The 110,389-nt window shown below is 75.5% G+C and carries 108 protein-coding genes, 2 pseudogenes and 2 riboswitches (2 of these 112 cut by a window edge); of the genes and pseudogenes, 49 read left to right on the top strand and 61 right to left on the bottom strand.

Translation table 11 applies throughout. The features are described 5' to 3' along the window. The 4 genes from ANAEK_RS18210 to ANAEK_RS18195 all read left to right on the top strand — a co-directional run. Positions 1–109 carry the end of a GAF domain-containing sensor histidine kinase gene (locus ANAEK_RS18210; RefSeq protein ID WP_232288268.1) on the top strand. It extends 1,088 nt beyond the left edge of the window, so 109 of the gene's 1,197 nt are visible here — the last part of the coding sequence; its start codon lies beyond the left edge, outside the window; its stop codon occupies positions 107–109. 227 nt (positions 110–336) lie between these two features. Next, positions 337–1,044, top strand: coding sequence for a gamma-glutamyl-gamma-aminobutyrate hydrolase family protein (locus tag ANAEK_RS18205; RefSeq protein WP_012527601.1), 708 nt, complete (start codon positions 337–339; stop codon positions 1,042–1,044). A gap of 235 nt (positions 1,045–1,279) precedes the next feature. Further along, positions 1,280–2,962 (top strand): FAD-dependent oxidoreductase, encoded by a 1,683-nt coding sequence (locus tag ANAEK_RS18200; RefSeq protein ID WP_012527600.1) that lies wholly within the window; start codon positions 1,280–1,282, stop codon positions 2,960–2,962. An 84-nt stretch (positions 2,963–3,046) separates the two neighbouring features. After that, a complete protein-coding gene (locus ANAEK_RS18195; RefSeq protein ID WP_012527599.1) occupies positions 3,047–3,460 on the top strand; it encodes a cytochrome c3 family protein in 414 nt (137 codons plus the stop codon). 142 nt (positions 3,461–3,602) lie between these two features. Here ANAEK_RS18195 and ANAEK_RS18190 read toward each other — a convergent pair whose 3' ends face one another. From ANAEK_RS18190 to carB, 15 genes and pseudogenes are all read right to left on the bottom strand, one after another. Beyond that, positions 3,603–3,986 carry a hypothetical protein gene (locus ANAEK_RS18190; RefSeq protein ID WP_012527598.1) on the bottom strand — a complete coding sequence of 128 codons (384 nt, stop codon included), beginning with the start codon at positions 3,984–3,986 and terminating at the stop codon, positions 3,603–3,605. A gap of 122 nt (positions 3,987–4,108) precedes the next feature. Beyond that, positions 4,109–4,924 (bottom strand): hypothetical protein, encoded by an 816-nt coding sequence (locus ANAEK_RS18185; protein ID WP_012527597.1) that lies wholly within the window; start codon positions 4,922–4,924, stop codon positions 4,109–4,111. Positions 4,925–5,104: 180 nt separating this feature from the next. Then, the gene (gene hflC / locus ANAEK_RS18180; RefSeq protein WP_012527596.1) at positions 5,105–6,046 is read right to left on the bottom strand and encodes a protease modulator HflC; all 942 of its coding nucleotides are present in this window, start codon (positions 6,044–6,046) and stop codon (positions 5,105–5,107) included. Continuing rightward, positions 6,043–7,095, bottom strand: a complete 1,053-nt coding sequence (hflK, locus tag ANAEK_RS18175; protein ID WP_012527595.1) for an FtsH protease activity modulator HflK — start codon at positions 7,093–7,095, stop codon at positions 6,043–6,045. The genes hflC and hflK overlap by 4 nt, the downstream gene beginning before the upstream one ends. Positions 7,096–7,215: 120 nt before the next feature. Then, positions 7,216–8,655, bottom strand: coding sequence for a glycosyltransferase family 2 protein (locus tag ANAEK_RS18170; RefSeq protein ID WP_012527594.1), 1,440 nt, complete (start codon positions 8,653–8,655; stop codon positions 7,216–7,218). Continuing rightward, positions 8,652–9,704, bottom strand: coding sequence for a HEAT repeat domain-containing protein (locus ANAEK_RS18165; protein ID WP_012527593.1), 1,053 nt, complete (start codon positions 9,702–9,704; stop codon positions 8,652–8,654). Before ANAEK_RS18165 ends, ANAEK_RS18170 begins: the two co-directional genes overlap by 4 nt. Continuing rightward, a pseudogene (locus ANAEK_RS23440) lies at positions 9,682–10,062 on the bottom strand (YaiO family outer membrane beta-barrel protein); the annotation flags it as partial. The pseudogene ANAEK_RS23440 and the gene ANAEK_RS18165, both read right to left, overlap by 23 nt. 43 nt (positions 10,063–10,105) lie before the next feature. Beyond that, positions 10,106–10,435, bottom strand: a pseudogene (locus tag ANAEK_RS23435) (YaiO family outer membrane beta-barrel protein); the annotation flags it as partial. Between the two features lie 5 nt (positions 10,436–10,440). After that, positions 10,441–10,830, bottom strand: coding sequence for a response regulator (locus ANAEK_RS18155; RefSeq protein WP_232288267.1), 390 nt, complete (start codon positions 10,828–10,830; stop codon positions 10,441–10,443). A 150-nt stretch (positions 10,831–10,980) separates the two neighbouring features. Then, on the bottom strand, positions 10,981–11,820 hold the full coding sequence (locus ANAEK_RS18150) for a sulfurtransferase (RefSeq protein WP_012527590.1): 840 nt from the start codon (positions 11,818–11,820) through the stop codon (positions 10,981–10,983). Between the two features lie 58 nt (positions 11,821–11,878). Next, positions 11,879–13,090, bottom strand: coding sequence for an ABC transporter permease (locus tag ANAEK_RS18145; RefSeq protein WP_012527589.1), 1,212 nt, complete (start codon positions 13,088–13,090; stop codon positions 11,879–11,881). Beyond that, positions 13,087–13,839 carry an ABC transporter ATP-binding protein gene (locus ANAEK_RS18140; RefSeq protein ID WP_369736033.1) on the bottom strand — a complete coding sequence of 251 codons (753 nt, stop codon included), beginning with the start codon at positions 13,837–13,839 and terminating at the stop codon, positions 13,087–13,089. The genes ANAEK_RS18145 and ANAEK_RS18140 overlap by 4 nt, the downstream gene beginning before the upstream one ends. Then, entirely contained in the window at positions 13,839–15,128 is a 1,290-nt protein-coding gene (locus tag ANAEK_RS18135) for an efflux RND transporter periplasmic adaptor subunit (RefSeq protein ID WP_012527587.1), read from the bottom strand. Before ANAEK_RS18135 ends, ANAEK_RS18140 begins: the two co-directional genes overlap by 1 nt. Continuing rightward, complete coding sequence (locus ANAEK_RS18130; protein WP_012527586.1) at positions 15,125–16,576, bottom strand: efflux transporter outer membrane subunit; 1,452 nt, start codon at positions 16,574–16,576, stop codon at positions 15,125–15,127. The genes ANAEK_RS18135 and ANAEK_RS18130 overlap by 4 nt, the downstream gene beginning before the upstream one ends. A gap of 90 nt (positions 16,577–16,666) precedes the next feature. Further along, complete coding sequence (carB, locus tag ANAEK_RS18125; protein ID WP_012527585.1) at positions 16,667–19,870, bottom strand: carbamoyl-phosphate synthase large subunit; 3,204 nt, start codon at positions 19,868–19,870, stop codon at positions 16,667–16,669. 314 nt (positions 19,871–20,184) lie between these two features. Between carB and ANAEK_RS18120 the strand changes: the two genes are divergently transcribed. After that, on the top strand, positions 20,185–21,714 hold the full coding sequence (locus ANAEK_RS18120; protein WP_012527584.1) for a methyl-accepting chemotaxis protein: 1,530 nt from the start codon (positions 20,185–20,187) through the stop codon (positions 21,712–21,714). Positions 21,715–21,733: 19 nt separating this feature from the next. Here ANAEK_RS18120 and ANAEK_RS18115 read toward each other — a convergent pair whose 3' ends face one another. Next, the gene (locus ANAEK_RS18115) at positions 21,734–21,940 is read right to left on the bottom strand and encodes a hypothetical protein (RefSeq protein WP_012527583.1); all 207 of its coding nucleotides are present in this window, start codon (positions 21,938–21,940) and stop codon (positions 21,734–21,736) included. Then, positions 21,937–22,659 carry a DUF2249 domain-containing protein gene (locus ANAEK_RS18110; protein ID WP_012527582.1) on the bottom strand — a complete coding sequence of 241 codons (723 nt, stop codon included), beginning with the start codon at positions 22,657–22,659 and terminating at the stop codon, positions 21,937–21,939. Before ANAEK_RS18110 ends, ANAEK_RS18115 begins: the two co-directional genes overlap by 4 nt. 225 nt (positions 22,660–22,884) lie before the next feature. Here ANAEK_RS18110 and ANAEK_RS18105 point away from each other — a divergent pair, with 225 nt between their 5' ends. The 3 genes from ANAEK_RS18105 (at position 22,885) to ANAEK_RS18095 (ending at position 24,717) form a co-directional block, all read left to right on the top strand. Continuing rightward, on the top strand, positions 22,885–23,160 hold the full coding sequence (locus ANAEK_RS18105) for a hypothetical protein (protein WP_041454113.1): 276 nt from the start codon (positions 22,885–22,887) through the stop codon (positions 23,158–23,160). Further along, positions 23,127–24,071, top strand: coding sequence for a lipid kinase (locus tag ANAEK_RS18100; RefSeq protein WP_232288266.1), 945 nt, complete (start codon positions 23,127–23,129; stop codon positions 24,069–24,071). The genes ANAEK_RS18105 and ANAEK_RS18100 overlap by 34 nt, the downstream gene beginning before the upstream one ends. Positions 24,072–24,201: 130 nt before the next feature. Next, positions 24,202–24,717 (top strand): murein L,D-transpeptidase family protein, encoded by a 516-nt coding sequence (locus ANAEK_RS18095; protein WP_012527579.1) that lies wholly within the window; start codon positions 24,202–24,204, stop codon positions 24,715–24,717. Positions 24,718–24,721: 4 nt separating this feature from the next. Here the strand turns inward: ANAEK_RS18095 and trxC are convergent, their stop codons facing one another. Continuing rightward, positions 24,722–25,174 carry a thioredoxin TrxC gene (gene trxC / locus ANAEK_RS18090; RefSeq protein ID WP_012527578.1) on the bottom strand — a complete coding sequence of 151 codons (453 nt, stop codon included), beginning with the start codon at positions 25,172–25,174 and terminating at the stop codon, positions 24,722–24,724. Positions 25,175–25,261: 87 nt separating this feature from the next. Continuing rightward, a complete protein-coding gene (locus ANAEK_RS18085) occupies positions 25,262–26,215 on the bottom strand; it encodes a LysR family transcriptional regulator (protein ID WP_012527577.1) in 954 nt (317 codons plus the stop codon). Between the two features lie 130 nt (positions 26,216–26,345). Between ANAEK_RS18085 and ANAEK_RS18080 the strand changes: the two genes are divergently transcribed. The 5 genes from ANAEK_RS18080 to ANAEK_RS18060 all read left to right on the top strand — a co-directional run bounded on the left by ANAEK_RS18080 (position 26,346) and on the right by ANAEK_RS18060 (position 30,999). Further along, on the top strand, positions 26,346–27,380 hold the full coding sequence (locus tag ANAEK_RS18080; RefSeq protein ID WP_012527576.1) for an aldo/keto reductase: 1,035 nt from the start codon (positions 26,346–26,348) through the stop codon (positions 27,378–27,380). Positions 27,381–27,485: 105 nt separating this feature from the next. Further along, positions 27,486–27,671, top strand: a complete 186-nt coding sequence (locus ANAEK_RS18075; protein WP_012527575.1) for a hypothetical protein — start codon at positions 27,486–27,488, stop codon at positions 27,669–27,671. Positions 27,672–27,693: 22 nt separating this feature from the next. Continuing rightward, positions 27,694–28,797, top strand: coding sequence for a glycosyltransferase family 4 protein (locus tag ANAEK_RS18070; RefSeq protein ID WP_012527574.1), 1,104 nt, complete (start codon positions 27,694–27,696; stop codon positions 28,795–28,797). A gap of 15 nt (positions 28,798–28,812) precedes the next feature. After that, on the top strand, positions 28,813–30,036 hold the full coding sequence (locus ANAEK_RS18065; RefSeq protein WP_012527573.1) for an acyltransferase family protein: 1,224 nt from the start codon (positions 28,813–28,815) through the stop codon (positions 30,034–30,036). Between the two features lie 54 nt (positions 30,037–30,090). Continuing rightward, complete coding sequence (locus ANAEK_RS18060; RefSeq protein ID WP_012527572.1) at positions 30,091–30,999, top strand: alpha/beta hydrolase; 909 nt, start codon at positions 30,091–30,093, stop codon at positions 30,997–30,999. On the opposite strand, the gene ANAEK_RS18055 is transcribed toward ANAEK_RS18060, so the two are convergent. Beyond that, on the bottom strand, positions 30,983–31,996 hold the full coding sequence (locus ANAEK_RS18055; protein ID WP_012527571.1) for an alkaline phosphatase family protein: 1,014 nt from the start codon (positions 31,994–31,996) through the stop codon (positions 30,983–30,985). The two genes, ANAEK_RS18060 and ANAEK_RS18055, sit on opposite strands and share 17 nt — an antisense overlap. A gap of 223 nt (positions 31,997–32,219) precedes the next feature. On the opposite strand from ANAEK_RS18055, the gene ANAEK_RS18050 reads away from it, so the two are divergent. Together ANAEK_RS18050 and ANAEK_RS18045 are read left to right on the top strand one after the other, a co-directional pair. Further along, positions 32,220–32,663: a YciI family protein gene (locus tag ANAEK_RS18050; protein WP_012527570.1), complete on the top strand. Its 444-nt coding sequence runs from the start codon at positions 32,220–32,222 to the stop codon at positions 32,661–32,663. A gap of 28 nt (positions 32,664–32,691) precedes the next feature. Continuing rightward, positions 32,692–33,972, top strand: coding sequence for an RNA polymerase sigma factor (locus ANAEK_RS18045; protein WP_012527569.1), 1,281 nt, complete (start codon positions 32,692–32,694; stop codon positions 33,970–33,972). 844 nt (positions 33,973–34,816) lie between these two features. Here the strand turns inward: ANAEK_RS18045 and ANAEK_RS18040 are convergent. After that, complete coding sequence (locus ANAEK_RS18040) at positions 34,817–35,335, bottom strand: SgcJ/EcaC family oxidoreductase (protein ID WP_232288265.1); 519 nt, start codon at positions 35,333–35,335, stop codon at positions 34,817–34,819. Between the two features lie 227 nt (positions 35,336–35,562). On the opposite strand from ANAEK_RS18040, the gene ANAEK_RS18035 reads away from it, so the two are divergent. The 8 genes from ANAEK_RS18035 to ANAEK_RS17995 all read left to right on the top strand — a co-directional run bounded on the left by ANAEK_RS18035 (position 35,563) and on the right by ANAEK_RS17995 (position 46,368). Next, positions 35,563–35,955, top strand: coding sequence for a cupredoxin domain-containing protein (locus ANAEK_RS18035; RefSeq protein ID WP_012527567.1), 393 nt, complete (start codon positions 35,563–35,565; stop codon positions 35,953–35,955). Further along, complete coding sequence (locus ANAEK_RS18030; protein ID WP_012527566.1) at positions 35,952–38,369, top strand: heavy metal translocating P-type ATPase; 2,418 nt, start codon at positions 35,952–35,954, stop codon at positions 38,367–38,369. The genes ANAEK_RS18035 and ANAEK_RS18030 overlap by 4 nt, the downstream gene beginning before the upstream one ends. A 9-nt stretch (positions 38,370–38,378) precedes the next feature. Further along, positions 38,379–38,744: a metal-sensitive transcriptional regulator gene (locus tag ANAEK_RS18025; RefSeq protein WP_012527565.1), complete on the top strand. Its 366-nt coding sequence runs from the start codon at positions 38,379–38,381 to the stop codon at positions 38,742–38,744. Positions 38,745–41,305: 2,561 nt separating this feature from the next. Further along, positions 41,306–41,380: riboswitch (SAM riboswitch) on the top strand. Between the two features lie 42 nt (positions 41,381–41,422). Beyond that, entirely contained in the window at positions 41,423–42,703 is a 1,281-nt protein-coding gene (gene thrC, locus ANAEK_RS18015; protein ID WP_012527561.1) for a threonine synthase, read from the top strand. Positions 42,704–42,720: 17 nt separating this feature from the next. Beyond that, positions 42,721–42,996 carry a MoaD/ThiS family protein gene (locus ANAEK_RS18010; protein ID WP_012527560.1) on the top strand — a complete coding sequence of 92 codons (276 nt, stop codon included), beginning with the start codon at positions 42,721–42,723 and terminating at the stop codon, positions 42,994–42,996. A gap of 2 nt (positions 42,997–42,998) precedes the next feature. Further along, the gene (gene moeB / locus ANAEK_RS18005) at positions 42,999–44,171 is read left to right on the top strand and encodes a molybdopterin-synthase adenylyltransferase MoeB (RefSeq protein WP_012527559.1); all 1,173 of its coding nucleotides are present in this window, start codon (positions 42,999–43,001) and stop codon (positions 44,169–44,171) included. Between the two features lie 16 nt (positions 44,172–44,187). Next, on the top strand, positions 44,188–44,643 hold the full coding sequence (locus tag ANAEK_RS18000) for a Mov34/MPN/PAD-1 family protein (protein WP_012527558.1): 456 nt from the start codon (positions 44,188–44,190) through the stop codon (positions 44,641–44,643). 156 nt (positions 44,644–44,799) lie between these two features. Continuing rightward, positions 44,800–46,368 carry a DUF3943 domain-containing protein gene (locus tag ANAEK_RS17995; protein WP_012527557.1) on the top strand — a complete coding sequence of 523 codons (1,569 nt, stop codon included), beginning with the start codon at positions 44,800–44,802 and terminating at the stop codon, positions 46,366–46,368. A gap of 16 nt (positions 46,369–46,384) precedes the next feature. Here ANAEK_RS17995 and ANAEK_RS17990 read toward each other — a convergent pair whose 3' ends face one another. After that, positions 46,385–49,258, bottom strand: a complete 2,874-nt coding sequence (locus tag ANAEK_RS17990; protein ID WP_012527556.1) for a DUF748 domain-containing protein — start codon at positions 49,256–49,258, stop codon at positions 46,385–46,387. A gap of 113 nt (positions 49,259–49,371) precedes the next feature. Between ANAEK_RS17990 and ANAEK_RS17985 the strand changes: the two genes are divergently transcribed. The 4 genes from ANAEK_RS17985 (at position 49,372) to ANAEK_RS17970 (ending at position 52,315) form a co-directional block, all read left to right on the top strand. Further along, complete coding sequence (locus tag ANAEK_RS17985) at positions 49,372–50,295, top strand: pirin family protein (RefSeq protein WP_012527555.1); 924 nt, start codon at positions 49,372–49,374, stop codon at positions 50,293–50,295. Positions 50,296–50,415: 120 nt separating this feature from the next. Continuing rightward, positions 50,416–50,763 carry a TraR/DksA family transcriptional regulator gene (locus tag ANAEK_RS17980; protein WP_012527554.1) on the top strand — a complete coding sequence of 116 codons (348 nt, stop codon included), beginning with the start codon at positions 50,416–50,418 and terminating at the stop codon, positions 50,761–50,763. A gap of 58 nt (positions 50,764–50,821) precedes the next feature. Continuing rightward, positions 50,822–51,583, top strand: a complete 762-nt coding sequence (locus ANAEK_RS17975) for a class I SAM-dependent methyltransferase (protein ID WP_012527553.1) — start codon at positions 50,822–50,824, stop codon at positions 51,581–51,583. Between the two features lie 219 nt (positions 51,584–51,802). Beyond that, positions 51,803–52,315 (top strand): hypothetical protein, encoded by a 513-nt coding sequence (locus tag ANAEK_RS17970; protein WP_012527552.1) that lies wholly within the window; start codon positions 51,803–51,805, stop codon positions 52,313–52,315. A 17-nt stretch (positions 52,316–52,332) separates the two neighbouring features. On the opposite strand, the gene ANAEK_RS17965 is transcribed toward ANAEK_RS17970, so the two are convergent. Beyond that, positions 52,333–52,716 carry a hypothetical protein gene (locus ANAEK_RS17965; RefSeq protein WP_012527551.1) on the bottom strand — a complete coding sequence of 128 codons (384 nt, stop codon included), beginning with the start codon at positions 52,714–52,716 and terminating at the stop codon, positions 52,333–52,335. Between the two features lie 90 nt (positions 52,717–52,806). Here ANAEK_RS17965 and ANAEK_RS17960 point away from each other — a divergent pair, with 90 nt between their 5' ends. After that, positions 52,807–53,184 (top strand): DUF1841 family protein, encoded by a 378-nt coding sequence (locus ANAEK_RS17960; protein ID WP_012527550.1) that lies wholly within the window; start codon positions 52,807–52,809, stop codon positions 53,182–53,184. 43 nt (positions 53,185–53,227) lie between these two features. Continuing rightward, complete coding sequence (gene crcB / locus ANAEK_RS17955; RefSeq protein WP_012527549.1) at positions 53,228–53,608, top strand: fluoride efflux transporter CrcB; 381 nt, start codon at positions 53,228–53,230, stop codon at positions 53,606–53,608. 14 nt (positions 53,609–53,622) lie between these two features. Here the strand turns inward: crcB and ANAEK_RS17950 are convergent, their stop codons facing one another. Beyond that, on the bottom strand, positions 53,623–54,225 hold the full coding sequence (locus ANAEK_RS17950; RefSeq protein WP_012527548.1) for a molybdenum cofactor guanylyltransferase: 603 nt from the start codon (positions 54,223–54,225) through the stop codon (positions 53,623–53,625). A 62-nt stretch (positions 54,226–54,287) separates the two neighbouring features. Between ANAEK_RS17950 and ANAEK_RS17945 the strand changes: the two genes are divergently transcribed. Continuing rightward, positions 54,288–54,623, top strand: a complete 336-nt coding sequence (locus tag ANAEK_RS17945; protein ID WP_012527547.1) for a hypothetical protein — start codon at positions 54,288–54,290, stop codon at positions 54,621–54,623. Further along, positions 54,620–55,444, top strand: a complete 825-nt coding sequence (locus ANAEK_RS17940; protein ID WP_012527546.1) for an enoyl-ACP reductase — start codon at positions 54,620–54,622, stop codon at positions 55,442–55,444. Before ANAEK_RS17945 ends, ANAEK_RS17940 begins: the two co-directional genes overlap by 4 nt. Before the next feature lie 12 nt (positions 55,445–55,456). Here ANAEK_RS17940 and ANAEK_RS17935 read toward each other — a convergent pair whose 3' ends face one another. The 4 genes from ANAEK_RS17935 to ANAEK_RS17920 form a co-directional block, all read right to left on the bottom strand. Next, positions 55,457–56,113: an MBL fold metallo-hydrolase gene (locus ANAEK_RS17935; RefSeq protein WP_012527545.1), complete on the bottom strand. Its 657-nt coding sequence runs from the start codon at positions 56,111–56,113 to the stop codon at positions 55,457–55,459. 85 nt (positions 56,114–56,198) lie between these two features. After that, positions 56,199–56,582, bottom strand: coding sequence for an iron-sulfur cluster insertion protein ErpA (erpA, locus tag ANAEK_RS17930; RefSeq protein ID WP_012527544.1), 384 nt, complete (start codon positions 56,580–56,582; stop codon positions 56,199–56,201). A gap of 119 nt (positions 56,583–56,701) precedes the next feature. Next, positions 56,702–57,403, bottom strand: coding sequence for an SDR family oxidoreductase (locus tag ANAEK_RS17925; RefSeq protein WP_012527543.1), 702 nt, complete (start codon positions 57,401–57,403; stop codon positions 56,702–56,704). 4 nt (positions 57,404–57,407) lie between these two features. Further along, entirely contained in the window at positions 57,408–57,965 is a 558-nt protein-coding gene (locus ANAEK_RS17920; protein ID WP_012527542.1) for a cob(I)yrinic acid a,c-diamide adenosyltransferase, read from the bottom strand. Positions 57,966–58,023: 58 nt separating this feature from the next. On the opposite strand from ANAEK_RS17920, the gene ANAEK_RS17915 reads away from it, so the two are divergent. Continuing rightward, complete coding sequence (locus ANAEK_RS17915) at positions 58,024–59,364, top strand: hypothetical protein (protein ID WP_012527541.1); 1,341 nt, start codon at positions 58,024–58,026, stop codon at positions 59,362–59,364. A 7-nt stretch (positions 59,365–59,371) separates the two neighbouring features. Here ANAEK_RS17915 and ANAEK_RS17910 read toward each other — a convergent pair whose 3' ends face one another. Then, positions 59,372–60,133 (bottom strand): hypothetical protein, encoded by a 762-nt coding sequence (locus ANAEK_RS17910; protein WP_012527540.1) that lies wholly within the window; start codon positions 60,131–60,133, stop codon positions 59,372–59,374. A 133-nt stretch (positions 60,134–60,266) separates the two neighbouring features. On the opposite strand from ANAEK_RS17910, the gene ANAEK_RS17905 reads away from it, so the two are divergent. The 3 genes from ANAEK_RS17905 (at position 60,267) to ANAEK_RS17895 (ending at position 64,441) form a co-directional block, all read left to right on the top strand. Continuing rightward, positions 60,267–61,235 (top strand): diguanylate cyclase, encoded by a 969-nt coding sequence (locus tag ANAEK_RS17905; protein ID WP_012527539.1) that lies wholly within the window; start codon positions 60,267–60,269, stop codon positions 61,233–61,235. Between the two features lie 168 nt (positions 61,236–61,403). After that, positions 61,404–62,975, top strand: coding sequence for an ATP-binding protein (locus tag ANAEK_RS17900; protein ID WP_012527538.1), 1,572 nt, complete (start codon positions 61,404–61,406; stop codon positions 62,973–62,975). Beyond that, positions 62,972–64,441 (top strand): sigma-54 dependent transcriptional regulator, encoded by a 1,470-nt coding sequence (locus ANAEK_RS17895; RefSeq protein WP_012527537.1) that lies wholly within the window; start codon positions 62,972–62,974, stop codon positions 64,439–64,441. Before ANAEK_RS17900 ends, ANAEK_RS17895 begins: the two co-directional genes overlap by 4 nt. A 58-nt stretch (positions 64,442–64,499) precedes the next feature. On the opposite strand, the gene ANAEK_RS17890 is transcribed toward ANAEK_RS17895, so the two are convergent. The 3 genes from ANAEK_RS17890 to dksA form a co-directional block, all read right to left on the bottom strand. Continuing rightward, a complete protein-coding gene (locus ANAEK_RS17890; RefSeq protein ID WP_012527536.1) occupies positions 64,500–65,267 on the bottom strand; it encodes a hypothetical protein in 768 nt (255 codons plus the stop codon). Continuing rightward, positions 65,264–66,133 (bottom strand): UTP--glucose-1-phosphate uridylyltransferase GalU, encoded by an 870-nt coding sequence (gene galU, locus ANAEK_RS17885; protein WP_012527535.1) that lies wholly within the window; start codon positions 66,131–66,133, stop codon positions 65,264–65,266. Before galU ends, ANAEK_RS17890 begins: the two co-directional genes overlap by 4 nt. Positions 66,134–66,197: 64 nt before the next feature. Continuing rightward, the gene (gene dksA, locus ANAEK_RS17880; protein ID WP_012527534.1) at positions 66,198–66,566 is read right to left on the bottom strand and encodes an RNA polymerase-binding protein DksA; all 369 of its coding nucleotides are present in this window, start codon (positions 66,564–66,566) and stop codon (positions 66,198–66,200) included. Between the two features lie 93 nt (positions 66,567–66,659). Here dksA and ANAEK_RS17875 point away from each other — a divergent pair, with 93 nt between their 5' ends. After that, entirely contained in the window at positions 66,660–67,535 is an 876-nt protein-coding gene (locus ANAEK_RS17875; RefSeq protein ID WP_012527533.1) for a hypothetical protein, read from the top strand. Here ANAEK_RS17875 and ANAEK_RS17870 read toward each other — a convergent pair. From ANAEK_RS17870 to ANAEK_RS17830, 9 genes are all read right to left on the bottom strand, one after another. After that, the gene (locus ANAEK_RS17870) at positions 67,532–68,782 is read right to left on the bottom strand and encodes an HNH endonuclease (protein ID WP_012527532.1); all 1,251 of its coding nucleotides are present in this window, start codon (positions 68,780–68,782) and stop codon (positions 67,532–67,534) included. The two genes, ANAEK_RS17875 and ANAEK_RS17870, sit on opposite strands and share 4 nt — an antisense overlap. Positions 68,783–69,175: 393 nt before the next feature. Next, complete coding sequence (locus ANAEK_RS17865) at positions 69,176–69,991, bottom strand: ABC transporter ATP-binding protein (RefSeq protein WP_012527531.1); 816 nt, start codon at positions 69,989–69,991, stop codon at positions 69,176–69,178. After that, positions 69,988–71,034: an iron ABC transporter permease gene (locus ANAEK_RS17860; RefSeq protein WP_012527530.1), complete on the bottom strand. Its 1,047-nt coding sequence runs from the start codon at positions 71,032–71,034 to the stop codon at positions 69,988–69,990. Before ANAEK_RS17860 ends, ANAEK_RS17865 begins: the two co-directional genes overlap by 4 nt. After that, positions 71,031–71,945 (bottom strand): ABC transporter substrate-binding protein, encoded by a 915-nt coding sequence (locus ANAEK_RS17855; protein WP_012527529.1) that lies wholly within the window; start codon positions 71,943–71,945, stop codon positions 71,031–71,033. Before ANAEK_RS17855 ends, ANAEK_RS17860 begins: the two co-directional genes overlap by 4 nt. Next, entirely contained in the window at positions 71,933–73,384 is a 1,452-nt protein-coding gene (locus ANAEK_RS17850; protein ID WP_012527528.1) for an MXAN_6577-like cysteine-rich protein, read from the bottom strand. Before ANAEK_RS17850 ends, ANAEK_RS17855 begins: the two co-directional genes overlap by 13 nt. Then, a complete protein-coding gene (locus tag ANAEK_RS17845; RefSeq protein WP_012527527.1) occupies positions 73,381–75,381 on the bottom strand; it encodes a TonB-dependent receptor in 2,001 nt (666 codons plus the stop codon). Before ANAEK_RS17845 ends, ANAEK_RS17850 begins: the two co-directional genes overlap by 4 nt. A gap of 67 nt (positions 75,382–75,448) precedes the next feature. Continuing rightward, positions 75,449–75,605: riboswitch (cobalamin riboswitch) on the bottom strand. Between the two features lie 149 nt (positions 75,606–75,754). Then, on the bottom strand, positions 75,755–76,093 hold the full coding sequence (locus tag ANAEK_RS17840; protein ID WP_012527526.1) for a helix-hairpin-helix domain-containing protein: 339 nt from the start codon (positions 76,091–76,093) through the stop codon (positions 75,755–75,757). Beyond that, positions 76,090–76,341 carry a hypothetical protein gene (locus tag ANAEK_RS17835; protein ID WP_012527525.1) on the bottom strand — a complete coding sequence of 84 codons (252 nt, stop codon included), beginning with the start codon at positions 76,339–76,341 and terminating at the stop codon, positions 76,090–76,092. The genes ANAEK_RS17840 and ANAEK_RS17835 overlap by 4 nt, the downstream gene beginning before the upstream one ends. A 327-nt stretch (positions 76,342–76,668) precedes the next feature. Beyond that, positions 76,669–76,983 carry a DUF3467 domain-containing protein gene (locus ANAEK_RS17830; RefSeq protein ID WP_012527524.1) on the bottom strand — a complete coding sequence of 105 codons (315 nt, stop codon included), beginning with the start codon at positions 76,981–76,983 and terminating at the stop codon, positions 76,669–76,671. Between the two features lie 132 nt (positions 76,984–77,115). Here ANAEK_RS17830 and ANAEK_RS17825 point away from each other — a divergent pair, with 132 nt between their 5' ends. Further along, on the top strand, positions 77,116–77,979 hold the full coding sequence (locus ANAEK_RS17825) for a carboxylesterase (protein WP_012527523.1): 864 nt from the start codon (positions 77,116–77,118) through the stop codon (positions 77,977–77,979). Between the two features lie 3 nt (positions 77,980–77,982). Further along, positions 77,983–79,461, top strand: coding sequence for a glycerol kinase GlpK (gene glpK / locus ANAEK_RS17820; protein WP_012527522.1), 1,479 nt, complete (start codon positions 77,983–77,985; stop codon positions 79,459–79,461). A 54-nt stretch (positions 79,462–79,515) separates the two neighbouring features. Here the strand turns inward: glpK and ANAEK_RS17815 are convergent, their stop codons facing one another. Continuing rightward, positions 79,516–79,791, bottom strand: coding sequence for a hypothetical protein (locus ANAEK_RS17815; RefSeq protein WP_012527521.1), 276 nt, complete (start codon positions 79,789–79,791; stop codon positions 79,516–79,518). 72 nt (positions 79,792–79,863) lie between these two features. Next, complete coding sequence (radA, locus tag ANAEK_RS17810; RefSeq protein ID WP_012527520.1) at positions 79,864–81,252, bottom strand: DNA repair protein RadA; 1,389 nt, start codon at positions 81,250–81,252, stop codon at positions 79,864–79,866. A 143-nt stretch (positions 81,253–81,395) separates the two neighbouring features. On the opposite strand from radA, the gene ANAEK_RS17805 reads away from it, so the two are divergent. Continuing rightward, positions 81,396–82,319: a hypothetical protein gene (locus ANAEK_RS17805; protein WP_012527519.1), complete on the top strand. Its 924-nt coding sequence runs from the start codon at positions 81,396–81,398 to the stop codon at positions 82,317–82,319. A gap of 26 nt (positions 82,320–82,345) precedes the next feature. Here ANAEK_RS17805 and ANAEK_RS23055 read toward each other — a convergent pair whose 3' ends face one another. Next, positions 82,346–82,498, bottom strand: coding sequence for a lmo0937 family membrane protein (locus tag ANAEK_RS23055; protein WP_012527518.1), 153 nt, complete (start codon positions 82,496–82,498; stop codon positions 82,346–82,348). A gap of 188 nt (positions 82,499–82,686) precedes the next feature. Here ANAEK_RS23055 and bioB point away from each other — a divergent pair, with 188 nt between their 5' ends. Further along, positions 82,687–83,772, top strand: a complete 1,086-nt coding sequence (gene bioB, locus ANAEK_RS17800; RefSeq protein WP_012527517.1) for a biotin synthase BioB — start codon at positions 82,687–82,689, stop codon at positions 83,770–83,772. Positions 83,773–83,775: 3 nt separating this feature from the next. Continuing rightward, positions 83,776–84,972 carry an 8-amino-7-oxononanoate synthase gene (gene bioF / locus ANAEK_RS17795; RefSeq protein WP_012527516.1) on the top strand — a complete coding sequence of 399 codons (1,197 nt, stop codon included), beginning with the start codon at positions 83,776–83,778 and terminating at the stop codon, positions 84,970–84,972. A gap of 71 nt (positions 84,973–85,043) precedes the next feature. Here bioF and ANAEK_RS17790 read toward each other — a convergent pair whose 3' ends face one another. The 10 genes from ANAEK_RS17790 to ANAEK_RS17750 form a co-directional block, all read right to left on the bottom strand. After that, positions 85,044–85,532 (bottom strand): hypothetical protein, encoded by a 489-nt coding sequence (locus ANAEK_RS17790; RefSeq protein ID WP_012527515.1) that lies wholly within the window; start codon positions 85,530–85,532, stop codon positions 85,044–85,046. Then, on the bottom strand, positions 85,532–88,750 hold the full coding sequence (locus tag ANAEK_RS17785; RefSeq protein ID WP_012527514.1) for a protein kinase: 3,219 nt from the start codon (positions 88,748–88,750) through the stop codon (positions 85,532–85,534). Before ANAEK_RS17785 ends, ANAEK_RS17790 begins: the two co-directional genes overlap by 1 nt. Positions 88,751–88,762: 12 nt before the next feature. Then, a complete protein-coding gene (locus tag ANAEK_RS17780) occupies positions 88,763–89,335 on the bottom strand; it encodes an RNA polymerase sigma factor (protein WP_012527513.1) in 573 nt (190 codons plus the stop codon). 182 nt (positions 89,336–89,517) lie between these two features. Beyond that, complete coding sequence (locus ANAEK_RS23050; protein ID WP_012527512.1) at positions 89,518–89,682, bottom strand: DUF1049 domain-containing protein; 165 nt, start codon at positions 89,680–89,682, stop codon at positions 89,518–89,520. Position 89,683: 1 nt separating this feature from the next. Beyond that, positions 89,684–90,895, bottom strand: a complete 1,212-nt coding sequence (locus ANAEK_RS17775; protein WP_012527511.1) for a threonine ammonia-lyase — start codon at positions 90,893–90,895, stop codon at positions 89,684–89,686. Positions 90,896–91,035: 140 nt separating this feature from the next. Further along, positions 91,036–91,563, bottom strand: a complete 528-nt coding sequence (locus ANAEK_RS17770; protein WP_174315306.1) for a helix-turn-helix transcriptional regulator — start codon at positions 91,561–91,563, stop codon at positions 91,036–91,038. 458 nt (positions 91,564–92,021) lie between these two features. Continuing rightward, positions 92,022–92,291: a DUF1634 domain-containing protein gene (locus ANAEK_RS17765; RefSeq protein WP_012527509.1), complete on the bottom strand. Its 270-nt coding sequence runs from the start codon at positions 92,289–92,291 to the stop codon at positions 92,022–92,024. Beyond that, positions 92,288–93,055 carry a sulfite exporter TauE/SafE family protein gene (locus ANAEK_RS17760; RefSeq protein ID WP_012527508.1) on the bottom strand — a complete coding sequence of 256 codons (768 nt, stop codon included), beginning with the start codon at positions 93,053–93,055 and terminating at the stop codon, positions 92,288–92,290. Before ANAEK_RS17760 ends, ANAEK_RS17765 begins: the two co-directional genes overlap by 4 nt. A gap of 224 nt (positions 93,056–93,279) precedes the next feature. Beyond that, entirely contained in the window at positions 93,280–96,912 is a 3,633-nt protein-coding gene (gene dnaE, locus ANAEK_RS17755) for a DNA polymerase III subunit alpha (protein WP_012527507.1), read from the bottom strand. Positions 96,913–97,012: 100 nt separating this feature from the next. Continuing rightward, positions 97,013–98,254: an SMP-30/gluconolactonase/LRE family protein gene (locus ANAEK_RS17750; protein WP_012527506.1), complete on the bottom strand. Its 1,242-nt coding sequence runs from the start codon at positions 98,252–98,254 to the stop codon at positions 97,013–97,015. A gap of 126 nt (positions 98,255–98,380) precedes the next feature. On the opposite strand from ANAEK_RS17750, the gene ANAEK_RS17745 reads away from it, so the two are divergent. After that, the gene (locus tag ANAEK_RS17745; protein ID WP_012527505.1) at positions 98,381–98,851 is read left to right on the top strand and encodes a hypothetical protein; all 471 of its coding nucleotides are present in this window, start codon (positions 98,381–98,383) and stop codon (positions 98,849–98,851) included. 45 nt (positions 98,852–98,896) lie between these two features. Here the strand turns inward: ANAEK_RS17745 and ANAEK_RS17740 are convergent, their stop codons facing one another. Both ANAEK_RS17740 and ANAEK_RS17735 read right to left on the bottom strand, forming a co-directional pair. Beyond that, positions 98,897–99,178, bottom strand: coding sequence for a pyrimidine/purine nucleoside phosphorylase (locus ANAEK_RS17740; RefSeq protein WP_012527504.1), 282 nt, complete (start codon positions 99,176–99,178; stop codon positions 98,897–98,899). A gap of 32 nt (positions 99,179–99,210) precedes the next feature. Beyond that, a complete protein-coding gene (locus ANAEK_RS17735; RefSeq protein WP_012527503.1) occupies positions 99,211–99,882 on the bottom strand; it encodes a DUF6064 family protein in 672 nt (223 codons plus the stop codon). A 190-nt stretch (positions 99,883–100,072) separates the two neighbouring features. Here ANAEK_RS17735 and ANAEK_RS17730 point away from each other — a divergent pair, with 190 nt between their 5' ends. Next, positions 100,073–101,083: a histone deacetylase gene (locus ANAEK_RS17730; protein WP_012527502.1), complete on the top strand. Its 1,011-nt coding sequence runs from the start codon at positions 100,073–100,075 to the stop codon at positions 101,081–101,083. Here the strand turns inward: ANAEK_RS17730 and ANAEK_RS17725 are convergent. After that, on the bottom strand, positions 101,052–101,600 hold the full coding sequence (locus ANAEK_RS17725) for a hypothetical protein (protein ID WP_012527501.1): 549 nt from the start codon (positions 101,598–101,600) through the stop codon (positions 101,052–101,054). The two genes, ANAEK_RS17730 and ANAEK_RS17725, sit on opposite strands and share 32 nt — an antisense overlap. Positions 101,601–101,660: 60 nt before the next feature. Between ANAEK_RS17725 and ANAEK_RS17720 the strand changes: the two genes are divergently transcribed. The 3 genes from ANAEK_RS17720 (at position 101,661) to ANAEK_RS17710 (ending at position 104,733) form a co-directional block, all read left to right on the top strand. Continuing rightward, positions 101,661–102,386: a hypothetical protein gene (locus tag ANAEK_RS17720; protein ID WP_012527500.1), complete on the top strand. Its 726-nt coding sequence runs from the start codon at positions 101,661–101,663 to the stop codon at positions 102,384–102,386. Positions 102,387–102,453: 67 nt separating this feature from the next. After that, entirely contained in the window at positions 102,454–102,888 is a 435-nt protein-coding gene (locus tag ANAEK_RS17715) for an RsbRD N-terminal domain-containing protein (RefSeq protein WP_012527499.1), read from the top strand. 15 nt (positions 102,889–102,903) lie between these two features. Further along, on the top strand, positions 102,904–104,733 hold the full coding sequence (locus ANAEK_RS17710) for an SLC13 family permease (RefSeq protein ID WP_012527498.1): 1,830 nt from the start codon (positions 102,904–102,906) through the stop codon (positions 104,731–104,733). Here ANAEK_RS17710 and ANAEK_RS17705 read toward each other — a convergent pair. From ANAEK_RS17705 to ANAEK_RS17695, 3 genes are all read right to left on the bottom strand, one after another. After that, positions 104,723–106,225 carry an amidase gene (locus ANAEK_RS17705; protein ID WP_012527497.1) on the bottom strand — a complete coding sequence of 501 codons (1,503 nt, stop codon included), beginning with the start codon at positions 106,223–106,225 and terminating at the stop codon, positions 104,723–104,725. The genes ANAEK_RS17710 and ANAEK_RS17705 overlap by 11 nt on opposite strands. A gap of 87 nt (positions 106,226–106,312) precedes the next feature. Further along, positions 106,313–107,449 carry a hypothetical protein gene (locus ANAEK_RS17700; RefSeq protein WP_012527496.1) on the bottom strand — a complete coding sequence of 379 codons (1,137 nt, stop codon included), beginning with the start codon at positions 107,447–107,449 and terminating at the stop codon, positions 106,313–106,315. Between the two features lie 300 nt (positions 107,450–107,749). Continuing rightward, positions 107,750–108,136 (bottom strand): hypothetical protein, encoded by a 387-nt coding sequence (locus tag ANAEK_RS17695; RefSeq protein WP_012527495.1) that lies wholly within the window; start codon positions 108,134–108,136, stop codon positions 107,750–107,752. A 91-nt stretch (positions 108,137–108,227) separates the two neighbouring features. Here ANAEK_RS17695 and ANAEK_RS17690 point away from each other — a divergent pair, with 91 nt between their 5' ends. Together ANAEK_RS17690 and ANAEK_RS17685 are read left to right on the top strand one after the other, a co-directional pair. After that, the gene (locus ANAEK_RS17690) at positions 108,228–108,779 is read left to right on the top strand and encodes an N-acetyltransferase (protein ID WP_012527494.1); all 552 of its coding nucleotides are present in this window, start codon (positions 108,228–108,230) and stop codon (positions 108,777–108,779) included. 77 nt (positions 108,780–108,856) lie between these two features. Continuing rightward, positions 108,857–109,348, top strand: coding sequence for a DUF4442 domain-containing protein (locus tag ANAEK_RS17685; protein WP_012527493.1), 492 nt, complete (start codon positions 108,857–108,859; stop codon positions 109,346–109,348). Here ANAEK_RS17685 and ANAEK_RS17680 read toward each other — a convergent pair. Then, positions 109,245–109,760 (bottom strand): MarR family winged helix-turn-helix transcriptional regulator, encoded by a 516-nt coding sequence (locus tag ANAEK_RS17680; RefSeq protein ID WP_232288264.1) that lies wholly within the window; start codon positions 109,758–109,760, stop codon positions 109,245–109,247. The genes ANAEK_RS17685 and ANAEK_RS17680 overlap by 104 nt on opposite strands. 84 nt (positions 109,761–109,844) lie before the next feature. On the opposite strand from ANAEK_RS17680, the gene ANAEK_RS17675 reads away from it, so the two are divergent. Beyond that, positions 109,845–110,389: the 5' portion of a branched-chain amino acid aminotransferase gene (locus ANAEK_RS17675; RefSeq protein WP_012527491.1), read on the top strand. Its footprint extends 517 nt past the window's final position; only the first 545 of its 1,062 coding nucleotides appear in the window; it begins with the start codon at positions 109,845–109,847; the stop codon falls past the right edge of the window.

The following is a 110,389-nucleotide window of genomic DNA, read 5'->3' as shown; positions in this document are numbered from 1 at the left end:
GCTCTGGATCGTCCGGCAGAACGTCGAGGCGCACGGCGGGGCGATCCACCTGGAGAGCGGCCCGGGAGCCGGCACGCGCTTCACGGTCGATCTCCCACTCTCGGCGTGAGCCTGTTCGAGCAGTTCCTCTCCTTGCAGCTGCCTGACCGCGGAACCGGTTGCGCGGCTCGGGGCGCCTCCCCTCGGCGTGCAGGGGGCCGGCGGGCTTGCCCCGGATCCAGGCACCGACTGCTCGGCAGCGGGTACCCGTTGCCGCTCGTGCGGACGTGACGAGCCGTGCGTGGCGACGCTGCACGACCGCGCTCGCTGGCGCCCGGGTTGCAGTGAAGAGCCTGCATGAAGCGGATCCTCCTCGTCTGCACCGGCGCTCCGCCCGCCGCGATCGCCGCTCGCTGGGGCGCCTTCGACGCATGGTTCGAGCGGCTCATCGGCGGCCGCGCAGAGGTGGAGCGCGCCGATGCCCGCGCGCCGCTCCCGGCCGTGGGCGGGTTCGACGGCGCCATCCTCACCGGCTCGCTGGACAGCGTCACGGCGTGGGCGCCCTGGATGCAGGCGACGGCAGCGTGGGCGCTGGCGGCGGCGCGAAGCCGCCCGGTCCTGGGCGTCTGCTTCGGCCACCAGCTCCTCGCGCGCGCGCTCGGCGCCCGCGTCGAGCGACGCCCGGCGGGCCCCGAGGCGGGCACCGTGGAGGTCGCGCTCACCGCCGCAGGCCGCGCCGATCCGCTGTTCCGCGGCCTCCCGCCCCGGCTCGCGGTCCAGGAGGCGCACGAGGACCACGTCGCGTCGGTCCCGCGGGGCGCCATCGTGCTGGCCCGGAGCGAGCGGACCCCGATCCAGGCGTTCGCAGTCGGCGACGCGATCCGCGGCGTGCAGTTCCACCCCGAGGTGGACGCGGGCCGCTGCCGCGCGCTCGCGGAGTGGAGTCGCGCCGCGCTGGACGGTCGCGCCGCGGGTGGCTGCTCCGCCGCGATCGGCTCGATCCGCGAGACGCCCGAGGCGGAGCGCGTGCTCGAGGCCTGGCTGTCGGCGTTCGTCGGCGCTTGACCCGGCGCGGGCGCCGGGACGGCGCAGGGCCGGACGCCGGCGGCGCGGCGGCGGGTCGCACGTCGAACTGTCGCGCCCGGCTCTCGTTCCGAGAAAGGGATTCTCGGACTGAGGGCCGCGGCCCTGGACGCACGACGCCCCGCGCCCGGATCCACGCGGGGTTGCGCCGCCAGCCGCCATGGCACGCCCGCTGCTCAGGGGCGACGTCCGAACCCCCATCCAGAAGGAAGGCGGCATGAGCAAGGACAGGTCGCACGGTTCAGGAGCGCTGGACCCCTACACGAAGGACGTGCTCGAGCGCGGTCTCTCGCGCCGCAGCTTCCTGCGTCGCGCGGCGGTCGGCGCGGCGGGCGCGGGCGTCCTCGGGGCCACCGGACTCTCGGCGGGACCCGCCAGCGCGGCGGACAAGGGGCTCGCCTACGCGAAGAGCTCCGACGGCGGCGCGACGCTCTCGTTCATGCCGAAGCCGAAGCCCATCGCGGAGAAGGACATCGCCACCACGCAGACCTTCGACGTGGTCGTGGTGGGCGCGGGCGCCGCGGGCGTCCCGGCGGCGCTCTCGGCGGCGGAGCACGGCGCGTCGGTCGCGGTGATCCAGAAGGCGCCCTTCGCGATCTCGCAGGGAAACTCGGGCACCGGCATCGACCTCGCGAAGAGCGACAAGGCCGGCGTCGAGGCGCTGGTCGCGAAGCTCCTCGCGGACAACGCGCACCGCCCCAACCCCAAGCTCATCCGGCAGTGGGCGTACAACTCCGGGGAGGCGGTCTCCTGGGTGATCGACCGCGCCAAGCGCGGCGGCGCGCAGGTGATCGACCAGGGCAACCTGCAGCAGCGCGCCATCCTGAAGGTGAACGGCTACACCCTGAACTACGTCACCTCGTTCTTCGGGCCGAAGCCGTACACCACGGGTGACGGCATGCGCGCCCTCGCCACCGTCGCCGAGAAGGCCGGCGTCCGGTTCTTCTACGGCACGCCCGCCGCGCAGCTCGTGCAGGACCGGACCGGCGAGGTGAAGGGCGTCATCGCGAAGGGCAAGGACCACCGGTACCACCGGTTCCTCGCCAGGAAGGGCGTCATCCTCGCGACCGGCGACTACCAGAACAACGAGGCGATGAGCAATTACTTCCTCCCGGACCTGAAGCACCTCGGGCGGAAGCAGCTCGACAAGACCGGCGACGGCTTCGTGATGGCGTACTGGGCGGGCGGCGTCATCGAGCCGATCGGCCACACCAAGATGCTGCACGACTTCGACGCGGGCCCCGCGTCGATGTGCGACATGCCGTTCCTGGCCGTGGACCGCGAGGGCAAGCGGTTCGTGAACGAGACGGTCGAGATGTCGCTCGTCAACAACTACCTGCGCGACGAGAAGAACGCGGGCCACTACTCGCAGATCTTCGACTCGAACTACATGACGCAGGCGGCGAGCTGGCCGGGCAAGCTGGTGCCGCCCGAGGGCCTGAAGAACTACATGCCCGACGACCCGGGCCCGAAGAAGGGCGTGTTCGAGTCCCTCGTCAACACGCACGTGGCGGACACGCTCGAGGCGCTTGCCCGCAAGATCGAGGTCGACCCCGCGACGCTCGTCGCTACGGTGAAGCGGTACAACGAGCTCTGCCGCCAGGGTCAGGACGCCGACTTCGGCAAGCCGGCCGACAGGCTGGCCCCGGTCGAGAAGCCGCCGTTCTACGGCATCCACCGCAAGGTGCGGGTCTCCGCCATCTGCTCCGGCCTGCTGGTCGACGAGCAGCACCAGGCGCTCGACGCGGACGGCAGGAAGATCCCGGGCCTGTTCCTGGTCGGCAACCTCGGCGCCGGGTTCTACGGCGGCACCGACTATCCGCTCACGGTGTTCGGGCTCTCCCTCGGCCGCTGCTACACGTTCGGCTACCTGACCGGCCGTCACGTCGCGAAGCTGTGATCGGCGACGGGACCCCGCGCGACTGAATTCATTCCGACGCGCAGGGCGCCTCGCGTTCGCGCCCCGCACGTCACTGGAGACGACATGAACTGGATGTCCCGGCGGAAGCTCTTCGCCCTCTCGCTCGCCTCGATCCTCGGCGGCCTCGTCGCGGCGCAGGCCTCGGCGGCCGACGCGGTGACGGCCGCCACACCGAAGGCCGCTCCCGCCGCCCAGGCGAAGGCCGACGCCCTCGCCAAGGTCCACGCGGCGGCGGGCGTGAAGTGCGCCCAGTGCCACGTGAAGGCGGCGAAGGCCGCGCCCGTGGAGATGGACCGGTGCGTGAGCTGCCACCCCACCAAGGAGCTCGCGGGGCAGACGGCGGGCGTGAAGCCGCGCAACCCGCACGAGAACCGGCACTACGGCACCGAGCTCGACTGCAACGCGTGCCACCACCAGCACCGGCAGTCGGAGAACTTCTGCCTGCCCTGCCACAACTTCGCGTTCCAGGTGCCCTGAGCGGATCCGCATCACGCGTGTGCAGCACGGCGGCGCCCCGCCCCCTCTCCCCCGAGGGGCGGGGCGCCGCTTGGTCTCGGGGCGCCGGGAAGGACGACCGCAGCGCCCGCCGGCGAGCGGCGGCATCCGTCGGTGCGCCCGATCACACCGCGCTGCCCCGGACCGGCCGCCCGGCGAGGCGCTCGCGCGACAGCCGGAGCAGGCCAGCCACCAGCAGCACGATCACGGCGGCGTGGAACGCGAGGTCGGGCGCGGTACGGGGGCCGATCCCGATCGCGATCGTGAAGAGCCCCACCGCCGTGCCGAGGAGCGCGAACGCCTGCGCCCCGACCGCGAAGCGCCGGGTCGATGCACGCCGCGCGATCGTCGCGAGCAGCGCCGCCGCCAGCACGAGCCCGATCACCGTCTCGGCGGTCGCCGCCCGGGCATGCTCGTGGCCGCGCCAGAGCACGCCCGAATGCACGCCGGCGGCCGCCAGGAACGCGGCCGCTTCCACCGTCAGGAACCAACGAGCCACGCGCGCCACGGCATCCTCCTCGTCCACGCCCCGCGGACGACGAGACCATGGCCACGGGCGCGAGGCGGTTCAACGAGAGAAACACTTCGACACACTCGCGCAACCCGTGCCGCCTCGGCGAGCCCATCCGGTCAAGGTGCTCGTCCCGGCCGGTTGTCACGCGGCGCCGTGTGCGCCTGGACCGGCGGGTGGCCGCGCGCCGGGCCACGCGGGATGACGTCGATGGTGACGCGGGGGTCGTCCTTGGCGGCGAGGTTCTGCTCCGCCCGGACGAGCGCCCGCGGCTCAGCGCGCGTGAGCCACAGGTACGAGTCGGGCGCCTTCACGAACACCGAGACCGGGAAGGGCAGCTTCGGGTGCAGCGTGTAGCGAACGCACGGGATCGTGCGCCCGGCGGCCTCGACCGGCGCGCCTCCGTCGTTCCGGATCTCGAGCGTCACCGTTCGAGGCTTCGGTGTGAACGCGACGAACGTGATCTTCGCCGACGCGCCCTCGTCGAGCGCGAGCTGGCTCGCGGCGAGCGCGACGCCGTAGCCGGCGAACGCGCGGCCACGCGGCACCTCGAGGCCCTCGTCCTCGCGCTCGACCCCGTGCTTCCCGCGCACCGCGGAGCGCGCGCGCCCGGTCGCGAAGTCCACCTCGAAGCGGCGCAGCTCGCCGCTGCCATCCGTCTCCACCCAGGCGTATCGCTCCTGGGCGAGCTCGGGGGAGAGCGCGAACTCCGCCGTCTCCTCGGCGAGCCGACCGCCCGGGAACACCCACCGCGCGCGCACGAACAGCCGCTCGCCGCGCCGCTCCTGCACGAGCTCCCCGTCGGCGATGACCGCACCCGAGCGATCGCTCATCGACGGGAACCCGTGCAGCGCGCCCGGAGGCGAGCGCACCTCGACCGCCCCGGCGGCCGGCGCCAGGAGCGCGAGGGCGAGCGCGAAGGCAGGGCGCGTCACGTCCAGAGGTTGGGCACTGCTGCGGGCGAACGCGCCGTGTCCGGGCGCGGACACGTTCGCGGCGGCGGGAGGCCGAGGAAGGAGGCGTACCTTGGCTGGGCGTGACGCGCGGTGGCGCCGTCGCGGGTCCCTGAACCGGCACGGATCCGCAGCCCGGGTGAGCCAGGCGGGTCGAGCGGCTCACTGCTTCTTCGAGCTGCGCAGGTACCGGTAGAACTCGGAGTCGGTGCCGAGGAACAGCGAGGTGGAGCCGTCCACGGTGCGCGGGTACGCCTCGAGCGTCCGCAGGAACTGGAAGAACTCGGGGTCGCGGCCGAACGCCGCCGCGTAGATCCGGGTCGCCTCCGCGTCGGCCTTGCCGGACACCTCCTGCGCCTTGCGATACGCCTCGGAGCGGATCGCCTTCAGGTCGCGCTCGCGCTGGCCGCGGATTTCCGCCGCCCGGCCCATGCCCTCCGATCGCGAGCGCTCCGCGATGCGGCGCCGCTCGGAGATCATCCGGTCGAACACCTTCACCTGCACCTCGTTGACGTAATTGATCCGCCGGATCTGGACGTCCACGAGCTCGACGCCGAACTCCTTCACCACCTCGGCGGCGCGGTCGCGGATCTGCCGGGTGAGCCGGTCGCGCCCCGCCTGCACGGTCTCGAGCGCCTCGGCGCCGCCGAGCTCGGCGGAGTACTCGTCGTCCTCGAAGGTGCGGTTGGTGGTGCGCACGGCCTCGATGAGCGCGAACGAGGCGATGGCGTTGCGCGTCTCTCCGTCGATGATGTCGTCGAGCCGCGACTGCGCGTTGCGCTCGTCCCGCAGCCGCTGGAAGAAGCGCAGCGGGTCCACGATGCGCCACCGGCCGAACGTGTCCACCCAGATGTACTTCTTGTCCTTGGTGGGGATCTGGTTCGGATCTCCCCGCCAGTCCAGCCAGCGCCGGTCGAACCGGTTCACGGTGTCGGCGAACGGGAGCTTGAAGTGCAGGCCGGGCACGGTGATGGGCTCGCCCCGCGGCTCGCCGAAGCGGGTGATCACCGCCTGCTCGTTCTCGGTGAGCGTGTACGTGCTCGCGGTCACGGCGAAGAAGACGACGACGGCGAGGACGGCCGTCACGACGGCGGCGCGGGTCATGGCTGCCCCTTCACCTGCGCCGCGGCGCCCGCGGCGGGCGGCGCGCCCGCGCCGTTCATCCACAGCATGGGCGTGACGCCCTTGTGCGACTCGTCCACCACGACCTTCTGCCGCGTGCGCTGGAGCACCTCGGCGAGCGTCTCGAGGTACATGCGCCGGCGCGTCACGTCGGGCGCCTTGCGGTACTCCTCGTGGATGCGGACGAAGCGGTCGGCCTCGCCGCGGGCGCGGTTCACGCGCTCGATGGCGTAGCCCTCGGCGGCGCGCAGCGTCTCCTCCGCCTCGCCCCGCGCGCGCGGGATCTCGCGGTTCAGGTCGGCGTACGCCTCGTTGATGGCGCGCTCCTTCTCCTGGAACGCCTGGTTGACCTCGTTGAAGGACGGCTTCACCGGGTCGGGCGGGTTCACGTCCTGCAGCACCACCTGCTGGATGTCCACGCCGGTCTCGTAGCGATCCGCGAGCCCCTGCAGCAGCGCCTTCGCCTCGGTCGCGACCCGCTGGCGGCCGGTGGTGAGCACCTCGTTCACCGAGTGGTCCCCGACCACCGCGCGCATCGACGCCTCGGAGATGTCCCGCAGCATCGCCTCGACGTTCTTCACCTTGAACAGGTACTGGTACGGATCCTTGATCTTGTACTGGACGATCCACTCCACCACCGCGACGTTCAGGTCGCCGGTCAGCATGAGCGACTCGCGCACCAGCTCCGGCTTCTCCGGCTGGTAGGTGGTCCGTCCGTCGAGGTGCTCGGTGCGGAAGCCGAACTCGGCCTTGAGCTGCCGCTGCACCGGGACCTTGGTGATGCGGTCGACCCCGAACGGGATGCGGAAGTGCGGCCCGGGCTCGACGGTCCCGATGAAGCGGCCGAGGCGGAGGATGACCCCGACCTCGTCCGGCTCCACCTGGACGTAGGACGTGGTCACGCCGACGAGCGCCACCAGCGCGGCGATCACGAGCGGCAGCCGTCCGCCCAGCGAGCTCCACAGCCCGCGCCAGAAGTCACCCGGTCCCGGCTTCTGCGGTCCACCCACGACCCGAGGGCTCGATTCCATCCATCTGGCTTCGCCCGGTTCCACCCAAAATGCAAGCCGGCGGGGCGCACGTTCGGTGATGCGCGGCGGCGTCCGGGGTTCACGCGGGGGCGAGCCGCCCCGCTCCACCCGCCGGCGCGGCTACGCCGCCCGCCCGGCGTCCTCGTGGTCGCGCGCCTCGGCGTCCGCCGCGGCGGCGGTCGCGGGCGAGCCCCAGGCGATGGGCCGGCGGAACAGCCAGCTCAGCATCCCGGAGATCCGCCAGAAGGCGGTGAGCTGGCGCAGGCCGAGGTTCTCGACCAGCACCGCGCCGATGAGCGCCGCGAGCTGCTTCGGGCGCTGGTACACGTGGAACGACTTCTCCTCGAGGAGCAGCGCGTTCGCCGAGAGCAGCGTCGCGACGCCGAGCGCGGCGACGAAGAACGCGGCGAACGAGCTCCAGGAGATGACGCCGAGCGCCCAGGCGGCGCCGATCACCACGTACCCGGCCACCTCGACGACGGGACCGAACGCCTCGAAGAAGAGCAGGTTCGGCACGGTGAGCCAGCCGGCGGCGCCGCCGCGGCGGTGGAACAGGAGCTCACGGTTGCTGGAGATGGCCTCGAGCAGGCCGCGGTGCCAGCGGACGCGCTGCTTGCGGAGCGCGGCGAGCGTGTCCGGCACCTCGGTCCAGCAGATCGGGTCGGGCACGAACGAGATGCGGTAGGGGCGGCCGGAGAGCCGGTAGAGGCGGTGCAGCCGCAGCACGAGTTCCATGTCCTCGCCCACGGTGTCGGTCCGGTAGCCGCCGACCTCGATGACGGCGGTGCGGCGGAACATCCCGAACGCGCCGGAGACGTTGGGGAGCGCGTTCACCGGCGCCCAGCCCAGCCTGCCGAACAGGAACGCCCGCAGGTACTCGAGCACCTGCACGCGGGCGACCCAGCCGCGCGGCATCCCGATCTCCTCGACGAACCCGTCCACCACCCTGCAGCCGTTCAGGACGCGGATGGTGCCGCCGCAGGCGATGGTGGAAGGGTCCTCCAGGAACGGCCGGACCACCCGCGCCACGCTGTCGCGCTGCAGCACCGAGTCGCCGTCCACCGCGCAGAACAGCGGGTACCGGGCGGCGTTGATGCCCGCGTTCATGGCGTCCGCCTTGCCGCCGTTCGACTTGTCGAGCACGCGCACGTTGCGGTGACGGAGCGACCGGTACACGCGCCGGACCGGCGTGGAGGGCACCGAGATGCGGTACGCCTCGGGGAACGGGACGAGCTCGAACTCGCGCGTGAGCACCTCGAGCGTGCGGTCGGTGGAGCCGTCGTTCACCACCACGATCTCGAGCTCGGGGTACTCGAGCTGGAGCAGGCACCGGATGGTGCCGGCGATGGTCTCCTCCTCGTTGAACGCCGGGACGATGATGCTCACCGGCGGCTCGAGCCGGGAGAAGAACCGCGGCAGGAGGAGCGACGCCCGCGCGTCCGCGTCGCGCGCGATGACCCGCAGCGAGACGAGGTTGAGCGCGAGGTACGACACGGTGAGCGCGATGAAGTAGGCGAGGAACGCCCACTGCACGACCTCGATGACCCGGAGCAGCGTCACGACCGCACCTCCGCGAGCGCCTGCCGGACGATGTCGCGCGCGTAGCGGTCGCCGGACGCCTCGGCCAGCGCGAGCACCTCCTGCGAGGTGCCGTACGGGCGGGCGGCGAGCGCCTGCGCGGCGCGGTAGCGGACCCACCACTCCGCGTCCCGCAGGAGGCCGGCCAGCAGCTCGCGATCGGCCCGCTCGCCCACGCGCCCGAGCGCGGCGGCCGCCTGCACCCGGACCGACCACGACGCGTGCCGCGCGGCGCGCCGCGCGGCGTCGAGGAGCTCCGGGCTCCGCACCTGGCGCAGCGCCGCGGCGAGGACCTCGGGCTCGTCGGCGCGCTCGAGCAGCGCGGCCAGGATCGGCTCGACGCGGTGCGCGTCCACGATGGACGCGAGCGGGAGCAGGCGCACCAGCGCGGGACCGGGGAGCGCGGCGCAGAGCGCGGCGAAGCGCTCCGACACGCGCGGCGGGCTCGCCTCCCCGAGGACGCTCGCGAACAGCGGCACGGGCCAGTCGCCCCGCCGGGCCAGCCGCGGCAGCAGCTCGGCCGGCGCGCCCTCGGGATCGATCCGCACCAGCGCGCGGGCCGCCGCGAGCGACAGGTAGGAGCGCGGGTCGTCGAGCCAGCGGAGCACCTCGGCGCGATCCTCCGCGCGCCCGAGGTAGCCGAGCGTCCGCAGCGCCAGCACGTGCCCGAGCGCGTCCTCGCGGCGGAGCCGGGCGGCGGCGAGCGCCCCCGCGCCGAGCGCGTCGCCGACCCGGGCCAGCCGCTCGAGGGGCTCGCCCCGGATGCCGTCGAGGAGCTGGACCCAGAGCAGCAGGAACGCGTCCTCGTCCTCGGGCGGCAGGGCGGGCAGGTGCGGGCTGCCGCCGGCGATCGCCTCGAAGAGGATCGGCCGCCAGCGCGCGACCACGTCCTGGCGGCGGGTCTCCGCCCGCGCCAGCCGCCGGCGCATGCCGAGCACGCGCGCGACGAGCACGGCGCTCAGCAGCGCGGTGAGCAGCCCGGTCGCCCAGGCGGCCCGGACCACCGGCTCAAAAGCTCCGGCGAACGCCAAGGCGCCCTCCCACCCGCGTGTAGAGGTCCCCCTGCCGCTGCGCGGTCAGGTCCCAGGTGACCGCCCAGGTGGCCGAGAGCGTATGGGCACCGGTGAGCGCGGCGCCGAGCACGTCGGTGCGGAGCACCGCCCCGCCGCCCAGCGACTCCAGCTCGCGCCCGGCGGCGACGGACACGCCCACCCGCCCGCGCTCGCCGTAGTAGAGGTCGAGCGCGAGCCGGCCGCTGCCGCTCCACTCTCCGTGCATGCCCGCGGCGGTGCCGCTGGCGGCCGCGCGCCAGCGCCCGAAGTACCGCTCCAGGCCGGCCGTGGTCAGCGCGACGGTGCTCGCCCCCCAGCTCGCCGTCGTAGCGGAGCAGGCGACCGCCCAGCGAGGCGACCCAGCCCGCGCCCAGTCCGCGCTCGGCGCGCGCGCCGGCCGACCACCGCGGGAGGAACTCCCAGGTCGGGCTGGCCGAGCCCTCGACCCCGAGCACGAACCCGGCGACCGGCGCCTGGGCCCAGACCGCCGCCTCCACGTCGTCCTCGCGGAAGCGCGAGGCCTCGCGCAGGCTGCCGCCCGCGGCGAGCGCGCGGTCGCGGTCGGCGGCCCAGGCGAGGTCGAGCGCGGTGGTGCGCCAGGCCGGACGATCGCCGGAGAGGGCCTCGGCGCCCTGGCTCAGCTCGACGGTGGCTGCGGCGGCGACGGCGGGGACGGCGAGCGGGAGGAGCAGGGCGAGCGCCGCGAGCACGCGCCTCACGGCCGGTCCTTCGCGAGCCGCTTCAGCTCGGTGATGAGCGCGCCCGGATCGAACGGCTTCTCGAGCCAGGCGTCCACCCGCGCGGCGCCGCCGCCGATGGAGCGCGTCGCGCCGAGGAGCAGGATGGGCACCTCGCCCCAGCGCGGATCGGCGCGGAGCGCGGTGGCGACCGAGAGGCCGTTGCGGCAGGGCAGGAGTTGATCCAGCACCACCGCGCTCGGCGGCTCGTTGCGGGCCGCGTGCTCCAGGGCGGCGCGGCCGTCGCCCACGACCTCGGGCGCGAACCCCTCGCGCTCCAGCAGGAACGCCAGCAGGCCGGCGATGTTCTCGTCGTCCTCGACCACCGTGATCCGGCGGGGAGGGCGGTATCCCGCACGCGTGTCCACGGCGAGGACTGTGACCGCAGCGGGCCTGCGAGGGTATCGCGTGGTCGTGGGGTGTGGTGTGCGTGCGAGGCTTACATCGTTCACGCTCCGTACCTGGAACACGGGTCGGGAGCGCGTACCGGGAGTGCGTGCGCCCTCACGCGCGCCGGCTCAGCCGTTCCCGATCGGCCGCCCGCTGCGGCACCACTCGCTGAACGAGCCCACGTAGAGCGCGGCGCCGCCGAGGCCGGCGGCGTCCAGCGCGAGCAGCGTGTGACAGGCGGTCACGCCGGATCCGCAGTGAACCACGAGGTGCTCGGGCGGGGTGCCGCCGAGCAGCGCCAGGTACTTCCGGCGCAGCGCCTCGGGCGCGAGGAACCGGCCGTCGGGGCCGAGGTTCTCGGCGCAGGGGAGGTTCAGGGTGCCGGGGATGCGGCCGGCGATGGGATCGAGCGTCTCCGCCTCGCCGCGCCAGCGCTCGCGCGCGCGGACGTCGAGCACCTTCCACGCCGGATCCCCGAGGCGGCTCGAGACCTCGTCGATCGAGAGGGTGGGGAGCGACCAGCGCGAGGCCGGATACGCCCCCGGCGCAGGCGCCGGCGCGGGCGCTGCGGTGGTCACCGGGACGCCGACGTCCCGCGCCGCCTGGAACCCGCCGTCCAGCACCGCGACCTGCGCGTGGCCGAACGCCCGCAGCATCCACCAGAGACGCGCGGCGGCGTTCTGGCCACCCGCCGCGTCGTAGACCACGACGCGGGTGTCCGGCCCGATGCCCCACGCGCCGAGCTGCGCGGCCCAGGCGGCCGGCTCGGGCAGCGGGTGGCGGCCGCCGCGGGCCGGATCGAAGCCGGGGGCCGACGCGGTGCTGAGGTGGACGTTCAGGTCGGCGTGGAGCGCGCCCTGGAGGTGCCCCGCGGCGTAGGCCTCGGGGCCGGGGCGGGCGTCGAGCAGCCGGACGTCCTGGAGCGAGGTGAGCAGGGCCGGGGCGGGGATGAGCGGGCCGAAGCGCATCCCTCCCCATCTAGCACGCGGCGCGAACGCTGGGCGCGGCGCCTCGGGGGCGGCGCGCCTACTCGTGCCGCAGCGCCTCGATGGGATCGAGCCGCGCGGCGCTGCGGGCGGGGACGTAGCCGAAGAGGACCCCGATCGCGGCCGAGAACAGGAACGCGAGCGCCACGGTGCCGGGCATGAACAGGAACGGCACCCCGAGCAGGGCAGTGATCCCCCACGACGCGAGCAGCGCCAGCACCACGCCCGCCAGGCCGCCGAAGCTGGAGAGCACCACCGCCTCCACCAGGAACTGGGCCAGCACCTCGCGCTCCAGCGCCCCGATGGCGAGGCGGACGCCGATCTCGCGGGTCCGCTCGGTGACCGAGACCAGCATGATGTTCATGATCCCGATGCCGCCCACCAGGAGGCTGACCGCGGCCACCGCGCCGAGCAGCGCGGTGAGGAGCTGGGTGGTGCCGCTCAGCGTGCGCGCGATCTCCTTCAGGTCCACCACCTGGAAGTCGTCCTCCTCGAGCGCCGAGACGTGGCGCCGCTCGCGCATGACCCGCTGCACGTCCGCCAGCGCCGCCTCGGTCGAGGCGTCCTCGCGGACCGACACCTGGATCACGCCGACGTCGGTGTTCCCGGCGATGCGCCGCTGGAACGTGCGGAGCGGGACGATCACGAGGTCGTCCTGGTCCTGGCCCATGGACGACTGTCCCTTCGCCTGCAGCACGCCGATCACCTGGCAGGTGAGCTTGCCGAGGCGCAGGTGCTGGCCGGCCGGCGCGGTGGCCCCGAACAGCTCGCGGCGGACGGTGGCGCCGAGCACGCAGACCGCGGCGCCGGAGCGGGCCTCCGACTCGGTGAACGTCCGGCCCGACTCCAGCTTCAGGTTGCGGATCCGGAAGATCCCCTCCTCCGAGCCGGTCACCGTGGTGGTCCAGTTCGCGCTGCCGGCGATGGCGGTGGCGCTCGAGGTCGCCGAGGCCGCCACCGCCGCGAGCGAGGGCACGCGTCGCGAGAGCGCCTCCGCGTCCTCCTCGCGGAAGGGGCGGGCCTTGGTCTCCTGCCCCGGGCCCATGCGCTGGCCCGGCGTGACCATGAGCAGGTTGCTGCCCATCTCGGAGATCTGGCGCTTCACCTGCTCGGTGGCGCCGCTGCCCACGGTCACCATCACGATCACCGCGGCCACGCCGATCACCACGCCCAGGATGGTGAGCACCGAGCGCATCACGTTGCGCCGCATTGCTCGCAGCGCGAGGTGCAGCGCGTTCCAGAGCGTCGTCACGCCGCCTCCGGGTCGGGGCCGTCGGACTGGATCCGGCCGTCCACGAAGTGGATGGTGCGGCGGGCGAACGCGGCCACGTCCGGCTCGTGCGTCACCATCACGATCGTCAGGCCGCGCTCCACGTTGAGGCCGCGCAGGAGCGCCATCACCTCGCGCGACCGCGCGGTGTCCAGGTTCCCGGTCGGCTCGTCCGCGAACAGGACCGCGGGGCGCGTCACGATGGCCCGGGCGATGGCCACCCGCTGCTGCTGGCCGCCGGAGAGCTCTGCCGGCGTGTGCCGCTCCCAGCCGGCCAGCCCCACCGCCGCGAGCGCCTCGCGCGCCGCCGCGCGCCGCTCGGTCGCCGGGACGCCGCGGTAGACGAGGGGGAGCTCGACGTTCTCGAGCGCCGAGGTCCGCCCCAGCAGGTTGAACCCCTGGAACACGAAGCCGAGCTGGAAGCGGCGGAGCCGCGCGCGCTGGTCGCGCCCGAGCGCGCCCACGTCCACCCCGGAGAACAGGTAGTGACCGCCGGTGGGGACGTCCAGGCAGCCGAGGAGGTTGAGCGTGCTCGACTTCCCCGAGCCGCTCGGCCCCATGACCGCCACGAACTCCCCGCGATCGATGCGGAGGTCCACGCCGCGCAGCGCGGCGACGGCGGCGGCGCCGCTCCCGTAGATCTTGGTGACCCCGCGGAGCTCGATGAGCGGGGCGACCGGCACCGGCCCGGCGGTCAGCGCGGCCGGGGCGCGCGCCGCGGCGGCGGCGATCACGGCGCGCCCCCGGCGGCCGCGATCACCACCTCCGCGCCGGCCGCGAGCTCGCCGCCGGTGATGCGCGTGACCTGGCCGTCGCTCGAGCCGATCGTGACCGGTACCGCGACGGGCGCCCCGCCGCGCAGCACCCACACCCGCGGCCCGCCGGCCGGCGCGGCGGGCTCCTTGGCGGCGCGGGGCGGCGGGTGCGGCATGAGGCGCTGGAGGAAGCTCCCGCCCGTGGCCGGGGCCGCCGCGGCGGCGGCGCGCGGCGGCTCGAAGCGGAGCGCGGCCGCGGGGACGAGCAGCGCGTCCGCGTCGTGCTCGACCACGATCTCGGCGGCGGCGGTCATGCCCGGGAACAGCGCCAGGTCGTCGTTGTCCACCGCGAGCACCGCCTTGTACGTGACCACGCCGCTGGTCGTGGTCGCCCCGAGGCGCACCTGCGCCACGCGGGCCGCGAAGGTGCGGTCGGGGAACGCGTCCACGGTGAAGCGGGCCTGCTGCCCGGCCTTCACCCGCCCCACGTCCGCCTCGTCCACGTCCACCCGCAGCTCCATCCGCCGCAGGTCCTCGGCCACCGTGAACAGCACCGGCGCCTCCAGGGTGGCCGCCACCGTCTGTCCGGGCTCGATGGAGCGCACCAGGATCACGCCGTCCACCGGCGAGCGGACCACCGCCTTGCCCATGTCCACCAGCGTCGCCTGGAGCGTGGCGCGCGACTGCGCCACCGACGCCTCGGCGGAGGCGAGCGTCGCCCGGGCGCGCGCCAGCGCCGCGGTCGCGGCGTCGAGGTCCGACTGCGCGGGCACCTTCCCGCCGGAGCGCTCGCGGACGCGCTCGAGCCGCTCCAGCGCGAGCCGGTCCTCCTCGACGGTGGCCCTCGCCTCGGCCACCTTGGCCTCCGCCGCGGCGAGCGCGGCGCGGTACTGGGCGGCCTGCGCCTCGAGCTTGGTCGTGTCGATCCGGGCCAGCACCTGCCCCTTCGCGATGCGCTGGTTGTAGGTCGCCTCGACGCTCCGGACCACCCCCGAGAGCTCGCTCCCCACCTCCACCTCGTTGGTGGGCTCGAGGGTGCCGGTGGCGCTCACCGTGACGGTGAGCGCGCCGCGCCGCGCCGGCTCGGTCTGCCACGGCACCGCGCCGCCGCGTCCGCGGAGCGCGAGCGTCACGGCGAGGACGAGCGTCACCGCCGCGGCGTCGGCGGCGATCCAGCGCCAGCGGCGGCGCCCGGTGGCGCGAGCGTCCAGCCCGAGCTGCTCCACGAGGTCCTGGGGTGGGTGGACGGGCGATGGCTGCGTCATGGGGCCTCCCGTGCGTCGGCGGTCTGGGTGGCGGTGCCGCCGGCGGTCCAGCCACCGCCGAGCGCCTTGAACAGGCGGACGAGGTCCGACGCGACCTCGCCGTCGCTCGCGGCGAGCGAGTCCTGCACGCCGAGCAGCGTGCGCTCGGCGTCGAGCACCGCGGTGAACGCCACGAGGCCGGCCTGGTACTGATCGCGCGCGAGCGCCGCCGCCTGGCTCGCCGCGCCCTCCGCCTCGGCCAGCGCGGCGCGGCGGGCCTGCTCGCGGTCGAACGCGTACAGCGCGTCCTCCACCTCCTGCAGCGCGGTGAGCACCGCGGCGCGGTAGGCGAGCAGCGACTCGTCCAGCACCGCCGCCTGGACCTCGACCGCCCGCGCGAGCCGGCCCGCGTCGAATATGGGCGCGAGCAGCCCGGCGCCCAGGGAGGAGGTCACGGCGTTTCCGGCGACGAGGTCCCCCGCGGCGAGCGCCTCCAGGCCGATGGAGCCGGACAGGGTGAGCGACGGGAAGCGGGCGGCCTGCGCCACGCCCACCTGCGCCGTCTGCGCCGCCAGCTCGCGCTCGGCGCGGCGCACGTCGGGCCGCCGGCGGAGCGCGTCGGCCGGGACCCCCAGCGCCACCTCGCGCGAGACGGCGGGGACCGGCCGCGAGGCGGCCAGCTCGGCGTCGAGCGCGCCCGGCTGGAGCCCCAGCAGCACCGCCAGCGCGTTGCGATCGCTCGCCGCCGTGCGCTCGAGCTGCGGGACGGCGGCGCGCTGCTGCTCGAGGCTGGCGCGGGCCTGCTCGACGTCGAGCTGCGTGGTGAGCCCCGCCTCGGCGCGCCAGCGGGTCAGATCGGCGGTCTCCTGCAGCGCCGCCAGGTTCCGGCGGGCCACCGCCAGGCGCGCCTCGGTGGTGCGGAGGCCGAGATAGGAGAGCCCGACCTCGGCGACCAGGCTGACGCGCACGTCCCGCGCGTCCTCCAGCGCGGCCTCCGCGCTCGCGGCGGCCGCCTCGCTCGCCCGGCGCTTGCCGCCGAAGAGATCGAGCTCCCAGCTCGCGTCGAGCCCGGCCTGGAACAGATCGGCGGCGCCGCCCCCGCCGCTCTGCTCGCTGGGCCAGCTGCGCGACGCGGACGTCGAGGCGGTGACGCTCGGGGCGAGCTCCGCGACGGCCGCGCCGCGCCGGGCCCGCGCCTCGCGCACGCGCGCCCGCGCCTGGAGCAGCCCCAGGTTGGAGGTCGCGGCGCGCTCCACCAGGCTCGCGAGGAGGGGGTCGTCGAAGGCGGACCACCAGGAGGCCAGCAGGGCCTCGTCGGCCCCCGCCGCCCGAGTGCCCGGGGCCGCGGCCGCCCAGGCGGGCCGCTCGGGCAGCTCCGGCCGGACGTACCGCGGGCCGACCGCGCAGGCGGCCAGCGCGAAGGACGCCAGCGAGGTGACGAGCGCGAGGGATCGGTTCGGGAGGCTCACGACGCCCGATATACGCTCCGCCCGCGCGCGGATGGCCCCGCGAAACGATCGCGAACACGCCCGACACGGAACCGTGCGCCCCGCGACGCCTCACCGCAGCGTCGCGTGGTACTCCTGCAGGCTCCGCACGCCCTCCGCGCCGGCGCGGCGCGCCGCGATGCCCTTCGCGGTCATCACCGCGGCCGCGGCGGTGGTGACGTACGGGACGCCCGCGCGGATGGCGGCCTTGCGGATGTACGAGTCGTCGTGCGCGCTCTGCTTGCCGGCGGGGGTGTTGACGAGCAGGCTCACCTCGCCGTTCAGGAGGGCGTCGGCGAGGTTGGGCCGCCCCTCGTGCAGCTTCAGCACCAGCTCGGCCTCGATGCCCTGGCTGGCCAGGTAGTCGCGGGTGCCGCGCGTCGCCTTCACGCGGAAGCCCATGCCGGCGAGCTCGCGGATCGCCGGCGCCACCCGCGGCTTGTCCGCCTCGGCGACGGTGACGAGCACGGTCCCCGAGAGCGGGAGCGGCGAGCGGGTGGCCTGCTGCGCCTTGTAGAACGCGAGCCCCGGGGTCCGGGCCAGGCCCAGCACCTCGCCGGTGGAGCGCATCTCCGGCCCGAGCACCGGGTCCACCTCCGGGAACATGTAGAACGGGAACACCGCCTCCTTCACGCCGAAGTAGCCGGGCCGGCGGCGCTCGAGCCGCAGGTCCTTCAGCCGCATCCCCAGCATCACCTGGGCGGCGATGCGGGCCATGGGGAGGTCGCAGACCTTGCTGACGAGCGGCACGGTCCGGCTGGCGCGCGGGTTCGCCTCGAGCACGTACACGGTGCCGCCGGCGATGGCGTACTGGACGTTGATGAGCCCGACCACGCCCAGCTCGAGCGCCAGGCGGCGGGTGTAGTCCTCGATCGTGGCGAGGTGCTCGGGCGCGACGTTCACCGGCGGGATCACGCAGGCGGAGTCGCCGGAGTGCACGCCGGCGAGCTCGATGTGCTCCATCACCGCGGGCACGAACGCGTCGGTCCCGTCGCAGATGGCGTCCGCCTCGGTCTCCACCGCGTCCACCAGGAAGCGGTCCACGTACAGCGGCCGCTCCGGCGACACGTCCACCGCCTTGCGCACGTACTCGCGCAGCATCTCCTCGTCGTGCACGACCTCCATGCCGCGGCCGCCGAGCACGTAGGAGGGCCGGACGATGAGCGGGTACCCCATGCGCCGCGCCAGCGCGAGCGCCTCGTCCTGGTCGCGCGCCAGGCCCGACTCCGGCTGCGGGATCCCGAGCTTGCGCACCACGGCGCTGAAGCGCTCGCGGTCCTCGGCGAGATCGATGGTCTCGGGCGAGGTGCCCAGGATGCGGACGCCGGCCTCCTCGAGCTGGCGGGCGATGTTGAGCGGCGTCTGCCCGCCGAACTGCACCATCACGCCGTCCGGGCGCTCCTTGCGGTAGATGGAGAGCACGTCCTCCACCGTCACCGGCTCGAAGTACAGCCGGTCGGCGGTGTCGTAGTCGGTCGAGACCGTCTCCGGGTTGCAGTTCACCATGATCGACTGGTAGCCGGCGTCGCGCAGCGCGAACGCGGTGTGCACGCAGCAGTAGTCGAACTCGATGCCTTGCCCGATGCGGTTCGGGCCGCCGCCCAGCACCATGATCTTCTTCGCGCCGGCCCGCGCCGGCACCGCGTCCGGCGCCCGGTAGGTCGAGAAGTAGTAGGCGGCGTCCTGCACGCCGGAGACCGGGACCGCCTCCCAGCCCTCCACCACGCCGAGCGCGGTGCGCCGCTCGCGGACCTCCGCCTCGGACACCCGGAGCAGCCGCGCCAGGTAGCGGTCCGCGAACCCGTCCTTCTTGGCGCGCACCAGCAGGTCGTCCGGCGGCAGGCGGCCCGCGTGCCGGAGCAGCTCCTCCTCCAGCGCGACCAGCTCCTTCATCTGCTCGAGGAACCAGCGCTTGATGTGCGTGCGCTGCTGCAGCAGGTCGAGGTCGGCGCCCTTGCGGATCGCCTCGTAGAGCAGGAACTGGCGCTCGCTGGTGGGCTCGCGCAGCCGCTCCAGCAGCTCCTCCAGCGGCAGCGCGTGGAAGTCCTTCGCGAAGCCCAGGCCGGGCCGGCCGTTCTCGAGCGAGCGGATCGCCTTCTGGAACGCCTCCTTGTAGCTCTTGCCGATCGACATCACCTCGCCGACCGCGCGCATCTGCGTGCCGAGCCGGTCCTGCACGCCCCTGAACTTCTCGAACGCCCAGCGCGAGAACTTCACCACCACGTAGTCGCCGGACGGCGTGTACCGGTCGAGCGTCCCGTCGCGCCAGTACGGGATCTCGTCCAGCGTCAGGCCGGCGGCGAGCATCGACGAGACGAGCGCGATGGGGAACCCGGTCGCCTTGGACGCGAGCGCGGACGAGCGCGAGGTGCGCGGGTTGATCTCGATGACGATCACGCGCCCGGTGCGCGGGTCGTGGGCGAACTGGACGTTCGTCCCGCCGATCACCTCGATCGCGTCCACGATCCGGTAGGCCTGGTCCTGGAGCCTCGCCTGGAGCTCCGGCGAGATCGTCAGCATCGGCGCGGTGCAGTAGGAGTCGCCGGTGTGGACGCCCATCGCGTCCACGTTCTCGATGAAGCAGACGGTGATCTTCCTGCCCTTCGCGTCGCGGACCACCTCGAGCTCGAGCTCCTCCCAGCCGAGCACCGACTCCTCCACCAGGACCTGCGACACCGGGCTCGCGAGCAGGCCGCGCGCGGCGATCTCCTCCAGCTCCTCGACGTTGTAGGCGAAGCCGCCCCCGGTGCCGCCCATGGTGTACGCGGGCCGCACCACCAGCGGGAACCCGAGCCGCTGGCCCGCGGCCATGGCCTGCTCCAGCGTGGTCGCGATCTCGCTGCGCGCCGTCTCGATCCCGAGGCGCGTCATGGTCTCCTTGAACGTCTCGCGATCCTCGCCGCGGCGGATGGCGTCGAGGTTCACGCCGATGACGCGCACGCCGTACTGGTCGAGGACGCCCTTGCGCGCGAGCTCGGAGGAGAGGTTCAGGCCGGTCTGGCCGCCCAGGTTCGGGAGCAGCGCGTCGGGGCGCTCCTTCTCGATGATCCGGGTGAGCGTCTCCACGTCGAGCGGCTCGACGTAGGTCGCGTCCGCCATCCCTGGGTCCGTCATGATGGTGGCCGGGTTGGAGTTGACGAGGACGATCCGGTAGCCGAGCTTGCGCAGCGCCTTGCAGGCCTGCGTGCCCGAGTAGTCGAACTCGCACGCCTGGCCGATGACGATCGGGCCGGAGCCGATGATCAGGACCTTCTTCACGTCGTCGCGGCGAGGCATGCGAGCTCCGTCGATGGGGTGGGCGGGGGCCGGATGATGCCACGGCGGGCCCTGATCCGGCGGCCCGCGCGCGGCGGGCGGGCGTGGAGAAGCTCACCGTCCGGTGCGGGACCGCGCGGACCCGGGGTCCGCCGGGGACCGGTGCGACCGTAGGCCGCGCCCCGGCGGACGGCGCACGAGGCGCGCGGCGTCGCTGGGGATTCCCGCCGCGCGTCCTTCACCCAGCGTGACGACGGGACGGACCGTGGGTTGCAGTGCGTCCCGGCGCCCGCCCCACCGCCGGGGCGGCGCCTGCCCAGGGGGAGGACGTCAAGGTGACGAAGAACGTCGGGATCGGCGAGCGCCTCGGGGGCGTGTTCGCCGCGCTGATCGCCATCCTGGGGATCGTCGCGTGGCTGGGCATGCAGCGGCTCTCCAGCCAGAAGGACGCGATCGACGCGGTGGCGGGTCCGCGCTGGGAGGAGACGGAGCAGGGGGTGAAGGGCCTGGAGCAGATCGGCCGCGAGACGGCCCTGGTCTCGGCGGTGTTCCTGGCGGCCGACCTCGAGGGCGCCCGGAGCGCGGCGGCCGCCGCGGACGCGGCCGACCGCGACGCCGACGGGCTGGTGGACGCGCTGTCCCGGCGCGTGCGCTCGTTCCGGTGCGAGCCCGGCATCGAGGCGATGGAGCAGGTGGCCGCGGCGCGGCGGACCTTCGCGGCGGCGTTCGAGCGGGCGCAGGCGCTGCTCGAGCAGGGCCACCTGGAGGAGGCGCGCGCGCTGGCCCGCGCCGAGGTCCTCCCGCGCCTCGAGGACGTCCACCGCGCCTGGGCGGCGTTCTTCGCCCACGAGGGCGTGCACGTGCGGACCGCCGCCGCGGCCGTGGAGGCGGACCACGACGCGGCGTGGACCACGACGCTCGCCATGGGCGTGGCCGCGGTGCTGCTCGCGGTGGTGCTGGCGGTGTGGATCACCCGCAGCATCACCGGGCCGCTCCGGGGGGCGATCGCCGCGGCGAGGCGCATCGCGGGCGGCGACCTGCGCGACCCGGTGCAGGTCACGTCGCGCGACGAGATCGGCGCGCTCCAGCGCGCCATGCGCGAGATGGGCGAGAAGCTGGCGGAGGTGATCGGCGACGTCCGGAGCGGCGCGGAGGCGCTCACCGCCGCCTCGGCGCAGGTCGCGAGCACCTCGCAGTCGCTGTCGCAGGGCACCGGCGAGCAGGCGGCGAGCGCCGAGGAGGCCACCTCCTCGCTGGAGGAGATGAGCGCGTCCATCGCGCAGAACGCCGAGAACGCGCGCCAGACCGAGCAGATGGCGAGCCTGGGGGCGCGCAACACCGACGTGGGCGGCAAGGCGGTGGCCGAGTCGGTCGCCGCCATGCGCTCCATCGCCGGGCAGATCTCCATCGTCGAGGAGATCGCGTACCAGACCAACCTGCTCGCGCTGAACGCCGCCATCGAGGCGGCGCGCGCCGGCGAGCACGGGCGGGGCTTCGCGGTGGTCGCGACGGAGGTGCGCAAGCTCGCCGAGCGCGCGCAGCGCGCGGCGAAGGAGATCGGCGAGGTGGCCGGCTCGAGCGTGCAGGTGGCGGAGCGCAGCGGCGAGCTCATCGCCGAGCTGGTGCCCGCCGTCCAGCGGACCGCCGGCCTGGTGCAGGAGGTGGCCGCCGCGTCCCAGCAGCAGGCGGTCGGGGTCGCGCAGGTCTCGAAGGCCATGGCGACCGTGGACCAGGTGACCCAGCGCAACGCCTCGGCGGCGGAGGAGCTCTCCGGCACCGCCGAGGAGATGGCCTCGCAGGCCGAGGCGCTCCTGCAGGTGGTCGGCTTCTTCCGGGTGCGCGAGGACGGGCGGCGCGCCGGTTGAGCAACGGCCCCGACGCCGGTCAGTCCCAGCTCACCCTGCGGATGGGCAGCCCGCGCCCCTCCGGCTCGCCGCCGGCGCCGCCGGTCTCGGTGCGGCAGGGCCCCTCGCTCGGCGCCCACAGCGGCCGCTCCTCGCTGCCGTCGGGGTGGACGGCGCCGTGGCGCGGCGGCAGCTGCTCGGGGGCGACCGGGTGGCCGTCGGCGGGGTTCCAGCGGCGGCCGGTCATGGCGTGGCCTCGGTGACGGCCCGCAGGCGCTGGACGAGCTGCCGGTGCGCCTCGCCCTGCACGGCGCGATCGGACATCGGGTAGAGCATGTGCTCCTCCTTCATGTTGTGGACCGACAGGACCTGCGTGAGCCCGCCCACCGCGGCGGCCAGGCCGCCGGCGTCCTCGCGATCCAGCGACCCGGCGGCCTCGCGCATCCGCTCCCGGATCTGCACGTGCTCCATGCGCATCACCTGGGTCGGCCCGGACGCCATGCCGGTGGCGTCCTCGAAGGTGGGGAACAGGACCTGCTCCTCGGCGTCGATGTGGCGATCGAGGCCGGACGTGAACTCGGCGAAGCGCCGCGCGGCGTCGCGGTACTCGCCCGCCGCGGCGAGCCGCTCCACCTCGGGCAGGATCGCGTCGAGCCGGCGGTGGTCCGCCTCGAGGTAGCCGGTCACGCTGTCCGGCGCGCCGCCGGCGGGCGCGGCGGCCTGCCGGCCCGGCGCCTTGCGCTCGATCCGGACCTGCCACGCGGCGGGACCCTGCTCGAGGTACTCGTGCTGTGCTTCGCCGGGCCGGACGAACCGGAACTGCTGGAGGAGCGGCATGGGATCGTGATCGTTCACGATCACCATCGACTCGCCGGTCGGCAGCGCGTCGAAGCACTGGAAGACGAGGCCGTGCCGCACCTGCGGCGGGAGGGCTCGGAGATCGATCACGCGGGGCTGCTGGGGCATCGGGCTCGCTCCTCTGGACTGCGGGGATGCCGGGCCGGAACTGCACGGGCCGTGCCCCTCGCGGACCCACGACGCTTCGCGCAAGGTCGCTGCGCGGCAAGCGTTTCGTCGGCGCCTGCCGATCGATGCCGCCCCCCACGGGAGCGGGAGGTGTTCCAGGGCGTCTCGAACTGGAACGCGAGGTGGCTCACGGCCGGACGCCGCCGGCGGCCCCACATTGCGCGGATGGACGGCTCCGTGCTCGAGAGGGCGTTCACGCGGGCGGAGGAGGCGCTGCTCTCCCGCACGCTGGTCGGACGCCGGCTCGTCGCAGACGTGCGCGACGCCGCGGGGCTGGTGGTGTTCGCCGCCGGCGCCGAGATCGACCGCCCGCTGCTCGACCGGGCGCGCGAGCGCGGGCTCCTCGACGAGGTGGCGCGCGCGGCCGAGCCGGGGACGAGCGACACCGAGCTGGAGGAGCTGTTCCTGTGGCTCGCCGAGCGCCGGCGCACCCGGGGCTGAGCGCCGGCGGCGAGGCGGTGCTGCTCGTGAACGCCGCCGCGCGCAAGGGCGACGCGGCGCTGTCCGCCGCCCGCGCCGCGCTGGAGGCCGCGGGGGTGGTCCTCGCCGAGGCGCTGGTGGTCGAGCCCGGTGGGTTGACGGAGCGTGTCGAGGCGGCGGTCGCGGCCGGCGCCGGGCGCGTGATCGTGGGCGGCGGCGACGGGTCGCTCGCGGCGGCGGCGTCGGCGCTCGCCGGCACCGGCGCGGCGCTCGGCGTCCTCCCGCTCGGCACCGCGAACGACTTCGCGCGCACGCTGGGCATTCCGGACGACCTCGCGCGCGCCGGGAAGGTCATCGCGCGCGGGCGGGTGCGCCGGGGGGACGTCGGCTGGGCCGGGCGGCGGGCGTTCCTGAACGCCGCGAGCGTGGGCGCGTCCTCCGAGCTGACGCGGCGGCTCGACGACGGCCTGAAGCGGCGCGCCGGCACGCTCGCCTACCCGGTGGCGGGCGCCGCCGCGGCGGGCCAGCCGCCGTTCCGGGCGCGGCTCGAGGTGGACGGGCGCACCGAGGACCTGCACGCGCTGCAGGTGGTGGTGGGGAACGGCCGCTACCACGGCGGCGGCCGGCTCATCGCGCCGCGCGCCCGCGCCGACGACCACCTCCTCGACGTGTACGTGCTCACCTCGGCCTCCTCCCCGGGCGCGCCGCGGCTGCGCGACCGGCTGCGCGACCTCGCCGGGCTGGCGCGCTACGCCCTCCTGCTCCTCCGCGGACGCCACCTCGAGCACCCGGGCGTGCTCCACGTGCGCGCGACGCGCGCGTCGCTCTGGACCGATCCGCCGCTCGACATCGACGCGGACGGCGAGCTGGCCGGCTCCACGCCGGCCGAGTTCCGGGTCGCGCCCGGGCAGCTCGCGGTGCTCGCGCCCTGACGCGCTCCGCTGCGGCCCGCGGTACACGCAAGGTGTGGCCGAGGGGACACGCCTCGCCGGTTTCCCCGTCGTCCCGCGGGCCTGGAGCGGCCGGCGGGAGCGGCCCGGGGCTTGCGATGCGACGCGCGCCATGACCCCGATCGCCCTCCGCACCGCCGTGGCCGCGCTCCTCCTCGTCCCGCCGCTCGCGTTCCTGCTCGCGTGCGCGCAGCGGTCCGGGCCACCCGCCTGCCCGCCCGCCGACCCGGTGGTCCTCGTCGAGACCGTCCACCGCCGCCTGGCGCTCTGCGAGGCCGGCGCCGCGGCCGCGGTCTTCCCCGTCGCGCTCGGCAGCGCCGGCACTGGCAAGCGCGTCGAGGGCGATCGTCGGACCCCCCTCGGCGCCTACGCGCTGGGCGCGCCCCGGCCCTCGGCCGGCTTCGGCACGTTCATCCCCATCGCCTACCCGACGGCGGAGCAGCGTCGCGCCGGGTTCACCGGCAGCAACGTCGGCATCCACGGACCCTCGCGCGCGACGCGCTGGGCGGGACGGCTCAACACCTGGACGGACTGGACCGCGGGCTGCGTGGCGCTCGGCTCGGACCCGGACGTCCGTGCGGTGGCGGCCTTCGCGGAGCGGCGGCGCGCAGGGGTCGTGCTCCGCTGACCGGCTAGCCGGCCACGCCGAGCGTCGCGGCGGTGGTGAAGCGGCGCAGCTCCTCGTACGGCAGCGCGCCCGAGACCCGGTCCACCTCCTTGCCGTCGCGAAACACGACCAGCGTCGGGATGGCCTGGATCCCGAAGCGCGCGCCGGCCGCCGGGCTCGCCTCGGTGTCCACCTTCAGCACCACCAGCCGCCCGGCCTGCTCGCGCGCGAGCCGCTCCAGCACCGGCGCGAAGCTGCGGCAGGGGGCGCACCACGGCGCCCAGAAGTCCACCAGCACCGGCGCCGGGCTGCTCGCGACCGCGCGCTCGAGCGCCGCGAGGTCGGCGTGGCCGGGGGCCCCGCTGGTGTCGAGGTCCGACTTGCACTTGCCGCAGACGGGTTCGCGCCCCGGCGTGAGCAGGGCGAGGCGATTCATCGCGCCACAGCGGGCGCACCGGTAGATGAGGGGCGAGGCCATGGGCAGAACATGCGTCCGACGCCGGCCGTGTCAAACGCGCCCGGCGCAGCGGCCCTGCTCGCGCCGCCGGCCGCGCTCCGGGCCGGTTCACCGCGCCGACGCCCCCTCCCGAGAGCGGCCGGCCCGCGCCCCGGCGCCGCGCCCGCTGCGGTGGGCGGATGCGAGGAACTCCACGAACGCGCGGACCCGCGCCGGCACGGAGGCGGCGGGCCCCAGGAACAGCGCGTGGATCTCGAGGGCGTCTCCGGGCTCGAACGCCTCGAGGACGCGCACCAGGCGCCCCGCCTCGAGGTCGGCCGTGACCTGGAAGAGCGCCAGGCGCGCGAGGCCGGCGCCCGCGAGCGCCAGCCGCCGCGCAGTCTCGCCGTCGCCCGCGCGCACGGCGCCGCGCACCGGCACGCGCACCTCCTCGCCGCCCTGGCGGAACGGCCAGTCCTGGAGGGTGCGCGGGAACGTGAAGCCGATCCGCTCGTGCGCGCCGAGGTCGGCCGGCGTGTGCGGCGTCCCGCGGCGCGCGAGGTAGTCGGGTGACGCGACCACGGCCACCGGGCTCTCGCCCAGCTTGCGCGCGAGCAGGCCGGAGGCGCGCAGCGGGCCCACGCGGATGGCCACGTCGGCGCGCCGCTCCACCAGGTCGACCACCTCGTCCGTGAGCACCAGGTCGAGCGTGACGCCCGGGTTCGCCTCGAGGAAGCTCGGCACCACCGGCAGCAGGCAGTGCACGCCGAACGGAAGGTTCGCGTTCACGCGCACCCGGCCGCGCGGCGCGCCGCCCCGTGCCTCGCCCTCGGCCTCCTCCACCTCCGCCAGGATCCGGAGCGCCCGCTGGTGAAACGCCTCGCCCTCGGCGGTGAGCCGGACCGCGCGCGTGGTGCGGGTGAGCAGCCGCGCCCCGAGCCGCGCCTCGAGGCGCGCGACCAGCTTGTTCAGCGCGGACGGGGTCTTCCCGAGCGCGCGCCCGGCGGCGGAGAAGCCGCCCAGCTCCGCGACGGCCGCGAACGCCTCCATCTCGTACAGCCGGTTGCCGTCGCCATGGGCCATCGATGAGCTCGGTTCACAGGTGTTGTGCCTGGAGAGTGCTAGCGGGGAGGGGGGTCGCCGCGCATCCTTTCCGCGCGACGCGCAAGGCTCGCGGCCACGCGCCGCGCCAACCACCGGGACGGGAGTCATCGTGGAGCACAGGAGACTGGGAGCATCGGGGCTGGAGGTCCCGGCGCTGAGCTTCGGCGCCGGCACGTTCGGCGGGGCGGGGCCGCTGTTCGGCGCCTGGGGGACGATCGACGTCGCAGGGGCGAGGCGCATGGTGGACCTGTGCCTGGACGCGGGCGTCACGCTGTTCGACACCGCGGACGTCTACTCCGCGGGCGCATCGGAGGAGGTGCTCGGCGCCGCGCTGGAGGGGCGGCGGGAGCGCGCGCTCATCTCCACCAAGACCGGGCTCCCCACCGGCGACGGGCCGAACGACGCGGGCACGTCGCGGCTGCGTCTCGTCCGCGCGTGCGAGGCGGCGCTGAGGCGCCTTCGCACCGATCGGATCGATCTGCTGCAGCTCCACGCGTTCGACGCCCGCACCCCGGTGGAGGAGGTGCTCTCCACGCTGGACGATCTGGTCCGCGCCGGGAAGGTGCGCTACGTGGGGGCCTCCAACTTCTCGGGCTGGCAGCTCATGAAGTCGCTGGCGGCGGCGGACCGCCGCGGGTGGCCGCGCCACGTGGTGCACCAGGTGTACTACTCGCTCGTCGGGCGGGACTACGAGTGGGAGCTCATGCCGCTTGCGCAGGATCAGAACGTCGGCGCCATGGTCTGGAGCCCGCTCGGCTGGGGTCGGCTCACGGGGAAGATCCGCCGCGGCCAGCCGCTCCCGGCGGTGAGCCGGCTCCACCAGACCGCCGACTACGGCCCGCCGGTGGACGAGCCGCTGCTGTACCGCGTCGTCGACGCGCTCGAGGCGATGGCCGCGGAGACCGGCCGGACCGTCCCGCAGGTCGCGCTCAACTGGCTGCTCCGCCGGCCGACGGTGTCGACCGTGGTGATCGGCGCGCGGACCGAGGAGCAGCTGCGGGACAACCTCGGCGCGGTGGGGTGGGCGCTCACGCCGGCGCAGGTGGCGGCGCTCGACGCGGCGAGCGCGGTGCCGGCCCCCTATCCGTACTGGCCCTACCGGCGCCAGGAGGGCTTCGCGCGACTCTCCCCTCCATCCGTCTGACGGCATCCGCCTGCGCGTGCGCGAATGGGCGCGGCTCCTTCGGGGCCGCAGCCTCGCGCCGCCTTCGATGAAACACTGGCGGGGCAGCGCGCGCGGGGGGTCCCAATGAAGGCGCGGTCGCTGGTCCAAGTCGCATGGCTGAACCTGCGCGCGCTCCCGGGGGCCGCGCTCGCCATGCTGCCGATCCTGCTCCGGCGGCCCACCGGCGCGCGCGGGCGCAAGCCGCGCGAGGAGGGCGCCGGCGCCCCGCTGCCCGACGCCGAGGCGGGCCGGCGCGCCACCTCGTCATGACCGCCGGGCGGGGGGAGCGCGCGTGAAGATCGGGATCGTCACCGAGTACTACTACCCGAGCATCGGCGGGGTCCAGGAGCACGTCCACCACTTCGCCCGGGAGGCGCGGCGCCTCGGGCACGCGGTGAAGATCCTCACCAGCGAGATGCCGGACCTGCCGCCGCCGTCGCCGGAGGCGAGCGGCCCCGACGTGCTCCGGCTCGCGCGCAGCCGCCCGTTCTTCCTGAACGGCGGGTTCGGCCGCGTCTCGGTCGGCCTCGGCCTCTCGCGGGCCATGCGCGACGCGCTCGACCGCGAGCGCTTCGACGTCCTGCACGTCCACTGCCCCATCACCCCGGTGCTGCCCTGGCTCGCGCTCCAGCACGCCCGCGGCCCGGTCGCCGGCACCCTCCACACGCACTACACCCCCGGCCTCGGCTCGCGCCTGGCGGGCGGCCTGGAGCGGCGCTACCTCGGCCGGCTCGACCTGGTGCTGGCCGTCTCGCACGCGGCCGCGTCGCTCGCCGCCGGGATCCGCGACGACGTGCAGATCGTCCCGAACGGCGTGGACGCGGAGGGCTTCGGCCAGGGCCGCCGGCCGGCGCGCTTCGACGACGGCCGCTTCAACGTGCTCTGGGTCGGGCGGCTCGAGCCGCGGAACGGGCTCGACCGCATGCTGCGCGCGTTCGCGCGGCTGCGGGCCCGCGTCCCGTCGCGGCTGCTGGTGCTGGGCGACGGGCCGCTCCGCCGCCGGTACGAGCGGATGGTCCCGCGAGATCTCGTCGACGACGTGGTGTTCGCCGGGGCGGTGATCGAGGGGCGGGCGGACTGGTACGCGGCCGCGCACGTCTACTGCGCCCCGACCAGCGTCGCCTCCTTCGGCGTGACGCTGCTCGAGGCCATGGCGGCCGGGCGCCCGGTGCTCGCGTCCGACATCGACGGGTTCCGGGAGGTGCTGCACGACGGGGAGGAGGGCCGCCTGCTCCCTCCGGACGATCCCGACGCGTGGGCCGACGCGCTCGAGGCGCTGGCGCACGACCCGGCGCGCGCCGCCGCGCTCGGCGCGCGGGGGCGCGCCACCGCGGCCCGCTACGCGTGGCCCATCGTGGCGCGGCGCGTGCTCGACCTGTATCAGCAGGTGGTCTGAGGAGCGGTCCCGGCGATGCGCAGCGCGGTCACGCCGACGGGGTACCGGAGCGAGCCGCGGCGCGCGGATCTCGACTGGCTGCGCGTGCTCGGGATGCTGGTGGTGTTCCTGGTGCACGCGGCCGAGCCGTTCAACCCCTGGGACACCTGGCACGTGCAGAGCGCGCTGCGCAGCAAGTGGCTGGGCGAGCTCGTGTTCTTCCCCGCGCCGTGGATCATGCCGCTCTTCATGACGCTCGCCGGCGAGGCCGCCTGGCTCGCGCTCCGCAGCCGCTCGCCGCTCCGGTACGTTCGCGAGCGCCTGCTCCGCCTCGGGCTGCCGCTCGCGCTCGGGATCCTGGTGCTCGTGCCGCCGCAGGTCTGGGTGGAGCGGCGCCTCCAGGGCCGGTTCGAGGGATCGCTGCTCGCGTTCTACCCGCACTTCTTCGAGGGCATCTATCCGGAGGGGAACTTCGCCTGGCACAACCTCTGGTTCCTCGTCTTCCTGCTCGCGTTCTCGCTCGCGACCGCGCCGCTGCTCGCCGCGCTGCGCGGTCCCGCAGGCCGCCGGCTGCTCGCGCGCCTGGCCGCGCCGTGCCGGGGGCCCGCCGGCCTCGCCTGGCTGGTGCTGCCGGCGGTGGCGATCCGGATCGCCACCGCGACCGCGGCGCCGCGCTTCGCGCCGCTCGCCTACGACTGGTCGAACCGGGGGCTGCTGCTCCCGGCGTTCCTGTGGGGGTTCGCGGTGGCCGCGGAGCCCGGCTTCGCCGCCGCGCTCGATCGCCACTGGAAGCCGGCGCTGGTCATCGCGGCCGCCGCGTCGGTGGGGCTCTGCGCGTGGGCGTGGCCGGGGGACGTGCTGGCGCGCCTGCCGGCCGCCCGCTCGGCGGGCGGCGTGCTGCTGTGGGGCGGGTACGGCTGCGCGTCGTGGTGCTGGCTGGTGGCGCTGCTCGGCGGCGCGCGCCGGTGCCTCGCGCGAGACGGCGAGGCGCTCCAGCGCGCCAGCGCGCTCGTCTACCCGTTCTACGTGCTCCACCACGGCGTGATCGTCGGCCTCGCCGCCGCGATGGTGCACCGGGGCGCCGACTCCGCCGGCCTGCCGGTCGCGTTCCTCGGGCTCGCCGCCGCCTCGCTCGCCGTCAGCCTCGGCCTGTGCGGGTGGGTCGCCGCCTGGGAGCCGCTCCGGCTGGTGTTCGGGCTCCGTTCGCGACGCCGGGCCGCCGTGCGCGGGACGATCCCGCTGGCTAGAGATGAGCTGTAGCGGCGCGGACGGCGCCGCCTGGAGCCGGCTGCTCCGGACGCACCCCACGCCTCCTTGACCCCGACGCGCTCCACCTTCCGGCCCACCCGCCTTCGCCGCCTCGGCGTCCTGCTCTCCATCGCGGCGGCGCTCGGCATGAGCGCGCCGGCCCGCGCCGGGCGCGCGCCGCCGGCGCCCGCGGATCTCGACGCGCGGCCGGTCGAGCTGCGGAGCGGCTCCGGGAGCACGATCCGCGGCTGGCTCGCGCGCGGGCACCCGGGCGCGGGCGCCGTCCTGCTGCTGCACGGCATCGGCGCGAGCGCCGCCGAGATGGCCGGGCGCGCCCGCTTCCTCGCCGCGGCGGGCTACTCGGTGCTCGCGATCGACTTCCGCGGGCACGGCGCGAGCGGCCCGGCCCAGACGACCTACGGCGCGCTGGAGAGCCGCGACGCGCGCGCCGCGGTGGAGTGGCTGCGCGCGGCGCTGCCGGGCGAGCGGATCGGCGTGATCGGCATCTCGATGGGCGGCGCGGCGGCGCTGCTCGGACCGGTCCCGCTGAAGGTGGACGCGCTGGTGCTCGAGTCGGTCTACCCGACCATCGACGCGGCGATCCGCAACCGGGCGCGGGCCTGGCTCGGCCCGCTCGGCGCGCTGCTCGCGCCGGTCGTCGAGCGGCTGATGCTCCCGCGCCAGGGCGTCCGCGCGGCCGACCTCCGCCCGGTGGACCGCATCGGCGCCCAGACGGCGCCGCTCCTCGTGCTCGCCGGCGCGGCGGATCCGTATACACCGCTCGCCGAGTCGCGGGCGCTGTACCGGAGCGCCCGCGGGCCGAAGGCGCTCTGGGAGGTGCCAGGCGCCGGGCACGTGGACCTGCACGCGTTCGCCCGGGCCGAGTACGAGCAGCGCGTGGGCGGCTTCCTGGATCGCCGGCTGCGGGTGCAGACGGCGCGTGCGCCGATCGCGGCCGCTACGGGTAGGCCGTGAACAGGTCGGACAGGCTCGCCGAGCTGGCGGCCGTCCGCAGCAGCGGCGTGACGCCCAGGATCTCCTGCACGGTGCGCACCGTGGAGCCGTGCGTGTACGCGCCGGGCGCGGCGTAGCCGGGCTTCGCGAGCGGCGACACCGCGATGAGGCCGATGGGGTGGTCGCCCCGGTGGCCCTCGTCCCAGACCACCAGGATGACGCCGCCGTCGCGGTAGGCGGCGCTGTCCATGATGGCCGGCACCTCGCGCGCCAGGAACGCGTCCTGCTGCGCGACGGGATCGTTCAGCGGCGGGCAGGCGTCGTGCCCGTCGTCGCAGACGTCCGGGATGATGAACGAGTACCGGGGCACGGTGCCGGCGGCGAGGTCCGAGGCCAGCTCCTCGAACGGCCGCACGTGCGCGATGCAGCGGGCGCTGTGCGGGTCGAACGGGTGGCCGGAGACGTCCTCGAAGTAGACGAACGGATCGTGCCGCACCGCGTACGTCCCCTCGTTCACGAGCGGGCAGGTGTCGCCGGCGATGCCCTCCGCGTACGCCTTCCACGTGAGCCCGACGTCCTCGAGGTAGGTCGCGAGGTGGCAGGTCACCGGCAGCGGCACGTCCGCGGGCGGCGCGTCGAAGTGGATGCCCAGCGGATCGCCGGCCTCGAGCCACACGTAGTTGCCGAGGCTGGGGTGCAGCCCGCCGGTCCGGTAGTCCAGCGCGTGCGCGAACGCGGGCAGCAGCGTGCCGTTGACGTACGGTGCCGCGGGGTTGCCGGCGATGTCGGACCAGTCCTGGTTCTCCATCACGATCACGAACACGGTCCTGAGCGCGTGCGGCGCGCCGCCGGTCGCGAGCGCCGGCGCCTCGGGAGGACAGGCGTCGTGGCTGGTGTCACGGCTCTGTGCGCAGGCGAGGGCGAGCGGGAGGAGGACGGCGAACAGCGCGGGACCGGAAGGGCGACGGGGGAGCGCGGGACGGCGCGCGCTCCGGGGAGCGGGGGTGTGCACGGGCATTTACTTGGGGCCGGCGCGGCTGCGCGCAACGCGGCCGGGCATGCGAGCCCGCACGGGAACGCCGTTCCGTGAACCCTGCGCCTCACCGGTCGCGTTTCACCCCCCTCTGGGACGGTCGCAGCCGTCGATCCGGCGGCTCCGGAATCGTCGACGCAATAGAGGCACGGAGCGCGGCGGCCCGGCCGCCCGGCCCGCGCCACAACCCGGACCACGGAGAGACACCATGCGGTTCATGATGATCGTGAAGGCCAGCCCGGAGAGCGAGGCGGGAGCGCCGCCGAGCCGCGAGCTGATCCAGGCGATGACCCGGTACAACGAGGAGCTGGTGAACGCGGGCGTGCTGCTCGCCGGCGACGGGCTGCTCCCGTCCTCGAAGGGCGCCCGGGTGAAGTTCTCGAAGGGCAAGGTCGAGGTGGTGGACGGGCCGTTCGCCGAGACGAAGGAGCTGGTGGCCGGCTTCTGGATGATCCAGGTGAAGTCGAAGGAGGAGGCCGTCGCCTGGGCCCGGCGCTGCCCGAACCCGATGGGCGAGGGGGCGGAGGGCGAGCTGGAGCTGCGGCAGGTGGCCGAGGCCGCGGACTTCCCGCCGGAGGTGCTCTCGCCGGAGGACGCCGCCAAGGAGGCCGAGATCTTCGAGCGCGCCAAGCGCAACGCGGCGAGCCGGTGACGGCACCGGCGGCGCGGGAGCGCGCCGCGTGACCGCCCGCGCGGACGCGCACCGCGCCGTGCACGCGGTGTTCCGCATCGAGGCGCCCCGGCTCATCGCCGGGCTGGCGCGGATGGTGCGCGACGTCGGGCTGGCGGAGGAGCTGGCGCAGGACGCGCTGGTCGCGGCGCTGGAGCGGTGGCCGGAGTCGGGCGTCCCGGAGAACCCGGGCGCCTGGCTCATGGCCACCGCGAAGCGCCGCGCGGTGGACGAGCTGCGCCGGAAGCGCATGGTGGACCGCAAGCACGAGGCGCTCGGGCCGGACCCGGAGGCGCTCGGCCCCGCGGCCCCGCCGGCACCCGACGCGGCGGTGGACGAGCCGGTGCGCGACGATCTCCTGCGGCTCCTGTTCATCGCCTGCCACCCGGTGCTCTCGCGCGAGGCGCGCACCGCGCTCACGCTGCGCCTGCTGGGCGGCCTCACCACCGAGGAGATCGCCCGCGCGTTCCTGCTGCCCGAGCCCACCGTGGCGCAGCGGATCGTGCGGGCGAAGCGCACGCTCGCCGAGGCGCGGGTGCCGTTCGAGGTGCCGCGCGGCGCGGACCTCCAGGAGCGGCTCGGCTCGGTGCTCGAGGTCGTCTACCTCGTGTTCAACGAGGGCTACACCGCCACCGCCGGCGACGACTGGATGCGCCCGGCGCTGTGCGAGGACGCGCTCCGCCTCGGCCGCATGCTGCAGGCGCTCGTGCCCGACGCGGCGGAGGTCCACGGGCTGGCCGCGCTCATGGAGCTGCAGGCCTCGCGGGCGGCGGCGCGGGTCGGGCCGTCGGGCGAGCCGGTGCTGCTGCTGGACCAGGACCGGAGCCGGTGGGATCGCCTGCTCATCCAGCGCGGGCTGGCGGCGCTGGAGCGGGTGGAGCGCCTCGGCGGCGCGCTCGGGCCGTACGCGCTGCAGGCGGCCATCGCCGCGTGCCACGCCCGCGCCCGCACCGCCGCCGAGACCGACTGGCCGCGCATCGCCGCCCTCTACGACGCGCTGGCCGAGCTGACGCCGTCGCCGGTCATCGAGCTGAACCGGGCCGTGGCGGTCGCGATGGCGTTCGGCCCGGCGGCCGGGCTCGAGCTGGTGGACGCGATCGCGGACGAGCCGTCGCTGCGCCGCTATCACCTGCTCCCCAGCGTGCGCGGCGAGCTGCTCTACCGCCTCGGCCGCCACGAGGAGGCCCGCGCCGAGCTGGAGCGGGCCGCCGGGATGACGCGGAACGCCCGCGAGCGCGCGCTCCTGCTCGGGCGCGCCGCCGCGTGCGGGCAAGGCGGGAAGGGCGCGTGACTCGCAGCCGGGGGCCGTGGGTGCGGGACGGAGGCGTGAAGGTCCCTCGCAGATCGCGTCCGCGTCCTCTCGAAGCCGGGGGGCCGTGGGGGCGGGTCCTCGTGTGCGCTCCCGCCCTCGCCCGCTCACGCGACGTGGCGAAGGAATGCTCGGCGCGGGGCTTCGGTCGTAGGACGCGCGCGGACGGCGTTCGATGCACCTGGGCGCGCTCGCAAACTCGGCCGCGTGTATCGCTGGCGCGACACGCGGCCTCAGACATGCTCGCCGCGCATGCCGGCTGGATACGCGCACGATCCGTGATCCTGGCGGGCTGCGCCTGCGCTGACAGTCGCGGTCGCGGGCGAGGGCGTCCGCGCTGCGGACGGGGGTCCGTGGGACGCGGCTTCGAGGGATCAGTACGAGAACTTCCCCCCGGCGACAGCGTCCCCACCACCGCCTCCCCTTCACGTCAGGCCGCCCCCGAGGCGATCCGGGCGTTCGCGCCGGAGCGCAGCGCAGCAAGCCGATCTTAGACCTGCACCGCCGTGGACAGCCGCTGCGAAGGGACCGGCGCAGCCGGCGCTGGACCCGATCCCGCGGCTGGCCCGTCCGGTGCGTCGGCCTGCGCGATCCCATGGCCCCGGTTCCGGCCATCCATCCACGTCCCAGGCCTTGCGGAGCGAGCACCGCCGCGAACGCCCGGAGCGCCGACCCAGCGGCCCGTTCCAGGACAGGGCCCGCTGGAGGCGGCGCACGCAAGGGCAGGGCCCGCTGGAGGCGGCGCACGCAAGGACAAGGCCCGCTGGAGGCGGCATCGCGAGGGCAGGGCCCGCTGGAGGCGGCGTCGCGAGGACAGGGCCCGTCGCTACGGAGGCGGCGGCGCCTTGCGCTGCGCGCCGGGGGCGGCCTTTCCGCCCGGGCCGACGCCGTGGAGGAAGAAGTACGGGCGGACGTCGAGCAGCCGCCAGGCGCCGTCGGCCCGGCGCGCCAGCACCACCGCGTGCGCGACCCAGGGCCGCGGCGCGCCGGGCGGCGGGTGGCCGCCGGAGAGCGTCTGCCGCACGTCGAGGAGCGCGAGGTCGCCGAGGAGCCGGACGCGCTCGACCGCGAGTGCGTTGTGGACGCCCTTCAGCACGCGCTCGAAGTCGGTGCGGAACTGCGCGGTGATCTGCTCGCGCCCGACCGCGCGCTGGCCCATGGGGTTGATGAACGTGCCCTCCTCGTCGAACAGCGCGCCCACGCGGCTCGCGTCCTGCGCGCCGAACGCGGCCTCGAACTCGCGGACGGTCTTCTCGAGATCCGGTGGGAGCGACGCGTCCTCGGCGAACGCGGGCAGCGCGGGAACGGCGAGCAGCAAGGACAGCAGGCCAGCAGCGCGGGACATCCTCATGACGATCCTCCGGCGCCGCCCGCCGGGACGGCGTGCGGCCGCGCGGTGATACGCGGGCCGGCGGGCGACCGCCGGAGCGGATCGGGGCGCGTCGGGAGGCGAGCCCGGGCGTCCCCGGACGGGGATGGCCGCTCACCCGGTTGACATACCCCCTCCCCCTATTTATGTTCCCGGCGTCCGAGATAGGGGGCGGGGGTATGATGCCGCCCCGGGAGCGAATCGTGGATCTTCTGGAAATCCTGGTGGTCGCAGGCGGCGTCGCCGCCATCGCGTGGGTGAACTGGTACTTCTTCCTGGCCGAGAAGCGGAAGGGCGCCTCCGAGGCGAAGGTCGGGGCGGCCGGCGTGCAGCAGGCCGTGATCCGGGTGGAGGGCGGCTACTCGCCCTCGCGCGTCCGGCTCCGGGCCGGGCAGCCCGCGCGCCTGGTGTTCGACCGGCGCGAGGAGTCGAGCTGCTCCGAGGAGGTGGTGATCCCGGAGTTCGGTGTCCGCCGCTTCCTGCCGGCGCACGAGCGGACGACGGTGGACCTGCCCGCCGCGAAGGCGGGCACGTACGAGTTCACCTGCGGCATGAGCATGCTGCGCGGCAGCCTGGTGGTGGAGGACGCGCGATGAGCACCCCCGCCGACTCCACCGTCCGCGGGCGCGAGCCCGCCACCTCCCCCGGCGTCGCGGTCGAGGCCACCCCCGCCGACCGCCGCGCGCGCGTCACCATCAACGTCTCGGGCATGACGTGCGCCGCGTGCCAGGCGCGGGTGCAGAAGGCGCTCTCCGGCGCGCCGGGCGTGCTCGACGCCAGCGTCAACCTCATGACCGCGGAGGCGGCCATCTCCTACGACCCGGCGGTCGCCGCGCCCGAGGCGCTCATCGAGCGGGTGCGCTCCACCGGCTACGGCGCCGCGCTGTCCGAGCCCGGCGCCGACGCGCTGGAGCAGCAGGACGCCGCCCGCGCGAAGGAGTTCCGCGAGCTGCGCGCCCGAGCCCTGGTGGCGCTCGCCGCCGGCGCGGTGGCGATGGTCGCGTCCATGCCGCTCATGGCGGCCCACGCGCATCACGGCCTCGGCGCGCCCACCGATCCGTTCATGAGCTGGAGCATGCGCGTGCTCGACCCGGTGCTGGAGCGCGCGCTGCCCTGGCTCTACGCGATCCCGGAGCAGGTGCTCTCCTACGGGCTGCTCGCGCTCACCACCGCGGTCATGGCGTGGGCCGGGCGGCACTTCTACACCCGCGCCTGGGCGGCGTTCCGCCACCACTCCGCCGACATGAACACGCTCGTCGCGGTCGGCACCGGCGCCGCGTACCTGCTCTCGCTCGCCGCCACCGTCGCGCCCGGCTTCTTCGTGTCGCGCGGCGTCCCGCCCGACGTGTACTACGAGGCGGTCGTCCTCATCATCGCGCTCATCCTGGTCGGCAACACCATGGAGGCGCGCGCCAAGCGGCAGACCTCGGTCGCGCTCCGCAAGCTCATGCAGCTCCAGCCCCGCACCGCGCGCGTGGTGCGCGGCGGCGCCGAGGTGGACGTGCCGGTGGAGGACGTGCGCGAGGGCGACGTGGTGGTGGTGCGCCCCGGCGAGCGGCTGCCGGTGGACGGCGAGCTCGTGGCCGGCTCGAGCGCGGTGGACGAGTCGATGCTCACCGGCGAGCCCCTGCCGGTCGAGAAGCGGGTCGGCGACCGCGTCATCGGCGCCACGGTCAACGGCACCGGGGCGTTCCGCTACCGCGCCACCGGCGTGGGCGCGGACACGGTGCTCGCGCACGTGGTGAAGCTCATGCGCGAGGCGCAGGGCTCCCGCGCGCCCATCCAGAAGCTGGCCGATCGCATCAGCGGCATCTTCGTGCCGGTGGTGCTCTCGATCTCCATCGCCACGTTCGTGGTCTGGTTCGTGGCCGCCGACGCGGCGCCCGCGGTGCGCGCGCTGGTCGCCGCGGTCGCGGTGCTGGTGATCGCCTGCCCGTGCGCGATGGGCCTCGCGGTCCCGACCGCGGTGATGGTCGCCACCGGCAAGGGCGCCGAGCTGGGCGTGCTGCTCAAGGGCGGCGAGGCGCTGGAGCGGGCCCACGCGGTGGACACGGTGGTGCTCGACAAGACCGGCACGCTCACCCAGGGCAAGCCGGCGGTCACCGAGGTCCGCGTCGCGCCGGGGGCGCCGGTGGACGAGGACGCGCTGGTCGGCCTGGTGGCGGCGGTGGAGCGCGCCAGCGAGCACCCGCTCGCCGCGGCCATCGCGGCGCACGCGACCGCGCGGGGCGCGGCCGTGCCGCCGGTGGAGGCGTTCGAGTCGGTGACCGGGCGCGGCGCGCGCGGCCTCGCCGGCGGCCGTCGCGTGGTGGTCGGCAACGCGGCGCTGCTCGAGGCGGAGGGCGTCTCGACCGCGCCCCTGGAGGCCGACGCCGGCGCGCTGGCCGCGGAGGGCCGCACCGCGGTGTTCGCGGCGGTGGACGGGCGGCTGGCGGGCCTGCTCGCGGTGGCCGACGAGCTGCGGCCGACCTCGCGCGAGGCGGTGGCGCGGCTGCGCCGCATGGGCCTCGAGGTCGTCATGCTCACCGGCGACGTGCGCCGCAGCGCCGAGGCGGTGGCCCGCGCCGCGGGCGTGGAGCGGGTGGTGGCCGGCGTCCTGCCGGAGGGCAAGGTGGCCGAGGTGGAGCGGCTGCAGGCGGAGGGCCGCGTGGTGGCCATGGTGGGCGACGGGATCAACGACGCGCCGGCACTGGCGCGGGCGGAGATCGGCATCGCCATGGGCAGCGGCACCGACGTGGCGCTGGAGGCCGCCGACGTGACGCTGATGCGCCCGGACCTGCGCGCGGTGGCCGACGCGATCGCGCTCTCCCGGCGCACCATGCGGACCATGCGCCAGAACCTGTTCTGGGCGTTCGCGTACAACGTGGTCGGCATCCCGGTGGCCGCGGGCGTGCTGTTCCCGGCGTTCGGCCTGATGCTGTCGCCGGTGCTGGCGAGCGCGGCGATGGCGTTCAGCAGCGTGAGCGTGGTGACGAACAGCCTGCGCCTGCGGCGGTTCGGCGGGGCCTAGGAGGACGGGATGGGAACGAAGGAGAGCAAGGGGACCGAGGCGCTCGCCGCCTGCGCCTGCGCCACCGGCGAGCACGTCGGGCCGGGCGGGCGGGCGGTGGCGGTGGACGCCGCGGGCAAGGAGGCGAACCTCAAGCGCCTGCGCCGCATCGAGGGCCAGGTGCGCGGGCTGCAGCGGATGGTGGAGGAGGGGCGCTATTGCGCCGACGTCCTCACGCAGATCGCCTCGGTGCACGAGGCGCTCCGGGCGGTCGGGCGCGAGCTGATGCGCAACCACCTGAAGCACTGCGCCACGAACGCCATCCAGGCCGGCGGGCCCGAGGCCGACGCCATGTACGACGAGCTGCTGGATCTCATGTACCGGCAGGTCCGCTGATACGTCGGCGCGCCACGCCGCTCGAGAGGCGCCAGCATCACGGTGGTATCAGTCCGTAACAGGTACCCGAGGCGTCGCACCGCACCGGCAGCGGCTGGCACCAGCAGGCAGCGTAGGCGCAACCCGCCGAATCGTATTCGGCCAGCAGCGCGTCCAACCCGGAGACGTTGCGGGAGTTCACCGAGTGGTAGCAGGGTGCGAGGCACAAGGCCTCCGGGTGAATGACGCCGTCGGCGTCCTGAAGCGCCATCACGGAGGGCCGCCCGACGGTGCACGGGTCCGGCGCCGAGGGATCGCACGCGAGCGCGGCCGGCAACGCGGCCTCATACGCTGCCGTGATGGCGAGACAGCGATCGTGGAGCGAGTCGCCCGAGCTGCCGCAAGCTAACGATACGATGACACATCCAGCGATCATCGATGCTCGAAGCATGGGATCCCCTCGCGCGACGCGGCTCATGCGAAAACTGGGTGTCCGCTGCGCTCGCGTCCTAGAAGGCGGAGAATGGGATGACGCGGAGCAGGGTCAGTCGCATGAGGTCGGAACGCACCGATTGTTTACGCACTCCATTCCTGAGTACCACCAGCCTTCCGTATCAAAGCACTTGGATCCAGTGCCTGAACATCCACACCAGAAGGATCCCCCGCAGCCGTCCGGGATGGCTCCGCACGTGATCCCGTTGCAGGCTGGTGACGCCGGTGTGCACCAGTTCAACGTTACGCTGGAGCTCGCTGGGCTGTTTGTTACGGAATAGTTGCATTCGGGCGCAAGGGCGGATGCCACCGTCGTCGTCCAAATGGGGGCGACGCTACCGCCTCCGACGGCATTGAAGCTGAGATTCCCGAAGGTCACGCCTCGGCCTGCCGGGTACTTGCGACAGTCGTCCATGTTGTACACCTCCAGCGCGCCTGCAACGAGCCAGTCCATGGCGTATCCATAGGAGGAGGTGTTCAGGGTCGTGCTTGATCCGCTGGCGGTGCTGGTTTGCACTTGTATGCCCGTGCATACCCCGGTCTGAATGTTGCAATTGCTGCCCCATACGTATCCGGCGAGTGCAGTCCCAGGGACCACCGGCAGCAGCGCGCTATGTAGGCTGTTACCGTTCCGGCAACAATTCCAACTGGCAATCGTCCAGCGATGATCGCTCGCAGCATTCCAGCCAAGGACCGGCTGAATGATGAAATCCATTGAGGTCGTGGCCTGGGCCCCCGGGAAGAGATACACGACCTGCGAGCCGGAAACTGGAGGGGCGTCTGGGACGGTCCAGGTGGCTGAGAGCCAACTGATGGGCCCGGCGGTGGTGCTGTAAGCGTACTCGACCCAAGCCCACTCAATGGTAGGAGGGAATACGAGCGATCGGCTGGAGTCGTTCGTTTGCTGGTTGTTTGCGTGACGCTTGTTCCCAAAGTGATCGTAGGCTGGATGTTCACAAGCCTTGAGGGCGCGCCGCGCGGAGCCGTCTCTTTGTCGGATCTCGTCATCGACGGCTTCCTCGTCATCGGATATCTCGATTACGCAGTCGGGGTGAAAATAGCCGAAGGGAGTGACCAGGAATTCTGGTGGGACTGCCGTGGGTCGCCCAGGGCTGGATGGCAGCGATGAGTTGGGCCCGTTCAGCTTGCCGTCATCCGCCGCGCTCTCGCTGATGGTGGCGAGAAAGCCGGTCATGATGGTTGCGACGACACGAACGACCTGCCGGCGATGGCAATGAGGGATGCGCCCTCCGTGGTCTTACACGAGGCCCGCAGCAGCTTTCGCACGGGCTTCTTCGTGGCGAGATGCTTCGCACCGGTTGCGGACGACGAGACGAGAATACGTGTCTGCACTCACAGTATCAATCGCGAATGGTGCGCCATGGTGTCGCAAGACAAGCCCCTGTGGTTGGTCATCCTCTCGTTCTACAGGGTGGGTTGTTACGCCTTCCGGGATCTCTTGTTCCGGTCGTACTCCGCCTCGCACAGTCGATGCGCACGAGCGCACCGCAGGAGCGAACGGGAACGGGCCCTAGAACGCATTCCACAGTCCGGCGGACGTAGGCCCACGAGGTTCGATCGGAACTGGTCGGCCCTCGGTCGGATGTTCGCCGGCCAATCTCGCTCGCAATCTGAGACTGAGGATGGACTGACGGACGAGCAGTGGAACGTCACCCCTCCGTTCATCTCCGAACCGGACGTCATGCGCGCTGGCGAGCACGGGCGATCGGTCGTGGCGCGATCCGCGCGACGTGCTCAACGGCACGCTGTGGGTGTTGAGGACCGGCGCAACGTGGGCCGTCTGCCTCACCGCTGTCCGCCGCCTGAGAGATCCCTCTGCTTCCTCCAGTTCGCCTGCATCGTCATCCTGTTCCGGAGGCGATGCGATGCGTTCCGCCGGAAGTCTGCATCGGTCCGGCGTCTCATCTCGGCCGAGCTCGCTTGGGCTCCGGCCTCGCCTGACCTCGAAGGAGTTCCCGCCGAAATGGACGCGACGATGCGTCCGTTTGCGCGGAGGAATCTCCGTTGTCCGCTTGACAGGATACCCGTCCGCTAACTAGGATTCGCCCACCTCGGACGGTCCGGGGCGAAGCGCAGCCCGTGGCGATTTGCGGCGTATTGCGGCCACGTAAAACCAACCGCTAAAAGGCCTCTCGCCCGGCGTCCGGCACCTCGGATCGGCGCCGGGTGAGGCAAAAGGATCCTCGATGTCCTCGCTCCCTGCGGCGGCGAGCCCCGCCGCGCCGGCGGAGGCCGCCCTCCCGGGCCGCCCCGCCCTCGCCCCCCTGGTCTGCCGCCGCTGCGGCGCGCGCTTCGACCCCGCGCCGGTGGCGGTCTGTTCCGAGTGCGTCGGCCCGCTCGAGCCGGTCTACGAGACGCCGGGCGCTCTCCCGACCCGCGCCGAGATCGAGGCGCGCCCCCGGTCGATCTGGCGCTACCGCGAGCTCCTCCCGCTCCGCTCCGAGCCGGTGGTCTCGCTCGACACCGGCTTCACCCCGCTCGTCGACGCCCCGGCGCTCGCCCGCGCGCTGGGTGTGCGCCGCGCCCTCGTGAAGAACGACGCCGTCTCGCACCCGACGCTCTCGTTCAAGGATCGCGTGGTCGCGGTGGCGCTGAACGCCGCGGTCGGGCTCGGGCTGCGCACCGTGGGCTGCGCCTCCACCGGCAACCTCGCGAACGCGGTCGCGGCGCAGGCGGCCCGCGCCGGCCTCGACGCGTGGATCTTCGTGCCGGAGGACCTCGAGGTCGGCAAGATCGTGGGGACGGCGGTGTACGGGCCGCGCCTGGTGCGCGTCCGCGGCACCTACGACGACGTGAACCGGCTCTGCGCCCAGGTGGCGGACCGGTTCGGCTGGGGCCTCGTGAACCTGAACCTGCGCAGCTACTACGGCGAGGGCTCGAAGACCATGGCGTTCGAGATCGCCGAGCAGCTCGGCTGGCGGCTGCCGGACGCGGTGATCGCGCCGATGGCCGGCGGCTCGCTGGTGACGAAGCTCGACAAGGGCTTCCACGAGCTGCTCGGCGCCGGGCTGGTGGACGGCGCCTCCCCGCGCATGTACGGCGCGCAGGCCGAGGGCTGCGCGCCCATCGTGAACCTGGTGGCCTCGGGCGGCGAGACCGTCACGCCGGTGGTGCCGCGCACCATCGCGCGCTCCATCGCCATCGGCAACCCGGCCGACGGCGTCTTCGCGGCGCGCGCCATCCGCGGCTCGGGCGGCGACGCGCAGGCGGTGTCCGACGCCGAGCTGGTGGACGGCATCCGCCTGCTGGCCCGGACCACCGGCATCTTCACCGAGACCGCCGGCGGCGTGACCGTGGTGGCCGCGCTCCGGCTGGCGGGGACGGGCAAGCTCCGCCCCTCCGACGAGCTCGTGCTCTGCATCACCGGCAACGGCCTCAAGACGGTCGAGGCCATCCAGCCGGCGCTCCCCGAGGCGCCGGTCATCTCCCCGAAGCTCCGCGAGGTCGCGGCGCTCGTCGACGCGTGAACGAGAGGAACGAACGAATGTCCGCAACCCTGAGGCTGCCCACGGTGCTCGCGCAGGCCGCCGGCGGCACCACCGTCCACGCGGTGCGCGGCGCCACGGTCGGCGAGGTCGTCGCCGACGTGGCCGGCCGCTTCCCCGCGCTCGGCGACCGGCTGCGCGACGCGCGTGGCGAGCCGTATCCGTACGTGATCTTCTACGTCGACGACGAGGACATCCGGTTCCAGCAGGGCTTCGCCACGCCGGTGCCGGACGGCGCGGAGATCGTGGTCGTCCCCGCGATCGCGGGAGGGTAGCCATGTCCATCGGCCGCCCCGCCTCCGAGCTCCCCGAGCTCTCGAAGGAAGAGATCCTCCGCTACAGCCGCCACCTCATCATCCCGGAGGTCGGGGTGGAGGGGCAGCGGCGCCTGAAGGCCGCGCGCGTGCTCCTGGTGGGCGCGGGCGGGCTCGGCTCCCCCAACGCGCTGTACCTCGCCGCCGCCGGCGTCGGCACGCTCGGCCTGGTCGAGGCCGACGTGGTGGACGTCACCAACCTCCAGCGGCAGGTGCTGCACGGCACGAAGGACGTCGGCCGCAAGAAGCTCGACTCGGCGCGCGAGCGCATCCGCGACGTGAACCCGCACGTGCGGGTGATCGCGCACGACGCCTGGCTGACCTCGGAGAACGCGCTCGAGATCCTCTCCGGCTACGACCTGGTGGTGGACGGCACCGACAACTTCGCCACGCGGTACCTGGTGAACGACGCCTGCGTGCTGCTCGGCAAGCCCAACGTCTACGGGTCCATCTTCCGGTTCGAGGGGCAGTCCACCGTGTTCTGCACCGCCGACGGCCCCTGCTATCGCTGCCTGTACCCGGAGCCGCCGCCGCCGGGCATGGTGCCGTCCTGCGCCGAGGGCGGGGTGCTCGGGATCCTGCCGGGGCTGGTCGGGCTGGTGCAGGCGACCGAGGCGGTGAAGCTCGTCACCGGGGTGGGCGAGCCGCTGGTCGGGCGGCTGCTGCTGGTGGACGCGCTCGGCATGGAGTTCCGCACCGTGAAGCTGCGGAAGGACCCCCGCTGCCCCGCCTGCGGGACGCGCGAGCTCCAGGCGCTCATCGACTACCAGCAGTTCTGCGGGATCCGCGGGGCCGAGGCGGAGCCGCCGGCGGACGGCGTCCCGACGATGACGGTCGGCGAGCTGGACGCGCGCCGCCGCCGCCACGACGACCTCGACCTGGTGGACGTGCGCGAGCCGCACGAGTGGGAGATCGGTCGCATCGAGGGCGCGCGCCTGGCGCCGCTCTCGACGTTCGCCGAGGCGCTCCGGACGTTCGACAGCGCGCGCGACCTCGTCGTCTACTGCAAGAGCGGACAGCGCAGCGCGAAGGCGGTCCGCCAGCTCCAGGAGGCCGGCTTCAAGCGGGTGTGGAACCTCGAGGGCGGGATCCTCCGCTGGGCGGAGGAGATCGATCCCACCGTCCCGCGCTACTAGCCGTGCCGGCCGCCCGGTGAGCGTCGAGATCGAGTACGGCGCGGCGCTGCTCGCGCGCATCGCGGCGCTGTGCGAGGCGGACGCCGAGCGCGAGGTGTGCGGCTTCGTGGTGCGGCGCCGCGGCGCGCTGGAGATCGAGCCCGTCCCGAACGCCGCCGACCGCTACCACCGCCACGATCCGGTCGGGTTCCCGCGGACCAGCCGCGACAGCTACCTCATGGACCCGCGATCGCACCTCCGCCTCCTCCAGGCGCTCGACGCGGAGGGCGGCGAGGTGGTGGCGGTGTGGCACTCGCACGTGGAGGTGGGCGCGTCCTTCTCGGCGAAGGACCGCGCCGACGCGCTCGCCGACGGCGTGCCGGTGGTGCCCGGCGCCGAGTACCTGGTGTTCGGCGTCCGGGCCGGGAAGGTCACCGAGGCGCGGCGCTTCCGCTTCCAAGGCGGCGACTTCGTCGAGTCCGCGCTCGCCTGAGCGGGGCTCCGCCGCGCGCTTGATGGCGCGCAAGCGCGCCCGCCGACGCGGCGACACCGGCGCTCACCCGCGCTGGTGGAATTCCGACAGGCCGGGTCGACACCTCCGGGATCACGCGGCTTTCCGCGCGGCAGCCCGCTTGCACTGGTCGCAGGCGTGCCGAACCGCAGTCACACCCTCGACGCCGTCGTCGCCGCGCTCGCCTGCCTGGCCGTGCCCCATGCCACCCCGGCCGCCGAGGCGTCCGCGGCCACGCCGCCGGCGGTGCAAGGTCGGACCGGATTGAAGCCGCCCGCGCCCGCCTCCCGGAGCGCCCGCGGCGTCGCGGCCGCCGGGGTGGCGCCCGCGCGCGAAGGGCTCGCGGCCGGCCTCCCCGACCTGCGCATCCCGCCGCGCGAGGACGGGCCCGGCGTGGGCACGCTGCCGGAGGACGCCTGGCACGATCCGCTCCCGCGCCGCGGCGCCGCCTCGCGCTGGACGGTGCCGGCGGTCGAGTCGCTCTCGGTGAACCTGGCGATGATGGGCTGGAACCGCTGGGTGGGCGCGGCCCCGTGGGCGGACATCTCCGGCGACTCGATCGGCCGCAACCTGCGCAGCCGGTGGGTGCTCGACGACGACCAGTTCTGGGTGAACCAGTTCGGCCACCCGTACCAGGGGACCTGGGCGTTCTCGGCGGCGCGCTCGGCCGGCCAGGGGTTCTGGGTGTCCTCGGCCTACGCGTTCGCGGCCAGCGGCCTCTGGGAGATCGCGGGCGAGACCGAGCGGCCCTCGCGCAACGACCAGGTCACCACCACGGTGGCCGGCATGGTGCTGGGCGAGATCCTGGGGCGCTTCTCCGACGCGCTGCGCGCGGAGGGGGGGACCTGGAACGGCATGGCCGCGGCGGTGCTCTCGCCCATGGGCGCGGTGAACCGGCGCCTGCTCGGGCCGACGCGTCCCGAGCGCGCCACCTCGTCGCGCTGGGCGCTCGCCATGGGCGGCGCCACCGGCGACGCGACCGGCGATCGCGGCACCTGGGGCGGCGGGGTGGGCCTCGACTTCGCCTGGGGCCTGCCGGGTGATCCCGACCTCGAGCTGGACAGGCCGTTCGACCACTTCGTGCTGGAGGCGCGCTACGGCTTCGCGCGCGATCCGGACGCCACGGTGCGGGCGCGCGGCCTGCTCGCGGGTCGCACCTTCGACGCGGCGCCGGCCCGCGGGCTCTACGGGCTGTTCCTGCTGTTCGACTTCGACACGCCGCAGCGCTTCCGCGTCTCCACCAGCGCGCTCGGCGCCGGCGCGAGCGCGCACGCCGACCTGGGCGGCGGGCTCGCGCTGGAGGGCGACCTCGTCGGCGCGGCCGTGATCCTCGGCGCGGCCGGCACGGTGGACCGCGGCGACGACGGCAAGGGCCGCGACTACCGGATCGGCCCCGGCGCTCAGGGGCAGGCCGGCCTCGATCTCGTGGCCGGGACGCGCGCCCGCCTGGGCGTGGTCGCGCGCCAGTACCTGATCTTCGGGGAGGGCGAGGTGGCCGGCGACGAGAGCATCGCGGAGCTGGGCGCGCGCGGGTCGGTCCGCGTCCTCGGCGCCCACGCGGTGGCGGTGGACGTGAGCCGCAGCCTCCGCCGCGCCAGCGCCGACGCGAGCGGCCCGGTGCACGAGGCCGGCTGGGCGTTCCAGGTCTCCTGGGTGATCCAGGGCGGCGTCGCCCCGCGCGCCGCGGACTGGGCCGTCGAGCTGTAGCGTCTCCGGGCCGGGGTCAGCGCACGCTGAAGTAGACGCGCGCGCCGCCCTCCTTGCGCGCCCGCTCGCCGCCCTGCGCGAGGAAGAGCCGCGCCTGGTCCAGGCCGGCCGCGAGCAGCGCCTCCCGCGCGCGCTGCGCCCGCTCGGCCGCGAGCGCCCGGTACGCGTCCTCCGGCACCTGGGCCGCCGCCGCGAGCCGCTCCTCCATCTCCTGCGGCGTGGGCGCCGGCGCGGCCTCGCCCTTCGTGGCCGGCGGCGGGGCGGGGAACGCCGCGTGGTACGCCGCCTTCACCAGCCGGACCCGCTCCTCCGCGCCGAGCGTCACCTCGTCGAGGCTCGCCGGGGCCGGGCGGAGCGTCTCGGCCTTGGCCCGGCGGAGCGCGCGCTCGAGCGCGACGCGCCGCAGCGCGGGGCCGTCCTGAACCGCATCGGCGGAGCCCTCCAGCTCGAGGCCGAGCGTGGGCCGCTGCCCGAGCGACCTCGCCAGCAGCGCGATCCGCTCCTTCGCGGCCGGCAGCGGCTCGGCCGTGCCCGGGGTGAACTCGACCAGCGACAGGTCGGCCTGTTCGCCGCCCACCAGCGACGCGAGCGCGGTGAACGGCGAGGTGGCCACCTTCACGAGCACGTTGAGGATGGTGCGCCAGATCACCTTTCCCAGGCGGAACTCGGGGTCGTCGAGGTTCCCCTCCACCGGGACGTCGAGCAGGATGACGCCCTCGCGGTCCTGCAGCAGCGCCAGCGCCAGCCGCACCGGGACCTTGGTCGCGTCCGGGCTCTCGGTCTTGTCGCCCAGGGTGAGCTGGTTGACGCGGACCACGTTGGTGGAGGTGAGCGCGCGGTTCACCACCGTGTACTTGAGATCGAGATCGAGCTTCCCCTTCTGCAGCCCGTAGCCCAGGAACTTGCCGGCGTAGGGGCCGAGCGGCGACAGGTCCACGCCCTCGGAGGCGACCACGAGCTCGGTGTACGCCTCCTTCTGCAGCGGGTTGAGCGTGCCCGTGACGCGCACCGGCGAGGCCCCCTCCACCTGCAGCCGCACGTCCACGCTGGAGCGCACCTTCGGGTCCGACGACAGCCGCGTCACCGTCGCCTGGGCGCCGGTCAGGTTCACCACCGCCGCGGGCGTCACCGAGCGGTCCACCATGGCGACCCGCCCGCCCACGACCTCCACGCTGCCGATCGAGGTGCGCCAGGCCGGGCCGGCCGGCGCGGCCGCCGCCGGAGCCGACGCCGGCGCCGGGCGGAGCGCGCGCGCCACGCTGGTGGCGCCGTCCTCCCAGACGTACGCCTTCACCCGCGGCTCGACGAGGCGCACCCGGCGCACCGTGGCGCGCGGCGGGGTCGAGGCGGCGTCGATGCCGCTCACCTCCAGCGCCCGCCAGCGCAGCAGGTCCTCGTTGCCGGCCTCCGCCACCGCGAGCGCGTCGAGCCGGACGTCGCCGGCGAACGTCCAGCGCGGCGCCTGGCCGCCGAGGTCGTAGCCGAGGGTGGCCTTCGCGCCGGCGCGGCCGCCGGTGAGCTGCGCCACCAGCGAGGCGTCGAGGTACGGCGCGAGCGGCACGAGATCGAGCGCCTCCGCCTCGAGCGCGAGCGTGCCGCGATCGCCGAACGGGCGCACCTCGCCCTTCACCGCGAGCCGGCCGCGCCCGTTCCAGGCGAGCGACGCGGTGAGCGGGCAGGCCGTCTCCGGGCCGGGGCGGATCCCCTCCAGCCTCACCGCCACGTCGGTGAGCGGGAGCCGGACGGGCCGCGCGGTCGAGCGGTCCTCGACGTCCACCGCCAGGCCCGAGACCTCCAGCGCGCCCACCGACCAGCGCCAGGGCTCCGGCGAGGCGGGGGAGGGCGGCGGCGCCATCCGCGCCAGCTCGAGCTTGCCGTCCTGCTCCAGGCGCGCCCGCACCGCGCCGCCGCGCACCGCCACCGTCGCGACGGAGGCCTGCTTCGCGAGCGCGTCCACCTGGATCCCGGCGACCTCCACCCGCGGCAGCCGCACCGGCGCGTCGGCCTCGCCGCGCGGCGCCAGCGCGAGGCGCTCCACGCTCAGCTTGCCGCCGGACGTGCGCAGCACGCGGGCGTCGGCGCCCCACGCCAGCTCGTAGGCGGTCTCGAAGTCGAGCACGCCCTCGGCCAGGTCCACCGGCGCCTGGTCGTGGATGTAGGGCGCGTACTTGGGGAGCTGGATCCGCTCGAAGGCGAGCGTGCCCGAGGAGCGGAGCGGCGCGCTGCGCACCGTGCCGGTCCACCGGAACGTCTCGCCCGACTCGGTCGTGCCGGTGAACGAGTACGGGCTGTCGCCGCCGCCGCGGGTCCGGAAGGACTCCAGGCGGACGGTGAGCGGGCCGAGGGTGGTCTCGAACGCCGGCTTGCGGGTGGCGTCGCGGAACACCACCCGCGCCTCCTCCACCGCGAGCCGCCCGATGGAGAGCCCCAGCCCGCCCTCCTTCGCCGGGGCGGCGGGAGCGCCCGCCTTCGGCGCGTCCGGCTCGCCGGCGAGCAGGTCCTCGAAGGTGAGCGCGCCGCGCGCGTCGAGGCCGACGTGGAAGGCGGGGCGCACCAGGCGGATCTCGGCGAACCCGACGTCCCCGGCGAGCAGGCGGAGCGGCGCGAGCCGGACGTAGAGCGAGTCCCAGGCCGCGAACGGCGCGCCGTCCCCGTGCTTCACCCGGAGTCCCTCCACCGTGACCGAGAGCGCGAGCGGGTTGATCCGCACGCGGTCGATCTCGACCGGCCGGCGCAGCGCGGCCGACGCCTGCTTCACCGCGACCCGGCGGACGAGCGACGGGGCCGCCAGGAAGCCGAGCGCGGTGTACGTGCACAGGAGCCCACCGAGGAGGGCGGCGGCGCGGAGCCAGCGGCGCCGGCGCGGCGCCTTCGGGGTGGTGTCGGACATGGTCGCCCCTTAAACCTCCGGAGGGCGCGGCGCGCAAGCCGGGGATCCGGGAGACCCCCGCACCATCGGAGCGGCGGCCCGGTGCACGCGCCCGGGGCGCCGAGGTGACTGCCATGGCTGAGGATGCGGCGAGGGCCGACCGGGCCGGGCCGGCGATCGAGACGGTGCTGGTCCCGCGCACGCGCGAGCTCGGCGGGGTGAGGGTCGGGCGCGTGCTGCCCGCGATGCAGCGGCGGATGGTGGGGCCGTTCGTGTTCCTCGACGAGATGGGGCCGGTCCTGTTCCGCGGTGGGGACGGGCTCGACGTCGCCCCGCATCCGCACGTCGGGCTCGCCACCGTCACGTATCTCTTCGAGGGCGAGCTGCTGCACCGCGACAGCCTCGGCTCGGTGCAGGTGATCGCGCCCGGCGCGGTGAACTGGATGACCGCCGGGCGCGGGATCGCGCACTCCGAGCGGACGCCGCCCGCGGCGAGGGCCGCCGGCGGCCGGCTGTCCGGGATCCAGAGCTGGGTGGCGCTGCCGCGCGCCCACGAGGAGGACGAGCCGTCGTTCGCGCACGTCGCCGCCGAGGCGCTCCCGACGCTGGAGGAGGGCGGGGTGCGCCTGCGGGTGATCGCCGGCGCGTTCGCCGGCGCGCGCTCGCCGGTGAGGGTCCTCTCCGAGACGCTCTACGTGGACGCCGCCCTCGCCGCGGGCGCGCGCCTCGAGGTGCCGCCGGACCAGGAGGAGCGGGCGGTCCTGGTGGCGAGCGGCGAGATCGAGGCGGACGGGGCTCGCTTCCCGGCCGGGCAGCTCCTGGTGCTGCGCCGCGGGGCGCCGGTGGTGCTGCGCGCGCCGTCGGCGTCGCGCGTGCTGCTGCTCGGCGGCGAGCCCATCGACGGCGAGCGCCACGTCTGGTGGAACTTCGTCTCCAGCTCCAGGGACCGGATCGAGCAGGCAGCGGCCGACTGGCGGGCCGGGCGGTTCGCGTCCATCCCCGGTGAGCGGGACCCCATCCCGCTGCCGGAGCGGCCGCCAGGGGTGCGGATCCGCTGACCGCGCCTGCGGGCGGAGGTGCGCGATGGCGCAGGCCTGCGGGGGACGCGGCGGACGCGGCGCGGGGGACTATGCTGATCACGTTCCCCCGCGCGAGGGGAGCCGGAGAGGAGGACGGTCATGGTGCGCAGCGCAGCGGGGCTCACCCCGGCGCAGCTCGAGACGCTCCGCGGGAAGCTCGAGGTGGAGCGCAGGCGCGTGCAGCGCCTGCTCGCGACGCCGGTCGAGGACGTGCCGGCAGAGGGCGAGCGCACCGAGCCGGAGGAGGTCGCTCAGCGCTCGACGGAGGCCGCCCACCACCTGGGCGTGGCGGAGCGCGAGCGCGCGCTGCTCGCCGACATCGAGCGCGCGCTCGCGAAGCTGGACGCGGGCACGTACGGCGTGAGCGAGCGCACCGGCGAGCCCATCGCGTACCCGCGGCTCGCGGCGGTGCCCTGGACGCGCGTCGCGGCCGAAGACGAGGAGTGAGGCGACTCGCCCGGGGAGGCCGGTTGACGGCGCACCGCCCCGTGCGCTCCCTCGGCGCATGACCTTCGCCGTCCCCGCCGCGGCCTACGACCGCTTCATGGGCCGCTACTCGCGGCCGCTCGCGCCGCGCTTCATCGACTTCGCCGGCGTGGTGGAGGGGCCCGCGCTCGACGTGGGCTGTGGCCCGGGCAACCTCGCCGCGGCGCTCGCGGAGCGGCTCGGGAGCGCGCAGGTGGCGGCGGTCGATCCCTCGGAGCCGTTCGTGGAGGCGTGCCGTGCGCGCGTGCCCGGCGCCGACGTGCGGCGCGCCTCCGGCGAGGCCCTGCCGTTCGAGGACGGCGCGTTCGCGGCGGCGCTCTCGCAGCTCGTGCTCTCGTTCGTGAAGGAGCCGGACCGGATGGCGGCGGAGCTCGGCCGCGTGGTGCGCCGGGGCGGCGTGGTGGCGGCGTGCACGTTCGAGGCGAGCGGGCTCGCGCTCGCGACCGCGTTCTGGGACGCGGCCATCGCGCTCGATCCCGCCGCGCCGGACGACGCGCGGATCCCGTTCCGGCGGCTGCCGGAGCTGCAGGCGCTGTTCGCCCGCGCCGGCTTCCGCGAGATCCGCGCCGGGACGCTGGAGGTCGAGGCGCGGTACGAGGACTTCGACGACGACCTGTGGCGCTCGCTGGGCGCCGGCATCGGTCCCATGGGCGCCTACCTGGCCGCCCAGCCGCCGGGCCAGCAGGCGCTGCTCCGCGACGGCTGCTGGGAGCGGCTGGGGCGGCCCTCCGGCGCGTTCACGCTGCCGGCCCGGGCCATCGCGGTGCGCGCCCGGGTCTGAGCCGGGAAGCGCCGGCCGATCGTCGCGGCGGAGGCCGTGACGCACCGCGGGATCGTGGCGCAGCGCCCCGGTGATACCGCCGATCCGTGTCACCTCGCCGCGGTGTTCCGTGGTGCCGCACCCGGATCGCGTCCGGAGGTCGTGTGTCACGGTAGCAGTGGCTACCCGCTGCACGCACCGACGCCTACGCTTCACTCCACGGTTCACGGGGTGCGTGCGGTGCGCGTCGCGATTCCAGCCCTGCTCCTGCTGACGGTGTCCACGTCCTGTGGGCGGGGGCCGGACCTCGTCGTGCACCAGACCGCGGTCGTGGTCGACACCACCGCGCCGTTCGCGCACCACCCCGACTTCGCGCGCCGCCTCGAGTCCACCATGTCCGCCGCGCTCGCGTACTGGGGCGGCGACTGGAAGGCCCTCGCGCACCGGACCGTCACGTTCCAGGACGAGCAGTTCGTCAGCTGCGGCGGCATGGGGACCGCGCTCGGCTGCTTCGACGGCGACATCCGCCTCACCACGCGCGATCCGTCGATCGGCACGTTCCGCTGCGTCGAGGCGACGGTGCTCGTGCACGAGATCGGGCACGCGGTGATCGGCGACCGCGACCACCGCGATCCGCGGTGGATGGACTTCGAGCGCGTGGCGCAGGAGCTGGCCGGGCGCATCGGCTACCCGGACGGCAGCGCGCCCTGCGAGCTGTACCCGAGCGTCTGGCGCCACCTGCCCGGCGGGTGAGCCGCGCCGTCCCCGCGCTACCTCGCCTCGCGCCCGCCGGTCTCGCGCTCGAGCCCGTCGATCTCCAGCTGCAGGTCGGCCGCCTTCCGGCAGGCGCGCGCGTTGCCCCGCTCGCGCAGGAACGTCTCCAGCCGCCCCGACATCCCCACCGGGCGCTCGCCGCGCCCGAGCGCCAGGCACTGCTGCTCGAACCAGCTCCGGTCCACCTCGCCGAACAGCCGGCCGATCACCCCGCCGTCCTCGCCGCCCTCCGGCGCCGCCGCCTCGCGGTAGTCGGCGTACAGGTCGTCGAGCGTGGTGCGGAGCTCGCGGCGGGTGTCGAGGAGCTTCTGCTCGGGCGTGCGGCAGCCGAGCGCGAGGGCGGCGGCGAGGGCGGCGGCGGCGAGCGTGCGTCCGGGCATGGCGGCATGGTATCGCGGAGCGCGCCCGCGCGCCGTGCGGGCCTTGCCCCGGCGGGCGCTCCCGAGCAGGATCCCGCCCGCGGAGGAACCGTGGACTACGACGCCGATCACGCCCCCGACCCGAGCGCCTGGCTCGCCGCGGACGAGGCCGAGCGCCTCCGCGCCGTCGAGGCGCACCACGCCGGCCTGGCCTCGCACGCGCGCATGCCGAAGCCGCGCCTGCACGCGGCCCTGCACCTGGTCGTCGAGGCGCAGCTCGCGAGCGGCGAGCCGCCGGAGGTGCGCCGCGCGCTGGAGCGGCTCGTGGCGGGCGGGCTGCCCCGGCACGAGGCGGTGCACGCCGTCGGCCTGCTCGTCGCGAACGCCGCCAGCGCCGCGCTGGAGGGGCGCACGTTCGACGCCACCACCTACGCCCGCGAGCTCGACGCGCTCACGGTCGAGGGCTGGCGCGCGGCGGGCAAGGGGTGAGGCGCGCGGTTGCCGTGACCGCACCGCCGCGGTAAACGGACGCGTGGCCCGCCTCCTCCTCGTCTGCCTCGGCGGCGCGCTCGGGAGCGGCGCGCGCTACCTGACGTCCGCGTGGGCGCTGCGGGCGTTCGGCCCGGACTTCCCACGCGGCACCCTGCTCGTGAACGTGTCCGGCTCGTTCCTGCTCGCCGGGATCATGACCGCCTCGCTGCAGAGCGAGGCGGTCCCGCCCGACCTGCGGCTGTTCCTGGCGGCCGGGGTCATGGGCGGCTTCACCACCTACTCGTCCTTCAACTACGAGACGCTCGCGCTCGTGGAGCAGGGCCGGCTGGCGGCCGCCGCCGCCTACCTGCTCGCCACCGTGGTGGGCTGCCTCGTCGCCGCGTTCGCCGCCACGCTGCTGGTGCGCTGGCTGGCCGGGTAGGGCGCCGCGCACGGTCAGCGCGACAGGCCGAGCCGCGCGGCGTCCTCGGGCGTGTTCGCGTTCTCGAACGCCCGGCCGAGCGGATCCACCGCGCGCCACTCCGCCTCCTCCACCACCCGAGCGCCCACGCGCCGCGCGAGGCCCTGCAGCGAGGGATCCCCGGCGCGCAGCTCCGCCTCGAGCACCGGCAGGCAGGCGCGCGACCAGAGCGCGTGCAGCGGCTGCAGCCGCCCGCCCCAGCGCACCACCACCGCCGGCGCGCCGGCCCGCAGCCCGGCCAGGAACGCGATGGGCGCCTCGGCGAGGAAGGGCATGTCGCACGCGGCGGTGAAGATCCACGGGGTGGACGCGGCGGCGAGCGCGGCGTGCACGCCGGACGGCGCGCCCTTGCCCGGGAGGGCGTCGGGGATCACGCGCGCGCCGAGCGCGGCGTACGGCGCGGGATCGTTCGCGACCACGAGCGCGTCGTCGAACAGGGCGCGGAACAGGCGCAGCGCGCGGGCGGCGATGGGCTCGCCGTCCACCTGGAGCAGCCCTTTGGGGAGGCCGCCCATCCGCGTGGCCTTCCCGCCCGCCACGAGCGCCCCGGTGCAGCCGGCGATGCGGATCGACGCCATGCGTCGAGTGTAGCGCGGAGCGCTGGAACCGACGGGGTGATCCGGGTTAAAACGGCCGGCTCATGACCCCGGACCAGCGGCTCGAGACGTTTCGCAAGTTCGTCGAGAAGAGCCCGGACGACCCCTTCGCACGCTACTCCCTCGCCATGGCCCTGCGATCCGCGGGCCACGGCGAGGAGGCGGCGCAGGAGTTCCGCGAGCTCGGCCGCCGCGTTCCGGACTACGTGCCGACCTACCTGATGCTCGGGCAGGTGCTCGAGACGCTGGGGCGTGACGGCGAGGCGGCGCAGGCCTACCAGGACGGGGTCGCCGTGGCGACCCGCAAGCAGGACGGACACGCGGTGAGCGAGCTGACCCAGGCGCTCGACGCGGTCCGCGCCAGAGGAGCTCAAGGATGAGCGAGCAGAACGAGACCGCGGTTGCCCACCTCCCGCTCGGCGGGATCATGAAGGGCAAGCGCGCGCTGATCACCGGCGTCGCGAACGAGCGGTCCATCGCGTGGGCCATCGCGGAGGCGTTCCGCGCCGAGGGCGCCGAGCTGGCGTTCACCTATCCGGGCGAGGCGATGGGCAAGCGGGTGCGCCCGCTCGCCGAGCAGGCCGGCGCGAAGGCCATCCTCGACTGCGACGTCGCGAAGGACGAGGACATCGCGCGCACCGCGGCCGAGATCGGCAAGATCTGGCCGCAGCTGGACGTGCTGGTGCACTCCATCGGCTACGCGCCGCGCGAGGCGCTCGACGGCCGCTTCGCCGACGTCACCACCCGCGAGACCTGGCGCATCGCGCTGGACGTCTCGGCCTACTCGCTCATCGGCCTCGCCCGGGCGTTCAAGCCGATGATGAAGCCGGGCGCCTCCATCGTGTGCCTCACGTACTACGGCGCCGAGAAGGTGGTCCGGAACTACAACGTGATGGGCGTCGCGAAGGCCGCGCTGGAGTGCTCGACGCGCTACCTGGCCGAGGACCTCGGGCAGGAGGGCATCCGGGTGAACGCCATCAGCGCCGGCCCGCTCAAGACGCTGGCCGCCGCCGGCATCAAGGGCATGCGCTCCATGCTCGGCGAGAACGCCGACAAGACGCCGCTGCGCCGGAACATCGAGCAGGACGACTGCGCCCGCGCCGCGCTCTACCTGTGCTCCGACCTCGCCCGCAACGTCACCGGCGAGATCCTCCACGTGGACGCCGGCCAGAACATCATGGGCGTGGTGAGCATGTCGTAGCGCCCCTGGGCGCTAGATGAACCGGCCGCGCCGCGGCGACTCGCCGACGAACGGGTTGGCGCGGCGCTCCTCGCCGAGCGTCCCGGCCGGCCCGTGGCCGGGGTGGAAGCGCACCGCGTCGCCGAGCGGGAACAGCCGCTCCTTGATCGAGCGCTCCAGCGCGTCGAAGTCGCCGCCGGGGAGGTCGGTGCGGCCGACCGAGCCGGCGAAGAGCGTGTCGCCGGTGAACAGGATCTGCTCGCCGGGGAACCACAGGCTGCACGAGCCGGCGCTGTGCCCCGGCGTGTGGATCACCCGCGCCTCGCAGTCGCCCACGCGGAGCGCCTCGCCGTCCACGTGGTGGTGATCCACCTCGGGCGCCTCCACGGGATCGAAGCCGAACATCTCGGCCTGGCGGGGCAGCGCCTCCAGCCAGGCGTCGTCGGCCGCGTGGATCTGCAGCGGCGCGCCGGTGGCGGCGCGGGCCTCGGCGCCGCCGCCCACGTGGTCGATGTGGCCGTGGGTGCAGAAGATCCGGGTGATGCGCCAGCCGGACGGCCCGGCGAGCGCGAGCGCGCGGTGCACCTCGGCGCCGGGGTCGACCAGCACGGCCTCGCCGGTGCGCCCGCAGGCGGCGAGCCAGCAGTTCGCCGCGAACGGGCCGACCACCGCGTGGCGAACCACGAGCATCGCTTCCTCCAGACGCGAAGGGCCGAAGGGTCTCCCCTCCGGCCCGCGCGCACCGCCCGGCCACGCGGGCCGGCGAGGCGAATGCCTAGTACGAGAAGGACGAGCCGCAGCCGCAGGTGGTGCGGGCGTTCGGGTTGTTGAACTTGAACCCGGCGCCCTGCAGGCCCACGACGTAGTCGATGGTCACGCCCTGGAGGTACATCGAGCTCATCGGATCGACGTAGAGCTTGATGCCGTCCTGCTCGAGCGAGAGGTCGCCGTCGCGCGGGTCCTTCTCGAAGTCCATCGAGTACTGGAACCCGGCGCAGCCGCCGCCCATCACGCCGACGCGGATGCCGTAGCCCGCGAGGCCCTCGCGCGCGATGGCGTCCTTCACCATCTCGATCGCCTTCGAGGTCAGGCTGACGAAGTTCGGGATGCCCAGATCGGGGGAGGGTACGGCCGGGGCGGCGATGGTGGTGGCTTCCATTTCTTCGAGTTCTCCATCGAGGGGCGCACCCTCGTTGACGTGGCGCAAGGAGTCTAACAGGGAGGGTGGGGCGCTTCAACGCGGGTTCGACCGCGCACCCACACGGCTTTTTGGATGGTTCAGCCGGCGCGTCCGGACAGGTGGCGCCCTCCGTCCACCGGCAGCACGGCGCCGGTGACGAACGGCGCGTCGGCGAGATAACGCACGGCGGCCGCCACGTCTTCCGGCGTTCCCGGCCGCCCGAGCGGGATGCGCGCGGTGAGCGCGCGCCGCTGCGCCGCGGGGTAGCGCTCCGGCCAGAGCACGGTGCCGGGGGCCACGCCGTTCACGCGCACCCGGGGCGCCAGCTCGAGCGCCAGGCACTCGGTCAGCCGCGCCAGCGCCGCCTTCGAGGCCGCGTAGGCGGCGTAGCCCTTCCACGGCACCAGCCCCCCGCCCACGTCGATGACGTTCACCACGGAGCCGCGCGCCCGCGCCAGCAGCGGCGCGAGCGCCCGGACGAGCAGGAGCGGCGCCCGCGCGTTCAGGTCCATCTGCGAGTCGAACGCCGCGGCGTCGGTGCCGGCCAGCGGGAGCGCGTCGAACACCGAGGCGCTGTTCACCAGCAGGTCGAGGCGGCGGTGCCGCGCGCGGAACGCGGCCGCGAGCCGGGCCGGCCCGTCGGCGGCGGCGAGGTCGGCCTGCAGCGCGGAGGCGAAGCCGCGCGGGCGGTGCGTGCGGTAGTGCGCGGCGACGGTCCAGCCGTCCTTCGCCAGCGCGCGGGCGATCGCCTCGCCCACCCGGACTCCGGCCCCGGTCACCAGCGCGATGCGGTCGGCCACGGCGTCACCTCTCGCGGTGCGGGTCCCAGGCGGTCTCCGGCTTGCGCGCGCGGTGGTTGGCGACGCGCGCCGCCACGAACAGGAGGTCGGAGAGCCGGTTCAGGTAGGCGAGCGCGACCGGCGAGACCTCCGCCTCGGCGGCGAGCGCGACCACGCGGCGCTCGGCGCGGCGGCACACGCAGCGCGCCAGGTGGAGCTGCGCGGCGGTCCGGGTCCCGCCGGGGAGCACGAACTGGCGCAGCGGCGGCAGCTCCGCCTCCCACGCGTCGATGGCCGCCTCGAGCCGCTCCGCCCAGCGCGGCTCCACCGCCGGGATGGCCGAGCGCGCCTTCTCGCCGTGCGGGGTGGCGAGCTCCGCGCCGACGCAGAACAGCTCGTCCTGGATCCGCGCGAGCTGCGCGTCGATCTCCGGGTCCTCCACCAGCGCGCGCACCGTGCCCAGGCAGGCGTTCAGCTCGTCCACCTCGCCGTAGGCCTCGACCCGCGCGTCGCTCTTGCGCACCCGCGGCCCGCCGAACAGGCCGGTCTCTCCGGCGTCCCCGGTCTTCGTGTAGATCTTCACCCGAGGGTGCGTATCAGAGGCGATGGACGCGCCGCAACGCCCGCGGTAGGACCGGCGCATGACCGACGTCTTCGAGGGAGCGGCGCTCGCCGCCTTCGGCCGCGAGGCCGCCGAGCGCGCCTGGGCCGAGGGCCTCACCGTGCGGAAGCCGGACGGCACGGTGGTGCCGATCCCGCTGCTGGCGGAGCCCGAGGTGCGCTCGCGGGCCGCGCTCGACGGCCTGGCGCGGGAGGCGGAGCGCATCCTCTCGGGCAGCGTGAAGCTGGCGCGCGCGCTGGTGGCGTCGGGCGACGCCCGCGATCGGGCCGCGCTGGAGGAGCCGTTCTCCGGGCTCGAGGCCGAGGCGATGGCGCGCCTGTTCGAGGAGGCGCCGCTCGCGGTGATGATGGCGCGGGTGGACTTCCTGGTGCCGGAGGGCGGCGGCGCGCCGCGGGCCCTCGAGCTGAACGCCACCATCCCGGCCATGTCCGCCTACGCCGACCTGGCCGCGTTCGCCTGGATCCGGGCCGCCGCGCGCGCCCGCGGCCGGACGCCGCGCGAGGCCGAGGCGCTGGTGGCGGCCTGCGGCAGCCACATGGAGCGGCTCCGCGAGGCGCTGGTGGCCGCGTACCGTGCGCGCGGGGGCGGGCGGGCCCGCCCGTCGATCGCGCTGGTGGCCCGGCCGGGCGACGCCCAGATCGGCGAGCTGCGCCGGCTGGCGGCGCACTTCCGGCAGATGGGCCACCGCGCCGAGAACCTGGTGCCGGCGGAGTGCGATCCCGACGCGTGGGACGTGCTGTACCGGCACGTCTGGGCGCACAAGGTGGACCCGGCCGATCCCTTCGCGCGGGCGCTGCGCGCGCCCGGCAGGTACGTGCTCCTCAACCCGGTGAACGGGCTGCTCGAGGCGAAGGCGCTGTTCGCGCGCCTGTCGGAGTGCGCCGAGGACGTGGCGCTGGCCGACCGCGCCGGGCTCGACGCCGAGGAGCGGGCCGCCGCGGCGCGCCTGCCCTGGACCCGCCGGCTCACCCCCGAGGTGGCGGCGCGGCTCGTCGCCGGGCGCGAGCGGTTCGTGCTGAAGCGGAGCTGGGACTACGGGGGCAAGAGCGTGCACCTCGGCGCCGAGACGCCGCCGGAGGCGTGGGCCCGCGCCGTGGAGGAGGCGCTCGCGGATCCCCGCGCCGGCGGGTGGGTGGCGCAGGAGCGCGTGTTCGCCGAGCGGCGGCCGGCCACCCGCATCGCGCCCGAGGGCGTCTCCCGGTCCGACCTGTACCGCGACGTGTCCACCTACTGCGGCCTCGGGCCGTCGCGCCCGTCCGGCTCGGTGGTGCGCGCCGCGGCGTCGCCGATCGTGAACATCCTGGGCGGCGGCGGGCTCGCCCCGGTGATCCCCGAGGACGTGATGGAGGCGCTGCGGTAGGCGCGGCCTAGGCGCCGGCGGCGGGCGCCTCGGCGGCCGCGGGCGCCAGGCGGAAGTCGCGGATGGAGGGGACGCGCGCGAGCACCTCCACCGGCCGGCCGGAGTGGTCGGTGTCGAGGTGCACGCAGAGCGCGTCGGGCCAGGCGCGCGCGTAGGCGTTCACGTGGGCCGGCTCGTTGTCGAACGCCGCCACCACCGGCCCGATGCGCTCCACGCGGCCGCGCGCGAGCGCCTTCCAGGCCTCGTCGCCCAGCGCCTCGTCCGGCTTCATGAGCAGGTGCGCGCGGGCGCCGTCCGGCAGCGGGAAGCCGGCCGCCCGGAACACCTCCAGCGTCCCCGCCTCCATCGCCACCGGCCGCCCGGTGACGTAGGCCACGATCGCGCCGGCCTCCGCGGTCGCGCGCACGAGCCCGGCCGCGCCCGGCAGCGGCACGTCGAGCCGGCAGTAGGCGCTCGTGAAGAACCGCTCGGCCCAGAACGCGCGCGCGGGCCGCAGGTGGCGCGCCACCTCGTCCGGCGGGAGCCCCGCGGCGTGGAGCGCGGCCGCGAGGTCCCAGCTCGTCCAGTGCTCGGGGCGCGCGCCGAGCAGCGCGGGCACGCCCGCCGCGCGCCCGTAGTCGCGCAGGATGCGCGCCTGTCGCGACCGGTTGTCGAGCAGCGTCGAGTCGAGGTCGAACACCACCACGCCGTCCGGCGCGCCGGCCCGCGCGCGGGCCAGGACCGCGGCCAGGATCGCCCCCTGCTCCTCGATGCGCGCCCGGCCCGGCATGGGGCGAACCTATGCCCTTGGGCGGGGCTCGAGGAACGCTCCCGATGTGGGCGGCAGGCCGGGGACGGCGCGCCGTGCCGCGCGGCCGGTGCGTGGCGGAGGTGCGCGGAAGCAGGTATGTTTCCGGGCTCGGATGCCCCTGCGCGCCAAGATCCTGGTGGTGGACGACTCCCGCACCCAGCTCGACTGGCTGGTGCGGGTGCTCGAGCGCGAGGGGTACGACGTCCGCACCGCCGCGGACGGCAAGGACGCGATCCGCAAGGTGCGCGGCGAGCCGCCCGACCTGGTGCTGCTCGACATGATCCTGCCGGACATGGACGGGCTCGAGGTGCTGCGCATCGTGAAGGCGCGGCCCGAGGACCAGTTCATCCCGGTGATCATCCTGTCCGTGAAGTCGGACCTGGACTCGAAGGTCGCCGGCCTGCGCATCGGCGCCGACGACTTCCTCGCGAAGCCGTTCGCCGAGGCGGAGATCCTGGCGCGCTGCGCGGCGATGCTCCGCATCAAGACGCTCCAGGACCAGCTCCGCGAGACGCAGCGGCGGCTCCGCGAGCAGACGCTCACCGACGACCTCACCGGCCTCAAGAACCGGCGCGCGTTCGACGAGCGGCTGCAGGAGGAGTTCCGGCGCGCCCACCGCTACTCGGATCCCGTGTCGCTCATCATGATCGACCTGGACCACTTCAAGCTCGTGAACGACCGCTACGGCCACCCGTTCGGCGATCTCGTGCTGCGCGGCGCCTCCGAGCAGCTCCGGGCCTCCACGCGCGATCCCGACATCTGCGCGCGCTACGGCGGCGAGGAGTTCGCCGTCATCCTCCCCAAGACGCACCTCTCGGGCGCGCTCGCGGTGGCGGAGCGGATCTGGAAGGAGCTGTCCGCCCGGAGTTACCCCGTTCCGGCTGGGTCGACGGGACCCGAGACCAGCATCCAGGTGACCGCATCGATGGGCATCGCGTTCTACCCCTCGAAGGACATCGGCTCGCCCGAGGCGCTGGTCCGGTACGCGGACGAGGCGCTGTACCAGGCCAAGAAGGCGGGACGGAACACGATTTGTCTCTACCAGGCGCAGGCGTACCGGTACGAGGCGGGCGACCGTTAGAGGGCGGGTGACGCTGTACCGCGGGTCCGGTACGCAGAAACCCGGAGGGTGTGATATCACCCGGGGGCGATGAACGACCCGGGGAACGAGCCGCCCAACCGCCCGGAAACAGGGCGCTCTCCGCGTGAACCGGCTGGACCCCTCTGTGCACCTTCGAGGGCGCATCCGATGGTACCTCCGGAGTTCCATGCCGGCAGCGGCGCGCTGGAAGCCCGCCCCGACTCCACCGTCCTGGTGGTGGACGACGACGAGCACGTGCGCCGCGCGCTCGCCCGCGTGCTGCGCCGGTCGCGCTGCCGGGTGATCGACGCGGGCGACGCGAGCGGCGCGCTGGCGCTGCTGGAGCGCGAGCCGGTGCAGGTGGTGGTCTCCGACCACCGCATGCCGGGCACCTCCGGGGTGGAGCTGCTGCGGATCGTGAAGGAGCGCTGGCCCACCGTGCAGCGCGTGCTCCTCACCGGCCACGCCGACTCGGCGGTCATCGAGGAGGCGGTGAACCGGTCGGAGATCTTCCGGTTCATCTGGAAGCCCTGGGACGACGCGCACCTGCGCATCACCGTCCAGAGCGCGGTGGACCAGCACTGGATGCTCGAGGAGAACCGGCGGCTCGAGCAGCTCCTCGCCGAGCGCAACGCGCAGCTCGAGCGGCTGAACCGCGATCTCGACGGCCAGCTCGCGGCGCGCTCCGTCGCGCTGGTGCGGGCCGCCGAGGAGTGGCGCGCCAGCTTCGACGCCATCGGCGACCCGCTCGCGATCTTCCGGGGCGGAGGGTGCGAGGTCGCGCGCGCCAACGCCGCCTTCGCCCGCGCCGCCGGCGTGGCCATCACCCAGGTCGCCGGCCTCCGCTGCCGCGAGCACGCGTTCGGCGTGCTCCCGTGCCCGGCCTGCTGCGACCTGCCGCGCGGCGGCACCGCCGAGCGCGAGCTCGCGTTCGGCGACCGCACCTGGATGATCCGCTCGTTCCCGTTCGGCGACGGCGGGCTGGTGGTCACGTTCAAGGACGTCACCGACGAGCGCGAGGTGAGCCGGCGCCTGTTCCACGCGGAGAAGATGTCCGCGGTGGGGCAGCTCGCCGGCGGCGTGGCGCACGAGATCAACAACCCGCTCGGCGGGATCCTGGCGTTCGCGCAGCTCATGAGCCGCGAGGAGCGCTCGCCCGAGGACATGGAGAGCCTGCGGCTCATCCAGGACGCCGCGAACCGCGCCAAGCGCATCGTGGAGTCGCTGCTCCGCTTCTCGCGCCGCCCGCGCGAGGAGGAGCGCGGCCCGGTGGACCTGCGCCAGGTCGTGGACGACGCGCTGTTCCTGCTCTCGCCGCAGCTCCGCGCCGGCCGCTTCGAGGTGGTGCGCCGGTTCGAGCCGGCGGTCGCGATCGGCAACGGCAACCAGCTCCAGCAGGTGGTGGTGAACCTGCTGGTGAACGCGCTGCAGGCCATGGGCGATCGCGGCACGGTCACCGTCGCGGTGGGCCCCGCCGCGCCCGGGCGGCTGCGCCTGTCGGTGGCCGACACCGGCCCGGGCGTCCCCGAGGACGCCGCGCTGCGGATCTTCGAGCCGTTCTTCACCACCAAGCCCGAGGGCCAGGGCACCGGCCTGGGCCTTTCCATCTGCTACCAGATCGTCGAGGAGCACGGCGGGACCATCCGCCTCGAGCAGCCCGGCCCGCACCGTGGGGCCTGCTTCGTGCTCGAGCTCCCGGCGGTGCAACCGAGGCACGAGCGAGGAGAAGCGGTCCCATGAACGAGGCAACCGAGGCGCGGCCGGCCCGCGTGCTGGTGGTGGACGACGAGCCGACGCTGCTGCGCGCCATGGAGGCGCTGCTGCGGCGGAAGGGGCACGAGGTCATCGGCCTCGACTCCTCCATCGCGGCCACGCAGCGGCTCGCGCAGGAGGACTTCGACGTCGCGCTGTTCGACATCAAGATGCCCCAGCTCTCCGGCCTCGAGCTGCTCAACGCGGTGAAGCACCGCCGGCCGGAGGTGGAGGTCATCATGATGACCGGCCACGCCACGGTGGAGACCGCGCTCGCCGCGGTCCGCGCCGGCGCCTACGACTACCTCACCAAGCCGTTCGAGGACGTGGAGGTGGTGGCGCGCGCGGTGGCGAAGGCGGCCGAGCGCAAGATGCTCTTCGACCGCAACCGCCAGCTCGAGAGCGCGCTGCGCGAGCGCGAGGGCACGCCGTCGGAGGGGCTGGTGGGCACCTCCGCGCCCATGCGCGAGGTGACGCGGATGGTCGAGGCGGTGGCGTACAGCGCCACCACCGTGCTCATCACCGGCGAGAGCGGCACCGGCAAGGAGCTGGTCGCGCGCGCGCTCCACACCCGCAGCCCGCGCCGCAGCCACCCGTTCGTCGCCCTGAACTGCGGCGCCCTCACCGAGACGCTGCTCGAGTCCGAGCTGTTCGGGCACGTGAAGGGCGCGTTCACCGGCGCGCAGCGCGACCAGCGCGGCCTGTTCGACGCGGCCGACGGCGGCACCATCTTCCTGGACGAGATCGGCGACATCCCGCTCTCGACCCAGGTGCGCCTGCTGCGCGTGCTGCAGGAGGGCGAGATCAAGCGGGTCGGCTCGGCCGATCCGGTGCGGGTGGACGTGCGGGTGCTCGCCGCCACGCACCGGGACCTGCCCAAGCTGGTGAAGGCCGGCCGGTTCCGCGAGGACCTGTTCTACCGGCTGAACGTCATCAACATCCCGCTGCCGCCGCTGCGCGAGCGCGTCGAGGACATCCCGCTGCTCGCGCACCACTTCGTGCGCCGCTACGCCGAGCGGCTGGGCAAGAAGGTCCGGACGGTCGCGCCCGAGGCGCTCGAGCTCATGTGCGGCTACCGCTGGCCGGGCAACGTGCGCGAGCTGGAGAACGCGATCGAGCGCGCGGTGGTGCTGTGCCGGGGCGACTCGGTGGTGCCCGGCGATCTCCCGCCGGCGGTGACCGGCCGCACCGCGCCGCTGGTGCGCGAGGCGCCGGCGTCCGGCGACGAGGCCGCCTGGCTGGCGCTCTCCTACGCCGCCGCCAAGGAGCAGGCGCTGCGCCGGTTCGAGAAGGGCTACGTCGAGGCGCTCATGCGCGCCTGCGACGGCAACATCTCCGCCGCCGCGCGCAAGGCCGGCATGGACCGCTCCAACTTCAAGCGCGTGCTGCGCAAGTACCGCACCGACGTCGAGCCCGACACCGAGGAGGACGGCTCCTCGCGCGCGCTGGCCTGACGCGGCGCGCGGCCCGCCCGCCCCGGGGCCGCCGCGGCGGCCCCGCCGGCGGCGCGCCTCACCACCCCGCGTCGGGCAGGGCCGGGTTGGCGTGCGCGCGCTCGGTCGTGAAGCGCAGGCGCAGCGCGTCCTGCTCCGCCACCTCGACGGCGCGAGGGAACCAGTCGCCGCCCGCCGGCGATCCCCAGCCCAGCAGCCGCACGTCCTGGAGGGCCCCGCCCTCGGCCGCGACGAGGCGCATCGGCTGGAACGCCTCCTTGTCCACGAACGCGACCGGCCGGCCCTCGCGCGAGCGCCCGCCGATCACGTACGCGAGCCGCCCGTCGAACCGGCCCAGGCCGATCTCCGAGACCGCCACGCCGCGCCGCGACAGCGCGGCCGCGTAGGCGCCGGCGGCGTCGCCGGCCGTCGACGTCGCGAGCAGCGCGCAGGCGGCCCGGACCAGCGCCGCCGCGGCGGGGACCTGCTCGAGCCCGCCGCGCCCGGAGAGCCGCCCGTCGCGGGCGAGCGACACCGCCGGGCGCTGCGCCTCGGCGACGCCCGCGGGCGCGAGCTCGAGCCGGCAGCGGCCCGGGACCTTCATGAGGAAGCGGGCCGGCGCGGACACCTCGCCGGTGGCCGAGCGCTGCAGCCCGGCGGCGGACGCGAGCCGCTCGGCGGCCGGTCCCTCCACCTGGACGGTGCCGGTCACCTCGAGCGCGGAGAGCGACAGCGACGCGCGCTTCTCGCCCATGCGCCGCAGCACGGCGGAGGTGTGGAGGACGTAGGCGAGCGAGGGCATCGCCGCCGCGAGGGCGGCGGCCGCGGCCAGGCGGCGGAGGTTCACTTGACGAGCTCCTTCATGAGCGCGCGCAGCGGCCCCGCCAGCTCGGGGCGCTTCATCGCGTACAGGATGTTGGCCTTCAGGTAGCCGAAGCGGTCGCCCGCGTCGTAGCGCTCGCCCTCGAACTGGTAGCCGAGCAGCCCCTCCTCGCGCGCCAGCACCGCCAGCGCGTCGGTGAGCTGGATCTCGCCGCCCACGCCCGGCTTCACGCGCTCGAGGATCTCGAAGATGCGCGGGGGCAGGACGTATCGGCCGATCACCGCCAGGTTCGAGGGCGGATCCGCCTTGGGCTTCTCGACCAGCCGGTCGATGCGCACGGTGCGCGGGTCCATCGCCTGGCCCGCGGCGATGCCGTACATGTGCGTGTCCTCGCGCGGCACCTCCATGAGCGCCACCGTGCCGAGGCCGTGGCGCTCCCAGCAGTCGGCGAGCTGCTTCGCGCCGGGCACCGGCGCGTCGATGATGTCGTCGCCCAGCATCACCACGAACGGCTCGTCGCCGATCGCGTCGCGGGCGCACAGCACCGCGTGCCCGAGCCCGAGCGGCTCCTGCTGGCGGATGGTGAGCACGTTCGCCATCTGGGCGATCTCGCGCATCTGCTTGCGCAGCTCGCGCTTGCCCGCCTTCTCGAGCCGGTCCTCCAGCTCCGCGGCGATGTCGAAGTGGTCGACGATCGAGTCCTTGCCGCGCGCGCAGATGAGGATGATGTCCCGGACGCCGGCCGCCACCGCCTCCGCCACGATGTACTGGATGGTCGGCGTGTCGACGATCGGGAGCAGCTCCTTCGGGACCGCCTTGGTGGCGGGAAGGAACCGGGTGCCGAGGCCCGCGGCGGGGATCACGGCCTTGCGGATCTTCTTGGGCGCCATGGTGCCGCCAATCTAGCCCGGCCCCGGGCCAGGCACCACCGGTGAGCACCGCCCGGGCCGGGCGCTATCTCGGCCGCTCCACGCGCTCCGCCTCGGTCTTGCAGGCGATGCACAGGTCCGTGACCGGGCGCGCGCGCAGGCGCGCCGCGCTGATGGGCGCACCGCAGGACGTGCAGGTGCCGAACGTGCCCGCGTCGAGCCGGGCCAGCGCCGCCTGGACCTTGCCGAGGAGCCGGCGGTCGCGATCGCGCAGGCGCAGCGCCCAGTTGCGGCGCTCCTCCGCGGTGGCGCGGTCGTTCGGATCCGGGATGGCGACCTCGCCGCCCCCCTCCGCGTCCGCCATCTCGTGCACGGCGCGCTCGCCCTGGCCCACCAGCGTCTCGAGCTGCGCCGCCAGGATCCGGCGGAAGCGTTCGGTCTCGCGTACGTTCATGGCGACCTCCGCGTGGCGATCGACGCTAACGCTCGCGTCCGCGCGCCACAAGCGTCCTTGCCGGGGACGCGACGCGTCCCGTATCCTCGGCACGTGCACGCAAGGATCCTGTGTCATGCGGCCGCGCTCCTCGTCGCGGGCGCCGCCGCCGCCGCCGACGCTCCACCCGCGGGCGGCCTCCCCGACGTGGCGGGCCCCAGGACGCTCGGCCTGTCCGCGTCGATCGGCGTGGCCGCCAACAACGAGGGACTGTCGGTGAACCCCGCCGCCGTCGGCGCGCGGCGCCGCTACGCGCTCGAGGTGGGCGGCATGCTGGACCGCCGCGGCGCCGAGTCGCCCGGCCAGTTCCTGAACGCGTCGGTGGTGGACGCGATGTCCTCGTCGGTGACGGCCGGCTTCGCCTTCACGCGCGCTGCCAAGGGTGACGCCGTCGGCAACCAGCTCACGCTCGCGCTCGTGACGCCGCTGGTGGAGCGGATGTGGATCGGCGCGGCCGGCAAGTGGCTCGACCTGCGCGGCCCCCTCGCGCTCGGTCGGGAGGAGATCCGCGCGGCGACCGTGGACGCGGGCCTGTTCTGGCAGGTGTCCGACCTGTTCTCGCTCGGCGCCGCCGGCTACAACCTGGTGGCGATCCACCAGGACCAGATCGCGCCCATGGGCTTCGGCGCCGGCATGGCGCTCGGCAACGACCAGGGCGCGCAGCTCACCGCCGACTGGCGCAGCGACCTCGACCGGCTCGGCAAGACCAGCAACCGCTACTCCGTCGGCGCCGAGGTGCTCGCCGGCCGCATGGTGGCGCTGCGCGCCGGGTTCATGAAGGACGAGACGCTCGACACGAACTGGTGGTCCGCCGGCCTCGGCATCGCCGCCCAGAGCGGCGCCGCGGTGGACGTCGGCTACCGCCAGAGCACGAGCGACCCGAGCGCCCGCCAGATCGCGGCGTCGCTGAAGATCTACATGTTCAATTAGGTCGAGGGCTGCGCCCTCCCCCCGCCGGCGGAGCCGTCGGGGCCCCACTCCTGCGTCGCGGGGCCCGTGACCGCTCGCGCCCGCATGCGCGGGCGCGCGAGCGGTCCCCGCGGGGAGGGATTGCGTCCCTCCCCGGCCTGCGGCCGGGGCCCCTCCCTGCTGGCCGTGCTCCTCGGTGCGTACGCGTTCATCACCTCGTCCCCGAGGACCCGTCGCGCCTCCTCCAGGTTGTGCCCTCGGCAACGGATCCGGAGGTTGTCGGCCGTCGAGGCGCCTCCACACGCCCGCGGCACGATGTGGTCGAGCTCGAGCTGGTGCGTGGCGCCACACGGCTCGCCGGACGGGAGGGGGAAGGTGCAACGCCCGCCGTCGCGCGCCCAGACCTCGCGGCGAACGTGGGCCGGGACGTGGTCCGGCCGGGAAGGACGAACCGTCTTCTGCGGCTTCGCGGTGAGCCCCTTCCGACGCGCGCGCTCGGCGAGGAGCAGGTCGAGAGCGGCCTCGAGGACGTTCTCGCGGGAGGCGCCCGGCATGGAGTGTGAGAGCGCATCACGGCCCGCGTCGAGCTTCTTCAGGAACGCCTTGGACACGGTGAGGTGAATCCGCGCCTGGTCGGCGTCGAGCCAGTCGACGGAGGTGGGCTTCGCGACGGGTCTGGCCTCGGAGGCTCGCCGTTCTACAGGCTCAGCGCGACCGGAGGGCGGCGCTCTCACTTCATGCGCATGAAACAAGGCGACCCGCGCGGGCGCCGGCGATGCAGCGTCGCGCGAGGCCGCCGCCGGAGCCGCGGCAGAGGTGGTGACCGCGGCCGGCGCAGACGTCGCCCGGATCGGCACGACGACCTCGCGACGGGGCGGGTTCTCCACCGGCCGGATGGAAGCGACCACGGCGGCAGCATCCCGGCTCGACAGCCCGAAGAACCGAGGCAGGATCTCCGCGCAGTTCTCGGTGGTCACCACCTTCGCCAGCTCGCAGACCGAGGACAGGCACAGCTTGCCCTCCCGGAGCGCGCCCTCGACCGCCGGCAAACGGTTGATGAGCTCCGCCGCCGTCTTGCGGAGCTGAGCGGAGCCCGCCGAGAGCTTCAGCTCCCGATGCAGGAACGAGAACAGCGAGGTGTGCCCCCGCTGCCGGTAGAGCCCGCGCCGTTCGAACTCGGCCAGGGCAACCAGAAACTCGGCCATGGCGTGGCGCTCGGAGCGGAGCAGGGTGACGAGGCGGTTCGTGAACTCGAGTGCGGTGTCCATGCACGAAGCATCGCACGCGAATTTCGCCATCCGTAAAGCGCACGAGGATGGCCCAGGACGCGACAACGGGAGCAGGGTTCCGCGCCTCCTCGGCTCACGTCCGCGCGGCGCAGCCCAGCCCCGGGAGCGCGTCACGGCCCTGCGCCGCAGCCCTTTCGCTCGAGGGCGCCGCCCCGCCCGCATACCTCGTCAAGCCCGCAGAGCGTCCTCGTTGGGCCGCAAGCATTCGGTCACTCACAGTGACTGCCGTCGCACGTGCCTCTGCGCCCCGCGGCTCACCATCAGGCCGCTCGCGAGCCGATCCGCGCCACCCCGGTTCCGGTCACACGGCACCGCCCCCGACCCCCGCCGCACCCTCACAGCCCATGAACGCCCGCCCGTCAGAGCCGGCGCTCACCCCTCCCGCCCCAACGCCGGCAGCACCACCGGCGCCCCGGTGACGCCGTTCTCGCCGCGCCACACCGGCACCTCCCACACCTCTCTCACCCGCTCCGCCGTGATCACCTGGTCCGGCGCCCCCTCCGCGACCACGCGCCCGCGCGAGAGCACCACCAGCCTGTCGCACGCGGCCGCGGCCAGGTTGAGATCGTGGAGCACGGCGACCACGCACAGGCCGCCACGCGCGGCCACGCGGGCCATCCGCATGGCGGCCACCTGGTGGCCGAGGTCGAGGAACGCGGTGGGCTCGTCGAGTAGTAGAACCCGTGGCTCCTGCGCGAGCGCGCGGGCGAAGAACACGCGGCGCCGCTCGCCGCCGGAGAGCGCGTCGAGCCGGCGGCCGGCGAGGTGCACGAGGTCGCACGCCTCGAGGGCGCCCTGCACCGCGCCGTGGTCGAAGCGGGAGGGCACCGCCAGCAGGCCCTGCCGCGGCGCCCGGCCCATCATCACCGCCTCGCGCACGGTGAACGGCCAGCCGAGCCGCGGCTCCTGCGGGACGAGCGCACACACCCGCGCCACCGCGCGGCGCGGGGCGGCGGCCGGGTCCATGCCGGTCAGGCGCACCGTGCCCCGGGCCGGCGCGGCCAGGCCGGCGATGAGCCGGACCAGCGTGGACTTCCCCGCGCCGTTCGGCCCCAGCAGCCCCACGAACTCGCCCTCCCGGGCCGAGAACGAGACGTCCTCGAGCGCCGCGTGGGCGCCGTAGCGGAAGGTGACCCCGCGCACCTCCACCATGGGCGCCGCGCTCGCGCCGCCGGCCGGCTCCCTCATCGCGCGCCCTCCGCCTCGGGCCGCCCGCTCCGTCGCAGCAGCCACAGGAAGAACGGTCCACCCAGGAACGCCGTCACGGCGCCCACCGGCGGCTCGGTGCCGAGGGGCAGGAACGCGAGGCGCGCCAGCGCGTCGGCGAGCACCAGGAACGCGGCGCCGAACAGCGCCGAGGCCGGCACGAGCAGCCGGTGGTCGGGGCCGATCACCCGCCGGACCAGGTGCGGGACGATGAGCCCCACGAACCCCACCATGCCGGCCAGCGCCACCGCGGCGCCGGTGGCCGCGCTCGCCGCGAAGAACACCGCGGCGCGGTCGCGCCGCACGTCGAGGCCGAGCGAGGCGGCCTCCTCGTCGCCGAGCGTGAGCAGGTTGAGCCGCGCCGAGAGCGCCACCAGCGCGCCCACCGACAGCAGCACCAGGACGGCGCCGAGCGCCAGCGTCCCCGGCGCCTCGTAGCCGACCGCGCCGAGCAGCCAGTACATGAGCCGGCCGGCCTGCTCCGGCGGGACCAGCATCTTGAGCAGGGTGATGACGCCGGCCGCGAACGCGTTGAACACGATGCCGACCAGCAGCGCGGCCTCGGGCACCAGGCGGCCGCCGATCCGGCCCAGGCCGAACACGACGGCGGTCGCGGCCACGGCCCCGGCCACCGCGCCGGCCGCCACCGGGGGCGCCCCGCCCAGCGCCTCGCCCGCGCGGCCCGCCAGCCGGGTCACGCCCGCGGCGGCGACCAGCACCAGCGAGCCGCCCAGCGCGGCGCCGCCCGAGACCCCGAGCACGAACGGCTCGGCGAGCGGGTTGCGGAGCAGCGCCTGGAGCGCGGTGCCCGCCGCGGCGAGCGCGCAGCCGACCAGCGCCGCGAGCAGCGCGCGGGGCAGCCGCAGGCCGAACAGGATGGCCGCGTCGGGATCGGCGCCGGCCCAGGCGGCCCGGAACGAGATGGGCTGCGGGCCGAGCCCGCAGGAGATCGCCACGGCGACCGCGATCGCGAGCACGCCGGCGGCGAGCGCCAGCGCGAGCCGGGTGCGCCGGGAGAGGCTCACCGCGCCTCCGGGTGCAGCCCGCGGAACAGCGCCTCCAGCCCGCGGATCATCCGCGGCCCGGGGCGCAGCAGGGCGTCGTCCGGGAGGCGCACCACCGCGCCCCGCCGCACCGCCGGGATCGCGGACAGGCGGACGATGCCCTCGGCCGGCTCCTGCGGCGCGCCGTCCACCACCACCTCCGGATCGAGCGCCACCGCGCGCTCCAGCGGGAACACTGGCCAGGGCCGCGAACCGCCCACCACGTTCACCGCGCCCGCGATGCGCAGCAGCTCGTCCGGGAAGCTGCCCGGCCCCGCCACCACCAGCGGCTCGCGGCCCACCAGGAAGAGCGCGCGCCGGCGCGGCAGCGGCGCGGCGCGGGTCCGCACCCGCTCCACCTCCGCCGCGAGCTCCGCGGAGAGCCGCGCCCCCGCCGCCGGCGCGCCCAGCGCCTCGCCCACGATGCGCGGCGTGGCGAGCACGTCGGCCACGCTCACCACCGGGATGGCGACCACCGGGAACGGGCGCGACGACGCCTGCGCGAGCTCGGCCACCCGGCGCACCGCCGCGAGCGCGCCGCCGTCGGAGATCCAGAGCACGAGGTCGGGGCGGAGCCCGAGGATCGCCTCCGGGTTCGGGTCGATGAAGCCGCCCACGCGCGGCACGTGCTGCACCTCGGGCGCGTCGTCGAGCTGGGTCACGCCCACCAGCCGGTCGCCCAGCCCCAGCGCCAGCACCACGTCGGTGAGGCTCGGCGCGAGCACCACCACGCGCCGGGGCGGCGCGGCGGGCCGGGGCCCGGCCCACACCGTCCCGCCCTCGGCGGCGCCGCGGCCGCTCGGGCGCAGCAGGTCCGCGACCCCGCCGGCGCGCGCCGACGGCGCCGCGAGCGCGAGCGCCAGCGCGGCGCAGCCGGCGGCTACGGCGCGCACGCGACGTCCGCGGCCCAGGCCCAGCCCGCCTGGCTGGCCGGGCAGATCTCGCCGGCGGCGAGGCGCTCGCCGGTGGAGGGATCGAAGCGCCACACCGAGCCGGACCACTGGTCGGTGACGTAGGCATCGCGGCCGCACAGCGCGATGTTACCCGGCGCCGAGAAGTCGGGCGCGGCCACCGGCGCGTGCAGCGTGACGACCCCGGCCTCGCCCAGCTCCACCGGCAGCACCGCGGCGCTCCCGCCGCACGCGACCCACAGCATGCGCCCGTCGGCGCTCGCGGCCAGGCCGCCCGGGTTCAGGCAGCCGTCGCCGAGGTCGATGGAGGACAGCGCGTCGTCCGCCGCCGGGTCGATCACCGCGAGCTTCCCGCTGCCCGCCGGGTCGGTGTAGTAGCCCCACTCGCCCAGGCGCAGGTTGGCCAGCGTGACGAACACGCGGCCGCCGGCCACCACGGCGTGGGCCGGGAAGGGGAGGCCGGGGGCGTCGGCGAGCGCCCGCAGGTCGATCCGCCGCAGGATCTCGCCGGTGGCCGGGTCGATCACCGCCACCTCCTGGCCGCCCGAGGTCGCGTCGAGGCCGTACAGCGCCGCGTAGGCGCGGCCGTTCGCGAAGGCGACCCAGCGCGGGTTCACGCCGGTCGTGCCGAGGACGACCTCGTCCACCACCCGCCGCGCCGCCGCGTCGTACACCACCAGCGAGCCCGCCGCCGCGTTCGCGACCCACAGGCGGTCGCCGCTGACCGACAGCGCCTCGAGGTCGCCGCCGCCGAGCATCGTCTCGACGCCCGCCGCGCCGAGGTCGAGCGGGAAGGCCACGAGCGAGTGCGAGAGCGAGGCCGCCGCCCAGAGCCGGCCGGCCGAAACGCCCAGCGCGATGGGGCCGTCGCCGGCCGCGCGGGGCAGGCCGGCGCGCAGCGCCGCGTTCGCGGGGCGGACGTCGTCGGTGGCGAAGCAGGCCACGTACACGTCCGGCCGGCAGGCGCCCTCGCGGCAGCTCTCGCCGCGATCGCAGCGCACGCCGCACGCGCCGCAGTTCCAGCGATCCGACGCCAGGTCGGCGCAGGCGCCGCCGCAGGAGAGCTGCCCGGCGGGGCAGGCGCTGGCGCAGGCGCCGCCGGCGCAGACCTGTCCCGTGCCGCAGGCGACGCCGCAGGCGCCGCAGCTCGCGGGATCCGAGGACAGGTCCACGCAGCCGCCGCCGCACTCGACCGTGCCGGGGCCGCACTCGCACGCGCCCGCGTTGCACTCCTGGTATGCGCCGCAGGCGGCGCCGCACGCGCCGCAGTTCGAGGAGTCGAGCTCGACCGAGGTGCAGGCGCCGCCGCAGACCTGCTCGCCGGCGGCGCAGACGATCTCGGGGTCGCTGCTGCAGGCCGCGAGCGCGAGCGCCGCCGCGGCGAGGGACGCCCGGAGGGCGGGGAGGGGGATGCGGATCATGGGGTGAGGTCTCCTGGGGTCGGGGTCGAGCCGGCGCGCAGGGTGATCATCACCATGCGCCCGGGAAGCGGGTTTCCGATGGGGTCCGTCAGCGTGCGGTCGTCGAGCAGGTTGCGCGCCTCGAGCCCGAGCCGCAGCCCGGCCCGGCGGGCGAGGCGCACCGAGGCGCCCGCGTTCCAGAGCAGCGCCTCGGGGACGCGGTCCGCGTTGCGCGCGTCCCGCCACTGCGCGCCCACGTAGTGGGCCTCGAGGTGGGCCTCGGCCGGCCCGGGGGCGATCGCGGCGCGCGCGAACAGCCGGTGCCGGGGGCGGAAGGGCAGGTCCTGGCCCACCTCGGCCGCCTCGCCGCGCAGCGTCTCGGTGCGCAGGTAGGTGTACGCGGCGCCGAGCGACAGGCCGAGCAGGCGCGGCGCCGGCGCGGTGGCGGCCTCGACCTCCAGGCCGGCGACCTGGGCGCGGCCGGTGTTGAAGGGCTTCATCCGCCCGAGGGCGCTCGCCTGGTAGACGATGAGGTCCTCGTAGCGCGTCACGTGGCCGCCCACGCTCGCCATGCCGCGCGCGCCCTCCGCCACGAGCGCGGCGTCGGCGGAGCGGCCGGTCTCGGGGCGGAGCGTCGGGTTGGGCAGCGCGCCCCCCTGCTGCAGGTAGAGCTCGGCGAAGCCGGGGGCGCGGAAGGTCCGGCCGGCGCTGGCGCGCGCCGAGAGCGGGCCGACCACGCGAACGCTCCCGCCCAGCTTCGCGGAGACGCCGTCGAACGGGCCCACCCGCTCGGCCCGGACCGCCGGCGAGAGGCGCACCCGGCCGGCGGCGAGGCGCGCGTCCTCGGAGAGCGTGGCGGAGAGCTGCGCGCGGGTCCGCGCGTCGCCCAGCCCGTCGGCGCGGAGCGCCTCGCCCTCCGCGCCCAGCGCGGCGCGGAGCGCGCCGTGCGGGTGGAGGAGCACCGCCTCGGCCTCGGTGCCCGCCGCGCCGCCGCGCTGGTGCACCGGGTCGCCGCCGGACAGGCTGCCGATGCGCGTGTCGAGCAGGTCGGCGCGCCCGGTGAGCCGCGCCCCCAGCGTGAGTCCGGGCACGGGGCCGGCGCCGGAGAGCCGGACCGACAGGAGCGCGCGGGCGTCGCGCTGCCAGTCGTCGGGGGTGTCGGTGCCGGGCCAGCCGGCCAGCTCGCGGCGGCCGCCGGAGAGCTGCAGCAGCCCGTCCAGGCGGCGCTCGCCCAGCCGCGCGGTGAGCTTCGCGATCCCGCCGGCGCGGGCGCTGCCGTTGTTCTCGCGCGTGAACGTCTGGTACGGGCTGCCGGGCAGCGAGCTCTGAGGGCGCCTCCGGTACGTGAAGTCCCCGTCGCTCCGCTCCGCCCCCGCCGCGCCGAACAGCGTCCAGCGCTCCCCGCCCGCCGCCGCCTCGGCCGACGCCGCGGCGGTGCCGAAGGATCCCCCGCTCGCCTCGGCCGACCAGCCCCCCGGCTCGCCGCCGCGCGTGACCACGTTCACCACGCCGCCCAGCGCGCCCGCGCCGTAGTGCGCGCCCTCGGCGCCGCGCAGCACCTCGATGCGCTCGATCCACTGGCGCGGAAGCGTCGACAGGTCCACGCCGCCGCCGAACGCCGTGTTGAGCGGCAGGCCGTCGAGCAGCACGAGCACGCCGCTCGCGCTCGAACCGCGGATGGACACGGTGGAGAGCTGGCCGAGGCCGCCGTACGCGCTGACCGCCACGCCGGGGGCGGTGGCGACCAGCTCGGCGACCGCCTTGGCCTCGCCCGCGTAGCGGCCGGCCTCGACCACGGTGACCGCGCCGGTGGGATCGCGCGTCGCCTCGGCCCCGGGGACGCGGATGACGAGCTCGTCGAGCTCCACCGGCGCGGCGCCGGGATCGGGCGCGCCGGCGTCGGCGTGGGTGGGCGGATCGTCGGCGCGCGCGGCGGCGCCCGGGGCGACGCCGGCGACGGCGGAGAAGACGAGGGCGAGCGCGCGCGCGCGCCGCCCGAGGGGAGGCCTCGAGTCCAAGTCGCCGGGTCTCCTTCGGACCCGCGGACTTCACGTACCGCGAACCATTCGCGGCGGACCCGGAGGGAGGTCTCCTGGCTTCCGGGGCCGCGGAGCAGCATCGCTCCGCCAGGCACCCTCCACCTTCCCGCCGCGAGCATCCGCGGCAGTGGCGACGACGTCGAGGGTGCTTCACCCCGGCTACAGTGGCGGGACCGCGCCGGACTTGGACCGGCTTCCCTGTTCCTCCGAGCCGAAAAGCTTCCCCGGAGTAGCGGAGGCGCGCGGACCCGTCAAGCGCGGAGGACGCGCGCCCAGGATTCCGGAGCGGGCGCGGACGGATGCCGGACCGGCCGGCCGGGCGCAGGGCGCGGCCGGCCGGTCGCGGGCCCGCTCACCGCCCCGCGGAGGCGGTCCGCTGCGCCCCGGCAGGCGCCCCGGGTGCGGCGGCGCCGCCCACGGTGACGTTGGCCCGAACCTTCGCGAGCCAGGCAGGGCCGAGGCCCTTCACCGCGAGCACGTCCTCCACCCGGCGGAACGGCTGCCGGGTGCGGTGCGCGACGATGGCCTGCGCGCGCTGCTGGCCGACGCCGGGCAGCCGCATCAGCTCCACCACCGGCGCGCGGTTCAGGTCCACCTTCTCGCCCTGCGCGAGCGCCTTCTTCGCCGCGAGCGCCGGGGCCGCGGCGAGCAGCGCGGCCGCGACCGCGAGCGCCCTCCACCGCGGGATCACGGGTGCACCTCCACCGTCTCGAAGCCGTCGCGCCGCGCCGGGGCGGTCCCGCCGCGCTCGGCCGGCGGCTTGGGCTCGCGCACCTGGAGCGTGGCGGTGCCGATGGGCAGCGCGTCGAGCTGCAGGGTGATGCTGCCGTCGCGGTTCACGTACGCCGCGCCGATGCGCGGCCAGTAGCGCTTCTCGCCGTCCTTGCTCTCGGGGATCGCGTAGACCGCGAGCCGCCGGTTTCCGTTCGTGTCGCTCATGTGCCTCTCCGTGGGTTCGGACCGCCGCGCGAGGTGCGCGGCGGCGAGCCGGGGAGAGCAGCCGGCGTGCCCGCGCCAACCCCGCGGGAACACGGGCGGCGCGCCTTGAACGCGCGTTCAGCCGGCGGACCGCCGGCCGCGCCGCGGACCGGCGGATGCGACGTGCAGGGAGGGGCCCCGGCCGCAGGCCGGGGAGGGATGCAATCCCTCCCCGCGGGGACCGCTCGCGCGCCCGCGGAGGCGGGCGCGAGCGGTCACGGGACCCGCGAAGCAGGGGTGGGCCCCCGCGAGCTCCGCTCGCGGGGCGGGGACGCAGTCCCCGTCGGATCAGTTCACGATCCCGCCCTGCGGGAACGCGGGCGCGTCGCCCAGCTCGACCGGCCCGAAGCGGGCCTCGTAGCGCGCCAGGTTCTCCTGGATGGCGAGCAGGAGCCGCTTCATGTGCTTGGGCGTGGTGATCGCCCGCGCGCGCACCGTGGCCTTGGGCGCCTGCGGCTGGACGTAGATGAGGTCGAGCGTGAACTCGGTCTCGGTGTGGTTCACCATCGCCATGTTGACGAAGGCGCCCTGCGCGGTGGCCGGGTCGATCTCGATCTGCACCGGGATGCCGTGCGGCGGCGGGGCGGCGGGCTTGTCGGACATGTCCCAGGCTTAACAGGAATCGCCGCGCCCCGCGCCGGCTTCACGCAGCGTCAATTCGCCCCGCATCCCGAGGGGGCCGGCCGCAGGCGGAGGATTGAAAGACGGCCCGGGCAGGGGTAACGCTCGTGGAGCGTGGTCCGGACCTCCAGCGCGCGCGGCGACGAGTTCGAGCTCCCCGGTGGGCCCGACGCGGTCCTGCTGCTGCACGGCCTCACCGGCTCGACGTTCGAGGTCCTCCCCGTGGCGGAGCGGCTCCACGCCGCCGGCATGCGCTGCCTCGCCCCGCGGATGGCCGGCCACGCCGGCGGCCCCGCGGCGCTGGGCGAGGTCTCGTACACGGAGTGGATCGCGCAGGCCCGGCGCGACCTGGAGCGGCTCGCCGGCGCGCGCCGCACGTTCCTGGTGGGCTGCTCGATGGGCGCGCTGGTCGCCTGTGCGCTGGCCCACGACCACCCGGCGCGTGCCGACGGCCTCGTGCTGCTGGCCCCGGCGCTGGAGCTGCAGCTCCAGGGCCGGCTGGGCGCGCTGCTGGGGCGGCTCGGCCCGCTCCGGCGCGTGGTGATCCCGAAGGCGGCCGGCTCCGACGTGCGCGACCCCGAGATGCGCGCCGCGAACCCCGCCTTCCCGGGCGTGCCGCTCGGCGCCGTGGCCGAGCTGGCGAAGCTGGCGCGCCACGTGGACGCGCAGCTGCCGGGCATCGCCGCGCCGGCCCTGGTCATCGCGGGCGGGCACGACCACACGGTCACGCTCGGCGGCGCGCGCCGCGTGGCGCGGCGCATCGGCTCCGGCCCCGCCGCGCTGCGGGTCCTGCCGGAGAGCTGGCACCTCGTGGGCATCGACGTGGAGCGGGAGCGCTGCGCCGAGGAGGCCGCGCGCTTCCTGGAGGCGCTGCCGATCCCGGGCGGCCGCCGCCACCCCGGCGCGGCGCCGCGCCGGCCCAGGGCGGCGGGCGGGGCGAAGGCGAAGGCCCGGGCCGGGCGCCGGCGCAGGGGGTGAACCGTGGCCAGCTACGTCCTCGCCATCGACCAGGGCACCACCGGCACCACCGTGCTGGTCCTCGACCGGCGCCTCTCGCCGCGCGCGCGGGTGAACCAGGAGTTCCGGCAGATCTTCCCGAAGCCGGGCTGGGTCGAGCACGATCTCGAGGACCTCTGGGGCTCGACCGTGTCCACCGTGCAGCGTGCGCTCCGCGAGGCGGGGATCCGCGGCTCCGACGTCGCCGCGGTGGGCATCACCAACCAGCGCGAGACCACGGCGCTGTGGGAGCGCCGCTCCTCGCGCCCGGTGGCGCACGCGATCGTCTGGCAGGATCGCCGCACCACCGACGCGTGCGCGCAGCTCCGCTCCGCCGGGCACGAGCCGCTGGTGCGCGAGCGGACCGGCCTGGTGCTCGATCCGTACTTCTCCGCCACGAAGCTGCGGTGGCTGCTCGACAACACCAAGGGCGCGCGGCAGAAGGCCGAGGCCGGCGCGCTGGCGTTCGGGACCATCGACAGCTTCCTGGTGTGGCGGCTCACCGGCGGCGCGGCGCACGTCACCGACGTCTCGAACGCGAGCCGCACCCTGCTCATGGACCTGCGGGAGCGGCGCTGGGATCGCGAGCTCCTGGACCTGTTCGGCGTCCCGCCCAACGTGCTGCCGGAGATCCGCGCGTCGTCGGAGGTGTACGGCACCACCCGCGGCGTGAAGGTGCTGCCGGACGGCATCCCGGTGGCGGGCATGGCCGGCGACCAGCAGGCGGCGCTGTTCGGCCAGGCCTGCTTCCGGCCGGGCGAGGCGAAGTGCACGTACGGCACCGGCGCGTTCCTGCTCCAGAACGTCGGGCCGGAGCCGGTGATGTCGTCGCGCGGCCTGCTCACCACCGTCGCGTGGACGGTCGGGGGCGAGACGGCGTACGCGCTGGAGGGCTCCTCGTTCATCGCCGGCGCCGCGGTGCAGTGGCTCCGCGACGGGCTTGGGCTCATCGCGCGCGCGCCCGACGTGGAGGCGCTCGCGAAGCAGGTGAAGTCCACCGGCGAGCTGGTGTTCGTGCCGGCGCTGGCGGGGCTGGGCGCGCCGCACTGGCGGCCGGAGGCGCGCGGGCTCATCGCGGGCATCGACCGCGGCACCACCGCGGCGCACCTGGCGCGCGCCACGCTCGAGGGGATCGCCTTCCTCATCCACGACCTCGCCGAGGCGATGCGCGCCGAGGCGGGCAAGCCGTTCCCGGTCTTCAAGGTGGACGGCGGCGCCTCTCAGAACGACCTGCTCATGCAGTTCCAGGCGGACCTGCTCGAGGTGCCGGTGGAGCGGCCGCGCATGATCGAGACCACCGCGCTCGGCGCCGCGTTCCTGGCCGGCCTGGCGGTGGGCTTCTGGAAGGACCGCGAGGAGATCCGCCGCGCCTGGCAGGTGGGGAAGCGCTTCGAGCCGAAGATGAAGCCCGTGGAAAGAGAGCAGCACGTGGCCAAGTGGCGGAAGGCGGTCCAGGGGGCGTAGCCGCCCCGGGGGAAGCGTCACCGGAGGCGGGCGGGGCGGCCCGCCCGGTGGAGATCACCGTCGGCGGACCTGCGCCAGCACCTCGACCTCGGCGAGCGGGCGGCGCAGCGCGGCGAGCGCGCGGAGCCCGAAGCACACCTCGCCGAGGAGGCAGCCGAGGAAGGTGATCGCCACGAGCTGCGCCGGGACCGCGGTGCTGATGAACAGCGCCCCGGAGACGAGGAAGGTGGTGTAGGCGCCGAGGTACCACTCCGGGCGCTCGACCCGGACGTCCCGCGGCCGGAGCTCGACGATGCCATCGGGGCGGAGGCGTCGGACGACGTGGCTCATCGCAGGATCATCTTGCGAGAGGGATCGCGCCGGCGCAACCCGGCGACCCGTTCCCGTGGGGGCGGGTGTGGGCTACGCGAGCCGGTCGAGGGCGTCGGCGACGGTCGTGACGCCCACCAGCTCGATCCCGTCGGGCGCGTCGGCGTGCCGGAGGCTGGCCGCCGGGACGATGGCGCGCTGGAAGCCGAGGCGCGCCGCCTCCGCCAGGCGGATCCCGGGCTGCGACACCGCCCGGACCTCGCCCGCCAGGCCCACCTCGCCCAGCACCAGCGTCCGCGCCGGCAGGGCGCGCTCCCGGAAGCTCGAGGCGAGGGCGGCGACCACGGCGAGGTCGGCGGCGGGATCGTCCACCGACAGCCCGCCGGCCACGTTGACGAACAGGTCGCAGGGCAGGATCTCCAGGCCGACCTTCTTCTCGAGCACCGCCGCGAGCAGCGCCACGCGGTTGCCGTCCACGCCCAGCGCGGTCCGCCGCGGCGTGCCGTAGCCGGTGGGCGCCACCAGCGCCTGCACCTCGACCAGCACCGTCCGCGTGCCGTTCAGCACCGCCGTCACCGCGCTCCCGGGCGCGTCCTCCGGGCGCTCGGCCAGGAACAGCGCCGACGGGTTCGCCACCTCCGCGAGCCCGCCCGCCTTCATCTCGAACACGCCGATCTCGCTGGCCGAGCCGAAGCGGTTCTTGTGCGCGCGGAGCACGCGGTACGGGTGGGCGCCGCCGCCCTCGAAGTAGAGGACCGTGTCCACCATGTGCTCGAGCACGCGCGGCCCGGCAATGCTGCCGTCCTTGGTGACGTGCCCGATGAGGAAGATCGGCGTCTCGGTGGTCTTGGCGAGCGCCATGAGTCGCGCGGTCACCTCGCGGATCTGCGTGACCGTGCCGGGCGCGCTCTGCAGCTCGGGCAGGTACTGCGTCTGGATCGAGTCCACCGCCACGGCGGCCGGGGCGAGCGCCTCGGCGGCCTGGAGCACCTTGAGCGCGTCGGTCTCGGCGAGCACCTGGAGGTTCCGGGCGGCGACGCCGAGCCGGTCGGCCCGGAGCTTCACCTGCCGCGCCGACTCCTCGCCGGAGACGTACAGCACCGGGCGGTCGGGGTTCGCCCGGGCCACCCGGTCGAGCGCCGCGAGGACGAGCGTGGACTTGCCGATGCCGGGGTCGCCGCCGAGGAGCACGAGCGCGCCGGGCACGACGCCCCCGCCCAGCACCCGGTCCAGCTCGCCGATCCCGGTGCGCTGCCGCTCCTCCTCGCGCGCCTCCACCTCGCGGAGCGGCAGCGGCTTCGCCGCGGCGTGCGTGCCCCAGCCGCGCGGCGCGGCGCCGACCTTCGGCTCCGGGGCGGCGATCTCCTCCTGCAGCGTGTTCCACTGCTTGCAGGCGGGGCACTGGCCGAGCCACTTCGGGCTCTGCTGCCCGCACTCGGCGCAGGCGAACACGGTGCGGACCCTCGGGGCGGCGCGCGACATGGAAGCAGGCGTTAGCACGCACGTCCGACATGTCGGCGCCCGCCGCGCCGTCTCTTGCCGATGCGGCCCGCGATGCACGATCCTCCGCGCCGCTCGACGCTCGCCAGCCCGCACGGGCTGCGGGCGGACTCCCACCTCAGCCGATGCCCTCGCACCCGACCCGCCGCCTGCCCGCCGCGCTGCTCCTCGCCATGCTCGCCGTGCTCCCCGCGGCCGCTCGCGCCGTCGATCTCGACCGCGACGGCCTCGACGATGCGCTCGAGGACGCGCTGCTCGCGCGCTTCGCGCCGGTCGTGGTCCTCGCGCCGGACGAGCCGGTGCGGCCGGCGAGCGCTCCCTGGGTGCTCGCGCGCGCGGCGCTCGAGACGGCGCCTGGACCGCCGCCGCGGGTCCTGCAGGCGTCCGCGCTGGGCGCGCTCGCGGCGCTCGTCATCCCGGGCACCGAGGAGCCGGGAGCGCGCCTGCGCCTCGCGGCCGGTGCGCAGGCCGGCAGCCCGGATGCCTCCGACTGGACGGCCTACGGGCACGCCTACCGGGCCCCGGACGGCGGGGTGCTGCTCCAGTACTGGTTCCTCTACCCGTTCAACGCGGCGTTCTGGGCGTTCGACCACGACGGCGACTGGGAGCACGTCACGGTGCGCCTCGATCCGGCGGGCCGGCCGCTGGGCGCCTGGCTGGCGCGCCACGCCGACGCGCAGCCGGGCCCGTGGTTCCAGTGGGGCGCGCTGCGGCGCGAGGGGGATCACCCCGTGGTGCTCTCCGCGCACGGCACGCACGCGAGCTATGCCTCGCCGGACGACGCGCCGCCGTGGGAGCGGCTCTGCCCGGAGGCGGAGCCGGCGCGCGCGACCACCGCGGGCTGCGCCGTCTGGCGGCCGGCGGCGCCGGGCTTCGGCGGCGTGGTGAACGTGGGCGAGCGCGCCGCGCCGCGCGTCGCGTTCCTCGCGTGGCCCGGCCGCTGGGGCGCGACCGGCGCGTTCGGCCGCGACAGCCGCGGCGCGCCGCCCCCCGGCCCGGCGTTCCAGCGGGGCTGGTGCAGTGAAGGCACGCCCGGCGCGTGCCCCTGATCCGCGGATCGCGCCGGGCGCGCGCCCTATACCGCTGCGGAGCCGCGCCGGATCACCGCCAGGATGAGCGTGATCACGGCGAGGATGAGCAGCAGGTGCACCCACCAACCGACGGTGGCGCCCGACACCAGGCCCACCGCCCACAGCACGAGCAGGATGACTGTGATCGTCCAGAGCATGCGGCCCCCTCCCTTGCATCGAAAGGTACGCACGCGGCGCGAGGTGGAAGCGGGCCTGCGGCAGGCGCGTGCCCGCCGGCCGGTGCGCGGTCCGGCGGAGCCGCCGGCTGCCTGATTTGGGGGTCGTCAACCCTCGGGTGGCCGCCGGGTTGACGAGCGGATCTCCGCCTGTCTATCGTGCGGCCCCCATGTGCGAGACCGCTTCCACGACGCTGCCCCCCGGCATCACGCCGATCTCCGGTGACGAGGCCCGCCGCCTCATCCACCACACCTCGGGCCCCGAGCTCGAGGCGCTGCTCGACCGGGCCGAGGCGGTCCGGCGCGCGGTGCACGGCGACGAGGTCGCGCTGTGCGGCATCACGAACGCGAAGAGCGGCCGCTGCCCGGAGGACTGCGGCTTCTGCTCGCAGTCGGCGCGCTTCGAGGGCGCCGACGCGCCGGTGTACCCGATGATCGGGGCCGGCGAGATCGTGGAGCAGGCGCACAAGGCGGAGCGGGCCGGCGCGCGCGAGTTCTCGATCGTGGCGAGCGGGACGCGCCTGGCGCGCGAGCAGGAGCTCGCCACCGTCGAGGAGGCGCTGCGGCGGCTGCGGGCGGAGACCGCGGTGGAGCCCTGCGCCTCGCTCGGCCTCATGCGCGAGCCGGAGCTGCGGCGGCTGAAGGACGCCGGGCTCATGCACTACCACCACAACCTCGAGACCGCGCGCAGCCACTTCGAGAACGTCTGCACGACGCACACGTTCGACGAGCAGCTCGAGACCATCCGCGCCGCGAAGGGGCTCGGGCTAAAGCTCTGCTCCGGCGGCATCCTGGGCATGGGCGAGACGCCGGAGCAGCGCGTGGAGTTCGCCGAGGAGGTCCGCGACCTGGGGGTGGACTGCGTGCCGGTGAACTTCCTGAACCCGCGCGCCGGCACGCCCCTGGCGCACCTGAAGGCCATCACGCCGGAGGAGTGCCTGGCGGCGCTGGCCGTGTTCCGCCTGATGATGCCGGCGGCGCACATCTTCGTGATGGGCGGGCGCGAGGTGAACCTCGGCGACCGGCAGGACCTCATCTTCCGTGCCGGCGCGAACGGCACCATGGTCGGCAACTACCTCACCAGCGCCGGCCGCGCGCCCGACCTCACCGTCGGCATGGTGGAGCGGCAGGGCCTCACGCTCCGGCCGCCCGACACCGGGAAGCCCTGGGCATTCGACGGTCACGCGCCGTCCGACGCCGACTGGAACCGCAAGGCCGCGGAGCCGCGCCCGCGGCCGCTGCCGGTGGTCCGCTAGGCGATGGCGCGCGGCGCGCTCGACTGGATCGGCGCCGAGCTCGAGGCCCTCGACGCGAAGGGCCTGCGCCGGTCCCTCGAGCCCATCGGCCCGGCGCAGGGGCCGGTGGTGCAGGTGGGCGGCCGCGCGCTCGTGAACCTCTGCTCCAACGACTACCTCGGGCTGGCCGCGGATCCGCGCGTCCGCGCGGCGGCCGCCGACGCCGCCATGCGCTTCGGCGCGGGCAGCGGCGCGGCGCGGCTCGTCGCGGGCGACCTGCCGCCGCACGGCGCCCTCGAGGCGCGGCTCGCCGCGTGGAAGGGCCGGGAGGCCGCGCTGCTCTTCGGCTCGGGCTACCACGCGAACGCCGGCGTGCCCGGTGCGCTGGTGGGGCGCGACGACGCGGTGTTCTCCGACGTCCTGAACCACGCCTCGATCGTGGACGGCTGCCTGCTGTCGCGCGCCGAGCTGGTCCGCTACCGCCACTGCGACGTGGAGGAGCTGGCCGGGCTGCTGGCCCGCACGCGGGCCCGCCGGAAGCTGGTGGTGACCGACGCGATCTTCTCGATGGACGGCGACGCCGCGCCGCTCCGCGAGCTGGCCGAGCTGTGCGACCGGCACGGGGCCATGCTCTACGTGGACGAGGCGCACGCGGCCGGCGTGCTCGGGCCGAACGGCGCCGGCCTGGCCGAGGCGCTCGGGGTGCAGGATCGGGTGGACGTGCACATGGGCACGCTGGGCAAGGCGCTCGGCGCGTTCGGCGCGTACGTCGCCGGCGAGCGGCGCCTGATCGAGCTGCTCGTCTCGCGGGCGCGGCCGTTCGTCTTCAGCACCGCGCTCCCGCCGCCCGCCTGCGCCGCGGCGCTCGCCGCGCTGGAGGTGGTGGCGACCGAGCCGTCGCGGCGGACCCACCTGTTCGCGCTCTGCGCGCGGATGCAGGCCGGGCTGGCGCGGCTCGGGTTCGACGTGGCGCGGGTCGCGTCGCCCATCTTCCCGGTGGTGCTGGGCACCGAGGTGCGGGCGCTCGCGGCGGCGGCGGCGCTCCGCGAGCGGGGCTGGTTCGTGCGCGCCATCCGCCCGCCCACCGTGCCGCACGGCACGAGCCGGCTGCGGGTGGCGCTCTCGGCCGCGCACGACGCGGCGCAGGTGGACGGGTTCCTGGCGGCGCTGGCGGCGGTGCTGCCGGACCTGCCGCCGGCCGAGCCGCGGCGGGCCGGCTAGCCGGCGCTCACGCCGTCCCGGCTCGCGAACCCGACGGGCGCACCGCCGGCGGGCGCGCACCCCTCCGCCGTTCAGCGCGCGTGGCCGAGCATGTACCACTGCTCGTACAGGCTGCTCCGCCCGGGGTTGCCGCTCGAGCAGGAGGTGAACGTGCCCTTCGCCGCCAGCGCCGCGTAGGCGCCGGTGCCGTCGAGCACCGTCCAGCGGCCCACCACCGGCAGGGCGGCGCCCTTGCGCGCCGTCGTCAGCCGGACGCGCAGCGTCCCGCGCCCGCCCTCCAGCACGCGCTCCACCACGCCGCCGCCCGCGGGGAACCCGCCCATGTCGCGGGCCACGCCCTCGTCCACGGTGGCGCCCGAGGCGTCGCGGAGCCGGAACGTGCCGGTGTACTGCCAGTCCGGGAACGAGACGTCGATCTCGATCCGCTGCGCGCCGGGCGGGGGAAGCTCGGCCGGCGGCGGCGGCTCGCGGCGGCGCTCCGGCGCGTCGGCGCTCGCCGCGAGGGGGAGGGCGGCGGCGAGCGCGAGCGCGGTGAGCGCGAGCGGGCGGTGGAAGCGCATCACGGGCTCCCCTGGGCGGCGCGGGGCGGCGGGACGCGGCCGTGCGCGGTCTCGCAGTCGGCGAAGCGGCGCTCCGCCTCGGCGCGCGCCTCGCCCAGCACCTGGATCCGGTGCGCCACCGGCAGGCAGGCGGAGGTGGCGGCGCGCAGGGCCGCGCGGAGCCGCGCCCAGTCCACCGTGGACACGCGCGCGGTCCCGTCGGCCGACACGGTGGCGAGCTCGGTGCCGTCGGGGCTGAACGCGGCGTTGCCCACCGCGCCCTCGTGGGCGCGGAGCACCAGCGGGTCCCCGCTCCCGTCGCGCGGGTACACGCGCACGGTGCCGTCGCTCGAGGCGAGCGCCCAGCGGCGCCCGTCGCGGCTCACCGCCACCGAGAACAGCCCCTCGGGCAGGGCCGGGAACGGCGCCCGCTCCTCGCCGTCCGGGCCGAACAGGCGCAGCGTCCCGCCCTGCTCCGGGACGAGCAGCGTGCCGTCGGGCGCCACCGCCGCGCGGAAGACCGGGCGGCCGGCCCGCACCACCCTCGGCGGCGAGCCGTCGAGCGGCCACACGTGGACGGAGGCCTCGTCCTGCGACGAGGAGATCACCGCCTTGCCGTCCGGCGCCCAGGTCACCGCGGTGAGCACCGCGCCGTGGCCGCGGAACACGAGCGGCGTCCCGGTGCCGTCGGCGCGCCACACGCGCACCGTCTTGTCGAGCGAGCCGCTCGCGATGAGCGTGCCGTCCGGGCTGAACGCGGCGGACAGCACCGGCCCGTCGTGCCCGCGCAGCTCGCGCACCAGCGCGCCGGTCGCGGCATCCCACACGCGCACGGTGCGATCCTCGGACGAGGTCACGAACGTGCGCTCGGTGGGATCGAGGTCGGCGGAGTGGATCACGTTGCCCGGGTCGCGCACGGTGAGCGCCGCGCCCCCGTGCACCGGCCAGAGCCGGGCGGTGCCGTCGTGGCTGGCGGTGAGCACGCGCGTGCCGTCCCGCGTCCACTGCACCGTGTCCACCAGCGCCTCGTGCCCCACCAGCTGCCCGCGCTGGCGCGGGTCGTCGGTGCGCCACACGCGGATCACGTCGTCGGTGCCGCGCGTGAACAGCCGGCTGCCGTCGGGGGTGGGCGCGCCGTCCACCACGGTGTGCCCGCGCAGCACCACCGGCGAGCCCTCGCCGTCCGCCGGCCAGATCCGCACCGTGCCATCGGTGCCGCCGGTGATCACGCGGCGCCCGTCGGGCGCGAACGCGGCGTACGCCACGCTGCCGCGGTGGCCGCGCAGCCGGACCTCCGGAACGGCGGCGCCGAGCCGCCACACGCGCGCCGCCCCGTCCTGCGAGCCCGCCACCACGCGCGTGCCGGCGCGGTCGAACGCGACCGAGGACACCGCCAGGCCGGGGGCGCCCAGCGACTGGCGGACGCGCCCGTCGGGCCCGAGCAGGCGCACCACGCCGTCCTCCGAGCCGACCGCGACGAGGCGGCCGTCCGGCGACCAGGCCACCGACCAGACCACGCCGCCCGGCAGCGGCGCGGTCGCGAGCACCGCCCCGCCGGGCGACGCGATCACGCGCACGAAGCCGTCCGCGGTGCCGGTGGCGACCCGGGTGCCGTCGGGGGAGAACGCGAGCGCGAGCACGGCGCCGTCGTGCACCACGGAGCGTGGGGGCGCGTCGCCGGCGAGGTCGGCCAGCCAGAGCCGCCCGTCGAGCGCGCCGGCCGCCGCGATCCGGCCCGCCGGATCGAGCGCCAGCCGGACCAGCGGGACGCCGCCGGCGGGCAGCGTGCGCGGGGCGCCACCGCCGTCGAGCGGGAACACCCGCAGCGTGCCGGCGTGGTCGGCGGTGACGAGCCGCCGCCCGTCGGGCGTGAAGGCGAGCCCGTCGGTGCGCGCCGGGCCGTCGGCGCCGAGCACCCGCGGCGCGCCGGTCCCGTCGGCGCGCCAGAGCCTGGCGCCGCCGCCCTCGCCGCCGGCCGCGACCCAGGCGCCGTCCGGGCTGACCGCGAGCCCCTCGCCCTTGGGCACGCCGTCGAGCACCGTCTCCGGGATCGGCTCCGAGAGCAGGCGCTGCGCGATCGCGACCGCGCGCGGCGGCGGGTCGTCGGGGAGCTCGGCCATGAGCAGCGCCGCCACCAGCGGATCCGAGGCGCCGTCGGCCGTCCCGGCGACGCGCGCCGCGCGCAGCGCCCGCTCGGCCCGGTCGCCGCTGCGGATCGCGAGCGCCGCGGCCGCGGCGAGCCCCAGCACCACCAGCCCGCCCGCCGCCGTGGCGGTCCGGCGCAGCCGCCGCAGCCGGGCGGCGCGGGCCTGCGCCACGGCGCGGCCGGCGTAGGCCTGCTCCACGCCGCCGAGCCCGTCGAGCAGGCCGAGCGCGGTCTGCGGGCGCCCGGTGGGCGCCTTCGAGAGCGCCGCGGTGAGCAGCGAGGCGAGCGAGGGTGGCGCGTCCTCGAGCGGGAGCCGCGGCGGCGGGCCCGGGTCGAGCACGGTGCTGCGGCCGTCCACCACCGGGAAGGGCAGCTCGCCGGTGAGCATCTGCCACAGCACCACGCCGGCGCTGAACACGTCGGCCCGCGCGTCGCCGGGCTCGCCGCGGAGCTGCTCGGGCGCCATGTACGCCGGCGTCCCGCCGGCGAGGCTGGCCCGATCGAGCAGCCGCGCCAGGCCGAAGTCGAGCAGCTTCACGCCGCCCCCCTCGGTGAGGAACACGTTGCCGGGCTTCAGGTCGCGGTGGAGCACGCCGCGCGAGTGCGCGTGGACGAGGCCGCTCGCCACGTCGCGGGCGATGCGCACCGCCTCCCCGGGCGGCAGCCGGCCGCGCTTCAGCCGCTGCTGGAGCGTTTCGCCGCGGAGCAGCTCGAGGATGAGGTACGGCGTGCCCTCGTGGATCCCGAAGTCGTGCAGCGTGACGACGTTCGGGTGGTTGAGCCGCGCCGCCGCCTCGGCCTCCTCGCGGAGCGGCTTCTCCAGCGCGGCCGGCTCGGCGCGGGAGGGGCGCATCGCCTTGAACGCGACCAGGCGCCCCAGCTCGCGATCGCGCGCCTCGAACACCAGCCCGAAGCCGCCCCGGCCGATCTCGCGGAGCAGCTCGAAGCGGCCCACCACCATCCCGGCCTCGAGCGGCGCGGCGAGCTGCGAGGGATCGCGCGCCGGCGCGGCGGCGAGCTCCAGCAGCAGGTCGGAGAGCTCCTGGCTCTCGCCCTCCAGCTCCGGGGGGATGGCGCGGGGCGCCTCGCGCATGGGATGCGGCCGCTACTCGAGCAGCCCCTCCTCCCGCGCCATGCGCGCGAGCTTCTCCTTCAGCCGCTCGAAGCGCTTGCGCAGCGCCGGCTCGTCCACCGCGTCGCCCTCGTCGGCGAGCACGGTCGCGACCTCGCGCCAGGAGAGCCCCCGGTCGAGCCGCAGGACCAGGAGCGTCTGCTCGTCCGGCTGCAGGCGGGCGCGCAGCCGGTCGATGCCGCGCTGCCGCGCCTCGCGCCGCCCGAGCAGCGCGGACGAGCGGACCTCGTCGGCGATGCGCGACAGCTCGTGGGTCTCGAGGCGGCGGCCCCGTCCGCGGTAGGGGTCGCGCAGGTGGCGGGCCGCGGCGTGCCAGGCGAGCCGGTAGGCCCACACGCGGACCGGGCACTCGCGGCGGAAGCCGGGGAGGCCGCGCCAGAGGTCCTCGGTGAACTGGGAGAACACCTCGGCCGCGTCGGCGTCGTTGCGGAGGATGGAGGAGAGGTAGCCGAGGAGCTGCGGGCCGTACTCGCGGAGGACCGCCTCGGCGGCCCCCCGGTGATCGCCGGCTTCGAGGAACGGTGCGGCGCGTCCGTGATCGGTCATCCGGGCGAGGGGCTCCGGGGCGCGGACCGGCCGGACGACCGGAAACGGGCCGGGAGAGGGCCGACCATAACGGACGGTGCCGTTTGCCGCAATGGGCGTGGCGCGCACGGTGGGGCCTCCGCGTGGACGTTCCCGGGGAGGGAGGGGCGGGGAGCGCGGGCGTGACCCGGGGGCGGCGCGCCTCAGCGGGACAGCTCGTGCACGCGCTCCCGCAGCCGGTGCGCCTCGTCCCGGACGCGCGCCTCCATGCTGTCGTCCGACCGCAGCCCGACCAGCCAGCCGGCGGCGAACCCGATCGCGGCGGCGAGCAGGAGCGCGGCGATGGCGGTCCGGGCGCGGAAGGACACGTCACATCCCGAGCTGCTGGACCTGGTATCCGCGCTCGCGCAGCGCCTGGAGGAGCTCCTGGACGTGCTCGAGGCCGCGGGTCTCCAGCGTCAGCTGGAGGGTGGTGTCGCCGAAGCGCGTCGCGAACGCCCGCGTGTGGTGCACCTCGATGACGTTGGCGCGGTGGTGGGCGATGATCGCCGACACCTTGGCGAGCTGCCCCGGCTTGTCGGTGAGCGCGACGCTCACCCGCACCAGCCGCCCGTCCTTCACCAGGCCCCGCTCGATGATCCGCGCGACCAGGTTCACGTCGATGTTGCCGCCGGAGACGATGCCGACCACGCGCCGGCCCTCGAGGCCGGTCGCGCGGCGGTTCATGAGCGCCGCCACCGCGACCGCGCCCGCCCCCTCCGCGACCGTCTTCTCCTTCTCGAGCAGGTAGAGGATCGCGCTCGCGATCTCCTCCTCGGAGACGGTCACGATCTCGTCCACCAGGCGGCGGACGTGCTCGAAGGTGAGGTCGCCGGCGCGCTTCACGGCGATGCCGTCCGCGACGGTGCTGGCCGGCTCGAGCGTGACCGGCCGGCCCGCCTCGATCGCCGCCAGCATGCTGGGGAGCACCTCGGTCTCGACGCCCACGATCCGAACCTCGGGGCGCAGCGCCTTCGCGGCCACGGCCACTCCGGAGGCGAGCCCGCCGCCGCCGATGGGCACCAGGATCGCGTCCACCTCCGGGACCTGATCGAGGATCTCGAGCCCGACCGTGCCCTGGCCCGCGATGATGCGCGGGTCGTCGAACGGGTGCACGAAGGTGAGCCCCTCGACCTGCTCGAGCCGGCGCGCCTCGGCGTACGCCTCGTCGTAGTTCGCCCCATGGAGCACGATGCGCGCGCCGTGCGCCCGGGTGTTCGCCACCTTCATGATGGGCGTGGACTCCGGCATCACGATGGTGGCCTTCACCCCCAGGCGACCGGCGTGGTACGCGACCCCCTGCGCGTGGTTGCCGGCGCTCGCCGCGATCAGCCCCCGGGCGCGCTCGGCCTCGCCCGCCAGCAGCAGCGTGTTGAGGGCGCCGCGCTCCTTGTAGGAGCCGGTCATCTGGAGGTTCTCGAGCTTGAGGAAGGCGCTGGTGCCGCTCAGGCGGGAGAGGGTCTCGGTGCGGGCACAGGGGGAGAGGTAGATCCGGTCGCGGATCCGGCCGAGCGCGGCCTGGACGTCGGGGAGCGTCACCATGGCGGATCGCGAACGCTACCGCCCCGCGCGGGCGAACGGCAAGCGCCGCACGCGCGCGAGGACCGGACGAGGAACGGGCGTCGCGGCGGCGCAGGAGCCGCCGGAGAGGCCAGGCGCGAGCGGCCCGGGGCCGCTCGCCGCTAGTGCTGCACCAGCCTCCGCGCGAGCTCGACGCGGTTCCGCACGCCGAGCTTGTCGAAGATGGTCTTGAGGTGGCTCTTCACGGTCTGGGAGGCGATCCCCAGCCGCTCGGCCACCTCGCGGGAGCGGAGCCCGTCGGCCACGAGCAGCGCCACCTCCCGCTCGCGCTGGGTGAGGCCGTCGGCCGGCGTGGCGGTCGGGGTCTCGGGGCCGACCTGCAGCGGCTCCGGGAGCGGCTCGCGCCAGAGGTGGAGCTGCGTCTTGCCCTTCCCGACGGCGGTCACCTCGATGCGGAGCCGCTCGCCGTGGCCCTCCATGACGAGCGTGCGGCGCACGCCGGGCGGCCCGTTCTGGGCCCCGTCGGTGAGGCCGCGGAGCTCCGCCGGCACCAGCGCGCCGTCGGCGGCGTCCGCGAAGAACACCTTCAGCATCTCCTCCGCCTGCCGGTCGGCGCGCAGCAGCCCACCCGCGTCGCTGTGAGCGGCAGCCCCGCGCGGAGCGGGAACGCGAACGTTCGCTCGCATCATGGCCAGCACCCCCTTTGCCTCCGTGTGGAGACAGGACCCACATACTACAGCCCTGCGAACGAGTGGTCACTCGCATCGCGAGCCGTCGCGATCTCCTTCGGGGTTCCGAGGGTTTATGACGCATCTGCGTCGGAGGGGGTGGGCGCATCGGGTCCCGTCCTTCCTGGTGCGACGGAAGCGGCAACCCATGCCCTGAAATCGGACGGATGCACTGCGCGTCCGGTAGCGCGGATCACCCGGAACACGAGGCACCCCTGATGAGCGCGGTGGCAGAGCGACGTTGACGCTTCGTGCGGGACCGGTTGGGCCTGGCCGTCGACCCCGCCGCAGCGGGGCGGGTGCGAGCGGCGGAGGAACGGGCAGGACATGCGCGGAGGCTCCGCCGGGAACGTACGCACGCGCGCCGGTCCGGGCCGCGCGTCCGCGCCGCGGCCGCGCCCCGCGGGTGGGCCCACGGCTCAGCGGAGCGCGGCGTGGACCGCGGCGGCGAGCAGCGCGACCAGCACCACGGTCGACGCGGCGCCGAAGCGGCGTTCACCCACCGAGAAGAAGCCGCCGGCGGCGACGGCGAGCCGGAGCGGCGGCGTGATGAACAGCGCGATCACGCCGAGGCGCGCGAGGTGGCTCGCCACCTCGAGGTCGAGCGCGTAGGCGAGCGTGGCCGCGCCGCAGAGGCCGACGCCGGTGAGCGTGCCGGCCCAGAGCGCGAGCGAGACGGTGCGGTTCACGGCAGTCCCCGCAGCACGTCCCACACCATGCGGCCACCCAGCAGCACCAGCAGCGCGGAGAACGCCGCCTGGAGCCGGGCCGCCGGGATCCGGCCGAGCAGCGTCGCGCCCAGCCGCGCGCCGGCGAACACGCCCACCACCACCGGCGCGGCCACCGCGACCTCGAGGTCGCCGCGCGCGTAGTAGACGTAGGCGCTGGCGGCGGCGGTCACGCCGATCATGAAGTTCGAGGTCGCCACCGCGACCTTGAACGGCAGCTCCATCGCCAGCGTCATCACCGGCACCTTGATGAAGCCGCCGCCCACGCCGATGAGGCCGGAGATGGCGCCCGCCACCGCGCTCGCGCCGAGGCCCGTGCCCCAGCGGCGGACGACGTACGGCTCGCCCTCGGCGGCCTGCGGGCCGGCCGGACGCCGCCGCCACATCACCAGCGCCGAGTACACGGCCACCGCGGCGAACAGCGCCTTCAGCAGGCCCACCGGCGCGAGGCCGGCGACGGCGCTCCCGAGCATGGCGCCGGTGACGGTCGCGAGCTCCAGCACCACGCCGACCCGCATGTCGGAGAGCTTGCGGTCCACGTAGGAGGCCGCCGCGGAGGAGGAGCTGGCGATGATCACGACCAGCGACACGGCCACGGCGTGACGGAACGGCAGGCCGAAGCCGGCGGTGAGGATGGGGACGACGATGATGCCGCCCCCGATGCCCATGAGGGCGCCGAGGGTGCCGGCGCCGAGGCCGACGGAGGCGAGCAGGAGGGCGGTCACGGAGCGCCCACTCTACCGTACGGTCGGGTGCCCGGAAACCGACCCTTCGGCTGGGCTGCAGCTGCTCCCGGCCTCCGCTCGCGCTGCCCGCACGGTGCGTGACGACGAGCCGAACGGGATCCGCTCGCCATCCGCACGGTGCGGCACGACGAGCCGATCGGGATCCGCTCGCCCGAGTACCGCCGCGCGAGCGATGGGAGGCGAGCGACGCGCTCGAGGACGCGTCAGCGCAGCTCGACCTCGAAGCCCAGCTTGCGCGCGGACTCGAGCAGCTCGTCGGCGGGCTGCACCTTGACCGGCACCGAGATGGTGGTCTCGGTCTGCTCCGGGATGACGGCGCGGACCGTCACCGGGCAGCTCCCGGAGAAGCGCCCGAGCAGCGTCCTCAGGTCGCCGGCGCGGGCGGCGGTGAGCCGGTCGGCGTCGATGCGGAGCGCGATCTCGCTCGTCTTCTGGTTGCGGACCGCGGCGAGCGGCTCGATGTCGAGCGCGGTGATCTCCGCCCGCGGGTTCTCCTCCTCGCGGTTGTTGATCCGCACCTCGCCGTGCACCAGCACCGGCTCGTCGCCCTTCACGAAGTGCTCCCAGTCCGACCAGCCCTTCTGCGCGGGGCGGCCGTTCTGGCCCGGGCGCGAGGCCCAGCAGATGACCTCCGTCGTGCCGGTGAGGTCCTCCAGCGTGAGGAAGCCGAAGCGCGTGCCCTTCTCCTTGTTCATGCGCTCGCGCAGCGACGCGACCACGCCGACCACGGTGACCTTGTCGCCGTGGCGCTTCTGCGCGACCGCGGCGCAGGTGGAGGAGGCGTAGCGGCGGACCTCGCGCTCGTAGCCCATCAGCGGGTGGCCGGTGAGGTAGAAGCCGAGCGCCTCCTTCTCGAACGCGAGCCGGACGCGCTCGGGCCACTCCTCCACCGTCACCTCGCCCACCGCGTCGCCGGGCCTCGGGTAGCGCGGCTTCGCCTCGGTGGCCGCGGAGGCCGCGAGCGCGCCGAACAGCGAGGCCTGGCCGCTGGCGCGGTCGGCCTGCGCCGACGCGCCGGCGGAGATGGCGGCGTCGATGCCGAAGTAGAGCTGCCAGCGCGGCACGCCCTCGAAGTCGAGCGCCCCGGACTTCACCAGCGCCTCGAGCACCTTCTTGTTGATCTTCTTCGAGTCCACCCGCCCGGCGAGGTCGAACAGCGACTTGAACGGCCCGGACGCGCGCGCCTCGACGATGGCCTGCACGGCGGACTCGCCCACGCCGCGCACCGCGCCCAGGCCGAACCGGATGCGGCCGCGCGAGCCCTTCGGCGACTCGGGCCCGGGCGGGAACGCGCCGAAGGCGGCGTCGGACTCGTTGACGTCCGGCGGGAGCACCTCGAGCTGGCTGGCGCGCGCCTCGGAGATGTGGAGCACCACCTTGTCGGTGTTCGAGGCCTCGCTCGAGATGAGCGCGGCCATGAACTCCACCGGGTAGTGCGCCTTCAGCCAGGCGGTCTGGACGGTGAGCAGGCCGTAGGCGGCGGAGTGCGACTTGTTGAAGCCGTACGCCGCGAACTTCTCCATGAGGTCGAAGATGCCGCCGGCGACCTTCTCGTCCACGCCGTTCGCGACCGCGCCGGCGAGGAAGCCGACGCGCTCCTTGGCCATGACCTCGGCCTTCTTCTTCCCCATGGCGCGGCGGAGCAGGTCGGCCTGTCCCAGCGAGTAGCCCGCCAGGACCTGCGAGATCTGCATCACCTGCTCCTGGTAGACGATCACGCCGTAGGTCGGCTCGAGGACCTTCTCCAGGCTTTGGTGCGGGTACTGCACCTTCTCGCGGCCGTGCTTGCGGTCGATGTAGACGTCCACCATGGTGCGGCCGTCCTCGAGCTTCTGGTCGAGGGGGCCGGGCCGGTAGAGCGCGCCCGCGGCGATGACGTCCTCGAAGCGCGACGGCTTCATCTTCACCACCATCTCGGTGAAGCCGGAGGACTCCATCTGGAACACGCCGCCGGTGTCGCCGCGGCTGATGAGCTCGTACACGGCCGGATCGTCGATGGGGATGTCGCTGGCCGCGAAGTCCTTCATCTCGGGGTGGTTGCGCTTCACCATCCGCAGGGCGTCGTCGATGACGGTGAGCGTCTTCAGGCCGAGGAAGTCGAACTTCACCAGGCCGGCGGCCTCGACCTCCTCCTTCGCGAACTGCGACACCAGCATCTCGGACTTGTCGTCCTTGTACGCCGGCACGTACTCCCAGAGCGGCTTGTCCGCGATCACCACGCCGGCCGCGTGCAGGCCGGCCTGGCGGTTCAGGCCCTCCAGCGACATGGCGATGTCGAGCAGGTCCTTGGTGGTGACCTTGTTCTGGACGCCCTTGTCGTCCACCCACTGCGAGATCACGGCGGGCTTGTCGTGGAGCTCCTTCAGGCGCGGCTCCGCCGGCATCTTGTCCGAGCCGAACACCAGCTCCTTGAGCGGCGGCGTCTTGCCCTGCACCGGGTCCGGGACGAGCTTCGCGATCCGGTCGCCCTCGGCGAACGGCAGGCCCATCACCCGCACCACGTCGCGGATCACCGAGCGCGCCTTCAGCGAGCCGAAGGTGATGATCTGGCCGACGTTGTCCTGGCCGTACTTGCCGCGGACGTACTGGATGACCTCGTCGCGGCGGTTCTGGCAGAAGTCCACGTCGAAGTCCGGCATGGACACGCGCTCCGGGTTCAGGAAGCGCTCGAACAGCAGGTGCCAGCGGAGCGGGTCGAGGTCGGTGATGCGCAGCGACCAGGCCACGATGGAGCCGGCGCCGGAGCCGCGGCCCGGGCCCACCGGGATGTGGTGCTCCTTCGCCCAGTTGATGAAGTCCTGGACGATGAGGAAGTAGCCCGGGAACCCCATCTTCTTGATGACGCCGAGCTCCATCTCCAGCCGCTGCCGGTAGACGTCGCGATCGTGCGGGTACTTCCCGTCGATCTCGCGGAAGCGCCGATCGAGCCCCTCCCGCGCGAGCTTGTCGATGTAGTCGTCCTCGCTCATCCCCTCCGGCAGCGTGAAGGAGGGGAGGAACGTCTTCCCGAGCGGCAGCTCGACGTTGCACATCTCGGCGATGCGCAGCGTGTTGTCGAGCGCCTCGCGGAAGTCGGGCAGCGCCGCGGCCATCTCGTCCGGCCCGGCGACGAACAGGCCGTCGGTGTCGTGGCGGAGCCGCTTCGGATCCTGGAACGTCTTGTTGGAGGCGATGCACATCAGCACCTCGTGCGCCTTCGCCTCCTGGCGGCTCACGTAGTGCGCGTCGGCGGTGCCGACGAGCGGGATGCCCTCGTCGCGGCCGAGCTGGGCGAGCTTGGCGTTGACGTCGAGCTGCTCGCGCATGCCGTTCGACTGGACCTCGAGGAAGAACGAGCCCGGCTCGAAGATGTCGCGGTACTCGCGCGCCACCCGCCGCGCGCCGTCCATGTCGCCCTGCCGCGCCAGGCGCGGCACCTCGCCCGCCAGGCAGGCGGTCAGGCCGACGAGGCCCTTCGAGTGGTCGCGCAGGAGCTGCTTGTCGATGCGCGGGTCGTAGTAGAAGCCCTCGGTGAACGCCTTCGAGGAGAGGTAGCGCAGGTTCGCCCAGCCCTCGGCGTTCTTCGCGAGCAGGATGAGGTGGCGGCCGATGCGCTCGGAGCGGTCGGTGCGCCCCTTGTCGCCCGCGACGTACGCCTCCATGCCGAGGATGGGCTTCACCCCGGCTTCCTTCGCCTTCTTGTAGAAGTCCACCGCGCCGAACAGGTTGCCGTGGTCCGTCACGGCCACGGAGCTCATGCCCTTCGCCTTGACGGTCTTCAGCAGGTCCTTGATGCGGATGGCGCCGTCGAGGAGGGAGTACAGGGTGTGCAGGTGCAGGTGGACGAAGTCGGGCATCGGGCCCGATGTCTAGCAGGCGGGGGTGACAGGCGGAAGGCGCCGGAAGTGGGCAGCGGAAAAGAGGGAATTCCGCGCCGTCGCAGGCGCTCGCGTGCGCTCACCACGGCAGCCGGTAGATCCGCGTCGGCTCCATCCCGGCGGGCGCGAGCTTCCCGTCCTTCCACCCGTCCACGTGGCTGTTGCCGATGTAGACGAACGCGCCGGGCAGCAGGGCGCCGGTGGTGGGCACGTGCCAGCCGGGGTTGGCGGTCTCGAGCACCTCGGCCGCCCGCACGGCGGCGGCGCCCGGCTCGAGCTCGAGGCGGACGATGCGCGGCAAGCCGGCGCCGTTCTGGACGGCCACGAGCGTCCGGCCCGCGGCGGCGAGGCCGTCGATGCCGGTCAGCGGGAAGCGGGCCGGCCCGCGCAGGCGGCGGGGCGCGCCGCCGTCGCGCGGCAGGTCCCACAGGCCGGTCGCGTCGGCGACGAGGAGGCGGCCCTCGGCGAAGGCGATCCCGTTCGCGTAGACCCAGCGCCGCCCGCCGCCGGCGGCCACCAGCGCGGCGGCGCCGGGATCGAGCCGCCACACCTCGCCGCCCTCGCTGTCGGTCACGTACACCGTCCCGTCCTCGGCGACGGCGAGGTCGTTCAGCATGTGGCCCGGTCCGTCGAGCCCGGCGCTCCGCCGCGCGGCGCCGGTGGCGAGGTCGAACGCGAGGAGGCGGGTGCGGGCCGGCGTCCCGGTGGCCGCGTCCGCGCGCGCGAGGGAGGCCGCCCAGAGCAGGCCGCGCGCGGCGTCCACCTTGATCCCCAGCACCTGGTCCACCCCGTCCGTCACGAGGTCGCGCGCCGATCCGCCCGGATCGACCCGCACGATCTTCCGGAGCCGCATGCTCCCGACGTAGAGCGCGCCGTCGCGCGGGTCGGCCGCGATGCCCTCCGCCACCAGCCCCGGGTCGGAGAGCGTGGCCGCGAGCGGCGCCTGCGGCGTCCTGGGGACGCGCGCGGCGAACCGGGCCGCGAGGGCCTCCAGCTCGGGCCGCCCGGCCAGCTCGGGGAAGTCGGCGGGATCCATGCCGTTCGACCAGCCGGCCTCGTCCAGCGACCGGAGCAGCGCCAGGGCGCCGTCGGCATCGCCCTCGCGGGCGGCGAGCCAGGCGCGCAGGTAGGGGAGGCCGGGGTCGCCGGGATCCCCGGGCGCGGCGCCGCCAGCGGCGGCCCCGAGGGCGGGCGCAGCCGGGCTCGCGGCGGCGCCCCGCGCGGCCGGCGCGTGCCGGCAGCCGGCGGCGGCGACGGCCGCGGCGGCGAGCAGCGCGATCGGGAACGGGCGGGCAGGGGTCGGGCGCGCGGCGGGGGCCATGGTCACCTCACGTGAAGGGGCTCCCCGGACCGATGCGCCGACGCGGGCGATGTGACGGGCGCGGCCACGCCCGGGGCGCGCCGGGGGCGGGCTGCGGCCGCGGCCGGCGCGTGCTAACTGTGTCGCGTGGCCCACTTCTCCCGCCGCCTCCCCGGCGTCCTGCCGCGCAAGGACCTCGTGCGCCTCCTCGTGCCCACGTACGCCGCCGCGCGCGGCGTGGACGAGGAGGAGGCCACCGACCGGCTCTCGCGCGCGCTCGCCGCGCCGGCGGCGCTCGACGAGCTCTACGCCGGCGTGTCCGACGCGCTCCGCGACGCGCAGGGGCCGCGCACCTCGGAGGACGCGCTCATGGACCGGCTCTCCGCGGGCGTGGTGACGCGCGGCGGCCGCGCCCGGCCGGCGCCCTCGACGCCGGCGGTCTCCGCCGCGCTGGTCCGGCTCGATCTGGAGATCGGCATCGCCCCGGAGTCGATGCGCGCCACGCTCGCGGCCGGGCCGGGCCGGGCGCTGCTCCAGGATGGGCTGCGCGCGCTCGGCGCGCACGTCGTGAAGGAGCTGCTGCGCGGCGCGCGCTCGAGCCCGGCGCGCGGGAGCTAGCGCCGCGGCGAGCTTCGCCCGGCGGGGCGAGGGCGCAGCCGCGCTCTAGAGGAATTCACAGACGTAGGCCGCCGGCGCGGTCGCCTTCACGTCGAAGCCGCTCCGGCCCGGGATCTCGAAGCAGGTGCCCGCGGGGAAGGCGCGGAACCCGGCCTCGCCCGGCAGGCGCGCCCACAGCTCGCCCGAGACCACGGTCATGCGCTCCGGCGCCTCGGTGCCGAAGTGGAACTCGCCCGCGTCCACCACGCCGGCGGTCTGCCGGCGGCCGTTGCGCTCGAACCCGATGCTCTGGACCTGACCCTCGAAGAACGTCTTGTGCGTGAGCATGGCCGGATGGAAGCACGCGGCGCTCGCGCCGGTCAACGCGCGCCCGCGCCCCCGGCCGCGGGGCGGCGGTGGACCCGCGGGCGATCGCGGCCGAGCAGCAGGCCGGTGGCGAGCACGCCGGTGAACGGCAGCGGGAGGTCCTCGGTCATGCCCAGGTCGAGCGCGGCCGGGATGCCCACGAGCGACCACAGGAACGGGATCACCAGCAGGCGGCGCGGCACCGGGCGGTCGGTGAGCAGGAGGAGCCCGAGCGTGAACATCGTGTTCGGGCAGGGCGTGACGCCGAACGCGGGCGCGCGGGGGTAGGCGTGCCCGGCGAGCGCGCCGACGAGCGGGTAGACGGCCGCCGCGTACAGCATGAGCGACAGGCCCGCGGTGGTGAGCCCGCCGGGCCGGGCGTGGAACGACAGCCAGCCGCGCGCCGAGGCCATCGCGAACAGCACCGCCTGCACCACGAACGCCGCGGCGAACGCCGGCGCGAGCGAGGACGCGCGCGCGAGGGCGCTCGCGTGGAAGGCGGCCGCCGCCGCCCACAGGAACGCGAGCACGAGCGCGGTCGCGGCGCTGGCGCCCCGCCCGCCGCGCACCGCGAGCACCAGCGCGAGGAGCGCGAGCGCGTAGGCGACGAGCGGCATGGGCCAGATCGCGCGGTTGAACTGCTCGAACGCGTCGAGGAGCTGCTGCGAGGTGAAGGGGACGCCCATGGGCCACCTCCGGCTCCCCAGCAGGCGCACCGCCGCGCGGCGGCGTCGAGCGCCCTCGGCGTGGCGACCCGATCGTGGGCGGCGCGCGCGGGCGATCGGTGGACGGCCCTTGTGACGAACGGTGAAACGCGCGCACGGGCCGGCCGGGGTTCCCCCGCCCGCTCGCCGGGAGTATGGTGCGCGCCGAACCATGCCTCGGCGCGTCCTCCTCGTCTCACACCCCGACTGCCAGGCCCACGATCCCGGCCCCGGACACCCGGAGCGCCTGGCGCGGCTCGAGGCCGCGCTGGAGGCGCTCGCGGCGGATGCCGCGCTCGGGCCGGAGGTGCTGGTGCGCGTCGAGGCGGCGCGGGCGACCGAGCAGGCGCTGCTGCGCGTCCACACGCCCGGGCACCTCGCCCGCGTGCGCGCCCACGTGGAGGCGGCGGCACGCACCCGGATGCTGGACTGGCTCGAGCCGGAGACGCCGGTCTCGGCGGGCTCCTGGCGCGCGGCGGTGGCAGCGGCCGGCGCGGCCATCGAGGCGGCCGAGCGGGTGGCGCGCGGCGAGGCGGAGGCGGCGTTCGCGCTGGTCCGGCCGCCGGGCCACCACGCCTGGGCGGACCGCGGCGGCGGGTACTGCCTGCTCAACAACGTGGCGATCGCGGCGCGCGCGGTCCAGGCGGCGGGGCTGGCGCGGCGGGTGCTCGTGGTGGACTGGGACGTCCACCACTGCGACGGCACGCAGTCGATCTTCTGGGAGGACCCCGCCGTCTACGTGCTCTCGGTGCACCTGTGGCCGCACTACCCGCACACCGGGGCGCCGGAGGAGCGCGGCGCCGGCGCGGGCGAGGGGACCACCCGCAACGTGGCGGTGCCGCACGGCACGCGCGCCCCCGAGCAGCGTCGGCTCTTCGAGGAGGGGCTGGCGGCGGCGCTCGGCGAGTTCCAGCCGGACCTGGTGCTGCTCTCGGCCGGCTTCGACCCGCTGGAGGGCGACCCGGAGGGCGGCCTGCACCTCGAGCCCGCCGACCTGCACGCGATGACGCGGACGCTGGTGGCGCGGTGCGCCGCCGCGGGCTGCGACCGGATCGCGGCGGTGCTGGAGGGCGGGTACGTCCCGCCGCGGCTGGGCCAGGGCGTGGTGCAGGTGGTGCGGGCGCTGGCGGGGCTGCCGGCCGCCGGGGAGCTCACCCTCGCGGGCGCGCGCCGAAGCGGATGAGGTCGCGCTCGCCGCGCCCGAACGCGGCCAGCAGCGCCGCCGGGCCGTGGGCCTGCGCCTCCGCCAGCTCCTGCGGCGAGAGGAACGCGGCCATCGACACCTGCACCAGCTCCGCGTCGAAGCGGATCGCGTCCGGCAGGTCCGGGAACCAGCGGCCGGCGCTCGGCGGGAGCAGCGCCACCCCGGCGCGCCCGGCCTCCGCCAGCGCGGGGTCGGCGAACGGGAGGATCCGGACCGCGTCGCCGGCCGGCGCCACCCGCTCCACGCGCGCGAGCAGCGCGCCCACCACCATCGGGTCCGCGTCGGTGAGCGTGGCGACCACGCGGCGGCCGGTCCGGCCGAGCGTGAACACCACCGCCGCGCCCGGGCTGGGCGCGAGCGGTGCCGACGCGAACACGGCCCGCGGGCCCTCCGGCTCGAGCGCGACCTCGACCGCGCGCCCGCCGCCCGCGGCGGGGACGTGCTCCATCACGTAGACGAGGACCCGGGCCTCGAGCCGGTTCAGCGCCGCTTCCATGCCGGGAGCTTGCCACGTTCCACGCCGGTCCGGGAACCGCGGCTGCTAGACTCCGCGCCCATGCCGCTCGCCCGCCGCCGCCGCGCCGCCTGGCCCCCCTGGAAGGAGAACCGGCGCGTGGCGCTGGCCGTCGCGGCGGTCGCGCTCGGGGTGGGCGCGGCGGTGCTGTGGGGGCGCGGCAGCGGGCGGCCGGACGTCGCGCTCGCCGCGCAGGCCGCGGCGCTCTTCGGCTGGTTCGCGCTGCTGATGCTCGCCGTGCGCCGGCCGCCGCGGGCCCGGGCGCCGCGCGACGCGTCCGGCGCCACCCTCCTGCGCGCCGGCATCGCCCGCCGGCTCGCGTTCCCGCTCCTGCTCGCGCCCGCGCTCGGCGCGGTGGCCGTGCGCGCGGTGCGCGAGCAACCGGGCGCGGCCGGCCTCGGCCTGGCGGGCCTGGTCGCGCTGGTGGTGGCGTTCCTGGCGGCGAGCGCGCTGCGCTCCGGCCGCGCCTTCCGCCTCGGCGAGGACGGCCTCGAGCTGCGCCTGCGCGGCCGCCCCGCCGCGCTGCTCCCGTGGTCGCGGATCCGCGAGGTCCGCGTGGAGCGCTGGCGGGCGCACGCCGGCCTGGTGCTGCTGGGCGAGGAGGGGAGCCCATCGCTCGGCGTGAGCGCCTGGCTGGACGGCTCCGCCGAGCTGGCCGCGGCGCTGCTCCGGCGCGCCCCGGCGCGCGCGCTCGAGGGCCCCGGGACGCGCGAGGCGCTGCAGGCGCTCGCGGGCGAGCTCGGCCCCGGCCTCTCCGCCCCCCGCTGAGCCACCGCCCGGGACCCGGCGACCCGGGCGGCGCCGCGTGGACATCCTCTGCCGAGGAGGTGCGCGCGTGGGGAGCCGGCTGGCGGAGCGGATCCGGGAGACCCAGGACGAGGTGCTGGCCACCTGGGAGGCGGGGGTGCGGACGCTCGCCAGCGCGGCGCAGGCGCCCGGGCCGGCGCTCTTCGACCAGGTGCCGGAGCTGCTCCGGTGGCTGGCCGACCGCCTCGATCACGGCGGCGCGCCCGACGAGGAGCGCGACGCGTTCGGGCACCACCACGCCATCGAGCGGCTCTCGCAGGGGTTCGACCTCGTGGAGGTGATCGGCGAGCTCGGGCTGCTCCGCGAGTGCCTGCTCGACGCCTGGGTGGCGGGGCCGGAGGGCGTCGAGCCCGCCGACGTCCGCCGCATGGAGGTCGAGCTCGATCACGTGGTGGCGCTGGTGGTGCTCCAGTTCGTGCGCGACCGGGGCGCTGGCGACGCGGCCGCGCCCGCCGGCGCGTGAGCAGGGGGACGGCGCGTGGCGGCGGCCCTGGTGCTCGGCACGGTGCTCCTGGCGCTGGTGCTCTTCTGGACCGAGTGGGTCCCGGTCGAGGTCACCTCGCTGCTCGTGGTGTGCCTGCTCGCGGCGACGCGCGTGCTCACGCCGAAGCAGGCGTTCTCGGGGTTCTCCGACGACACGGTGATCTTCATCTTCACGCTGCTCGCGATGACGCAGGGGCTCGCCGCCACCGGGGTGGTGAACGCGGTGGGGGAGCGGCTCACCGTGCTCGGCCGGTTCGGCCCGGTCGCGTTCCTGGTCGCGCTGCTGGTCACCGTGGCCGCGTTCTCCGCCTTCGTCTCGAACACCGTGACCGCCGCCGCGTTCCTCCCGGTGGCGGTGAGCGGCGCGCAGCGCGTCGGCCTGTCGAAGCGCGACGTGCTCCTGCCCATGGCGTACGCCTCGATGCTGGGCGGCACGGTGCTCCTGTTCGGCACCTCCACCAACCTGGTGATGAGCGCGGCCATGGCGCGCTCCGGGCTGGGGCGGATCGGCGTGGTGGAGCTCGCGCCGCTCGGGCTGCCCATCGCCGTGGTGGGCATCGCGCTGGTGGTGCTGCTCGCGCGCCCGCTGCTCCGGCGCGGGGCGCGCCCGGTGGTGCCGGACGCGGTGCCGGAGCGCGCGTACCTGTCGGAGGTGGCGGTGCCGGCGGGCTCGCCGCACGTGGGCCAGCCGCTCTCCGAGGTGGCGCCGACGATCGGGGCACGGCCGGTGGCGGTGGTGCGCCGGGGTGAGCCGCGGCCTCCCGACCCGGCGGCGGTGCTCGCGCCGGAGGACCGCGTGGTGGTGGAGGGGCGCCGCGAGGAGATCGTCGAGGCCGCGGGCGCCCCCGGGGTGGCGCTCGGCACCGGCGGCACGCCGCCCGGCGCCGCGGCGGAGCTCGCGCCGGCGCCCGCGCCCGGCGCGCCGGACGCGCCGGTGGTGGTGGAGGCGTCGGTGCCGCCCGGCTCGCGGCTGGCCGGCAAGGTGGTGGCCGACGCGGACCTCGGGGCGCAGCTCGGGCTGGAGGTGCTGGGCATCCACCGCCGCCCCGCCGTGCAGCGCCTCACCAAGCTGCAGCTCCTCGCGGGCGGCCGCCGCCGCGCCGCCTCCATCGCCGCGCTCCCCATCGCCGCGGGCGACCTGCTGCTGCTGCGCGGCCTGCGCGAGCGCGTCCGCGCCCTGGCCGACGGCGGCGTGCTCCTCGTCCTGAGCGGCGTGGACGCGGAGCCGCTGCGCCGGCGCAAGGCGCTGCTCGCGGCGGCGATCTTCCTCGGCGCGCTGGCGGTGGGCACCGCCGGCCTGCTGCCCATGGCGGTGGCCGGGCTGGCGGGGCTGCTCGCGATGATCTTCACCGGCTGCGTGGACGCGCGGCGCGCGCTGCGGGTGGACTGGCGCGTGGTGCTGCTGGTGGGGTCGATGCTGGCGCTCGGGCTCGCGATGGAGGCGAGCGGCGCGGGGCGGCTGCTCGGGGAGTGGCTGGCGGAGGCGGGGGCGGCGGCGGGCCCGCGCGGCGTGCTGCTCGCGCTGGTGGTGCTCACCATCGTGCTCTCCGCGCCCATGAGCAACCAGGCCGCCGCGCTGGTGATGCTGCCCATCGCCGTCGCCGCGGCGCACCGGCTCGGCGTGGACCCGCGCCCGTTCGCGATCGGCGTGACGCTGGCCGGCTCCTGCTCGTTCGTGACCCCGCTCGAGCCGGCGTCGATGCTGGTCTACGGGGCGGGGCGGTACCGCTTCTCGGACTTCGTGCGCGTGGGGACCCCGCTCACGCTCGCGATCGTGGCGCTGCTCACCCTGGGCGTCCCGCTGGTCTGGCCGTTCACGCGCTGAGCGGCGGCGCCCGGCCGGCCCACGGCGCGGCCTGCTCCACCTGCGCCGCGAGCCGGAACAGCGTCGCCTCGGCCCCGAAGCGCCCCACCACCTGCACGCCGATGGGCAGGCCCTCGCGGCTGAAGTGGAGCGGCAGGCTCATCGCCGGCTGGCCGGTCTGGTTGAACAGCATGGTGTTGCCGGTGGCGTCGAACGAGCGGCTGCCCAGCTCGTCGAAGAGGTGCTCCAGCAGCCGGCGCGAGCCGAGGCGCGCCACCAGCCGCAGCGCGAGCCGCTCGTGCGAGCGCGCCGCCAGCGCCCCGACCCGGACCGGCGGGCGCGCCAGCGTGGGCGTGAGCAGCGCGTCGTGGCGCTCGAAGAACGCCGCCACGCCCCGCGAGGCCTGCTCCAGCTCGACCCGGGCCAGCACCAGGTCCTGCGCCGAGAGCGCGCGGCCGCCCGCCGCGAGCGCGGCCGTCTCCGGCTCGAGGTCCCCGGCGCGCGGGCGGCGGCCGGCGTGGCGGGCGGCGAGCGCGACGTCGGCCGCGGTCTGCGCCGCGAGCGTCACCAGGTACGCCCGCGCCAGCGCGTCGCGCGGGAACTTCGGGCGCGCCTCCACCAGGTCGTGCCCGAGGTCGGCGAGCAGCCGCGCCGCCGCGTCCACCGCCGCGGCGCACTCCGCGTCGGTGGAGCGCGCGAACAGGCCCTCGCGCGTGAACGCGATCCGCAGCCGCCCCGGCGGCGCGCCCACCTCGGCGAGGAACGGCCGCTCCTTCGGTGGCGCCGCGTACGGATCGCCCGGGGCCGGGCCGTCGATGGCGTCGAGCAGCGCCGCGGAGTCGCGCACCGAGCGCGTCAGCACGCCGTCGATCGCGAACCCGCCCAGCGCCTCGCCGAACGCCGGCGCCAGCGTGACGCGCCCGCGGGTCGCCTTCAGCGCGAACAGCCCGCACACGGACGCGGGGATGCGCAGCGAGCCGCCGCCGTCGTTGCCGTGCGCGGCGGGGACGATCCGCGCCGCCACCGCCGCCGCGCTCCCGCCCGACGAGCCGCCCGAGGTGAACGCCGGGTTCCACGGGTTCCGGGTCGGCCCGCGCAGCGCCGGCTCGGTGACGCCCATGACGCCCAGCTCCGGCGTGTTGGTCTGCCCGAACAGCACCAGCCCGGCCGCCTGGAACCGGCGCACCGTCTCCGCGTCCTCCGGCGCCACGAACCCGGCCAGCAGCCGCGAGGAGCAGGTGTACGGGTGGCCCTTCCACGCGGCCAGCAGGTCCTTCAGCAGGAACGGGACGCCGGAGAGCGGGCCGGCGGGGAGCGGGCCGGCGGGGAGCGGGCCGCGGGCGCGCGCGCGCGCCTCGTCGTCGTAGCGGGCGACGATGGCGTTGATGGACGGGTTGCGCCGGTCGGCGCGCTCCAGCGCCGCCTCCAGCAGCTCGGGCGCGGACACCTCGCGGCGCGCGACCAGCTCGGCCAGGCCGAGCGCGTCGAGGCGGTCGTACTCCGGCAGTCGCACGGCGTGGCCTCCTGGGACGTCCCAGGATAGCCCCGGGCCGGGGCGCGGGGTGCCCGCGGGCCTCCGCACCCCCGCCGGGGGCGGAAGCTAGGAGGTGGGGACCGCGCCGCAGGCCCAGGCGTGCTCGGTGCCCTCGTGCACCGCGGCGTAGACGGCGTCGCGGAGCCGGTTGGCCTCCTCGTCGGTGAGCGTCCGCCCCAGCGCGCGCAGCACCAGCCGGAGCAGCACGTTCTTCTGTCCCGGGCGCATCCCCAGCCGCGCCCGGGCCGGCTCCGGCAGCGCCTCCCAGGGCGTCTCCGACCGGACCTCGATGTCCTCGACGTCGGCGGCCCGCGACCCGAGCGCCTCGCGCACGCGGTCGCCGAGCGCCTCCGCGCCCGCGTCCGCCGCCACCGCCACCGAGAGGTCGCGGCGCACCGGCGGGTGGCGCGACACCGGCCGCCACGGCGAGAGGTCCTGCATCTGGGCCGCGATGCGCGGGTCGTCGGAGCGGAGCAGGCGGATGTCGTCGAGCCCCTTCGCCAGCATCACCAGGCGGTCGAGCCCGAGCCCCATGGCCAGCCCGCTCGCGTCCCCGGGCAGCCCCGCCTCGGCGAGCACCTCGGGCGTGACCAGGCCGCACTCGCCGATCTCGATCCACTCGCCGCGCACGCGGACGTCGATCTGGCGGCCCTCGCGCGTGTACGGGTGCGGCGACGGCACCACCGAGAGCGTGAGGTCGGGCAGCACCGCCCGGACCGCGCCGGCGATCATCTCCGCCAGCTCGTGCACGCCGAGCGGCGGGCCGCGGCGGATCCGCCACAGGTCCACCTGGTGCGGCTCGCCGGTGTGGAGGCGGTCGATGGCGTCGCGCCGGTACACCATGCCCGGGCAGACCAGCAGCACGTCCTGCGGCGGCGCCGCGGCGAGCCTGCGGAGCGCCGGCGGCACCAGGGCGGTGGTCTGGGTGCGGAGCAGGTGCGTGTCGGAGACGTACCGGGTGTGGCGCGCGTCGCGGGCCGCGCCGCCGGGCGGGTAGTGGAGCCGGTCGTAGTTGTCGGCGACCGCGACCACCGGGCTGGCGCGCTCCACGGCGACCGGGCAGCGCCAGGCGCCGGAGAGCGCGTCCACCACCTTGCGCAGCACGAGCTGCACGGCGTGCGGACCCTGCGCCGGGTCGGTGAGATCGCGGAGGGCGAGCGCGCGCTCCAGCGCGCCGGGGGACAGGACGGGGAGCTTCGACATGGTTCGGACCTCGAGAGGCGGCGGCGCGCCGCGCGGCGGGCGCGCCCGTGGATGGAAGGGTGGAGCGACGACTCCCCCCGCCACGGCCCGAACGATCTCGATGGTGCGGAGCGGCCCCTGCTCACCGCGCGAGCGGGTCCGTCCAGGCACCGGGCCGGGACGGAGGGCCGCTAAATCGACGCGCACACGGGCTCGTCCGGGCACCGGGCCGGGACGAGGGGCCGCAATATCGACGCGCGATCGCGCTCAGGAGGACCACGTCACGAGGATACCCGCCGGCGGGCGCCGGCGCAACGCCGCTCACTGCTTGAGCTGCGCGCGGTGACCGGTCTCCTCGTCGAAGCCGTGCGCGAGGACGAAGTGGTAGACGGGGTACGGCTCGTCCCCGCTGCCCCCGATCAGCTCGAACAGGAACTGCCCGGCGTCGCCGTCCGGGTCGGGGAGCACCTGCACGAACAGCACCTCGCGCGCCTCGATGGCGATCTCGGCGAGGGTCTGCTTGCCGCGGGAGAGCTGCACCACCGGCACCCGCTCCTCGTCCTCCTCGAGGTGCCAGTGCAGGTCCTCCTGATCGTACAGGAACGTGTCCGGGGTCCCGGCGCGCAGGATGCAGTTGGGGTGGCGCTTGAGCCAGCGCCAGAAGCGATCGAACGTGAGGGTCGAGCCGGTCTCGACGGTGACGGGCATGGGTGGGAATATAGCGTCGAAGGTCCGCGCGCGGGGCCGATCGCGCGCGGGGCGCACGGCGCACGCCGCGCCGGCGCGGGTCGAGGCCGCGATGGATCACTTCCGCGCAGCCGGGCTGGAGCTCCAGGAGCTGGGCGCGCGCGATCTGCCGCGCATCCAGGATCTGCTGGAGCGGTGCGCCGAGTGGTGGGCGCTCATCCACGGCCGCGCGCCGCGCGACGACGAGGCGGAGTGGCTGCTGCAGGATCTGCCGCCGCGGTTCGACCGCCGGCGGCTGATCGGGGTGGCCGCGGGCGGCGGCGCGCTGGCGGGGCTGGTCGACGCGACCGACGGCTGGCCCGAGCGCGGGGTCACCTGGATCGGCCTGATGCTGTTCGAGCCGGCGTCCCGGTCCCGCGGGCTGGGTGCGGCGCTGCTCGCCGAGCTGGAGCGCGAGCTGCGCGGGGCCGGCACGCGGGCGGTGCAGCTCATGGTGCAGGCCCAGAACCCGCGCGCGCGAGCGTTCTGGGAGCGGATGGGGTTCGCGCCGATGGCGAGCGCGCGGGTGCGCGCGGGGCGGCTGGTGAACGACGTGACCGTGCTCCGGCGCGACCTCGCCGTGCCCACCGTCGACGGCCAGCCGCGCGGGCGCGGGGCGGCCTGAGCCCGGCGGGCGCTCGCGCTTCCGGGCAGCCCATGCGGGCCCGCGACCGCGCCGCGCCGGACCGCTAATCCCGGGGCGTGCCAGAGTCCCTCCGGACGCGTCTCGAGCGGCTCGCCTTCGGCCTGTTCCCCGCCTACGCCGGGACGGGCGCCCGGATCCGCTACATCGCCGCGGACTGGCGCGAGGTCCGGCTGGAGCTGCCGCTCGGCTGGCGCACGCGCAACTACGTCGGGACGATCTTCGGCGGCAGCATGTACGCGGCGGTGGACCCGATCTACATGCTGATGCTGATCCGGAATCTCGGACCGGACTACGTGGTCTGGGACAAGGCCGCGAGCATCCGGTTCCTGAAGCCCGGCCGCGGGACGCTGTCGGCCCGCTTCACGCTCGAGGAGGCCGAGCTGGACGCGATCCGCGCGGCGCTCCGCACCGAGCGGTCGGTGGACCGGAGCTACGCGGTGGAGCTCACCGACGCGACGGGGACGCCGCACGCGCGGGTCGAGAAGCTCCTCTACGTGCGCCGGCGCGAGCCGCGCGCGCGGGCGCCTGATCTCCGAGCGTCGCCATGATGTCGCGCCAGCCGTCCGCCGCCGCCGGCCCCGCAGCCCGGAACGCGCCCGCGAACAGGCGCCGCTGCGCCCCGGAGACGCGGCGCTCCAGCGCCGCGCCGCGCGCGGTGAGCGTGAGCGCCCTGCGCCGGCGGTCGTCGGGTACCGCCGCCGACGCGATCAGCCCGTGCGCGAGCAGCTCGCGCAGCGGGCGCGCCAGCGCCTGCTTCGACACGCGCAGGATGCGCAGCAGGTCGCCGGGCGAGAGGCCGGGGTCGCGCCGCACGAAGTACAGGACGCGGTGGTGGACGCGCGAGAGGCCGCGCTCCGCCAGGATCCGGTCCGGCTCCGCGGTGAGGTTGCGGAACGCGAAGAACAGGAGCTGGGACGCGTCGTCGAGCGGGTCCGTCGGGTCGATCATGTTGACGCTCACGGTCCGGGCGGCTGTAATACGTCAACGGCATTGACCTGAGCCGCGCCGGCGCACCAGTGTAGCACCGGGCGAGCGGAGGACACGATGGGCATCCCCGTGGAGCGCACCCGCAGCCCGAAGCCGCACCCCGCCGACGCCGACCTCGGCTTCGGCCGCCACTTCACCGACCACCTGTTCCGGATCGACTGGTCCGAGGGGAAGGGCTGGCACGCGCCGCGGGTCGAGCCGTACCGGCCGCTCTCGATCGATCCGGCCGCCTCGGTGCTGCACTACGGGCAGGCCATCTTCGAGGGGCTGAAGGCGTTCCGGCACCGCGACGGCGGCATGCGCCTGTTCCGGCCGGAGGCGAACCTGGCGCGGCTCGCGGCGAGCGCGCGCCGGCTCAGCATGCCGCCGCCGGAGCCGGGCGTCGTGCTGGAGGGCATCCGCGCGCTGCTCCGCACCGACGCGGGCTGGCTGCCGGAGTCGCCCGGCACCGCGCTGTACGTGCGGCCGGTGATGTTCGCGACCGAGGCGTTCCTGGGCGTGCGGCCCTCCAAGACGTACACGCTGCTCGTGATCGTCTCGCCGGTGGGCGCCTACTTCTCCGGCGGCGCCCACGCGCTGCGCATCTGGGTGGAGCGGGCGCG

The organism is Anaeromyxobacter sp. K (assembly GCF_000020805.1).
Taxonomy (GTDB): Bacteria; Myxococcota; Myxococcia; order Myxococcales; family Anaeromyxobacteraceae; genus Anaeromyxobacter; species Anaeromyxobacter dehalogenans.
Note: the sequence above shows the minus strand (reverse complement) of the source record. Positions and strands in the feature narration are given on the sequence as shown.

Coding starts and splice junctions, on each gene's coding strand:
- ANAEK_RS18205 (WP_012527601.1), top strand. CDS start 337: ATGAAGCGGATCCTCCTCGTCTGCACCGGCGCTCCGCCCGCCGCGATC.
- ANAEK_RS18200 (WP_012527600.1), top strand. CDS start 1,280: ATGAGCAAGGACAGGTCGCACGGTTCAGGAGCGCTGGACCCCTACACG.
- ANAEK_RS18195 (WP_012527599.1), top strand. CDS start 3,047: ATGAACTGGATGTCCCGGCGGAAGCTCTTCGCCCTCTCGCTCGCCTCG.
- hflC (WP_012527596.1), bottom strand. CDS start 6,046: ATGACCCGCGCCGCCGTCGTGACGGCCGTCCTCGCCGTCGTCGTCTTC.
- hflK (WP_012527595.1), bottom strand. CDS start 7,095: ATGGAATCGAGCCCTCGGGTCGTGGGTGGACCGCAGAAGCCGGGACCG.
- ANAEK_RS18150 (WP_012527590.1), bottom strand. CDS start 11,820: ATGCGCTTCGGCCCGCTCATCCCCGCCCCGGCCCTGCTCACCTCGCTC.
- ANAEK_RS18135 (WP_012527587.1), bottom strand. CDS start 15,128: ATGACGCAGCCATCGCCCGTCCACCCACCCCAGGACCTCGTGGAGCAG.
- carB (WP_012527585.1), bottom strand. CDS start 19,870: ATGCCTCGCCGCGACGACGTGAAGAAGGTCCTGATCATCGGCTCCGGC.
- ANAEK_RS18115 (WP_012527583.1), bottom strand. CDS start 21,940: ATGACCGGCCGCCGCTGGAACCCCGCCGACGGCCACCCGGTCGCCCCC.
- ANAEK_RS18110 (WP_012527582.1), bottom strand. CDS start 22,659: ATGCCCCAGCAGCCCCGCGTGATCGATCTCCGAGCCCTCCCGCCGCAG.
- ANAEK_RS18105 (WP_041454113.1), top strand. CDS start 22,885: ATGGACGGCTCCGTGCTCGAGAGGGCGTTCACGCGGGCGGAGGAGGCG.
- ANAEK_RS18095 (WP_012527579.1), top strand. CDS start 24,202: ATGACCCCGATCGCCCTCCGCACCGCCGTGGCCGCGCTCCTCCTCGTC.
- trxC (WP_012527578.1), bottom strand. CDS start 25,174: ATGGCCTCGCCCCTCATCTACCGGTGCGCCCGCTGTGGCGCGATGAAT.
- ANAEK_RS18085 (WP_012527577.1), bottom strand. CDS start 26,215: ATGGCCCATGGCGACGGCAACCGGCTGTACGAGATGGAGGCGTTCGCG.
- ANAEK_RS18075 (WP_012527575.1), top strand. CDS start 27,486: ATGAAGGCGCGGTCGCTGGTCCAAGTCGCATGGCTGAACCTGCGCGCG.
- ANAEK_RS18065 (WP_012527573.1), top strand. CDS start 28,813: ATGCGCAGCGCGGTCACGCCGACGGGGTACCGGAGCGAGCCGCGGCGC.
- ANAEK_RS18055 (WP_012527571.1), bottom strand. CDS start 31,996: ATGCCCGTGCACACCCCCGCTCCCCGGAGCGCGCGCCGTCCCGCGCTC.
- ANAEK_RS18050 (WP_012527570.1), top strand. CDS start 32,220: ATGCGGTTCATGATGATCGTGAAGGCCAGCCCGGAGAGCGAGGCGGGA.
- ANAEK_RS18040 (WP_232288265.1), bottom strand. CDS start 35,335: ATGTCCCGCGCTGCTGGCCTGCTGTCCTTGCTGCTCGCCGTTCCCGCG.
- ANAEK_RS18030 (WP_012527566.1), top strand. CDS start 35,952: ATGAGCACCCCCGCCGACTCCACCGTCCGCGGGCGCGAGCCCGCCACC.
- ANAEK_RS18025 (WP_012527565.1), top strand. CDS start 38,379: ATGGGAACGAAGGAGAGCAAGGGGACCGAGGCGCTCGCCGCCTGCGCC.
- thrC (WP_012527561.1), top strand. CDS start 41,423: ATGTCCTCGCTCCCTGCGGCGGCGAGCCCCGCCGCGCCGGCGGAGGCC.
- ANAEK_RS18010 (WP_012527560.1), top strand. CDS start 42,721: ATGTCCGCAACCCTGAGGCTGCCCACGGTGCTCGCGCAGGCCGCCGGC.
- moeB (WP_012527559.1), top strand. CDS start 42,999: ATGTCCATCGGCCGCCCCGCCTCCGAGCTCCCCGAGCTCTCGAAGGAA.
- ANAEK_RS17990 (WP_012527556.1), bottom strand. CDS start 49,258: ATGTCCGACACCACCCCGAAGGCGCCGCGCCGGCGCCGCTGGCTCCGC.
- ANAEK_RS17985 (WP_012527555.1), top strand. CDS start 49,372: ATGGCTGAGGATGCGGCGAGGGCCGACCGGGCCGGGCCGGCGATCGAG.
- ANAEK_RS17980 (WP_012527554.1), top strand. CDS start 50,416: ATGGTGCGCAGCGCAGCGGGGCTCACCCCGGCGCAGCTCGAGACGCTC.
- ANAEK_RS17975 (WP_012527553.1), top strand. CDS start 50,822: ATGACCTTCGCCGTCCCCGCCGCGGCCTACGACCGCTTCATGGGCCGC.
- ANAEK_RS17965 (WP_012527551.1), bottom strand. CDS start 52,716: ATGCCCGGACGCACGCTCGCCGCCGCCGCCCTCGCCGCCGCCCTCGCG.
- ANAEK_RS17950 (WP_012527548.1), bottom strand. CDS start 54,225: ATGGCGTCGATCCGCATCGCCGGCTGCACCGGGGCGCTCGTGGCGGGC.
- ANAEK_RS17945 (WP_012527547.1), top strand. CDS start 54,288: ATGACCCCGGACCAGCGGCTCGAGACGTTTCGCAAGTTCGTCGAGAAG.
- ANAEK_RS17940 (WP_012527546.1), top strand. CDS start 54,620: ATGAGCGAGCAGAACGAGACCGCGGTTGCCCACCTCCCGCTCGGCGGG.
- ANAEK_RS17935 (WP_012527545.1), bottom strand. CDS start 56,113: ATGCTCGTGGTTCGCCACGCGGTGGTCGGCCCGTTCGCGGCGAACTGC.
- erpA (WP_012527544.1), bottom strand. CDS start 56,582: ATGGAAGCCACCACCATCGCCGCCCCGGCCGTACCCTCCCCCGATCTG.
- ANAEK_RS17915 (WP_012527541.1), top strand. CDS start 58,024: ATGACCGACGTCTTCGAGGGAGCGGCGCTCGCCGCCTTCGGCCGCGAG.
- ANAEK_RS17910 (WP_012527540.1), bottom strand. CDS start 60,133: ATGCCGGGCCGGGCGCGCATCGAGGAGCAGGGGGCGATCCTGGCCGCG.
- ANAEK_RS17905 (WP_012527539.1), top strand. CDS start 60,267: ATGCCCCTGCGCGCCAAGATCCTGGTGGTGGACGACTCCCGCACCCAG.
- ANAEK_RS17900 (WP_012527538.1), top strand. CDS start 61,404: ATGGTACCTCCGGAGTTCCATGCCGGCAGCGGCGCGCTGGAAGCCCGC.
- ANAEK_RS17895 (WP_012527537.1), top strand. CDS start 62,972: ATGAACGAGGCAACCGAGGCGCGGCCGGCCCGCGTGCTGGTGGTGGAC.
- galU (WP_012527535.1), bottom strand. CDS start 66,133: ATGGCGCCCAAGAAGATCCGCAAGGCCGTGATCCCCGCCGCGGGCCTC.
- dksA (WP_012527534.1), bottom strand. CDS start 66,566: ATGAACGTACGCGAGACCGAACGCTTCCGCCGGATCCTGGCGGCGCAG.
- ANAEK_RS17870 (WP_012527532.1), bottom strand. CDS start 68,782: ATGGACACCGCACTCGAGTTCACGAACCGCCTCGTCACCCTGCTCCGC.
- ANAEK_RS17865 (WP_012527531.1), bottom strand. CDS start 69,991: ATGAGGGAGCCGGCCGGCGGCGCGAGCGCGGCGCCCATGGTGGAGGTG.
- ANAEK_RS17850 (WP_012527528.1), bottom strand. CDS start 73,384: ATGATCCGCATCCCCCTCCCCGCCCTCCGGGCGTCCCTCGCCGCGGCG.
- ANAEK_RS17835 (WP_012527525.1), bottom strand. CDS start 76,341: ATGAGCGACACGAACGGAAACCGGCGGCTCGCGGTCTACGCGATCCCC.
- ANAEK_RS17830 (WP_012527524.1), bottom strand. CDS start 76,983: ATGTCCGACAAGCCCGCCGCCCCGCCGCCGCACGGCATCCCGGTGCAG.
- ANAEK_RS17815 (WP_012527521.1), bottom strand. CDS start 79,791: ATGAGCCACGTCGTCCGACGCCTCCGCCCCGATGGCATCGTCGAGCTC.
- radA (WP_012527520.1), bottom strand. CDS start 81,252: ATGTCGCGCGCCGCCCCGAGGGTCCGCACCGTGTTCGCCTGCGCCGAG.
- ANAEK_RS17805 (WP_012527519.1), top strand. CDS start 81,396: ATGCCCTCGCACCCGACCCGCCGCCTGCCCGCCGCGCTGCTCCTCGCC.
- ANAEK_RS23055 (WP_012527518.1), bottom strand. CDS start 82,498: ATGCTCTGGACGATCACAGTCATCCTGCTCGTGCTGTGGGCGGTGGGC.
- bioB (WP_012527517.1), top strand. CDS start 82,687: ATGTGCGAGACCGCTTCCACGACGCTGCCCCCCGGCATCACGCCGATC.
- bioF (WP_012527516.1), top strand. CDS start 83,776: ATGGCGCGCGGCGCGCTCGACTGGATCGGCGCCGAGCTCGAGGCCCTC.
- ANAEK_RS17790 (WP_012527515.1), bottom strand. CDS start 85,532: ATGCGCTTCCACCGCCCGCTCGCGCTCACCGCGCTCGCGCTCGCCGCC.
- ANAEK_RS17785 (WP_012527514.1), bottom strand. CDS start 88,750: ATGCGCGAGGCGCCCCGCGCCATCCCCCCGGAGCTGGAGGGCGAGAGC.
- ANAEK_RS17780 (WP_012527513.1), bottom strand. CDS start 89,335: ATGACCGATCACGGACGCGCCGCACCGTTCCTCGAAGCCGGCGATCAC.
- ANAEK_RS17775 (WP_012527511.1), bottom strand. CDS start 90,895: ATGGTGACGCTCCCCGACGTCCAGGCCGCGCTCGGCCGGATCCGCGAC.
- ANAEK_RS17770 (WP_174315306.1), bottom strand. CDS start 91,563: ATGATGCGAGCGAACGTTCGCGTTCCCGCTCCGCGCGGGGCTGCCGCT.
- dnaE (WP_012527507.1), bottom strand. CDS start 96,912: ATGCCCGACTTCGTCCACCTGCACCTGCACACCCTGTACTCCCTCCTC.
- ANAEK_RS17750 (WP_012527506.1), bottom strand. CDS start 98,254: ATGGCCCCCGCCGCGCGCCCGACCCCTGCCCGCCCGTTCCCGATCGCG.
- ANAEK_RS17740 (WP_012527504.1), bottom strand. CDS start 99,178: ATGCTCACGCACAAGACGTTCTTCGAGGGTCAGGTCCAGAGCATCGGG.
- ANAEK_RS17735 (WP_012527503.1), bottom strand. CDS start 99,882: ATGGGCGTCCCCTTCACCTCGCAGCAGCTCCTCGACGCGTTCGAGCAG.
- ANAEK_RS17730 (WP_012527502.1), top strand. CDS start 100,073: ATGCCTCGGCGCGTCCTCCTCGTCTCACACCCCGACTGCCAGGCCCAC.
- ANAEK_RS17725 (WP_012527501.1), bottom strand. CDS start 101,600: ATGGAAGCGGCGCTGAACCGGCTCGAGGCCCGGGTCCTCGTCTACGTG.
- ANAEK_RS17720 (WP_012527500.1), top strand. CDS start 101,661: ATGCCGCTCGCCCGCCGCCGCCGCGCCGCCTGGCCCCCCTGGAAGGAG.
- ANAEK_RS17700 (WP_012527496.1), bottom strand. CDS start 107,449: ATGTCGAAGCTCCCCGTCCTGTCCCCCGGCGCGCTGGAGCGCGCGCTC.
- ANAEK_RS17695 (WP_012527495.1), bottom strand. CDS start 108,136: ATGCCCGTCACCGTCGAGACCGGCTCGACCCTCACGTTCGATCGCTTC.
- ANAEK_RS17690 (WP_012527494.1), top strand. CDS start 108,228: ATGGATCACTTCCGCGCAGCCGGGCTGGAGCTCCAGGAGCTGGGCGCG.